The sequence below is a fragment of the Streptomyces pseudovenezuelae genome (assembly GCF_029892565.1).
GTDB classification, from domain to species: domain Bacteria; phylum Actinomycetota; class Actinomycetes; order Streptomycetales; family Streptomycetaceae; genus Streptomyces; species Streptomyces pseudovenezuelae_A.
In genome coordinates this window covers 572181-687523 of the sequence record NZ_JARXVH010000004.1, presented here as the reverse complement: position 1 = coordinate 687523, position 115343 = coordinate 572181, and the positions used below count along the sequence as shown (strand labels likewise).

Sequence of the window (115343 nt, the reverse complement as noted above, 5' to 3'; positions counted from 1 at the left end):
GTTCCAGGCGCTGCCGTCGGTCGAACCGCCGATGTAGGGGCGGTCGTCGGCGGGCACCAGGGACACGGCCGTGGCCCACCAGAAGCTGGAGACGGCCAACGCGACCGTGGCCAGGGCCAGTTGGACGAGCTTCTTCTTCCAGCCCAGCTTCGACGCGAACAGGTACACGGCGAAGACGGCCGGCAGGGCGATGTAGCCCTGGAGCATCTTGGTGTTGAAGGCGAGCCCGAAGCAGACCGCGGAGCCGATCAGCGGCAGCACTCGCTCGGTGCGCACCGAGCGCAGCGCGAGGGCCGCGCCGCCGACCATCAGCAGGACGAGCAGGGTGTCGGGGTTGTTGTCCCGGTTGATGGCGACCGTGATCGGCGTCAGCGCGAGGACGAGCGCGGCGATCGCCGCGGCCACGTGCCCGAAGTACCGCTTCACGGACGTGTGCAGGATCCAGATCGTGCCGAGCGCGGCGGCGACCTCCGGCAGCATCATCTGCCAGGTGCCGAAGCCGAAGATCCGGCAGGACAGGCCCATGATCATCAGGGCGAACGGTGGTTTGTCGACCGTGATGAAGTTGCCCGCGTCGAGCGAGCCGAAGAACCAGGCCTCCCAGCTCTTCGTGCCGCTGTAGACGGCCGAGCTGTAGAAGCTGTTGAGGCTGGACCCGGACAGATTCCAGGAGTACAGCGCCGCCGCCAGCACCAGGATGGCGATCAGGGCAGGCAGCGACCAGCGCGGTGCTTTGTCCGAGGGCGCCGCGGGCGGGGTCGGCGGCGGCCAGTCTTCGGACACGGTCTCGGTGTGGGGGTGTGGATCGGTGGCAGATGTCACCCGAGCATCGTGGTGAGCGGGCGTGGGCGCGCGCTGTGGCGAACCTGGCCCCCGGCTGTGAATCGACCAAGGGCTCGGCAACGTCTTGTACAGCCCTTGCCCAACAGGGTCGGTACAGCCTTTGCCCAATGAGGCAGGGATGCGTACAACCTTTCGCTCGAACCCGTGAGTCATATAGGGCATGACTAACGGGGAACCTCGAATATCCGTACGTGCCAGATGGGTGGCCGGCGCCACGCTCGCCGCCTGCGTGGCCACCGCCACGGCCGCCACCCCCGCCGCCGCGGCCACGCCGACCGTCGCCTGTACGTCCGCCAAGGCGGCGCTCGCGACCAAGCTCAAGAAGGACATCACCGCCGCCCTCGCCAACCGCAAGGGCACGATCGCGGTCGGCCTCTACGACCGCACCACCCAGACCACTTGCTCGCTCCGCGCCTCCAGCGCCTTCGACTCGGCGAGCGTCGTCAAGGTCACCGTTCTCGCCACGCTCCTGTGGGACGCGAAGAAGCACAACCGGTATCTGACCGACACCGAGGCGGCCCGCGCCAAGGCCATGATCACCAAGTCCGACAACGACGCGACCAGCAAACTCTGGAAGCAACTGGGTCTGACGAAGATCAAGGGCTTCCTCGCCGCCGCCAAGATGACGCAGACCAAGCCCGGCGCGAACGGCTACTGGGGCCTCACCCAGATCACGGTCACCGACGAGCAGAAACTGCTCAAACTGGTCACCGCGAAGAACACGGTCCTCAGCGACAACTCCCGTACCTACATCCAGAAGTTGATGGGCCAGGTCATCTCGTCCCAGCGCTGGGGCACCCCGTACGGCACCCCCTCCGGGGTCTCCGTGCACGTCAAGAACGGCTGGCTGCAACGCGCCACGCACGGCTGGCGCGTCCACAGCGTGGGCACCTTCAAGGGTGGCGGCCACGACTACATGATCTCGGTGCTGACGCACGGCAACAGCACGATGAACTACGGGATCACGACCATCCAGGGCGTCGCCAAGGTCATCCACAAGGACCTGGCCGCGAGCTGATTTTTCACGAAACGGTCTCCCAGTCGTCACTGTCCCCGTCCTACGGTGACGCCCATGCGCCTGAGAACCGTACTCACGACCGTCACCGCGGCCCTGGCGGCGGCCACTTGCCTGACCGCCGCCGGGCCGGCTTCCGCCGGCTCCTACGGGAGTGCGAACTCCTACGGGAGTCACACCTGTTCGCCCGCCGTCTCCCTAGACCGCTTCTCGGACGCCCTGGACAAGACCACGTACCAGGGCACGTTCGTCGGCAACCTCTCCGCGCTGGCGGTCGACCGTGACGGCTCCCTGACGGCCCTGTCCGACCGCTCCTCGCTGTTCGACCTGAACGCGAAGACCCTGGCCCCGAAAAAGGTCGTCCAGCTCGCCGATGAGAACGGCGCCGCGCTCGACTCCGAGAGCCTGGTCATCGACCGTGACGGCACCCGCCTGATCACCTCGGAGGTCGAGCCGTCGATCCGCCGCTACTCCCACGACGGCAAGATCCTCGACCGCCTCCCGGTCCCGTCCTCGCTGCTCGTCGCGCCCGCCGGCCGGGCCACGTACAACCAGACCTTCGAGGGTCTGACCATGCTGCCCGGCGGCCACACCCTGCTCGCCTCGATGGAGTACGCGCTCGCCGGCGACTCCACCGGCATCGTCCGCTTCCAGACGTGGAACCGGACCAAGGGCGACCACTTCAAGCTCGGCGCCCAGTACGCGTACCGCACCGACGACGCCATCCAGGGCGTCCCCGAGGTCCAGGCGACCCCCGACGGCCGCCTCCTCGTCCTGGAGCGCGGCTTCACCGCCGGCGTCGGCAACACGGTCCGCCTCTACCTGGCCGACCCCCGCCGCGCCACGAACACCAGCGGTATCGAGAACCTCACGGGCCAGCCCGGCGTGCACCTCATAAAGAAGACCCTCCTCACCGACATCGCCACCTGCCCCACCCTGGGCGCCACGGCGAAGCAGCCCCAGCCCAACCCCCTCCTCGACAACATCGAGGGAATGACGATCACGGGCAAGGAGAAGGGCCGCCTGAAGGTGTTGCTGGTGAGCGACGACAACCAGAACGCAGCCCAGACGACCCGGTTCTACTACCTGCGGGTACGGGTCTGATCCCTGCTGTCCTGTTCTCCCTCTCTTTGTTGCGGAGGGATGAAATCCGCTTCGTTTGACGTTGGTGCCCTTCGGTGGATCGGTACGTGGATCCGCACCAGAAACAACGGAGGGCACCCGCGTGACAGCGCAGCAGGGCTGGGTAAGACGACTCGCCGGATACGCCTGGCGCCATCCGACGGACGTCATCCTCGCCCTCGGCTCCTCGCTGGGCGGCATGGCCGTCATGGCGGTCGTTCCCCTGGTCACCAAGGTGGTCATCGATGACGTGATCGGCGACCACAGCCGCGACATGGCCCCCTGGGCCGGCGCCCTGATCGGCGCCGCCCTGGTCGTCTACGTCCTCACCTACATCCGCCGCTACTACGGCGGCCGCCTCGCCCTCGACGTCCAGCACGATCTGCGGACGGAGATGTTCGAGACGATCACCCGGCTCGACGGCCGCCGGCAGGACGAGCTGTCCACCGGCCAGGTCGTCGGCCGGGCGACCAGCGACCTCCAGCTGATCCAGGGCCTGCTCTTCATGCTCCCGATGACCATCGGGAACCTGCTCCTCTTCGTGATCTCGCTCGGGATCATGGCCTGGCTGTCCCCGCCCCTCACCCTGGTCGCCCTCGCGGTGGCCCCGGCGCTGTGGTGGATTGCGCGGCGCAGCCGGACGAAGCTGCACCCCGCCACCTGGTACGCGCAGGCCCAGGCCGCCGCCGTGGCGGGCGTGGTCGACGGCGCCGTCAGCGGCGTACGCGTGGTGAAGGGGTTCGGGCAGGAGGAGCAGGAGACCGGAAAGCTGCGCGAGGTCGGGCGGCGGCTCTTCGCGGGGCGGCTGCGGACGGTCCGGCTGAACAGCAGGTACACCCCGGCCCTCCAGGCCGTCCCGGCCCTCGGCCAGGTCGCCATGCTGGCGCTCGGCGGCTGGCTGGCGGTGCGCGGCCACATCACGCTCGGCACGTTCGTCGCCTTCTCCACCTACCTCGCCCAGCTCGTCGGCCCGGTCCGGATGCTCGCCGTGGTGCTCACCGTCGGCCAGCAGGCCCGCGCCGGCACCGAGCGCGTCCTTGAGCTGATCGACACCGAGCCGACCATGAAGGACGGCACGAAGGAGCTGCCCGCTGACGCGCCCGCGACGGTCGAGTTCGACGACGTCTCCTTCGGCTACGACCATGAGCGCCCCGTCCTCGAAGGCCTCTCCTTCGAGATCCGCGCCGGCGAGACCCTCGCGGTCGTCGGCTCCTCCGGCTCCGGCAAGTCCACCGTCTCCCTGCTCCTGCCGCGCTTCTACGACGTCACGCACGGCGCCGTCCTCGTCGGCGGCCACGACGTCCGCGAGCTGACCCACGACTCGCTGCGCGCCGCGATCGGCCTGGTCCCCGAGGACTCCTTCCTCTTCTCGGACACGGTCCGCAGCAACATCGCCTACGGCCGCCCCGACGCGACCGACGAGGAGATCGAGTCGGCCGCGCGCGCCGCCCAGGCGGACCGCTTCATCGCCGAACTCCCCGAGGGCTACGCCACCACGGTCGGCGAGCACGGCCTCACCCTCTCCGGCGGCCAGCGTCAGCGCGTCGCCCTCGCCCGCGCGATCCTCGCCGACCCCCGCCTGCTGGTCCTGGACGACGCCACCTCGGCCGTGGACGCGCGCGTGGAGCACGAGATCCACGAGGCGCTCAAGGAGGTGATGCGGGGCCGCACCACCCTCCTCATCGCCCACCGCCGCTCCACCCTGGGCCTCGCCGACCGCATCGCCGTCCTCGACGCAGGACGCCTGGCCGACGTCGGCACCCACGAGGAGCTCCAGGAGCGCTCGGCCCTCTACCGCCGCCTGCTGACCGACCCCGACGAGCTCGGCGGCGTCTCGCCCGGTCACGCCGTTCCCGCCGCACCCCGCGAGGACACCTCCGTACGCGACGAGCTGGACGCGGAGTTCGACGCCGAGCGCGGAGTGACCCCGCGGCTGTGGACCGGGGACCGTGAGCCGAAGGACACGGCGCTGGCCGGGATGCCGGCCACGCCCGAACTGCTCGACCAGGTCGACGCGTTGCCGCCCGCGACCGACGTCCCCGACATCGACGAGGCACGGGCGGTGCGGCCCGAGGACTCGTACGGGCTCAAGCGCCTTCTGCGCGGTTTCGGGCGGCCGTTGCTGATCAGCCTCGGGCTCGTCGCCGTGGACGCGGGTGTGGGACTGCTGCTGCCCGTGCTGATCCGGCACGGCATCGACCAGGGCGTCTCCGCGCTGGCGATCGGCGCGGTCTGGACGGCCGCGCTGCTCGGACTGGCCGCCGTCGCCGTGCAGTGGGCCGCGCAGACCGGGGAGACCCGGATGACCGGACGCACGGGTGAGCGGGTGCTGTACGCGCTCCGGCTGAAGATCTTCGCTCAGCTCCAGCGGCTCGGACTCGACTACTACGAGCGGGAGTTGACCGGCCGGATCATGACGAGGATGACGACCGACGTCGACGCCCTCTCGTCCTTCCTGCAGACCGGTCTGGTCACGGCGTTCGTCTCGGTCGTCACCTTCTTCGGCATCATGGGCGCCCTGTTGGTGATCGACGTCCAGCTCGCGCTCGTCGTCTTCGCGACGCTGCCGCCGCTGATCATCGCCACCTTCTTCTTCCGCCGGGCGAGCGTGAAGGCGTACGAACTCGCCCGTGAGCGCGTGTCGTTGGTCAACGCCGACCTCCAGGAGTCGGTGTCGGGGCTCAGGATCGTGCAGGCCTTCCGGCGCGAGCGGGACGGCGGCGCGCGGTTCGCCGAGCGCAGCGCGAGCTACCGCGCGGCGCGGACCCGGGGCCAGTGGCTGATCTCCATCTACTTCCCCTTCGTCCAGTTGCTGTCGTCGGTCGCCGCCGCCGCGGTGCTGATCTCGGGCGCGGGCCGCATCGACGACGCCACGCTCACCACCGGCGCGCTGGTCGCGTACCTCCTCTACATCGACCTGTTCTTCGCCCCGGTCCAGCAGCTCTCGCAGGTCTTCGACGGCTACCAGCAGGCCTCGGTCTCGCTCGGCCGCATCCAGGAGCTGTTGCGCGAGCCGACCTCCACCAAGGCCGCCGACGAGCCGCTCGACGTGCTCTCGCTGCGGGGCGAGATCGCCTTCGAGGACGTGCACTTCGCGTACGGGGAGGGCGAAGAGGCGCTCGGCGGCGTCGAGTTGAGCATCCCGGCCGGGCAGACGGTCGCGTTCGTCGGCGAGACGGGCGCCGGAAAGTCGACCGTGGTGAAGCTGGTGGCCCGCTTCTACGACCCCACGGGCGGCCGGGTGACCGTCGACGGCGCCGATCTGCGCACCCTCGACCTCACCTCGTACCGGCACCGCCTGGGCGTCGTGCCGCAGGAGGCGTACCTCTTCCAGGGCACCGTCCGCGACGCCATCGCCTACGGCCGCCCGGACGCCACCGACGCCCAGGTCGAGGCGGCGGCCCGCGCGGTCGGCGCGCACGAGATGATCGCCACCCTCGACGGCGGCTACCTCCACGAGGTCGCCGAGCGCGGCCGCAACCTCTCCGCGGGGCAGCGCCAGTTGATCGCGCTGGCCCGCGCCGAGCTGGTCGACCCCGACGTCCTCCTCCTCGACGAGGCGACGGCCGCCCTCGACCTGGCCACCGAAGCCCAGGTCAACCACGCCACCGACCGCCTCACCGGCCGCCGTACCACCCTGGTCGTCGCCCACCGCCTGACCACCGCGGCCCGCGCCGACCGGGTGGTGGTGATGGACCACGGCATGGTCGTCGAGGACGGGACGCATGACGAACTCCTGGCCCTGGGCGGCCGGTACGCCGAGCTGTGGCGGACCTTCATCGGGCAGTCCGAGCCGGAGGAGCCGGTCGGGGTCGCGCACTGACGGTCGCGCAACCATCCGATATACGTCGTGCGTCCGTACACCCGTACGCTCATCGACGGGCCGGCCGGCGGCGGTACGGGAGGGACGACAGTGGACACAGGTGCGATACGGAGGTGGTTCGCCCTCGGTATGGCCGTGCTGACCGCGTCCGGACTGCTCGCGCTCGCCACACCGGCCAGCGCCCAGGCCGCCTCGTACTGCGGCGGACGCAAGGTGCGGGACCTGCCCTTCTCCACCGGCGTCGTCCACGTCTACAAGCGCAGCGGGTACATCTGCGCGGTCACCTTCCCCAAGGGGACGAGCACCGCCAGGCGGACCATGTCGGTCAGCGTGCAGGCGCGCGGCAACCGGCCCGTGGTGGACAAGGGGAAGTACACCCATCACGCCGGTCCGGTCACCGTGCACGCCGGGCACCGCTGTGTGTGGATCAAGGGCTCGGTGGCCCGGGGCTCGGTGAGTTCGGGGTGGATTCTTTGCTGAATGACGGCTTTCTTACAAGCTTTTCTTGAACTCCCCTGGTGCGGAGGTCGGTTGCTCGGTTAGCTTCCGGCGGACATCTGTATCCACAGGGGAGTGTGCATGCGCAAGGCGCTCAGATGGCTGCTGGCGCTCACCGTGCTGATAGGCACGTTGAGCACGGCCGGGGCGGCCACCGCCGCCCAGCCGGCGGCCGGCGGCACGACCGACATCAAGGATCAGCTGCTCTCCATACCGGGGATGAGCCTGATCGAGGAGAAGCCGTACACCGGCTACCGCTTCTTCGTCCTGAACTACACCCAGCCGGTCGACCACCGGCACCCGTCCAAGGGCACCTTCCAGCAGCGGATCACCGTGCTGCACAAGGACGTCAGCCGCCCGACGGTCTTCTACACCGGCGGCTACAACGTCTCCACGACGCCCAGTCGCCGCGAGCCGACCCAGATCGTGGACGGCAACCAGGTCTCCCTGGAATACCGCTACTTCACCCCGTCCCGGCCGGCCCCGGCCGACTGGAGCAAGCTGGACATCTGGCAGGCGGCCAGCGACCAGCACCGCCTCTTCAAGGCGCTGAAGAAGGTCTACGCCCAGAACTGGATCTCCACCGGCGGCTCCAAGGGCGGCATGACCGCCACGTACTACGAGCGCTTCTACCCCAAGGACATGGACGGCGTCGTCGCCTACGTCGCCCCCAACGACGTGGTGAACAACGAGGATTCGGCCTACGACCGCTTCTTCACCAAGGTCGGCACCAAGGAGTGCCGCGACCGTCTGAACGCCGTGCAGCGCGAGGCGCTGGTGCGCCGCGAGTCGCTGGAGCAGAAGTACGCGGCGTACGCGGCCGAGAACGGCTACACCTTCACCACCGTCGGCAGCCTGGACAAGGCGTACGAGGCCGTCGTCCTCGACTACGTCTGGGGCTTCTGGCAGTACAGCCTGCTCTCCGACTGCGCCGACATCCCGGCCGACGCCAAGACCGCCACGGACGACGCGATCTGGACCTCGGTCGACACGATCTCCGGCTTCTCCTTCTACACAGACCAGGGCCTGGAGCCGTACACCCCGTACTACTACCAGGCGGGCACGCAGCTCGGCGCGCCCACGATCCACTTCCCGTACATCGAGAAGAAGTACATCCGCTACGGCTACCAGCCGCCGCGGAACTTCGTGCCGCGCTCGATCCCGATGAAGTTCCAGCCGTCCGCCATGCGTGACGTCGACTCCTGGGTGAAGCACAACGCCCGCCACATGCTCTTCGTCTACGGCCAGAACGACCCGTGGGGCGCGGAGCGGTTCGGCGTCGGCAAGGGCGCGAAGGACTCGTACGTCTTCACCGCGCCCGGCCTCAACCACGGTGCGAACGTCGCGGGTCTGGCCGCCGACCAGAAGGCGCTCGCCACCGCGCGGATCCTCGCCTGGGCCGGCGTCCCCGCCACCACCACGGCGCAGGCCAAGCCGCTGGCGAAGTTCGACAGGAAGCTGGACGTGCGGGACGTGGAGCGGGAGCCGGCGCTGCGTCCGTAGCACCGCACCGGTCACGCCCGTAACTCCCGGGCTGCGCCCGGCCGTTGATCACCCGTGAGTCACTTTTGATCACACCGGCCGGGCGCAGCCCACCCGTTCCGCGCCCTCCAGCTGCACGTACAGGGCCGTCGCCGCCGGGCACTGCGTCCGTTTCGCGACCGCCTTCACCACCTTGTACTGCGGCTTCTTCTTGCCCTTGCCGTCGCACGCCGTCTCGCGGACCTGCCCGTCGCCTGAGCCGTAGACGCAGTCGCCGACGATGGTGCGCGGACCGCCCCCGCCGCCCGGGTCGCCGGGATGCGGTGACTCCAGGTTGCGCATGCAGGCGTACCCCTGCGGCACCGAGCCGTCGCCGTCCTCGTCGGACGACGGGTTCTGCTCACTGATGTGCAGCACGAAGTCCGTGGTCGCCGGGCACAGCGGACCCTCGCCCACCTTGCCGTCGAAACGCGCCACCACCCGTGCCGCCGCCCGCTCGCTGGTGCACGGCACCTCGGTGAAGCTGGTCGTCCCGAACGAGCTGCACTCGTCGACCCCCAGGAACACCGCCCCGTAGCCGGAGGTCCGGGACGCGGTCGCCCGGACCGTCCCGGTGGGTCCGCCGCTCGCGTCACCGCCCTCCGAACCGGACGCCGACAGGACGTCGCAGCCCGACACCAGGGCGGTGAGCAGTGCCACCAGTGCGCAGACCACCCCCACAGAACTTCTCTCACGCATCGTGAACCCCCCGGTACCCCCGCCCAGCGTGACCCGCGGCAGCGGGCACACGCCAGACATACGGGGTACTTCGGGCCGATTGGTGGGCGTACGCCGGTTGTGTGGCGTACCTCCGCTACGCCCGCCGTCCAGGGGTCAGTACGACAGCCCGTGTCCGACGGGGTACAGCACCTGCGTCGGATCGTCGGCCCGGCGCACCGCCACCGGCAGCTTCCCGCGCGGTGCCGCCCTGCCGGCGATCACCCGCGCGGCTGCCCGCAGTTCGACGTCGGTCCAGGAGTAGGCGGCCAGGTAGCCCCGGACGGACGGCAGTTGTGCCACGTCGTACGGATTCCTGATCGCGACCGCGACCACCGGCTTCCCGGTCGCCACCAGTTGCTCGACCAGTTTCTTCTGGGCGTCGGCCGCCGTGACGTTGTACGTGCCCACGACCACCGCGTCCGCGTCCTGGGCCGCCGCGACCGCCTTCGCGATCGTGGCCGCGGAGGGAGCGGTGCCGGTGGACAGGGCGGTGGCGGTGAAGCCGAGCCCGGTGAGCGCGGTGGCGAGCACGCCGGTCGGCGGCCCGGTGGTGCCGGAGGGAGAGGCGGGGTCGGCGCCCACGACGAGGAGCTTCTTGTGCGTGGCGCGGGACAGCGGCAGCAGCCCGCCCTCGTTGACCAGCAGGGTCGTCGTCCGCTCGGCGATCCGGTCGGCCGCCGCCAGATGTGCCCGGGTGCCGACCACCCGGTCCACGTCACCCTGCCTGACGTACGGCTCCTCGAACAGCCGCAGCCGCGCCTTCATCCGCAGCACCCGCAGGATCGACTCGTCGAGCCGCGCCTCGGTCAACTCCCCGTCCCGCACGGCATTCAGCACCGCGTTCCAGGCGATGTCGAGAGACGGCGGGTTGAGCAGCTGGTCGACACCCGCCTTGAGGGCGAGCACGGGCACACGGTCGTCCCCGTACTTCTGCCGTACCCCCTCCATGCCCAGCGAGTCCGTGATCACCACCCCGTCGTAGCCGAGCTCCCCGCGCAGGATGCCGGTGAGGATCGGGTGGGAGAGGGTGGCCGGGTCGCCGGAGTCGTCGAGCGCCGGGACCATGATGTGGGCGGTCATGATCGAGTCGATACGGGCGTCGATCGCGGCCCGGAAGGGCACGGCGTCCAGCGTCGACCACAGCTCGCGGCTGTGGGTGATGACCGGGAAGCCGAAGTGGCTGTCGACGGCGGTGTCGCCGTGCCCCGGGAAGTGCTTGGCGGTCGCGGCCACCCGGCTGCCCTGGTACCCCTTTACCTCGGCGGCGACCAGCCCCGCCACCGCGTCCGGGTCGGCGCCGAAGGAGCGCACGCCGATGACCGGGTTGGCCGGGTTGACGTTCACGTCGGCGTCGGGGGAGTAGTCCTGGTTGATGCCCATCGCGCGCAGCTCGGCGCCGGAGATCCGGCCGAGGGTGCGGGCGTCGTCGCGGGAGCCGCCGGCGCCGATCGCCATCGCGCCCGGGAACAGCGTCGCGGGCTTGCCGACCCGGCACACGATGCCGTGCTCCTGGTCGGTGGCGACGAGCACGGGCAGTCCGCGCGGCTGCTTCAGCGAGGCCTTCTGGATGCCGTTGGAGAGGTCGGCGATCTGGTGCGGGTCCCGGGTGTTGTGCGCCCAGGTGAAGTAGATGACGCCGCCGACCCGGTATTTGGCGATCAGCTCGGCGGCCGTGCGCACGCCGATCTCGCTCAGGTTGGCGTCGATGTCGGCCTGGTCGGGGGCGGTGGCGGAGTGGCCGTAGACCCGCATGACGAAGAGCTGGCCGACCTTCTCGGGCAGCGTCATACGGGAGACCAGGGAGCGGAGTTTCTTGTCGTCGGCGTGGGCGGTGCCGCCGATCGCGAGGGATGCGGTGACGCCCATGGTCGCGGTGAGAACGGTGCGTCTGGAGGGCACGTGCGCTCCTTCCGGAGGTGATCCTTTGAAGGAAACTTCCGAGGAGTCAGCAATATCCGGGAAGTTTCTGCCAGTCAAGGGAGTGCGCACGGTACGTGAAGGGGGGCCGCCATCGGCGCTGTTGGAGGGGGGCGCGCCGATGGCGGCTTCTGCCGGCCGTGGTACGGCGGAGAGGGTAGGTCAGCGATCGCAGCCAGCAGCGAGGGCCGACACCGCACCACGGGACTCATCCGACAGCTCGGGGGTTGGACGAACCGTAGTCGGCGGGGGTTCCCGCCATGCCGACGATTCCCGGAAGTTGGTGACACAGGGGCCAACGAGGCGGGTGGGCCGCGCCCTTGGGCCACGGCTCCCGCAGAGTGCGTACGCCCTCTGCGCCTCCGACGACACGGGTGGTGTGTGGGCCCGGCGCGTCGGGGTCCATCCCGTGGACGTCCCGGCGCCGGGGACGGCCGCCGCCCGATCATGACGCCATGCCCTCAGTCGCCCTCCCCGGCTCCAAGTCCCTCACCGCCCGCGCCCTCTTCCTGGCGGCGGCGGCCGACGGGGTCACCACCCTCGTACGCCCCCTCCGTTCCGACGACACCGAGGGTTTCACCGAGGGGCTGACCCGGCTCGGCTACCGCGTCGGCCGCACCCGGGACGCCTGGCAGGTGGACGGCCGCCCGCAGGGCCCGGCGGCGGCGGAGGCGGACGTGCACTGCCGGGACGGCGCGACCACGGCCCGCTTCCTGCCGGCCCTGGCGGCGGCGGGCCACGGCACCTACCGCTTCGACGCCTCGCCCCAGATGCGCCGGCGCCCGCTGCTCCCCCTGACCCGCGCCCTGCGCGACCTGGGCGTCGACCTGCGGCACGAGGAGCAGGAGGGCCACCACCCCCTCACCGTCCGGGCGGCGGGCGTCGAGGGCGGCGATGTCGTCCTGGACGCCGGCCAGTCCTCCCAGTACCTGACCGCCCTTCTCCTGCTCGGCCCCCTGACCCGCAAGGGCCTGCGGATCCGGGTCACCGACCTGGTCTCGGCGCCGTACGTGGAGATCACGATCGCGATGATGCGGGCGTTCGGCGCGGAGGTCGGCCGCGAGGGAGACGTCTACGTGGTCCCGCCGGGCGGCTACCGCGCCACCACCTACGCGATCGAACCGGACGCGTCCACGGCCGGCTACTTCTTCGCGGCGGCCGCGGTCACCCCGGGCGCCGAGGTGACGGTCCCGGGCCTGGGGACGGGGGCACTCCAGGGCGACCTCGGCTTCGTGGACGTACTGCGCAGCATGGGCGCGGACGTGACCGTCGGCCCCGACGCGACGACGGTCCGCGGCCCGGAGGCCCTGCGCGGCCTCACCGTGAACATGCGGGACATCTCCGACACGATGCCGACGCTCGCGGCGATCGCCCCCTTCGCGTCGGGCCCGGTGCGGATCGAGGACGTGGCGAACACACGGGTCAAGGAGTGCGACCGGCTGGAGGCCTGCGCGGAGAACCTCCGGCGGCTGGGAGTGGAGGTGGCGACCGGCGCGGACTGGATCGAGATCCGGCCGGGGGCTTCCCCCGCGGGTGGCACGGAGATCAAGTCCTACGGGGATCACCGCATCGTCATGTCCTTCGCGGTGACCGGGCTGCGGGTGCCGGGAATCTCGTTCGACGACCCGGGGTGCGTACGGAAGACTTTCCCGGGTTTCCATGAGGCGTTCGCGGAGTTGCGGGCGCGGTGGTGAGGGGGAGTCGCGGGTGACGTTCGAGTTGCGGGGGCCGGTGCTGGAGGGCGAGTCGGTGCGCCTGGAGCCGCTGGAGCATCGGCACGTGGCCGATCTGGCGGTGGCGGCCGAGGAGGACCGGGACACGTACGCGTTCACGTGGGTGCCGAGGGCGGACGAGGTGGCGGCGTACATCGACGCACAGCTCGCCCGCGCGGCGACGGGACGGCTGGCCCCGTACGCGCAGGTGTCCCTCGCCACGGGCCGGGCCGTCGGCGCGACCTCGTACTGGGAGCCGCGGTACTGGCGGTCGGACGATCGACTCGACGCGGTGGAGGTCGGGTTCACCTGGCTGGCGCGCTCCGCGCAGGGCACGGGCGTGAACTCCGAGGCCAAGCTGCTCCTCTTCCGGCACGCCTTCGAGAAGTGGGGCGTGGCACGCGTCGACCTCAAGACGGACGCCCGCAACAGCCGCTCCCGCGCGGCCATCGAGAGCGTGGGGGCCCGCTTCGAGGGCGTACTGCGGAATTGGTCCCGGTCCTGGGCGCCGGGCGAGGACGGGCTGTTGCGGGACTCCGCGATCTATTCGGTGACGGCGCAGGAGTGGCCGGAGTGCCGGGAGAAGCTGGAGGCACGGGTGGCGCGACGGCGGGTGGGTGGAGAGCGGGGATAGCCGGTCTGCTCAGGGGGTGACGGGACGGGGCGATTCCTCCCGCAGTTCCGGTGTCGTCGCCGCCACCGCTCCCACCGCCGCCAGGCACATCAGGCCGCCGGTGATCAGGGAGACCGTGCCGGAGGTCCAGCCGGCGAGGAGGCCACCGCGGACGTTGCCGAGGTTCGGGCCCGCCTGGCCGACGATCACCTCCGCCGCGGTCACCCGGCCGAGCAGCGCGTCCGGGGTGTGGATCCGCACGATCGTGGAGCGGGCGAGCACGGAGGCGGAGTCGCCGGCGCCGGCCACGACCAGCAGGCCGAGGCCGAGCCAGGGGCTGGTGGAGAGGCCGAACAGGACCAGCGCGGCGCCCCAGACACCCGCCCCGCACAGCATCACCAGCCCGGGGCGGCCGAACCGGGTGACCGGTCCCGACAGGGCCGTCGCGGTGACGCCGCCCACCGCGAGGGCCGACAGGAACAGACCCAGCGTGCGCGGGTCGTCGCCGAAGCGCTCGGCGTTGACCAGCGGGAAGAGGCTGACCGGGAAGGACAGGAAGGTCGCGGCGAGGTCGGTCAGCAGCGCGCCGCGCACCGCCCGGTGGCCGGTGAGGAAGCGCAGTCCGTCCAGTACGCCGTGGACCCCAGGCCGTGACTTCTCGCCGTCGGGCGGGAGCGCGGGCAGCCCGTAGGCGCCGTAGAAGGACAGGCCGAAGGTCAGGGTGTCCAGCAGATAGCAGACCCCGATGCCCCACCAGCCGAGCACCACTCCGGCGACGGCCGGGCCGACCAGCATCATCGCCTGGCCGGTGACCTGCTGGAGGGCGAGGCCCGCGGCCACCTGGTCCTTGGGCAGCAGCCGGGGCACGAATACGCCCGCCGCGGGTGCGCCGAGCGCGGCGAAGGACGTCTGCACCGCGACGAGTACGAGGACGACGACCACGTGCACGTGCCCGGTGAAGCCCTGCACGGCGAGCAGCGCGGAGCACACCGCCGCACCGACGGTCCCCGTGAGGTACATCCGGCGCCGGTCGGTCCGGTCGGCCCAGGCCCCCGCGAACAGGCTGACCCCGACCATCGGCACCGCCTGGGCCACCCCCAACGCCCCGGTCCACGCCGTGCTGTGGGTCATGTCCCACACCTGGTACATGACGGTGACCATGGTCATGAAGCCGCCGAGCGTGGACACCGTGCGCCCGATCACCAGCCGCCGGAAGACGGGCGACGTCCGCAGCGGCCGGACGTCGATGAACGCACGGCTCAGGCCCGTGGGACTCATGAGGGCATGACGGGGTACGGAGCGGGGTGCGGGGTCACCCCGGGACCCTAGAACCCGGACCGCACTCCCGCCAGCGATTTATCCGGCGCGAAAGCGCCCCTGCCCGCGGCCTGGGCCTACGCCGAGTCGTTGAGGAGTCGGCAGAGGTGGTCGTGCCCCGCGGCCAGCAACCCGTCGAGCGGCGCGGCCTCCTCGTACCACCGCTTCTCGTACTCCCAGCACAGCCACCCGTCCCACCCGTGCCGGGACAGCACCTCCACGCACTCGGCGAGCGGCAGCACGCCGGCGCCGAGCGGGAGCGGGGTGGTGTCGTCGGCGGAGGCGATGTCCTTGACCTGGACGTAGCCGAGGAACGGGGCGAGGGCGGCGTAGGACTCGGAGGGCTGTTCGCCGCCGAGCCAGGTGTGCATGACGTCCCAGAGCGCGCCCGCGTTGCGGTGGCCGACCCGGCCCAGGACGCGGATCGCGTCGGCGCCGGTGCGGTGCGAGTCGTGCGTCTCCAGCAGGATGCGTACGCCGAGGTCGGCGCCGTACTCCGCGGCCGTGCCGAGCCTGCGGGCGGCCGTCGCGTCTGCGCGCTCGCGGGTCTGCTCGTGGCCGCCGCCCGGGAAGACGCGGACGTAGGGGGCGCCGAGGTCGCGGGCGAGGTCGACCAGGCGGCGGACCTCCTCGATCACCGGCCCGTCGTCCCCGGGCGCCGCCACGCGCGCGTACCCGGCGATGCCGAGGACGTCGATGCCGCCGGCCTTGAACTCGGCGGCCACGTCGGCCCGTTCGTCGAGGTCGAGGCCGGGGTGCACCGGTTCCTCCGGGTGGGCGCGCAGCTCCACGCCGTGGTAGCCGTGGGCGGCCGCGAGCCGGACTACGTCCGTGACGGGCAGGCCGGGGACGCCGAGGGTGGAGAACGCCAGTCTCATGCCTCTACTGTCACTCGCCCGTCCCGTGCAGGTCCAGGCGCCAGTCCTGTCCGATCAGGTCCTTTCCGAAGGAACGGTGCGGTTTCTCGGCGACGAGGACGAAGCCGCGGCGCTGGTAGACGTGCCGGGCGGCGGTCAGTACGTCGTTGGTCCACAGGACGAGATCCCGGTAGCCGACCCCGCGCGCGAAGTCGACGACGGCGCCGACCAGCCGGTCGCCGATGCCGAATCCGCGCGCGTCGGGCTCGACGAGCAGCAGCCGCAGCCGCGCGGTGCCCGGGGCGTCGTCCCGCACGCACATCACGCACCCCACCGCCCGCCCGTCCAGCTCGGCGACCCACACCCGCTCCAGATGCGGATCGTGGTCCTCGGCGAAGTCGGCGACGATCCGGGCCACGAGCCCCTCGTAGTCGGCGTTGAACCCGTACTCGGCCGCGTACAGCGCGGCATTGCGCTGCACGATCCAGCCGAGGTCACCGGGCCCGGGCTCGCGCAGCAGGACGTCCTCGCGGCGCGGCCGGCGGCCCTCGGAGAGGATCTCCCGCACGGTACGCATCGCCTCCGACAGCCGGGGCCGGTCGGCGGCCGGCACGGTGGACAGCAGCGCCCCGACGGACTCGTTTGCCCGCTCGGCGAGCAGCGCGGCCGTCTCGCGCCCGTGCGCGGTGAGGGTGATGTGCCGCCGCCGCGTGTCCTCCTTGGACGGCACCCGCTCGATCAGCGCGTCCTGCTCGAACTTGTTCAGGATCCGGCTCAAGTACCCGGCGTCCAGGGCCAGTTCCCCGCGCAGGTCGGCGGCGTCGGTGCGCGGGGAGTGCGCGAGTTCGTAGAGGACGCGGGACTCGGTGAGGGTGTAGGGGGCGTAGAGATGCCGGCTGTAGTCGAGGGCGCCGATGACGTTCGTGTAGAAGCGGTTGAAGGCGCGGATGTCCTGGACGGTCATGGTCGTCGCCCCCTGGGGGTTGGCTCGTACGGTACGGACGGCCGAGTCGGATGGCAGAGCCGGATGGTTGACTCAGTCAGAGATCCCGTCGAGTCGAGACTAGAACGCCCGCGCCGCCCGCCGCTACCCCTCGGCGGCCGGCCGGAAGACGCACACCTGCACACCGGTCTTGCCGACGACGGTGGACACCAGCTCGAACCCCCGCTTGACCCCGTCGTCCGGGAAGATCGACTTGCCGCCCCCGAGCAGCACGGGCATCACGATGAGCTGCAGTTCGTCGACGAGTCCCGCGCCGAGCAGGGCCCGCACGAGCGTGGGGCTCCCCATCATCGCCAGGTCGCCGCCCTCGCTCTCCCGCAGCTCGCGGATCCGCGAGAGGGCCCCGGTGCCGGGAATCCGCTCGGTGTTGTTCCAGGCCAGTTCGTCATCGCCGAGGGTGTCGCTCACGACGTACTTCTTCAGCGAGTTGAGCCGATCGGCGAACGGATCCCCGGCCCGCTCGGGCCATGCCCCCGCCATCGTCAGATACGTCCGACGCCCGTACAGCAGGGCCTCCGCCTGCTCCAGCCCCGCGGCGAACGCCCCACCGACCACCTCCGGGTCGAAGTACGGGTGCGACCAGCCGCCGTGCGCGAACCCCCCGTCGGTGTCCTCCTCGGGACCACCGGGCGCCTGCACGACTCCGTCGAGACTGATGAATTCGCTGACCACGATGCGCATGGGACTGACTCCTGTCGTCGGGTGGGCTGCTGTTTGCGGGGTGTCGCTTGCGGGGGTGAGACCGGAGGAGGGCGCGGAACTCATCGCCGTCCGCGATAAACGGCGGCGGCGACCCGCACGAACGACTCAACCAGGGGACTGGCCTCTCCGCCCCTCCATGCCACCACCACAGGGCTAGGCGGCATGCCGACGAGCGGCACGACGGTGAGCCCGGCGCCTGGCGGGTGGTCGACGAGCGTCATCCCGACGGTCCCGTTCCAGAGAACGGCCTGCCGACACTCCTCGACGGCCCGCACCACCGGCCCCTCCCGAGCCTCGCCACCGCTCCAGAAGTCCTGCCAGCGGGAATCGGTCCCTTCCGGAAATCGAAACCAGCGCCGATCGACGAGATCGGCCGGCTTCAGACTCCCGCTCCGGGCCAGCGGATCATCGACCCGGAGCAGCGCCCCCACGGGATCGGCTCGCAACTCCCGCACGACGAGCCCGGTCTCGTCGAACGGCCCCCGGGTCAGGGCGACATCGACCGTTCCGGCGTGCAACCCGCAGGTGGGGTCGGTCAGATCGGTCTCGCGAATACGGACCTCGATGTCCGGATGCCGCAGGCGACAGGCATCGGCGAGCCGGACCACGTCGGGGTCGGTGGAGTCGCCGAGCAGCCCGACGGTGAGGACCGCGACACCCGCGGCGACGGCCACGAGTACGCGGGCCCGGTCGGCCTGATCGAGCAGCCCCCGCGCCTCGTCGAGCAGTACGTCCCCGGCCGGGGTGAGCGCGACCCCGGCGGACGACCGCTCGAAGAGCACCGCACCGACGTCACCCTCCAGTCGCTGGATCGCCCGGCTCAACGGCGGCTGACTCATATGCAGCCGGGCGGCGGCCCGCCCGAAGTGGAGTTCCTCGGCAACGGCCACGAAATAGCGCAGCGTGCGTAGCTCCATACTGCGACGATACCCGTACGGTATGGAGCTCGCGGAACGGGTCTTGGACGCCGACGGGTCGCTGCCGCTGCAATCGAGGCATGACTGCCCCTGGACGCACCTCATGACCATCGCCTACTGGATCACCGCCGCCCTACTGGCCCTCTTCTACCTCTACGCCGGTGGCCTGAAGCTGATCCGCAGCCGCGAGCAACTCCGCCCGATGATGGCCTGGGTGGACGACACCCCGATGCGGGCGGTCAGGGCGATCGGGGCGGTGGAGGTACTCGGCGCCCTCGGCCTGATCCTCCCTCCCTTGACCGACATCGCGCCTCGGCTGGCCCTGGCGGCGGCCGTTGGGTTCGTGGTGCTGCAACTGGGCGCGGGGTGGGTGCACTTGAGGCGGGGGGAGCGGCAAGTGGGCCTCAACGTAGGGCTGGTTGTGGCTGCGGGGGTGACTGTGTGGTTGGGGGCTGCTTGGTTGTGAGGCCGGAGTGGTGTGACGTCCAGTCACCTGTCACCTGGAGCGTCGCTTGGTATGGCGCGGTACCCGGAGGGTGACGCAGGTTCCCTCGCCGGGAGTGGAGCTCACACTGAGGTGTCCGTTCAGCAGATGACCGCGCTCGCGCATGGCCGGCAGCCCGGTACCTGTGGAGACCATCATGCGGAGTGCGGTTCGGTCGAACGGGTCGGAAGGCCGCTGGGCCATCCCGCGGCCGTTGTCCCGGACCGTCACGCTGAGCGCGTGGTCGTCGCTGTCGAGTTCTACAAGAAGGTGGCTCGCCTCAGCGTGCTTGACCGCGTTGTTCACCGCTTCCTGCACGATGCGGTAGATGTGAGCCTGGGCCTCCGGCGACAGTTCGTCGCCGGGCCCGCTCCACGCCGCTCCGACGCGCAGTTCCGTGTCCAGCCCGAACGTCTCTTCGGTGAGCCTGAACAGCGTCTCAAGCGCGGCCACCAGTCCGAACTGGTCGAGGGCGAAAGGCCGCATCTCCACGATCAGGTGCCGCAAGGACGTGATCTGGTTCGCGATCAGGCCCCGCGCCTGGTTGATGGCCTTGTTCGTGGCGGCGGACTGGCCGACGCCGACGGCGGTGGACAGAACGATCTGGACGGCGACCAGTTCCTGAAGGGTCTCGTCGTGCAACTCGCGGGCCCAACGCCGACGTTCCCGTTCCTCGCCGTCGCTGCGGGCCTGAGCCAGCTCCCGTGCGAGAGCACGGCGGCGCGACACCGCACTGCGGCCCAGCATGGCGGCACAGCCGATCAGCAGGAGCGGCACGATGTTCAAGCCGTTGAAAAGCGGCTCCTTGGTCATGCGGACCAGTTGCGACACGGCGAGAATGAGTGCGAGCCCGCTCAGCGCCGCCAGCCAGGCCCGCCGGACGGCGTTGCTCAGTGCCGCCGCGGTGATGAGGACGACGGCCGCGCCGAGGGAGAACCTCATCACCCAACGCGGCTGCTGCTGAAGGACCTCGACCGCGAAGGCGACGACGAGCAGTGCGGCGCCCGCGGCCTCCGTGATCGGGCCGGCCTTGGCGCGCGGCCCGCTGTTCGTCACAGCAGCCCGCGCACGCGAGCCGCGGCGATCAGTTCCGCACGTGTCTCGGTCCCGAGCTTGTCCCGAACCCTGGCGCGGTGGGTCTCCACCGTCCGAACGGAAACGTGGAGCCGACCCGCGATCTCCTGGTTGGTGTGGCCCGAGGCGAGCAGCGAGAGAACCTGGAGTTCGCGCGCCGTCAGCGAGACATCCCCGCCGGCGCCGGGCGAGCCGACGTCCGCGACGGCCAGCCGGGCGCCCATGGCCGGCTGGAGGTACGTGGCTCCCTTCGCGACCTGGCGAGCCGCACCGACCAGCTCTTCCGCCGCCGCTTCCTTGAGCAGATATCCGGCCGCCCCGATCCGCAGGGACGCGCGCGCGAACGCGGGATCCTCCTGCATCGTGAGGATCAGAATGCGGGTACCGGGTGACGCCGTGAGCAGGTCGGGGATCGAGGGCAGGCTGGACCGGCCGGCCATGGTGAGGTCCAGGACCAGTACGGACGGCTGGTGTTCCGTCACGGTCCGCACGGTCTCCGGAACCGTCGAACTCTCGGCGACGACCTCGAAGGACGCGTCCTGGGACAACAGCACGCGCATGCCCGCACGGACCACAGGATGATCATCGGCGATCACCACGCTGAGGCGTGACACGGCTTCCACCCCCTGTTCAGCGCGGTCGGCATTCATGGGAGCAAAGGTACTGGGCGGCCCGGGCGGCCCAGTCCAAGGGATCGGCGGAGCGATTGGGCGAGTCCTGACGCGGCCGGCGCCGCGGGTGCGGATACAAGTGCGGGAAACCCGCAGCATGTCTGCGGCCGATCGCCGAGGTTCCGAAGGCGTCGGAGCACCACCATGGCTGATCAGAGCCCTCGGCCGGGCGCGCAGCGCCCGGCCGGCCGACACGGACAGAACGGTTCACAGATGATCGACAGGCGAGCCTTCGGCAAGGTCACCGGCGCGGGCGCGGCGGGAGCGGCCGCGGTGTCACTGGTCGGCCTGAGCCACCCCGCGGCGGCTCTGTCCTCGTCCTCGGGATCCGTCGCCGACAACGCGACAGCGGCGCGGACACCGGGCACGGGCGACGGGTCCTTCCCGGTACTGAAGCAGGTCAGGGCGGGCGAGCTAACCATCGGCTATGCCGAAGCCGGGCCGGCCCGCGGACCGGTCGTCATCCTCCTGCACGGGTGGCCGTACGACATCCACAGCTACGTCGATGTCGCGCCCCTGCTGGCCGCCCGGGGCTACCGGGTCATCGTTCCCTACCTGCGTGGACACGGCACCACGAGCTTTCGCTCACCCCACACCTTCCGCAACGCGCAGCAGGCGGTGATCGCCCTCGACATCATCGCCCTGATGGACGCCCTGCGGATCGAGAAGGCCGTGCTCGGCGGCTTCGACTGGGGATCACGGACCGCCGACATCGTCGCCGCGCTGTGGCCGAAGCGCTGCAAGGCCCTGGTCTCCGTGACCGGTTACCTCATCACCGACCGGGAGAAGAACAAGCTGCCGCTGCCCCCGGCGGCCGAGTTGGCGTGGTGGTACCAGTACTACTTCGCCACGGACAGGGGGGAGTCGGGCCTGAAGGAGTACCGGCACGACTTCACGAAGCTCATCTGGCACAACGTCTCCCCGACGTGGGCCTTCGACGACGCCACCTTCGACCGCACCGCCGCGGCCTTCGAGAACCCGGACTACGTCAGCATCGTGATCCACAACTACCGCTGGCGGCTGGGCCTGGCCGAAGGCGACCCCCGCTACGACGGCATCGAAGCGCGGCTCGCCGCCGGGCCGGACATCGCGGTGCCCACCATCACGCTCGACGGGGAGCGGGACCCCTTCACCCCGGCCGGCGACGGCGCGGCCTACCGGGCCAGGTTCACCGGCCCCTACGACCACCGGACGCTGCGGGGCATCGGCCACAACGTGCCACAGGAAGCACCCGAGGCGTTCGCCCAGGCCGTCCTCGACGTCGACCGATTCTGAACCAAGGGCGGCGGCTCCGCCGCCGCACAGCCGAGGAGGACGAAATGACACCTGAAAAGACCGAACTCTCCAGTGCCGCCGAGACCGGACGGCGCGCCCGGTTCGGCAAGTTGCCGGACCGCATCCGCCAGGAGGACATGGTCGAGGAAAGGCCGGCCACGGCGCCGGATCCCGCGAGGGACACGTACAGCTCCGACGAATGGCTCGCTCGAACCTGTCTGTGAACGGGCACCGGAGGAGGGGCGTCCGACCGACTCCACAGGAACACCGATTCAACAGGAACGCGGTCGGGTGCCGGGACGACCGTTCACTGGCCGTTCCGCTTCTCCAGTTCCTCGACGTAGTTGTAGGCCGCGTTGCTGCCCTGCTTGCCGGGCGAGATCTTCAGGATCGCCCGGTCCTTCGTCGCGTCCCCGGTCAGATACGCCTCGGTCAGGACGTACGGAAGACCGTCCACCCGGAACCGGATGCTTCCGTCCGGGTAGGCCATGACACGGACGTTGCGTCCGTCCGGCAGCGTGACGGTCTCGGCGAAGTGCGCCTTCAGAGGCTGATCGGCCATACAGTCCTCCACGGTCGTGCAGGGGCCCAAAGGGGCGTGCGAGGACGGTCACGATAGCGCGAACTGTCCGGAATGGAACGGCAGTTCACTCGCAACGCAGCCCTACAGCCGAACCCGACCTCCCGCCCCCACCGAGCCCCGACCTCACCCCCGCCTCAAGCCCGCGGCACCCCTGAAGACCCCCGAACCATCAACTCCCCCCCAACCGTCGCGATCCCCCCGGGCGGCGGCTCCTCCCGCCCCATCGCGATCCGTCCCGCCCGGCTCCCCGCCTCGCCCAACGGCAACCGCACAGTCGTCAACGCAGGCACCGCGTCCACACTGAACGGCAGATCGTCGAACCCGGCGACGGACACGTCCTCCGGAATCCGCAACCCCGACTCCCGCAGCGCGGCGGCGGCCCCCAGCGCGACGGAGTCGTTCGCGGCGACCACGGCCGTCAACGACGGGTCCCGCCGCAGCAGTTCCAGCGTCGCCTCGTACCCCGCCTGCCGGTCGTAGCGGCCGTGCACGGTCCAGCGAGGGTCCTCCTCGATCCCCGCCGTGGCCAGCGCGGCCCGGTGTCCCTCCAACCGGTGCCGCGTCGTCGTCCGTTCCTCCGGCCCCGCGATGTAGCCGAGCCGCCGATGCCCGAGCCCGATCAGGTGCTCGGTCAGCCGCTGCCCGCCCCCGCGGTTGTCGAAGGTGAGCGCCACCGCCCCGGTGTCCGGCGCCGGCGGCCGTCCGCACAGCACCACCCGCGTGCCAGCCTCCGTCAGCCGCCGCAGCTTCGCCGCCACGGCCGCCGCGTGCGGCTGGTTCTCGATGGCGCCGCCGGTCAGGACCACGGCTGCCGCCCGCTGCCGCTGCAGCAAAGTCAGATAAGTCAGCTCGCGCTCCGGCGAACCGCCCGTGTTGCACACCACCGCGAGCCGTTCGCCGCCCGCACGCCCCCCGGGCCCCCCGATCTCCGCCTGGATCGCGCTCGCCATGATCCCGAAGAACGGGTCGGCGATGTCGTTCACCAGGATCCCGACCAGGTCGGACGTGGCCGCGGCCAGCGCGCTCGCCGGTCCGTTCAGTACGTAGTCCAGCTCGTCGACCGCCTTCAACACCCGCTCCCGGGTGGAGGCCGCCACGGGATAGTTCCCGTTCAGTACGCGCGACACCGTCGCGGGGGAGACCTGTGCGCGGGCCGCCACGTCCGCCAGGGTCACCGTCATCTCGTCGTCCTCCGGTCGCGCATCTCTTCGCGGTACCCGCTCGTCGACAAACCGCGAGCCGCCACCGTCCCCGAATGTTTCGAGCTGACCTTACGGGTGAAGGTCCCCGTCGTTCGCCCCCTCGAACAACTCGACTCAGTCACGGTCTTGTCCAGACCTCTCCTCAGAGGCTAGCTTCTCCTCTAGTAGAAAGCGCTTGCTGCGACGCTCGCCAGATCAAAGAAGACGGGGGCGTACGCGGCGCACACAACCGCGTACGACACATGTACGACGCTGTGAAGGGAATGACGTGACACGCAAGACGGTGCGTATCGCCATGAACGGCGTGACCGGGCGCATGGGCTACCGCCAGCACCTGGTCCGCTCCATCCTGGCCATCCGCGAAGCCGGCGGCCTCGACCTCGGCGACGGCACCGTGCTGTGGCCCGAGCCCATCCTGCTCGGCCGTCGCGAGCACGCGCTGCGCGCGCTCGCGGACCAGCACGGCCTGGAACACATCTCGACCGACGTGGACGCCGTCCTCGCCGACCCGACCGTGGACATCTACTTCGACTCCCAGGTGACCTCGGCCCGCGAGGAGGCGCTCAAGAAGGCGATCGCGGCCGGGAAGCACATCTACACCGAGAAGCCGACGGCCACCGACTTCGAGGGCGCGCTGGAGCTCGCCCGGCTGGCCAAGGACGCGGGCATCAAGCACGGCGTCGTCCAGGACAAGCTCTTTCTGCCGGGCCTGCTCAAGCTCAAGCGCCTCATCGACGGCGGCTTCTTCGGCCGGATCCTGTCCATCCGGGGCGAGTTCGGCTACTGGGTCTTCGAGGGCGACTGGCAGGCCGCCCAGCGCCCGTCGTGGAACTACCGCTCGGAGGACGGCGGCGGCATCGTCGTCGACATGTTCCCGCACTGGGAGTACGTCCTGCACGAGCTGTTCGGCCGCGTGAAGTCCGTCCAGGCCATCGCCACCACCCACATCCCGCAGCGCTGGGACGAGAACGGCAAGCCCTACGACGCCACCGCCGACGACGCCGCCTACGGCATCTTCGAACTCGACAGCGGCGCCATCGCCCAGATCAACTCCTCCTGGGCCGTCCGCGTCAACCGCGACGAACTCGTCGAGTTCCAGGTGGACGGGACGGAAGGATCCGCAGTCGCCGGGTTGCGCAACTGCCGTGCCCAGCACCGCAGTTCCACCCCCAAGCCGGTCTGGAACCCGGACCTCCCGGCCACCGAGGTCTTCCGCGACCAGTGGCAGGAAGTGCCCGACAACACCGACTTCGACAACGGCTTCAAGGCCCAGTGGGAGCTGTTCCTGCGCCACGTCTACGCCGACGCCCCCTACCACTGGGACCTCCTCGCCGGCGCCCGCGGCGTCCAACTCGCCGAGCTGGGGCTGAAGTCGTCGGCGGAGGGCCGCCGTTTCGACGTACCGGAGATCACGCTGTGACCATCCAACTCCCGGACTTCAAGGGCGGGTTGAGGGCATACGACCCCCGCCCCGAACCCCTCGCCGTCCACCCCGGTGCCCCCTTCACCTCTCGTACGGTCTTCTCGGCTGCGCATGTCGTCGCCGACCCGTACGCGGACGTGTCGCCCGACTCGGCCGCCGCCGTCGACTGGGACGCCACCCTCGCCTTCCGCCGCCACCTGTGGTCGCACGGGCTCGGCGTCGCCGAGGCGATGGACACCGCCCAGCGCGGGATGGGGCTCGACTGGGCGGGCGCGGCCGAGTTGATCCGTCGATCCGCCGCCGAGGCCGAGGCGGTCGGCGGCCGGATCGCCTGCGGGGTCGGCACCGACCAGATCACCGGTGGCACCCTGGCGGACGTACAGGCCGCGTACGAGGAGCAGTTGGCCCTCGTCGAGGAGTCGGGCGCGCAGGCCATCCTGATGGCGTCCCGCGCGCTCGCGGCCGTCGCGAAGGGGCCCGAGGACTACCTGGAGGTGTACGGCCATCTCCTGCGTCAGGCGTCCGAGCGGGTCGTCCTGCACTGGCTGGGCCCGATGTTCGACCCGGCGCTCGCGGGCTACTGGGGGTCGGCCGACCTCGACGCGGCCACCGACACGTTTCTCGAAGTCATCGCCGCGCACCCCGACAAGGTGGACGGGATCAAGGTGTCGCTCCTGGAGGCTCAGCGGGAGATCGACATCCGCCGCCGGCTGCCGCAGGGCGTGCGCTGCTACACCGGCGACGACTTCAACTACCCCGAGCTGATCGCGGGCGACGAGCAGGGCTTCAGCCACGCGCTGCTCGGCATCTTCGACCCGCTCGGACCATTGGCGGCGGAGGCGGTCCGCGTCCTCGACACGGGGAACCTCACCGGATTCCGTGAACTCCTCGACCCGACCGTCGAGTTGTCCCGCCACCTCTTCCAGACCCCGACCCGCTTCTACAAGACGGGCGTGGTCTTCCTCGCCTGGCTGGCCGGCCACCAGTCCCACTTCACGATGGTCGGCGGCCTCCAGGCGGCGCGCTCCCTCCCGCACTTCGCCCGCGCCTACGAACTCGCCGACGGCCTGGGCCTGTTCCCGGACCCGAAGCTGGCGGAGGAGCGGATGAAGAACCTGTTGTCCCTGTACGGGGTGAACCAATGAGTGCCGCGGATCTGTCCCGCTTCTCCATCAACCAGATGACGGTCAAGCAGCTGTCGCTGCCGGAACTGGCCGACGCCTGCGCGGAGTTGGGCGTCACCAACGTCGGCCTGTGGCGCGAGCCCGTCCAGGCGTACGGCCTCGACGCCACGGCCAAGCTGGTGCGCGACGCGGGGCTGACCGTCACCACCCTGTGCCGGGGCGGGTTCCTCACGGCGATCGAGCCGGCGGAGCGCGCGACGGCCCTGGAGGACAACCGGCGCGCGGTCGACGAGGCCGCCACGCTCGGCACGGACACGCTGGTCCTGGTCTCCGGCGGACTGCCCGCCGGCTCCAAGGACCTGCACGGCGCCCGGGAGCGGATCGCCTACGCGCTGGGGGAGCTCGGCCCGTACGCCGAGTCCCGTGGCGTGAAGCTGGCCATCGAGCCGCTGCACCCGATGTACGCGTCCGACCGCTGCGTGGTCTCGACGCTCACCCAGGCGCTCGACCTCGCGGAACGCTTCCCGGCCCACCAGGTCGGCGTCACGGTCGACACGTACCACATCTGGTGGGACGACCGGGCGCCCGAGCAGATCGCCCGGGCCGGTGCCGGCGGACGGATCCACACCTTCCAGCTCGCCGACTGGACCACCCCGCTGCCCGAGGGCGTACTCAACGGGCGCGGGCAGATCGGGGACGGCGCGATCGACATGCGGGAGTGGAAGGGGTACGTCGAGGCGGCCGGGTACGCCGGTGCCATCGAGGTCGAGCTGTTCAACGACGGCCTGTGGGCGCGGGACGGCCGGGAGGTGTTGACGGAGACGGCTCGGCGCTTTGTGGAGAACGTGATGTGAGGAATTCTTCACACAGCTTCTCCTTAGAAATGCAGATCAGGGTGCATGCATTGCGCATGCACCCTGTGCTTCTGCTGTAAATTCGCATTTCCGTAAGCCACCGGAACCGCATCATGCCTGGTCGTGTTTATGTGAACATGCGAATCGCCACCGTTTCCGTGATGTCCGCCGCGCTCGTCGCGACCGGCGCGACCGCCGCCGTGGCCGCGCCCGCCAAGGCGCCGGCGCCGAAGGCGACGATCACCCTCAAGGTGAGCGCGACCAAGGTCGAGCTCGGCGACGTCGTCACCTTCACCGGCAAGGCCGCCCGCCTGAAGGAGGGCAGCAAGGTGACGCTCCAGATCAAGGACGGCGCCAAGTGGGTCTCCCTGCCCGCCGCCGCCAAGGTCAAGAAGAGCGCGTACAAGCTGACCGACAAGTTCGAGAAGAAGGGCGTCGACGTCCTGCGCGTCAAGGACGGCAGCACCGTCTCCAAGCCGGTCTCGGTGACCGTCCGCTAGTAGCCCGAGCAGTGACGCGAGAGCTGCCCCACCCCGTCCGATCCGGGGTGGGGCAGCTCTCTGTGATTCTCCTACGAGCCCATGAAAAAAATCTGAGGACGCCGTGCAACCCTCCCGCCACCTCGCGGGTCGTACTTGGCATCAGGACCTTTGGAGGGGGATCTGGGGGGATCGCGGGGGTTCTGATGTGTGGAGGGGAAAGCCGAGGGGCCCGGTCGACGGACGGGGCCCCTCGAAGCTTTCCGGGCTCGGAAGGACGGCCCGGGAGGGGACGGCCTAGAAAAACACCCCGCACCTCAACAGCACGTTCGCGTACGGCCGTGCCTCGCCCGTCCGCACCACCAGCCGTGCCCCCGCCGACAGCTCCTTCAGCCGCTCGTGCGGGACCAGTTCCAGCTCGGGGAACTCGCCCGCCAGGAGCGAGGCCGTCGCCGGATTGGCCTTGCGGATCTCCGTCGCCGCCGTCGCGCCCTCGACGACCAGCTCGACGAGCAGGCCGTCCAGGACCTCCGCGAAGGTGGGAGTGCCGGCCCGGAAGGCGAGGTCGACGACGCGTGGGCCGTCGGGTATCGGCATGCCGGCGTCGCACACCAGCACCTGGTCGCCGTGGCCCAGTTCGGCCAGGGCGCCGGAGAGATGACGGTTGAGGATGCCCGCCTTCTTCACAGCGCCTCGACCTCCTCCGCGGTCGGGAAGGACACCTGGGCGCCCTCCTTGGTGACGGCGGCCGCCCCGACCCGGGCCGCGTAGGCCGCCGCCTCGGCGAGATCGGCGCCCGCGGCGAGCCGGAACGCCAGCGCGCCCGTGAACGCGTCACCGGCGCCCGTGGTGTCCACGGCGTCCACCTTCACGGACGGGATCCGCTCGACGCCCGCCGAGGACGCCACGAGCGCGCCCTCCGCACCCAGCGTCACGACCACCGAGCGCGGGCCCTTGGCGAGCAGCAACCGGGCCCAGTCCTCCGGCCGGTCGCTCACGTACGCCTCGCCCAGGACCACCCTCGCCTCGTGCTCGTTGACGATCAGCGGGTCGCAGGCGGCCAGCACCTCGGGCGGCAACGGCCGCGGCGGGGAGGGGTTGAGGACGAAGCGGCTGTCCGGCGCCAGGTTCTTCACCACCTCCGCGACCGTCTCCAGCGGGATCTCCAGCTGGACCGAGACCACCCGGGAGGCCTGGAAGAGGCACTCGGCGGCCCGGACGTCCCCCGGCTTCAGCCGGCCGTTCGCGCCCGGCGACACCACGATGCTGTTGTCGCCGGAGGGGTCCACGGTGATCAGCGCGACCCCCGTCGGCGCCTCGCCGACCAGCACGCCCACCGTGTCGACCCCGGCCGCCCGCTGCGAGTCGAGCAGCAGTCTGCCGTACGCGTCGTCGCCGACCCGGGCCAGCAGCGCGGTACGGGCCCCGAGCCGGGCGGCCGCGACCGCCTGGTTGGCGCCCTTGCCGCCCGGGTGCACGGCGAGGTCTCCGCCGAGCACCGTCTCGCCCGCGTCCGGCCGCCGTTCGACACCGATCACCAGGTCGGCGTTGGCCGAGCCCACGACCAGAAGGTCGTAGTCGTACATGAATGGACTCCCCTGAGAGATGACGAGAGTTGAGCCGCTGTCAGCCGGTGAAGCCGGCCACGTTCTCCTTCGTGACCACCTTCACCGGGACCTTGATCGTCTGCTGGACCTTCTTGCCCTGGATCGCCTTGAGGGCGTTCTCCACGGCGATCTTGCCGAGCTGGGTGGGCTGCTGGGCCACGGACGCGTACAGCGAGCCGCCCTTGACCGCGGTCAGGCCGTCCGGGGTGCCGTCGAAGCCGACCACCGAGACCGACTTGCCGGCCTTGGAACCCAGCGCCTTGATCGCGCCGAGCGCCATCTCGTCGTTGGCTGCGATGACACCTTGGACGTCGGGGTGGGCCTGGAGCAGGTTCGACATCACGTCGAGGCCCTTGGTGCGGTCGAAGTCGGCGGGCTGCTGTGCCACGACCTGGATGCCAGGGTAGGCCTTGAGGCCGTCGGAGAAGCCCTGTGCGCGTTCTCGGGCGGCCGAAGTGCCCGCTTGTCCCTGCAAGATGACGATCTTGCCCGAGCCGCCCAGCTTGTCGGCGATCGTCTTGGCGGCCAGCTTGCCGCCGGCGATGTTGTCGGAGGCCACCAGGGCGTCCACCGTGGCCTTGTTGACGCCCCGGTCGACGGCGATGACCGGGATCTTCGCCTTGTCGGCGGCCTTCACCGAGTTGCTCGCCGCGTCCGAGTCCACCGGGTTGACGATGATCGCGCCGAGGCTCGAACTGGTGAAGTTCTGCAGCTGGTTGGCCTGCTGGGAGGCGTCGTTCTGCGCGTCCGTGACGGTCAGGTCCACGCCCAGCCTCTTCGCCTCGGCCTGGGCGCCGGCCCGGATCTGCACGAAGAAGGGGTTGTTGAGGGTGGACAGCGACAGGCCCATCTTCGGGTTCGACGAGGAGGAGTCGTTGTGCAGGAAGGAGGTGGCGCCCACGATCGCCACGGTGACGACCGCCGCGAGCGCGTACGTCCCCGCCTGCTTGCCCCTGTTGCCTCCGGTGCCGGCGGCCACCGGGGTCGCCCCGGCCTTGCGGCGCAGCGTGTCCAGGAGCACCGCGAGCGCGATGACGACGCCGATGACGACCTGCTGCCAGAAGGCGGACACGTTCAGGAGGTTGAGGCCGTTGCGCAGCACCGCCAGGATCAGCGCGCCGATCAGCGTGCCGGACGCCTTGCCGGTGCCGCCCGCGAGGGAGGCGCCGCCGATGACGACCGCGGCGATCGCGTCCAGCTCGTAGCCGTCGGCGGCCTGCGGCTGCGCCGAGGACAGCCGGGACGCGAGCACGATGCCCGCGACGGCGGCGAAGACACCGGACAGCGCGTAGATGGCGAGCTTCTGCTTCTTCACCCGCAGGCCCGACAGACGCGCGGCCTCCTCGTTGCCGCCGATCGCGTACATGGAGCGGCCGATGTAGGTGCGGCCCAGCACGAACGCGGCGATCAGGCCCATCACGACCATGACCAGCACGGGCACCGGCAGCCAGCCGCCGAGCGTGTCGCCGAGGTGGGAGACCGAGTCCGGGAAGGGGATCGGCGAGCCGTCGGAGACGACCAGCGCCAGACCGCGCGCCACCGACAGCATGGCGAGCGTCGCGATGAACGGCGGCAGCTTCCCGTACGCGATCAGGAAGCCGTTGACCAGGCCCGCCGCGATGCCGGTCGCGACGGCCAGGACCACCGCTATGACGACCGGTACGCCGTGCTGCGTGGCGCTCCAGGCGAGCACGGTGGCGGAGAGGGCGGCGACCGAGCCGACCGAGAGGTCGATGCCGGCCGAGACGATGACGAAGGTGACGCCGAAGGCGAGGACGGCGGTCACGGCCGCCTGGACGCCTACGTTGAGGAGGTTGTCGGTGGTCAGGAAGTCCCCGGACAGCGCCGACAGGGCGATGACGAGGACGATCAGCGCGGTGAGCGCGCCGTTGTCGAGCAGGAGGCGGCGCAGCCCGCTCGTGGCGCCACCGGCGCCTGTGGTGCTCTTGAGCGTGTCAGTGGCCACGGTCGGCCTCCGCTTCGGTAGTGACGTCGGTGGTGTTGCTGGTATTGCTCACGGCGAGGGACATCACCGCGTCCTGCGTGGCCTGGTCGGCGGAGAGTTCGCCCGCGATCCGGCCCTGGGCCATCACCAGCACCCGGTCGCTCATGCCGAGCACCTCGGGCAGATCGCTGGAGATCATCAGGACGGCGGCGCCCGCGGCCGTCAGTTCGTTGATCAGCTGGTAGATCTCGACCTTGGCGCCCACGTCGATGCCGCGCGTCGGTTCGTCGAGGATCAGCACCTTGGTGTCGGCGAGCAGCCACTTGCCGATGACGACCTTCTGCTGGTTGCCGCCGGACAGGGTGCGCACCTGCTGGCCCAACCCGGCCATGCGCACGCCCAGTTGCTCGGCGATCCGCGCGGCGGCCGTACGCTGGCCCTTGAGGTCGACGAGCCCCGCGTGCGTGGCGGCCCGCATGGTGACCAGGCCGAGGTTCTCCTCGACGGTCTGGTCCAGGACAAGACCCTGCCCCTTGCGGTCCTCGGGGACGAGCCCGATGCCCGCGGTCATCGCCGCGTTGACGTCGTGCCGGGGTACCGAGGAGCCGGAGACCTTCACGGCCCCCTTGTCGTAGGGATCCGCGCCGAACACGGTCCGCACCACCTCGGTACGCCCCGCGCCGACCAGCCCGGCGATCCCGACGACCTCGCCGGCCCGCACCTCGAAGCTGATGTCCTGGAAGACACCGCCCCGGGTCAGCCCCTCGACGGTGAGCAACGCGACGCCCGCGTCGGGCCGTTCGCGCGGATACTGCTGCTCGATGGAACGGCCCACCATGAGGCGTACGAGTTCGTCCTGGGCCGTGGTCGCGGGCACCTGGCCGACGGACCTGCCGTCGCGGATGACCGTGACCCGGTCGCCCAATGCGGCGATCTCCTCCAGGTGGTGGGTGATGAAGACGATCCCCACGCCGTCCTCGCGCAGCGAGCGCACGATGGCGAAGAGCTTCTCCACCTCCTCGGAGGTGAGCACCGCGGTCGGCTCGTCCATGATCAGCACGCGCGCGTCAAGACTGAGCGCCTTGGCGATCTCGACCATCTGGAGGCGGGCGATGCCGAGTTCACGCACACGCGCGCGTGGCGACACGTTGACGCCGACGCGCTCCAGCAGCACCTCGGCGTCGGCCTCCATCTTCTTGCGGTCGATCATCCCGAGGCGGCGCGGCTGCCGGCCCAGGAAGATGTTCTCGGCGACCGTCAGATCGGGGACGAGGTTGAACTCCTGGTAGATGGTGGCGATGCCCAGCCGCTCGGCGTCCTGCGCCCCGCGGATGTGCACCTCCTCGCCGTCCACCAGGACCCGGCCCTCGTCGGGGTGGTAGGCGCCCGACAGCATCTTGATCAGCGTGCTCTTGCCGGCACCGTTCTCGCCGAGCAGCACGTGCACCTCGCCCCGGCGCAGGTCGAAGTCGACGCCGTCGAGCGCCACCACGCCGGGGAAGGTCTTCCGTATGCCCTCGATGCGCAGCAACTCGTCCTGGTTGCTCACGACTGGCTCCTGTTCCTTACGGGGGCCGGCTCCGGTGAAGCCGGTGGCTCGCCGCACGAGCGGCGTACGACGAGACGGGCGGGGAGGGTGACGGACCGCGGGGTCCGTCCCTCGATGGAGTCGACCAGCGCGCGCACGGCGGCCCGCCCCAACTCGCCCGTGGGCTGGGCGATCGCGGTGATCGGCGGATCGGTGTGCACGAACCAGCGGATGTCGTCGAACGCGGCCAGCGCGAGGTCGTCCGGCACGCGCAGCCCACGCGCGCGTACGGCGTCCAGCGCGCCGAGCGCCATCAGGTTGTCGGCCGCGAACACGACCTCGGGCGGCTCGGGCAGGTCGAGGAACCCCTCGGTGACCCGCCGCCCGCTCTCGGCCTGGAAGTCGCCCTGGCCTATGTAGGCGTCCGGCAGCGGAATCCCGTACTCGCCGAGCGCCTCCCGGAAGGCCTCGACGCGCTCGCTGCCGGTGGTGGTGGCCGCAGGCCCCGCGATGATCGCGAGCCGCCGGTGCCCCAGCCCGTGCAGATGCGCGACGAGATCCCGTACGGCCGCGCGCCCGTCCGCCCTGACGACGGGCACCTCGACCCCCGGGATCCACCGGTCGACGAACACCATCGGCGTCCCCGCCCGCGCGGCGTCCACGATCAGCGGCGAACCGCCGTCGGTGGGGGAGACGAGCAGACCGTCGATACGGCGGTCCAGCAGCGTCCGTACGTGGTGGTCCTGCAGTTCGGGCCGCTCGTCGGCGTTCCCGATGATCACGCTGTACCCGAGCGCCCGGGCCTCCTCCTCGACGGAGCGGGCCAGTTCGGTGAAGTACGGGTTCATCACGTCGCTGATGACCAGGCCGAGGGTGTGGGTCTGGTCGGTGCGCAGGGAACGGGCGACGGCGTTCGGGCGGTAGCCCAGCGCCTCGACGGCGGCCAGTACACGCGTGCGTGCGTCGGCGCTGACCGACGGATGGTCGTTCAGGACCCGCGACACCGTGGCGACGGACACTCCCGCCTCGGCGGCGACGTCCTTGATGCTCGCCATCGCCGTTCCACCTCCTCGTGGAATCGATTACATCGACGTGCACCAAGGATTGGAATCGATTACACGGCGGTTAACAAGACCCTGAGACCGGATCGTGATGTTCCGGGCGGAGGCGGAGATCCTCAGTCGGCCGGACCGGCCGCCTCGGCGCGCTCCAGCGGGCGCCGGTACCGCACGCCGGGCTTCCCGGCCACGACCTGGTCTCCCACCAGCGTGAACCCGTTCCGTTCGAGGACCGTCCTGGAGCCCGTGTTCCCGACCGCGGTGCTTGCGATCAGCTCGGTGAGCCCGTACGTCCCGGCGGCCAGCCGGCACACCTGCGCCACCGCCTCGGTCGCGACCCCCCGGCCCGCCGAGCGCTCCCCGATCCGGTAGCCGAGATCGGCGCTGCCCTTCTCGACGTCCACGAGATTGACGCGGCCGATCAGCTCGCCCCGCTCGTCGACCACCACATGGAAGTGGCAGACCCCGGCGTCCTGTTCGGCGAGCCGCTCGTCGAGGACGGCGGCGAACTCCAGGAAGAACGCGTCGCCACGATCCGAGATGTACCGCGCGAAGTAGGCGCGGTTGGCGCGCTCGAAGGCGAGCAGCGCGGGGGCGTGATCGGCTCGCAGGCGCTCCAGTCGTACCTCGTCCGTGAACATGAACGAGAGCCTAGGGACGCGTCTTTGGTGGCGCATCCCGATTGTCGGCGGCGACTCGGGTGAGATCATCCGTCCATGAGCGGCGACCTGGAAGTGAGTGCACTGGCGATCAACGTCACGATTCCGGAGGCGCTCCGCTGGACGGACACGCGACGTGGTGAGGCGTTCAAGCTGACCACGCTCAACGTCCGGCTTCTTCCCGACGGGGGCCTCGCCGTGAAGGCCTACGGTCGACCGGTCGGTGGTGGTCGGGGCGGATATGTCTCGTTCTCTGTCCCCGACTCACCCGAACTGGCGGCTCTGGTCGCCGACGCCGCCAGTCGTGCCGGGGAGTTGTGGGCCGCCCATCGCGGTCTGGGCTGAGCCCCGCCCGCTGTCACACCCGCCCGGTACCGTCGGATCATGCCCAACAACCCGGGAACCGCTCCACCGGCCGGCGACCGCCGACTCGCCACCCTGGAAGGCGTCCTGGAGCGGATCACCTACGCCAATGAGGACACCGGATACACGGTCGCCCGCGTCGACACCGGCCGCGGCGGCGGCGATCTGCTCACCGTCGTCGGCGCGCTGCTCGGCGCCCAAGTCGGTGAGTCCCTGCGGATGGAGGGCCGTTGGGGGTCCCATCCGCAGTACGGCAAGCAGTTCACCGTCGAGAACTACACGACCCTCCTGCCGGCCACCGTCCAGGGCATCCGCCGCTACCTCGGCTCCGGCCTGGTCAAGGGCATCGGACCCGTCTTCGCCGACCGCATCACCCAGCACTTCGGTCTGGACACCCTGACGATCATCGAGGAGGAGCCCAAGCGGCTCATCGAGGTCCCCGGCCTCGGCCCCAAGCGCACCAAGAAGATCGCCGACGCCTGGGAGGAGCAGAAGGCGATCAAGGAGGTCATGCTCTTCCTGCAGACCGTCGAGGTGTCCACGTCCATCGCCGTGCGCATCTACAAGAAGTACGGCGACGCGTCGATCTCCGTCGTGAAGAACCAGCCCTACCGGCTCGCCTCCGACGTCTGGGGCATCGGCTTCCTCACCGCCGACAAGATCGCCCAGTCCGTCGGCATCCCGCACGACAGCCCGGAGCGCGTCAAGGCGGGCCTGCAGTACGCGCTGTCCCAGGCGACCGACCAGGGCAACTGCTATCTGCCCGAGGAGCGCCTGATCGCCGACGCGGTGAAGCTGCTCCAGGTCGACACGGGCCTGGTCATCGAGTGCCTCGCCGAACTCGCGGCGCCCCAGGAGGACGGCGAGGAGCCCGGTGTCGTACGGGAGAAGGTCCCGGCGGCCGACGGCGGCGCGGACCCCGTCACAGCCGTGTACCTGGTGCCCTTCCACCGGGCCGAACTGTCCCTCTCCGCCCAGCTGTTGCGCCTCCTGCGCACCGACGAGGACCGGATGCCCGCCTTCCGGGAGGTCGCCTGGGACAAGGCGCTGACCTGGCTGAAGGGGCGTACGGGCACGGAGCTGGCGCCCGAGCAGGAGGCCGCCGTCAAGCTGGCGCTGACCAAGAAGGTCGCCGTGCTGACCGGCGGCCCGGGCTGCGGCAAGTCCTTCACGGTCCGCTCGATCGTGGAGCTGGCCCGGGCCAGGCGGGCCAAGGTCGTCCTCGCCGCCCCGACCGGCCGCGCCGCCAAGCGCCTGGCCGAGCTGACCGGCACCGAGGCGTCCACCGTGCACCGCCTCCTGGAGCTGAAGCCCGGCGGTGACGCGGCCTACGACCGGGACCGCCCGCTGGACGCCGACCTGGTGGTGGTCGACGAGGCCTCGATGCTGGACCTGCTGCTCGCCAACAAGCTGGTCAAGGCGGTCCCGCCGGGCGCCCATCTGCTCTTCGTCGGGGACGTCGACCAGCTGCCCAGCGTCGGCGCCGGCGAGGTGCTGCGCGATCTGCTCGCCGACGGCGGCCCGATCCCCGCCGTGCGCCTCACGCGCGTGTTCCGCCAGGCCCAGCAGTCGGGCGTGGTGACGAACGCGCACCGGATCAACGCCGGGCAGCACCCGGTCACCGACGGCATGAAGGACTTCTTCCTCTTCGTCGAGGACGACACGGAGGAGGCCGGCCGGCTCACCGTGGACGTGGCGGCCCGTCGCATTCCGGCCAAGTTCGGGCTCGACCCGCGCCGGGACATCCAGGTGCTCGCGCCGATGCACCGGGGACCGGCGGGGGCGGGCAACCTCAACGGCCTGCTCCAGCAGGCGATCACCCCCGGCCGCCCCGACCTGGCGGAGAAGCGGTTCGGCGGCCGGGTCTTCCGCGTCGGCGACAAGGTCACCCAGATCCGCAACAATTACGAGAAGGGCAAGAACGGTGTCTTCAACGGCACCGTCGGCGTTGTCACCTCACTCGACCCGGTCGACCAGCGCCTCACGGTGCTGACCGACGAGGACGAGGAGGTTCCGTACGAGTTCGACGAGCTGGACGAACTGGCGCACGCGTACGCGGTGACCATCCACCGCTCGCAGGGCAGCGAGTATCCGGCCGTGGTCGTCCCGGTCACCACGGGCGCGTGGATGATGCTCCAGCGGAACCTGCTCTACACGGCGGTCACCCGGGCCAAGAAGCTGGTGGTGCTCGTCGGTTCGCGCAAGGCGATCGGCCAGGCGGTGCGCACGGTGTCGGCGGGCCGGCGCTGCACGGCACTCGATTTCAGGCTCATTTCGAAAAATGATCGATCAAATGAGTCATGAAGGTCACAGAGCACTTCCCGTCCGGGGATGAACCGGGCAGGATGAGAAAGTTGGCGGCACTCAGTGCCGCCGATAGGCCCGATGGTCGACCCCGAGTGCACTCACCTGAGCCAATTGGGGGATGGTAGAGACAGTCAGGGCAACCTCGAAGATGAGGCACTACGTCGGTGAGGGAAGACGTGAGCGACAACTCTGTAGTACTGCGGTACGGCGACGGCGAGTACACCTACCCGGTGATCAACAGCACCGTCGGCGACAAGGGCTTCGACATCGGGAAGCTCCGCGCCCAGACCGGTCTGGTGACGCTGGACAGCGGTTACGGGAACACCGCCGCCTATAAATCCGCCATCACCTACCTCGACGGCGAGGCGGGCATCCTCCGCTACCGCGGCTACCCGATCGAGCAGCTGGCCGAGCGTTCGACCTTCGTGGAGGTCGCCTACCTGCTGATCAACGGCGAGCTGCCGACGGTCGACGAGCTCTCCTCGTTCAAGAACGAGATCACGCAGCACACCCTGCTGCACGAGGACGTCAAGAACTTCTACAAGGGCTTCCCGCGCGACGCCCACCCGATGGCCATGCTGTCGTCGGTCGTCTCCGCGCTGTCCACCTTCTACCAGGACAGCCACAACCCGTTCGACGAGAAGCAGCGCAACCTCTCGACGATCCGCCTGCTCGCCAAGCTTCCGACGATCGCGGCCTACGCGTACAAGAAGTCGATCGGCCACCCGTTCGTCTACCCGCGCAACGACCTCGGCTACGTCGAGAACTTCCTGCGCATGACGTTCTCGGTGCCGGCGCAGGAGTACGACCTCGACCCGGTCGTCGTCGCCGCGCTCGACAAGCTGCTGATCCTGCACGCGGACCACGAGCAGAACTGTTCGACCTCCACGGTGCGTCTGGTCGGCTCGTCGCAGGCCAACATGTTCGCCTCCATCTCGGCCGGTATCAACGCGCTGTGGGGCCCGCTGCACGGCGGCGCCAACCAGTCCGTGCTGGAGATGCTGGAGGGCATCCAGGCCTCCGGCGGCGACGTCGACTCCTTCATCCGCAAGGTGAAGAACAAGGAGGACGGCGTCCGTCTGATGGGCTTCGGCCACCGGGTCTACAAGAACTTCGACCCGCGCGCCAAGATCATCAAGGCCGCCGCGCACGACGTCCTCTCGGCCCTCGGCAAGTCCGACGAGCTGCTGGACATCGCGCTCAAGCTGGAGGAGCACGCGCTCTCCGACGACTACTTCGTCTCGCGCAGCCTCTACCCGAACGTCGACTTCTACACCGGTCTGATCTACCGGGCCATGGGCTTCCCGACCGAGATGTTCACGGTCCTGTTCGCCCTCGGCCGCCTGCCGGGCTGGATCGCCCAGTGGCACGAGATGATCAAGGAGCCGGGCTCCCGCATCGGCCGCCCGCGCCAGATCTACACGGGCGTCGTGGAGCGGGACTTCATCCCGGTCGAACAGCGCTGACACCTGCCGGTGAGGGGGTGCTGTCATCGGCGCCCCGTCACCGGCCGCTTCACCTGCACAGCAGGCAAAAACGCACAGCAAAAAGCGGAAGGCGCCCTGCCGACGGTCCCCCCACGGGCCGGCGTACAGGGCGCCTTCCCATGTCCCGGTGCGGATTCCCCCCACGGGATCCGGCCGGGCGTCTGTGAAGAACAGCGCCTGAATCGCTGCGGTACTGCTTGAGCAAAACGAGCAGAACTCGTCGTACTACTGGGTGTGCGATCTGCCGGGACAGCGCACGCTCGGGACGGCCGCTCAAAGCTTCCCGATGTACGTGCCCCGGCAACGCATCTCTGAGGAAGTCCCCCAAGACATCCTCAGATGCCAGTCAACGCCCCCCAAGACGCTGTCTGACATCGTCAACTTAGACCTTCGAACCCCTTCGATGGTTACGTTCACATCACTGTGATCTGCGTCTCTTGCAAATGTCCGTTAGATGCGCAAGAGCCCCGATACTGCGACCGGGGCTCAAGCGTAAGGATGATGCGCGAGCCTTGTGAAGAGCTTATGTGAGGCTGGCCTCCGACTCTAGGGGGACTCTTACTTCGACTTCCCCTAACCGCCGGTAACCTCGCGGCAGTTCAGCGGAACGTCCGCAGTCGAAGGCTGTTGGTCACCACGAACACGGACGAAAAGGCCATAGCGGCCCCGGCGATCATCGGATTCAACAGACCGGCCGCGGCGAGCGGCAGCGCCGCCACGTTGTAGCCGAAGGCCCACACCAGATTGCCCTTGATGGTGGACAGCGTCCTCCTGGACAGCCGGATCGCGTCCGCGGCCACCCGCAGATCACCCCGCACCAGGGTCAGATCGCTCGCCTCGATCGCCGCGTCCGTGCCCGTACCCATCGCCAGGCCCAGATCGGCCGTCGCGAGCGCCGCCGCATCGTTGACTCCGTCACCGACCATGGCCACGGTCCGCCCCTCGCGCTGCAGCCGGCGTACCGCGTCGACCTTGTCCTCGGGCAGCACCTCCGCGATCACCTGCTCGATGCCGACCTCGTGCGCGACCGCCTCGGTCACCGCCCGGTTGTCCCCGGTCAGCAGCACCGGCGTGAGCCCCAGCGCGCGCAGCTCGCGCACCGCCTCGGCGCTGGTCTCCTTGACCGCGTCGGCGACGGCGAGGACACCGCGTGCCACCCCGTCCCAACCGACCACGACGGCCGTACGACCGCCCCGCTCGGCCGCGTCCTTGGCGCGGGCCAGCTCCGGCGGAAGATCCGCGGTGTACTCGGCGAGCCGGCCCACGGCCACCTCATGGCCCGCCACCCGCCCGCGTACGCCCCGACCGGGCACGTTGGCGAACTCCTCGACCTCCGGCAGCCGTCCGGTCCGCTCCGCGGCGCCCACGGCGATCGCCCGGGCGACCGGGTGCTCGGAGGCGTGCTCGACGGCGCCCGCGAGCCGCAGCACCTCGCCCTCGTCGGCGCCGTCGGCGACGTAGACCTCCTGAAGGGTCATGCGGCCGGTGGTGACCGTTCCGGTCTTGTCCAGGACGACGGTGTCGACGCGGCGCGTGGACTCCAGGACCTCCGGGCCCTTGATGAGGATGCCGAGCTGCGCGCCACGCCCCGTGCCGACCAGCAGCGCGGTCGGCGTGGCCAGGCCCAGCGCGCACGGGCAGGCGATGATCAGCACCGCCACGGCCGCCGTGAACGCGGCGACCGTGTCACCGGTGACGCCGAGCCACACCCCGAAGGTGCCGAGCGCGATGACGATGACGACGGGTACGAACACCGCCGAGATGCGGTCGGCCAGGCGCTGCACCTCCGCCTTGCCGTTCTGCGCGTCCTCCACCAGCTTCGCCATCCGCGCGAGCTGCGTGTCCGCGCCGACCCGGGTGGCCTCGACGACCAGGCGCCCGCCAGCGTTCACGGTCACGCCGGTGACGGCCGAGCCGGCCTGCACGTCCACCGGCACCGACTCGCCGGTCAGCATGGCCGCGTCCACCGCGGACGCGCCCTCGACGACGGTGCCGTCGGTGGCGATCTTCTCCCCGGGGCGTACGACGAAGCGGTCGCCGACGGCCAGTTGGGCCACCGGAACGCGGACCTCGCGCCCGCCGCGCAGCACCGACACGTCCTTCGCGCCCAGCTCCATCAGCGCCCTGAGCGCCGCGCCCGCCCGCCGCTTGGAGCGGGCCTCCAGATAGCGGCCCAGCAGGATGAACGCGACCACTCCGGCGGCGACTTCGAGGTAGATCGTGGAGGCGCCGTCCATGCGCGAGACGGTGAGGCGGAACTCGTCGTGCATGCCGGTCATGCCCGCGTCGCCCCAGAACAGCGCCCACACCGACCAGCCGAACGCGGCCAGCGTGCCGACCGAGACCAGGGTGTCCATGGTGGCGGCGCCGTGCCGGGCGTTGGTGAACGCGGCCTTGTGGAACGGCAGTCCGCCCCAGACGACCACGGGCGCGGCGAGGGTGAGCGCCAGCCACTGCCAGTTGTCGAACTGCAGGGCCGGGACCATCGACAGCAGGATCACCGGGACCGCGAGCAGGGCGGAGACGGTGAACCGCTCGCGGTAGGCGGCGAGTTCGGGATCCTCGTCGGCCGTGTCCTCGGGTGTCGAGGTCACCGGCGGGGCCGGTTCCTCGGCCGTGTACCCGGTCTTCACCACGGTGGCGATCAGGTCGGCGACCTGGATGCCCGCGGGGTAGCTGACCTTGGCCTTCTCCGTCGCGTAGTTCACCGTGGCGGTGACGCCGTCCATGCGGTTGAGCTTCTTCTCGACGCGGGCCGCGCAGGAGGCGCAGGTCATCCCGCCGATGAGCAGCTCGACGTCGGCCGCTTCGGGGGCCGCCGCCATGGGTGTCTCTGCGGTGGTACTGGTCATGTCCGGACTCCAGACATCGGACCAGGCCGTACGGAGCCAGTATCAGCTGGTCGGCACGGCCCGGTCGGAGAGCAGAACTGTGGTGCGAGTGCTGTTTCAGACCTGGCCGGCGAGCTCGAAACCGGCCTCGTCGACCGCGGCGCGCACCGCGGCCTCGTCCAGCGGGCTCTCGGAGACGACGGTGACCTCACCGGTCGAGGCGACGGCCTTCACCGAGGTGACACCGGGGAGTCCGGAGATCTCGCCGGAGACGGAGCCCTCGCAGTGTCCGCAGCTCATCCCGGTCACCTTGTAGACGGTGGTGACGGTTCCCGGGGTGTCGGTGTGGGCGGTCATGTCGTTACTCCTCATCGAGGCGTGTGGGGTCGAGGAGGCCCACGGGGGGCCTTTCGCTCCTCACACTATACCCCTAGGGGGTATTTCTCCAAGAGGGGTCGCGGCGGGACAACGACCGCGCCCAGGCGATGCCGAGCAGCGACACCAGCACCATCCCGCCCACCGAGAACAACGTGAAAAGGTGCTCCTGCTGCTCGGTCGGCCGCGGAATGTACCCCTGGGCGAAGAGCTGCCGGTCCACTCCGGTGCCGGCCAGCCGGGCCACCAGCCAGATCGCGATCCCGTGCGTCGAGTCCCACAGGGCGTGCAGCAGGGAGACGCCGAGGTACGCGCCGAGCACCGGGCCGATGAACTGGAAGCGCCCGTTCGGGCGACGGTAGGAGAGCAGGACACCGCCCGCGATCGCCGTCCACAGACCGTGCCCGAAGGGGGCCAGCACCCCGCGCAGGATCTCGGTCTCCAGCAGGGCGCGCAGATCGATGCCCTGCGTGGAGACGGCCGCGTTGAAGGCGTACCCGGCGCTCTCCAGGGCCGCGAAGCCGAAGCCGACGGTCGCGCCGAGCACGAGCCCCGACCGCATCCCGCGGATCCGGACCTGCCGGCGCAGCACGAACATCAGCGCGCCCAGCTTCGCCGCCTCCTCGATCAGCCCGACGCCGACGAACATCCAGAAGGAGGGGTGCAGCAGGTAGTACTCCATCACCGAGGCGCCCAGCACCCCGAGCGTGCCGCCGGTCAGGAAACAGCCGAGGATCACGCTGACGCCCAGGTCACGGCCGTGCCGCTCGTACGCCCACAGCACGAAGGTGACCGGCACCAGGAAGCTGCCGAGCAGGATCAGGGTCGGCAGCAGCGTCGTGTTCTTCGTCGCGTACGTGACCAGCACGGTCAGCACCCACAGCGCGAGCCCGCCCCACAGGCACCGCTTCCACAGTCCCGTCCGGATCTGGGGGTACGTCGGTGGCGGTTGCTGCGGTCCGGGGATGCGGGCCCGGGAGGCGTCGGGCGGCGGCGTCGAGTGGGTCACGGCGGGTCCCCTCAGGCGATGGCTCGGGCACGGGTCGGCGGCGTACGGCCGTTTTGTCCGCACTTTAGGTAGCCGCGCGCCGTGCCGCAGTCCGGGACGCCGTCCCTGAACAGGTCCATCGAGGTGCTCGCGCCGCCGCCGGCGCACCGGATCGGCCGGGGCCGCCGGTGCCGCTCGCCGTCCTCGCGATCCCGCCGGGCGTCGCGGCCGGGCCGGACGCGCTGGGCTGGGTGGGCTACGGGCCGGTCGTCGTGGCGGCGGCGGCCCGGCCGAGGCGGTCGCCGACCAGGGGCTCCAGGTAGCGGGTCAGGACGTTCTTGATCTCCTGGACGTAGGCGTCCCGCTCGGCGCCCTCGCGCGAGAGGACCAGTTCGAGACCCGCCTTGTACGTGCCGAGGCAGACCTGCGCGGTGCGCGTGACGTCGGTGGCGGGCGCCTCGGGCAGGAGACTCGCGATCAGTGTCTCTATCCGGCCGGTCAGCGCCGCGTGCAGCGCGTCGTGCTCCTCGTCGAGCCGGCCGGGGACGTCCGGGCCGTGCAGCAGCGAGAAGAACACCGGGTGCTCGCAGTTGAAGGCGACGAACCGGTCCACGGCGGCGCCCACGACCTCCTCCAGCGTGCTCCCGGGATCGACCGGGCCGAGCGCCTCGCCGTACGTCTCCCGCATCTCGTGCATGAGCCGCTGGCCCAGCTCGATCGCGATCGCTTCCTTGTTCGGGAAGAACTGGTAGAGCGTGCCCGGGGAGACGCCGGCCTCGCGGGCGATGGCGTTGGTGCTGGCGGCCGTGTAGCCGGCGGTGGAGAAGACGGTGGCGGCGGCTTCGAGGAGCTGGGCGATACGGCGCTCACCGCGGGCCTGGCGACGGCGCGGCTGGTCGGCCCGCGCGGCCTCCTCGGCCTGCCCGGTGGGTCCGACCTGCTCTGCCTGTCCGGCCTTTCCGTTCTCTCCGGCCTGCTCGTGCTGCTCGTTCCGCGAGGTGTCGGGCACGCGTTATCCCCAAGTCTCCGAACGCCATTGACAAACGCGAGTGGTCGCTCGCATTCTGGAGAAACGCGAGCGATCTCTCGTGTTTGCCAGTCTATGGCTTCCACGGGTTTTCCACGGTGAAGGGGACACCGCACGATGACCGAAGTCAACAAGCCGCCGAGGCTCGGCGGCTGGACCCGCTTCGTTACCGCCCGGCCACGGCTGTCGCTGCTGGTGGCCCTGGTGATCACCGCGCTCGCCGTCGTGGCGGGCAGCGGGGTCGCCGACCGTCTCGGCAGCGGTGGCTGGGAGGACCCGGACGCCCAGTCCACGTACGCGACCAAGGCCCTGGAGCGCGAGTTCCCGGACTCCCAGCCCAACTTCCTGCTCCTGGTCGACTCGGGCAGCGCCGACGTCGACGACTCCGCGGTCGCCGCCGAGGCCCGGAACCTCACCGCCCGCCTGGCCGCCGAGCCGGGCGTGACGGGCGTCGGCTCCTACTGGCAGGCCGACGCCGCGACGGCACCGTCCCTGCGCGCGAAGGACGGCCACGAGGCGCTGATCGCCGCCCGCATCACCGGCGACGAGAGCACGATGAGCGACACCCTCGACCGCATGGCGCCCCACTTCCGGGGCACGCACGGCCCGGTGGAGGTGAAGATCGGCGGCATCGTCGCGGTCCGGCACGAGATGCAGACGATCATCAAGGAGGACCTGGCCCGCGCCGAGCTGATCGCCCTGCCGGTGACGCTCGTCCTGCTGGTGATGGTCTTCGGCAGCGCCGTCGCCGCCCTGCTCCCGCTCGGCATCGGCATCGTCGCGATCCTCGGTACGAACGCGGTACTGCGCGGACTCACCGAACTCACCGACGTCTCCGTCTTCGCGATCAACCTCACCACGGCCCTGGGCCTCGGACTGGCCGTCGACTACGCGTTGTTCATCGTCCGCCGCTTCCGAGAGGAACTGTCCGGCGGCGCCGAGCCGTTGCAGGCCGTGGGCACCACCCTGCGCACGGCCGGCCGGACCGTCCTCTTCTCGGCCCTCACGGTCGCGGTCTCACTGGCGGCGATGCTGGTCTTCCCGCAGTACTTCCTGCGCTCCTTCGCCTACGCCGGCATCGCGGTGGTGCTGCTGGCCGCGGCGGCTGCCCTGATCCTGCTTCCGGCTGCCCTGATCCTGCTGGGCCACCGGGTCGACGCCTTGGACTTGCGCCGGCTGTTCCGCCGGGGCCGGTCCAGGTCTGCTGCCGCTGAGACCTCGGGCACCTCCGCCTTCGGGGCTCCCGGTGAGAAGGGCAAGGCCTGGGCGCGCCTGGCGACGCTCGTCATGCGCCGAGCCCCGTTCTTCGCCCTGGGCACCACGGCCGTGCTCGTCCTGCTCGGACTCCCTTTCCTGGGCGTCAAGTTCGGCACGGCGGACGACCGCCAGCTGCCCTCCACGTCCGAGTCGCACATCGTGCAGCAGCACATCCGGGACGGCTTCCCGGGCAGCCCCGGCGGCGGCCTCGAAGTCCTCGCCGAGGGGAAGGCGACCCCGGCGCAGTACACCGCGTACAAGGACCGGGTGGCCGCGCTGTCCGAAGTGGTGCGTGTCGACGGCCCGTTGGTGAAGGGCGACTCGGCGTACTTCACCGTGACGCCGAAGGGCGAGGCGGTCGGTGACGACGCACAGCGCCTGGTGCACGACCTGCGTGCCACGGACGCCCCCTTCGACACCAAGGTGACCGGCACCGCGGCCGTCCTGGTCGACTCCAAGCACGCGATAGGGGAGCGCCTGCCCTGGGCGGCCGGCTTCATCGCGGTCGTCACCCTGTTCCTGGTCTTCCTGCTCACCGGCAGCGTGCTGATACCGATCCAGGCGGTGGTGCTCAACGCGCTCAGTCTGTCGGCCATGTTCGGCGCGGTGGTCTGGGTCTTCCAGGACGGCCACCTCTCCGGCCTGCTCGGCTTCACCAGCCCCGGCTCCATAGAGACGACCCTGCCGGTCCTGATGTTCTGCGTGGCCTTCGGTCTCTCCATGGACTACGGCGTCTTCCTGCTCTCCCGCATCAAGGAGGAGTACGACAGGACGGGCGACCACAACGGGGCGGTGCGGCACGGACTGCAGCGCACGGGCGGCCTGATCACGGCGGCGGCGGTCATCCTGGCGGTCGTCATGGTCGCCATCGGCACCTCCCGCGTGACCAACACCAAGATGCTGGGCCTCGGCATCGCCCTGGCCGTCCTTATGGACGCGATGATCGTGCGAAGCCTGCTGGTACCGGCGGTCATGCGGCTGACGGGGAAGGCGACCTGGTGGGCACCGGGCCCGTTGCGGCGCTTCCATCAGCGGTTCGGTCTGAGCGAGGGTGGTCATGAGCGCCCCGCCAGGGGCGCGGGGGACGGGGCGACCAGCCACGACGTACCCGCAGACCGCGACGGCGATGGGAGTCCACATGAGAGCGGTGGTATTCGAGCACTTCGGTGAGCCCGCCGAAGTACGCGACGTACCAGCCCCCCGCCCGGCAGACCACGGAGTGGTCGTACGGGTAGAGGCCACCGGCCTCTGCCGAAGCGACTGGCACGGCTGGCAGGGCCACGACCCGGACATCACCCTGCCCCACGTGCCGGGCCACGAACTCGCCGGAGTGGTCGAGGAGATCGGCGCCGGGGTGCACGACTGGCACCCCGGCGACCGCGTCACCGTCCCCTTCGTGTGCGCCTGCGGAACCTGCGGAGCATGCGCGGCCGGCGACCAGCAGGTCTGCGAGCGGCAGACCCAGCCCGGGTTCACGCACTGGGGTTCGTTCGCCGAGTACGTGGCGCTGGACCACGCCGACGTGAACCTGGTCGCCGTACCCGACGAGATGTCGTTCGCCACCGCGGCCTCGCTCGGCTGCCGGTTCGCCACGGCGTTCCGGGCGGTGGTGCAGCAGGGCAGGGTGGCGGCGGGGGAGTGGGTCGTCGTGCACGGTTGCGGGGGAGTGGGGCTGTCCGCGGTGATGATCGCGGCGGCCGCGGGGGCGCGGGTGGTGGCCGTCGATGTGTCGCCGGGGGCGTTGGACCTGGCGCGGAAGTTCGGCGCGGCGGAGTGTGTGGACGCCGGGCGCACCACCGACCCGGCCGCCGCGATCCGCGAACTGACCGGCGGGGGAGCCCATCTGTCGCTCGACGCCCTGGGCTCGCTGGTCACCTGCGCCGCCTCGGTGAACGGCCTGCGCCGCCGCGGCCGGCACATCCAGGTCGGCCTGCTCCCGTCGGCCGACGGCACGACCCCCGTCCCCATGGCCCGCGCGATCGCCCTGGAGCTCGAACTCCTCGGCAGCCACGGCATGGCCGCGCACACCTACCCGCCGATGCTGGAGCTGGTCCGCGCCGGAGCCCTGCGCCCCGACCTCCTGGTCACGTCCACGATCACGCTGGACGCCACTCCGGACGCGTTGGCCTCGATGGGCACGGCGCCGGGAGCGGGCGTCACGGTCATCGAGCCGTGGAGCCGAGGGCGTTGAGGCCGTCGGCAGGGCCCTTGCCGGGCCCGTTGTCGGGGCCGTTGAGGGCGGCCCAGTCGCGGTCGAGGAGGCCCATGAGGATCGCGTCGACCCACTCGCCGTCCCGCAGCGAGGCCTCCCGGCGCACACCCTCGACCACGAAGCCGACCTTCTCGTAGACGCGCGGGGCCCGGTGGTTGTGGCCGTACACCTCCAACTCGATGCGATGCAGGCCGAGTTGTTCGAAGCCGTGGCCGACGATGAGGCGGGTGGCCTCGGTGCCGACGCCCCGGCCGCGCCCCCGGGGTCCGATCAGCGTGCGGAACGTGCAGCTGCGCGAGGCCGGATCCCACTCGTACAGCACGACCTCGCCGAGGAGTTCGCCGGTGCCGGGGTCGGTGACGGCGAGATCCAGCCGGTCGGGGGCGTCGGCCCGGGAGCCGTACCAGGAGCGCAGGTGTTCCGGGGTGAGTTCGGTGGAGGGCTCGAAGGTGAACCGGACGACCTCGGGATCCTGGACGATCTCCCAGATGCCGTCCGCGTCGCCCGCGGTGACGGGCCGCAGTACGACCTTGTCGCCGGTCAGCGCGGGTTTGACGGAGAAGTCGTGCAGGGAGAAGTCGCCCATCGGGAAGTCGTTCACGGGGACGACTGTGCCCCACCGACCAGGCGGGGCACAGCTATTTTTTCCGACCGCCTCTGACCGACTCCGGCTCGGCTCAGTCGTCTCTGCGACTGCGGTTGCCGGGCCGGGCGGCGACCCAGGTGCGGACCGTGTCGGCGTACCAGTAGGGCTTGCCGCCCTCGACGTGGTCGGGCGGGGGCAGCAGCCCGTGCTTGCGGTAGGACCGCACGGTGTCCGGCTGCACCTTGATGTGTGCGGCGATCTCCTTGTACGACCACAGCCGTCGGTCGGTCATGAAACGCACCTCCCTGCGCGCACCGCGGGGGCGGCCGGGAACGGCCGTCGGGGGAGCCGGGCGCTGCGCTGGCGATCACAAAGCCTGTGCCCGGTGAACGACGCAGAGTGATGGCAGGGCAGTGCCTGTGCGCGGGGTGTGACGGATAACCCGCGTACACGCGACATGTGTGACACAGAGGGGGCGTTTGTGACACGAGTGCAGCAAAGGCGCACGCGGGCTCACGGGCGCGGCGCGTTGACACGGGTGCCGAACCCGGCGGATCGGTAGGCGCACGGCAAGCGCTGTCAACCTCTCGTCCGAATGTCCGGACAAAACATTGACAGCGCTCCGCTCCCGGGGCTACAAACCGGGGGAGAGCCGTGACGAAGGGAAGCCGATGGCGTACGACCTCATCACCATGGGACGGATCGGTGTCGATCTGTATCCGCTGCAGACCGGCGTTCCACTCCCGCAGGTGACGACCTTCGGCAAGTTCCTCGGCGGTTCGGCGTCGAACGTCGCGGTCGCCGCCGCCCGGCTCGGCCGGAACTCCGCGGTGATCACCCGCACCGGCGACGACCCCTTCGGCGCCTACCTGAACGAGGCCCTCCAGGGCTTCGGCGTGGACGACCGCTGGGTCACTCCGGTCCCCGGCCTGCCCACCCCGGTCACCTTCTGCGAGATCTTCCCGCCGGACGACTTCCCGCTGTACTTCTACCGGCAGCCCAAGGCCCCCGACCTGGAGATCGACGCCCACGACCTCGACCTCGACGCCATCCGCGACGCCCGCGTCTTCTGGGTCACCGGCACCGGCCTGAGCGAGGAGCCGAGCCGTACGGCGACGCTGGCGGCGCTGGCCCACCGGGCCAAGGCGGGTACGACGGTCTTCGACCTGGACTGGCGCCCCATGTTCTGGAAGGACCCGGCCTCGGCCCGCCCCTTCTACCAGGAGGCCCTGCGCCACACCACCGTCGCGGTCGGCAACCTCGACGAGGTGGAGGTCGCCACCGGAGTGCGCGAACCGCAGGCGGCCGCCCAGGCCTTGCTGGACGCCGGTGTCGAACTGGCGGTCGTCAAGCAGGGGCCCAAGGGCGTCCTAGCCGTGAACCGCAAGGGCGAGTCGGCCGAGGTGCCACCCCTCCCGGTCACCGTCCTCAACGGTCTCGGCGCCGGTGACGCGTTCGGCGGCACCCTCTGCCACGGCCTGCTGGAGGGCTGGGACCTGGAGACGATCATGCGGCACGCCAACGCGGCCGGCGCGATCGTCGCCTCCCGCCTGGAATGCTCCTCCGCGATGCCGACCACCGACGAGATCGACGCCGCCCTCAAGGCCGGAGCGGTGCTGTGAGGGCGGGACGCGTCGCGGGCACCCAGCACGGCGGCGGGGACGGCGTCGCACGCGCGCGCGTGGACGTCGCCGAACTCGTCCGGCTCCGCGCCCACCACCCCGAGGCCGTCGCGGAGGCCGCGGCCCGCCGCGTCCGCCGCCCGCTGCTCGGCGACTCCGGCCGCCTGATGATCGTCGCCGCCGACCACCCGGCCCGCGGCGCCCTCGGTGTCGGCGACCGCAAGCTCGCCATGGCCAACCGCGCCGACCTGCTGGAGCGCCTCTGCCTGGCGCTCTCCCGCCCCGGCGTCGACGGCGTCCTCGCCACCGCCGACATCCTCGACGACCTGCTGCTGCTCGGCGCCCTGGACGACAAGGTCGTCATGGGCTCGATGAACCGCGGCGGTCTCCAGGGCGCCAGCTTCGAACTCGACGACCGCTTCACCGGCCACCGCGCCGAGGACATCGAGCGGCTCGGCTTCGACGCCGGCAAGCTGCTCCTGCGCATCGACTACGACGACCCGGGCTCGCTCACCACCCTGGAGTCCACCGCCCGCGCGATCGACGACATGGCCGCGCGCCGACTCCCGCTGTTCGTCGAGCCGTTCATGAGCCGCCGCACCGACGAGGGCAGGCTGAAGAACGACCTGAGCGCCGAGGCCGTCATCAGGTCCATCGCCATCTCCTCGGGCCTGGGCGGCACTTCGGCCTACACCTGGCTCAAGCTCCCGGTCACCGAGAACCCCGACGACATGGCCGAGGTCATGGAGACGTCGACGCTGCCCGCCGTGCTGCTCGGCGGCGAGGTCGGCGACGATCAGGACGGCGCCTACGAGAAGTGGCGCGGCGCCCTCCAACTCCCCACCGTGCGAGGCCTGGTGGTGGGCCGTTCGCTGCTGTATCCGGCGGACGGAGACGTGGCCGCCGCCGTGGACACCGCCGTAGGACTGCTGTGAGGGCCGTATGACCGGCAACAGGCTGTACATTCCGCGCGGCTCCACCGCCGACGCCAACTATGTGTTCGACATCGACCCCAAGCGGGCCGGCTGGGAGTACAGCGGGCTGCGGATCGTCGAGTTGGGCGCCGGTGGTACGCACACCTTCACCACCGGTGACAGTGAGTGGATCGTGCTTCCGCTGCAGGGCGGATGTACGGTGCAAATGGGTACCGATGTGTTCCAACTCCTGGGCAGGGAAAGCGTGTTCGCGTCCGTCTCGGACTTCGCGTACGTACCCCGGGACGCCCAGGTCCAGATCGCCTCCGGCGCGGGAGGCCGCTTCGCCCTGGCAGGAGCGAAGTGCGAGCGACGACTCCCCGCCCGCTACGGCCCCGCGCCGGAGGTCCCCGTCGAAGAACGCGGCGACGGCAGGTACACGCGGCTGGTCCGCAACTTCGCCTCCGCCGACGCCTTCGACTGCGACAAGCTGATCGCCGTCGAGGTGATCACCCCGGGCGGCAACTGGTCGTCCTTCCCGCCGCACAAGCACGACGAGCACCGGCCCGGTGTGGAAGCCGAGTTGGAGGAGATCTACTACTTCGAGATCGACGGCCCGAACGGGTTCGGCTATCAGCGCGTATCTCCCTCCCGTGAGGGCGGATCCGACGTCCTCGCGGAGGTCCGCTCCGGCGACGCCGTCCTCGTCCCCGATGGATGGCACGGCCCGTCCATCGCCCAGCCCGGCCACGACATGTACTACCTCAATGTCATGGCGGGTCCGGGCCGGACGCGGGAGTGGCGGATCTGCTTCCACCCCGAGCACACGGAGGGTTACCGATGACCTCGACGACGAGGCTCACGGTCGCGCAGGCACTGGTGCGGTTCCTGGCCGCCCAGTTCACCGAGCGGGACGGCACCCGGCAGCGGCTGATCGGCGCGACCTGGGGCATCTTCGGCCACGGCAACGTGGCCGGCATCGGCCAGGCACTCGTCGAGTACGCCGACGACATGCCGTACCACCAGGGCCGCAACGAACAGGCCATGGTGCACGCGGCAGTCGGCTACGCGCGCCAGTCGGGCCGCCTCTCCACGCACGCGGTGACGACGTCGATCGGCCCGGGCGCGACCAACCTGGTCACCGGCGCCGCCCTCGCCACGATCAACCACCTCCCGGTCCTGTTGCTGCCCGGCGACGTCTTCGCGGCCCGCCCCGCCGACCCGGTCCTCCAGCAGCTCGAAGTCCCGTACGCGGGCGATGTGTCGGTCAACGACAGCCTGCGCCCGGTGTCGCGCTACTTCGACCGGATCAACCGCCCCGAGCAGCTGATCCCGGCGGCCCTGCAGGCGATGCGCGTGCTGACCGACCCGGTGGAGACGGGCGCGGTAACTCTCGCTCTCCCGCAGGACGTTCAGGCCGAGGCCTACGACTGGCCGGACGAGTTCTTCGCCGAACGCACCTGGGCGGTACGCCGTCCGGGCGCCGACCCGGCCGAACTCGCCGAAGCCGTACGGCTGATCAGGACCGCCCGCCGCTCGCTCGTCATCGCCGGCGGCGGAGTGCACCACAGCCACGCCGAGGAGGCGCTCGCGGAGTTCGCGGAAGCCACCCGCATTCCGGTCGCCTCCACCCAGGCCGGCAAGGGCTCCCTGCGCTGGGACCACCCGCAGGACGTCGGCGGCATCGGCCACACCGGCACGGCGACCGCCGACGAACTCGCCCGCACCGCCGACCTGGTGATCGGCGTCGGCACCCGCTACACCGACTTCACCACCGGCTCCGGCACCCTCTTCGCAGGCGACGGCGTCCGCTTCCTCAACCTCAACATCGCGCCCTTCGACGGCCACAAGCTCGCCGGCACCCCCCTGATCGCGGACGCCCGCTCCGGCCTGACGGAACTCACTCAGGCCCTGGAACTCCACGACCACCGCGTCACCGACTCCTACGCCGCCGAGTACACCGAGGACAAGGAGCGCTGGGAGCAGCGGATCGACGCCTGCTACGAGGCCGAGGAGCCGGACATACGGCCCACCCAGCCGCAGGTCATCGGCGCCCTCGACGCCCTCGTCGACGAGACCGACGTGATCATCAACGCGGCCGGCTCGCTCCCCGGCGACCTACACAAGATGTGGCGCACCCGCTCCCGGGACCAGTACCACCTGGAGTACGGCTACTCCTGCATGGGCTACGAGATCCCGGCCGCGATCGGCGTCAAGCTGGCCGCCCCCGACCGCAACGTCTGGGCGCTGGTCGGCGACGGCACGTACCTGATGATGCCGACCGAGATCGTGACCGCCGTGCAGGAGGGCGTCGCGATCAAGCTGCTCCTCATACAGAACCACGGGTACGCGTCCATCGGCGGCCTGTCGGAGTCGGTGGGCGGCGAGCGCTTCGGCACCGCCTACCGCTACCCGTCGGACGACGGCACCTTCACCGGCGCCCCGCTGCCCGTGGACCTCGCCGCCAACGTGGCCAGCCTGGGCATGCGCGTCCTGCGCGCCAAGACCGTGGCGGACCTGCGGACGGCGCTCGCCGAGGCCCGGGCCGCCGACACTCCCACATGTGTCTACGTCGAGACGCAAACCGCAGACACAGTGTCGGGCGCGCCTCCGGCGCAGGCCTGGTGGGATGTTCCTGTGGCCGAGACCGCGACCCGCGCGTCCGCGGTCAAGGCACGTGAGCTGTACGAACGGCACGTCTCCACCCGACGCCGCCATCTGTGAAGGAGCAACTGGGCATGACGAAGATCGTCAACCACTGGATCGGCGGCAAGTCCGTCGAAGGCGCGTCGGGCAATTACGGGCCGGTCACCGACCCGGCGACCGGCGCGGTCACCACGAACGTCGCGTTCGCGTCGGTCGAGGAGGTGGACGCGGCGGTCGCCGCCGCCAAGGACGCCTACGCGACCTGGGGCACCTCCTCGCTCGCCAAGCGCACCACGATCCTCTTCAAGTTCCGCGCGCTGCTGGACGCCAACCGTGACGCGATCGCCGAGCTGATCACCGCCGAGCACGGCAAGGTGCACAGCGACGCGCTGGGCGAGGTCGCGCGCGGCCTGGAGATCGTCGACCTGGCGTGCGGGATCACCGTGCAGCTCAAGGGCGAGCTGTCGACCGAGGTCGCCTCGCGGGTGGACGTGTCGTCGATCCGCCAGCCGCTGGGTGTCGTCGCCGGCATCACGCCGTTCAACTTCCCGGCCATGGTGCCGATGTGGATGTTCCCGCTCGCCATCGCGACCGGCAACACCTTCGTCCTGAAGCCCTCCGAGAAGGACCCGTCGGCGTCCCTGAAGATCGCCGAACTGCTCGCGGAGGCGGGCCTCCCGGACGGCGTCTTCAACGTCGTCAACGGCGACAAGGTGGCGGTCGACCGCCTCCTTGAGCACCCGGACGTGAAGGCGGTCTCCTTCGTCGGTTCGACGCCCATCGCCCGCCACATCCACACCACGGCCGCCGCGAACCACAAGCGCGTCCAGGCCCTGGGCGGCGCCAAGAACCACATGCTGGTCCTCCCCGACGCCGACCTGGACGCGGCGGCCGACGCGGCCGTGAGCGCGGCCTACGGCTCGGCGGGCGAGCGCTGCATGGCCATCTCGGCCGTGGTCGCGGTCGGTTCCATCGGCGACGAGCTGGTGGCGAAGATCCGCGAGCGCGCCGAGAAGATCAAGATCGGCCCCGGCAACGACCCCACCTCCGAGATGGGCCCGCTGATCACCAAGGTCCACCGCGACAAGGTGGCCTCCTACGTCACCGGCGCGGCGGCCGAGGGCGCCGAGGTGGTCCTCGACGGCACCGGCTACACGGTCGAGGGCTTCGAGGACGGCCACTGGATCGGCATCTCGCTGCTCGACAAGGTGCCGACGACGGCGAAGGCGTACCAGGACGAGATCTTCGGCCCGGTCCTGTGCGTCCTGCGCGTCGAGACGTACGACGAGGGCGTGGCGCTGATCAACAGCTCGCCGTTCGGCAACGGCACCGCGATCTTCACCCGCGACGGCGGCGCCGCCCGCCGCTTCCAGCTGGAGATCGAGGCCGGCATGGTCGGCGTGAACGTCCCGATCCCGGTCCCCGTCGGCTACCACAGCTTCGGTGGCTGGAAGGACTCGCTCTTCGGCGACCACCACATCTACGGCAACGACGGCACGCACTTCTACACCCGAGGCAAGGTCGTCACCACCCGCTGGCCCGACCCGGCCGACGCCCCCACGGGCGTGGACCTGGGCTTCCCGCGCAACCACTGAGAGCCGACCCCTGGGGCCGTCCGCGATGCGGACGGCCCTTTTTTTCGGCTACGTCGGCTGCGGTTCCCGCACAATCCCGAACCGTGGCAGGCACTACCGCGAAGCACCGAATACAGGCCCCGACACGGGCTGGATCTACGGATTCCGTAGGTGAACACCCATTGACGTGACGGTTTCCGTCAATGTTCCATCAGCGCGTGACCGACACCCTCCCCACTGCCGAGGCCGCCGTTTCCGAGGCGTCGTCGGACAGTTCCCAGAGCCCGCGGCAGCTGAAGCGTTCCATCGGCATCGTCGGCGGCACCCTCCTCACCCTCTCCTGCGTGACACCGGCCTCCACGCTCTTCGTGGTCGTCCCCGACCTGTTCGGCTCGCTCGGCACGGCGACCGCCCTCACGATCGCGATCGGCTCGGTCCTCTGCATCGCCGTCGCGTTCTGCTACTCGGAGCTGGGCACCCTCATCCCGAGCGCGGGCGGCGAGTACGCGATGGTCTCGACGCTGGCGGGCCGACTGGCGGGCTGGCTGGTCTTCGTACTGTCACTCCTGGTCGTGATGATCGTCCCGCCGGTGATAGCGATGGGCACGGCGGACTACCTGGCACCGGTGGTGCACCTGAACCCGTCGATCGCCGGCGCCGCCGTCATGCTCCTGGCCACCCTCGCCGGCCTCCTCGACCTGCGAGCCAACGCCTGGATCACCGGCGTCTTCCTGGTCCTGGAGGTCATCGCGGCGGCCGTCGTGGCGGTCCTGGGCTTCGCACACAGCGAGCGGGGCGCGGGCAGCCTGGTGTCCATGCAGGTGTCGGGCGCCGACGGCCACGCCGACACGGTGACGGCGATGCTGGTCGTCTCGGGCCTGGCCATCGCCCTGTTCGTCACGCAGGGCTTCTCGACGGCGGTCTACCTCTCCGAGGAGTTGGAGAACCCGCGCCGCAACGTGGCCCGTACGGTCCTGGCCACCCTGGCGATCTCGTCGGTGATCATCCTGGTCCCGGTGATCGCGATCACGATGGGCGCCTCCGACCTCTCGACCCTCACCGGCGGCGACATCAGCTCCATGGTCACCGCCTGGTCCAACTCGGCCGTCGGCACCTTCGTCAGCCTCTGCGTGGCCCTCGCGATCATCAACGCGGGCATCGTCATGGTCATCCAGAACTCCCGAGTCCTGTACGCCTCGGCCCGCGACAAGGCCTGGCCCACCCCGATCAACACCGTCTTCTCAAAACTGGGCCGCTTCGGCTCCCCCTGGACAGCCACCCTCGCCGTGGGCATCCCCGGCGCCCTGCTCTGCTTCGTCAACCTGGACACCCTCTACGGCGTAACAGGCGTCTCCGTGACGGGCATGTACCTCCTGGTCGCGACAGCCGCCCTCCTCTCCCGCCGAGGCACCCACAAACACACCCGGGCCTGGCGCATGCCCCTCTGGCCGACCGTCCCCCTCCTCCTGATCGCGGTCCTGGCGTACATCCTGAGCCAGCAGGAGACGACGTACTTGCTCTGGACGGGCGGCATAACAGCAGCGGCCACCTTGTACTGGGCGTTGTATCTGCGGCCGCGCAGAGAGACACGGTGGCTCATTTCGGTCCCCGAGGATGCGGAAGCCTGAAGCCCAGCAGGGGCGAAGGCTTCAGGGGCGCGGGGAACTGCGCGACCGGCCACAATCAATCCGCACCCGGCGAATCACAGAACCCCCCGAGCCAGTAGCCGTACACCACATGCGGTACGGCGTAGCCACCCCGTACTCCCAGAGAAGGTCCGCACGTTCACCCCGGGGTCCCCTCCAACTGTCAGAGACGCCCCGTACCGTTGAACGCATGGATCTTCGACTCCCCACCCTGCGAGGCCAACTGCGAAGGCCCCGGCACCGCCGCCTACTGGCAGCCGGCGCCGCCCTCGCCGTACTCGCGGCAGCGGGAACGTGGACGGCAGTTGCCTCGGACGAGAAGACCCCGGCACACCGATCCGACCGCATCATGGCGATCGACGGCGTCCGCATCGACACCTCGTACTTCACCCCCGCCACCGCCGGCAGGCACCCCGCCGTCCTCCTGGCCCACGGCTTCGGCGGCACCAAGGACGACGTACGTCAACAGGCCGAGAACCTCGCCGAGGACGGCTACGCGGTACTGACCTGGTCCGCCCGAGGCTTCGGGAAGTCGACCGGCAAGATCGGTCTGAACGACCCGAAGGGCGAGGTCAAGGACGTCTCCAAGCTGATCGACTGGCTGGCCGAGCAACCCCAGGTCCAGCTCGACAAGACCGGCGACCCGCGCGTGGGCGTCGCCGGCGCCTCGTACGGCGGCGCGATCTCACTCCTCGCGGCCGGCTACGACGACCGCGTGGACGCCATCGCCCCGGCGATCACCTACTGGAACCTCGCGGACGCCCTCTTCCCGAACGGCGTTTTCAAGAAGCTGTGGGCCGGCATCTTCGTCAACTCCGGCGGCGGCTGCGACAACTTCCAGCCCGAGCTGTGCCGGATGTACGAGCGCGTCGCGGAGGCGGGCAAGCCGGACGCACAGGCGCGTGCCCTGCTGGACGCCCGCTCGCCGTCCGCCGTGGGCACCCGCATCAAGGTGCCCACGCTCCTGCTGCAGGGCCAGACCGACTCCCTCTTCCCGCTCGGCCAGGCCGACGCCGCCGCGAAGGCCATCCGCGCCAACGGCGCACCCGTGGACGTCGACTGGATCGCAGGCGGGCACGACGGCGGCGACATGGAGACCGGCCGCGTGCAGTCACGCGTGCGTGCCTGGTTCGACCGCTACCTCAAGGACGACAAGGCCACCGACACCGGCCCGGCCTTCCGCGTGACCCGCACCGGAGGCGTCGACTCCACGGACGGCGCGGCCCTGCTGCGCGGCGCGAGCGCCGACAGCTACCCGGGCCTGGAGAGCGGTCAGAAGTCGATCGCCCTGACCGGCCGCCGCGAGCAGACCTTCGACAACCCGGCCGGCGCCAGCCCGCCCGCCGTCTCCGCCCTGCCCGGCCTCGGCGGCGGCGGCCTCGCCCAGCTCTCCTCGCTGGGCGTCGGCGTCTCGCTGGACTTCCCCGGCCAGTACGCGCGGTTCGAGTCGGCACCGGTCGGCAGCGGCCTGCGCGTCACCGGCTCGCCGACGGTCACCGTCCACGTGAAGTCGACCAGCGACGACGCCGTGCTCTTCGGCAAGGTGTACGACGTCGGGCCCGGCGGCACGTCCCCCGTGCTGCCCTCCCAGCTGGTCACCCCGATCCGCGTCGAGGGCGCCAAGGCGGGCAAGGACGTCACCATCACGCTCCCGGCCATCGACCACGAGGTCGAGCAGGGCCACCGCCTGCGCCTGGTCCTCGCCTCCACGGACCTCGGATACGCCTCCCCGACCGCCCCGGCGACGTACACCGTCTCCCTGAAGGGCGACCTGAAGGTGCCGACGGCGCCCGGTGTGACGACCGCCGCCGCCCCGCTCCCGTCCTGGGTGTGGTGGCTGCCGCTGGTGGGCGCGGTGATCGCCCTCGCCCTGCTGCTGTCGGGCCGCCGCCGCACCACCGCGGTGCCCCCGGACCCGGCGCTGGCCGAAGTCCCGCTCCAGATCACCGACTTGAGCAAGCGGTACGCGCGCTCGGCGGACCGGTACGCGGTCCGGGAGGTGTCCTTCCGCGTCGAGAAGGGCCAGGTCCTGGGCCTGCTGGGGCCGAACGGCGCGGGCAAGACCACCACCCTGCGCATGCTGATGGGCCTGATCAAGCCGGACGACGGCGAGATCCGCGTCTTCGGGCACGCGATCCGGCCAGGTGCCCCGGTCCTGTCCCGGGTCGGCGCGTTCGTCGAGGGCGCGGGCTTCCTTCCGCACCTCTCCGGCCGCGAGAACCTGGAGCTGTACTGGGCGGCGACCGGCCGCCCGCCCGAGGACGCCCACCTGGACGAGGCCCTGGAGATCGCCGGCCTCGGCGACGCCCTGGCCCGCGCGGTCCGCACCTACTCCCAGGGCATGCGCCAACGCCTGGCCATCGCCCAGGCCATGCTCGGCCTCCCGGACCTCCTCATCCTCGACGAACCCACCAACGGCCTCGACCCGCCCCAGATCCGCGAGATGCGCGAGGTGATGATCCGGTACGCGGCCGCCGGGCGCACGGTGATCGTCTCCAGCCACCTCCTGGCGGAGGTCGAGCAGTCCTGCACCCACCTCGTCGTCATGGACCGCGGCCGACTCGTCCAGGCCGGCCCGGTCGGCGAGATCATCGGCTCGGGCGACACCCTGCTCGTCGGCCTGGCGTCCGCCATCGCGGACCCCCTGGTCGAGAAGGTCGCTGCCCTGCCCGGCGTCGAGTCGGCGGTACGGGCGGACGGCGGCCTGCTGGTCCGGCTGGCGCCTGCTGACACACCCAGTCCTGAGGTGGAGCCGCTCGCGGTCGTCGTGCCGCACCGCGAGGTGAACGGCACGGAGATGCCGGCAGCCGACGAGCACGCACCCGTGCCCCACGCCAACGCACCTCATACCAACGCACCTCCAGCCGACGGCTCTCCCGCCGCCGCCCGCCTCCTGGTCGAACTCGTCCGGCTCGAAATCCCGGTCGCCTCCCTCGGCCCGCACCGCCGGCTCGAAGACGCCTTCCTCACCCTGATCGGAGGTTCCGCATGAGCACGCTCGTCGAGCGCGCCGAGGTGGCGTCCGGCTACCGGGCCGGCCGCACCCTGCCCCTCCGCGTAGAGCTGGCACGGCAGTTGAAGCGCCGACGCACGCTGGTGATGGGCGCGATCCTCGCCGCGCTGCCGTTCGTGCTGCTGATCGCGTTCGCGATCGGCGGCGGGCCGGGCAACGGCAATGGCAACGTGACGCTGATGGACACGGCCACCGCGTCCGGCGCCAACTTCGCCGCGGTGAACCTGTTCGTGTCGGCGGGCTTCCTGCTCGTCATCCCGGTCGCCCTGTTCTGCGGGGACACGGTCGCCTCGGAAGCCGGCTGGTCCTCCCTGCGCTATCTGCTCGCCGCCCCCGTCCCGCGCGCCCGCCTCCTGTGGTCCAAGCTCGTCGTCGGCCTCGGCCTCAGCCTGGCCGCGATGATCCTGCTGCCGGTGGTGGCGCTGGCCGTCGGCACGGCCGCCTACGGCTGGGGCCCGCTGGAGATCCCGACCGGCGGCGCGCTGGAGCCGGGCACGGCCGCGCAGCGCCTGGTCGTGGTGGTGGCGTACATCTTCGTCTCCCAACTGGTCACGGCAGGGCTCGCGTTCTGGCTCTCCACGAAGACGGACGCACCCCTGGGCGCGGTCGGCGGTGCGGTCGGTCTGACCATCGTCGGCAACGTCCTGGACGCGGTGACGGCGCTCGGCCACTGGCGCGACTTCCTGCCCGCGCACTGGCAGTTCGCGTGGGCGGACGCCGTCCAGCCGCACCTGGAGTGGTCCGGCATGATCCAGGGCACCGCGGTTTCGGTAACGTACGCGCTCGTGCTGTTCGCCCTGGCCTTCCGCGGTTTCGCCCGCAAGGACGTCGTCTCTTAGGTCAACGGAGGATTACCCACCGGTCTCAACGGCCCATGATCGTGGCCTTGTTGAGATCCTTCCGCAACGCCCCGTGCCGCACGTTCCGGCCCTCCGCGCCGTCACAGTCACAGATGTCGACGTCAACGGAGCAAGCCGGAGCAAAGGGGAACGGAAGATGGAGTGGTACCGAACACCACGGCCGGGCACGCCACGCCGCCGCACCCGGCGGCTGGGCGCCGCCCTGCTCGCCCTCACCGCGACCGGCAGCCTGCTGCTGACGGCCTGTGGGGGAGGGGACTCCGACGGCAGCAACAAGGCCTCGGACGGCTCCGAACAGAACGGCTTCCCGGCCCCGGCACCGGCCGCCCCGACGGCCGGCGACGGGAACCGGGAGGGCGAGCAGAAAGGCGAGGACTCCTTCGCCGAGCCCTCCCCGAGCCCCGACTACCTCTCCACCTTCGCCCTCGACGTGGACACCGCGTCCTACGGTTACGCCCGCCGCACCCTCGCCGAGGGACACCGGCCCGACCCCTCGACGATCCGTCCCGAGGAGTTCGTCAACAGCTTCCGCCAGGACTACGAGCGCCCCGACGGCAACGGCTTCACGGTCACCGTCGACGGCGCCCGCACGAAGGACGAGGACTGGTCGCTGGTCCGCGTGGGCCTCGCCACCCGCCCCGCCACGCAGACCGGTGAACGCCCGCCCGCCGCCCTCACGTTCGTCATCGACATCTCCGGCTCGATGAGTGAAGAGGGCCGCCTCGACCTCGCCCAGAAGTCCCTCGGGACCATGACGGACCGGCTGCGCGACGACGACTCGGTCGCCGTCGTCACCTTCAGCGACAAGGCCGAGACCGTCCTGCCGATGACCCGCCTCGGCGGCCACCGCGGCCGCATCCACCACGCGATCGACAGCCTGGAGCCGACCTACTCCACCAACCTCGGCGCCGGCGTCGAGACCGGCTACGACACCGCGGTCGAGGGCCGCCGCGAGGGCGCCACCAACCGCGTCGTCCTCATCTCCGACGCCCTCGCCAACGACGGCGACACCGACCCGGACTCCATCCTCGACCGCATCTCGGACGCCCGCCGCGAGTACGGCATCACCCTCTTCGGCGTCGGCGTCGGCAGCGACTACGGCGACGCCCTGATGGAACGCCTCGCCGACAAGGGCGACGGCCACACCGTCTACGTCTCCGGCGAGGACGAGGCCCGCAAGGTCTTCTGCGACCAACTCCCGCAGAACATCGACCTCACCGCCCGCGACGCCAAGGCCCAGGTCGCCTTCGACCCGGAGACGGTCGCCCAGTTCCGCCTCGTCGGCTACGACGACCGCCAGGTCGCCGACGACGACTTCCGCGACGACCGCGTCGACGGCGGCGAGGTCGGCCCCGGCCACACCGTCACCGCCCTCTACGCCGTCCGCGTCCGGGAGGGCGCCCACGGCCACCTCGCCACGGCCACCGTCCGCTGGCTCGACCCCCACACCCGCGACCCGCACGAGAAGTCCGGCGAGCTGGAGACCGGCGCGCTCCAGGACTCCGTATGGAAGGCGAGCCCCCGCTTCCAGGTCACGGCCGTCGCCGCCTACTTCGCCGACTCCCTGCGCTCCGGCGACGACCGCTGGAGGTCCCTCCCCGGCGACCCCGGCCTCGACGAACTCAAGGACCGCGCCCGCGACTTGGCGGACCGGACGGAGGACGGCGAGGTGAAGAAACTCGCCGACGCCATTGAAACGGCGAACCGCACGGTGCGCTGAGTCAGACGGTGCCGGGCCGCCGCCCGGCGCCGTACAGCAGCGTGTCGACGACGAGCGTCGCCAGGGCGTCGGGATCGGGGTCCGGCCGCTCGTCGTGCAGGGCCTCGCCGATCAGGGCGTAGTAGACGCGGCGGACCCACTCCAGGTCCGCGGCCGGGTCGAGCAGGCCCTCGGCCTTGGCCCGGCCCAGGAGTTCGACGCAGCGCGCCCCGAGCTGGTCCCAGCCCGCCGCGGCGCCGCCGCCCTCCTCGGTCGGCCGCCCCAGGGCATAGCTCCAAGCCCCCTTGATCCGCAGCACGTTGGCGGTGACGCGGTGCAGCGCGATCAGCGGCGGCGTGGTGTCGGGCCGCGCGTCCTCGATGGCCTGGTTGAGCTGTCGTACGGCTGACTCGGCGAGCGCCTCGATCAGTGCCTGCCGACTGGCGAAGCGCCGGTGGACCGTCGTCCTGGCCACGCCGGCGGCCTCGGCGATCTGCTCCATGGATGCGTTCGGATCGGCGGCGAGCACCAGCTCGGCCGCCTCCAGAATCGCGCGCACACTGCGCTCGGCATCGGCCCGCAGCGCTCGGCCCATGGGCACCTCCACTCCGTCGACTCCTGACCCCCACTGGACGTAGACGATACTCCGTGGTTGCCGTTCCCTAGTTAACTGAGTCAGAGCTGTTGCAATTAAGAGAATAATAGCTACAGTAGTGTCTTAGTTAGTCGTTCGGCTCGTCTCACCTCGACGTTCTGAAGGGAACAGTCATGACGGCCACATCCACCGCCCTCATCACCGGCGCCTCCTCCGGACTGGGTGCCGAGTTCGCCACCCAGCTCGCCGCCCGCGGCCACGACGTGATCCTCGTCGCCCGCTCCCGGGACCGCCTCGAAGAACTGGCCGACGGGCTGCGTACGACGTACGGCGTCCAGGCGCACGTCCTGCCCCAGGACCTCGCCGAGCCCGACGCCGCCGACCGCGTCGCCGAGGCCCTCGCGGCCCGCGGCCTCACCGTCGACCTGCTGGTCAACAACGCGGGCTTCGGCACCTGCGGCCGCTTCGAGGAGATCGACCCGCGACGCGAGCACGACGAGATCATGGTCAACGTCCTCGCCCTCGTGGACCTCACCCACGCCGTGCTCCCCGGCATGCTGGAGCGCGGCTCCGGAGCCGTCCTCAACGTCGGCTCCACGGCCGGCTACCAGCCGTCCCCGTACTTCGCGGTCTACGGCGCCACCAAGACGTTCGTCCTCAACTTCTCGCTGGCGCTGCGCCAGGAGTACCGAGGCCGCGGCATCAGGGTCACGGCCCTGTGCCCGGGCCCGGTCGAGACGGGCTTCTTCGAGGCGATCGGCACCCGCAAGGCCGCGATGGGCTCGTTCAGCACCTCGGAACCGGTCGTCCGCGCAGCCCTGCGCGCCCTCGACCGCGACCGCGCGTACCTCACCCCGGGGCTGGGCAACGCACTGGGCGCCCACCTGAACCCGCGCCGCCCGCGCACCCTGGTGGCGGCGATCGGCGAGCGCATCACCCGCAAGGTGCTGGAGCCGGAGCAGAAGCCCGCCGAACCCGCGGCCGCCTGAACCGACCCCGCGGAACCCATTGAATTTCCGTTACGCACCGGTAAGTTGACCTCCGTTCAGCACCCTGCGACCGGGAGCCGCCATGGGCGTACGCAAGGATCTGAAACGGGCCAAGCAGCGCGCCGACCTGGCCTCCCGCACCGAGGTCGAGCTGGTCAGGGACGAACACGGCACGGTACGCGAGGCCCGCACCGCGCCCATGGCCGCCAGGCCCACCACCGGCAGCGCCGCCGACCTGCCCTTCACCAACGCGGCCGAGGCCCCCGACGCCGTACTCCTGCGCCGCAAGGAACAGGGCACCTGGCGGCCCGTCACGGCGGCGGCCTTCGCCCGCGAAGTCACCGCCGTGGCCAAGGGGTTGATCGCGGCCGGCCTCGAACCCGGTGGCCGGGTCGCGGTCATGTCCCGTACCCGCTACGAGTGGACGGTCCTGGACTTCGCGATCTGGGCCGCCGGCGGCCAGACCGTCCCCATCTACGCCACCTCCTCCGCCGAGCAGATCGAGTGGATCGTCCGCGACTCGGGCACCCGCTTCGTCGTCACGGAGACCGCCGAGAACGCCGACACGGTGGCGACAGGCACGGCAGGTCACGAACAGCCGCCGCGCACCTGGCGGTTGGACGCCGGTGCCATGGCGGAACTCACCGCCCTCGGCCGCGACCTCCCCGACGAGGAGGTCACCAAGCGCCGTACCGCCCTCACCCCCGACACCATCGCCACCGTCTGCTACACCTCCGGCACCACCGGAAAACCCAAGGGCTGCGTCCTCACCCACGCCAACCTGCACGCCGAGGCCGCCAACACGGTCGAGCTGCTCCACCCCATCTTCAAGGAGGTCACCCGCCAGGTCGCCTCCACGCTCCTCTTCCTCCCCCTTGCCCACATCCTCGGCCGCACCCTCCAGATCGCCTGCCTGATGGCCCGCATCGAGATCGGCCACTGCCCGAGCATCAAGCCCGACGAACTCCGCCCGGCCTTCAAGGAGTTCCGCCCGACGTTCCTGGTCGGCGTCCCGTACCTCTTCGAGAAGATCCACGACACCGGCCGCGCCACCGCCGAGAAGATCGGCCGCGGCGCCTCCTTCGACCGCGCGGACCGCATCGGCGTCCGCTTCGGCGAGGCGTACCTCAACAGGTTCCTCGACACCGGCAAGGGCCCCGCCCCCACCCTCTACGCCGCCTGGGCCCTGTACGACCTGCTGGTCTACCGCCGCATCCGCAAGGAACTCGGCGGCCGCATGCGCTACGCGATCAGCGGCGGTTCCCCACTCGACCGCAACCTCAACCTGTTCTTCTACGCCGCCGGAATCATCGTCTACGAGGGCTACGGCCTGACCGAGACCTCCGCCGCCGCCACCATCGTCCCGCCCCTCAAGCCCCGCCCCGGCACCGTCGGCCTCCCGGTCCCCGGCACCGCGATCCGCATAGCCGACGACGGCGAGGTGCTCATCAAGGGCGGCATCGTCTTCGGCGCCTACTGGAACAACCCGGCCGCCACCGACGCCGTACTCCAGGACGACTGGTTCGCCACCGGCGACCTCGGCTCCCTGGACCAGGACGGCTACCTCACCATCACCGGCCGCAAGAAGGACATCCTCGTCACCTCCGGCGGCAAGAACGTCTCCCCGGCCGTCCTGGAGGACCGCCTGCGCAGCCGCTCCCCGGTCGGCCAGTGCCTCGTCGTCGGCGACAACCGCCCCTTCGTCGCCGCCCTGATCACCCTCGACCCCGAGGCCATCGCCCACTGGCTGTCGGTCCGCCGACTGCCCGCCGACACCCCGCTGTCCGAGGTGGCACGCGACCCACGCATCCGCGCGGACGTCCAGAAGGCCGTCGACTACGCAAACGAAGCCGTCTCCCGCGCCGAGTCGATCCGCGCCTTCACCCTGGTCGAGGGCGAGTTCACCGAGGAGAACGGACTGCTGACCCCGTCCCTGAAGGTCAAACGGCACGCGGTGCGGGCGGTGTACGGGGACGAGATCGAGGCGCTGTACACCAAGCGGTCCCGGTAGCGGACACGGAAAAGCGGGCCGCCGAAGTGCTCGGCGACCCGCTCTCGCGGTGCTGCTGAGGTCAGCTGCCCACGGCGCCGTTGCCGGACAGGACCGGGATGTTGTCCAGGATGTGCGACAGCGGCTCGTCGCCCTTGGCCTGGGTGGAGTTCTCGGTGCACTGCTGGTTCTGCGGGGCCGACAGGACGGGGACGTCCTGCAGGACGGTGACAGGAACCACGCCGACGATGGAGGCGGCGTTCACCTTGGCCGGCAGGCCGATGCACGGCTTGTTCAGGGTGCCCTGCACGAGCGAGAGCTGGGGGCTCATGTCGCCGTGGGTCGCCTGGTTGCCGTAGACCTGCTCGGCGCCGTTGCCGTTGGTGGTGGTGACACCGTCGTCGTTGCCGATCGCCAGCGCCTGGGGCGCGGTGGCGGCCGACACACCCGCGACGGAGGCAGCGATCGCGGCGGTCGCCAACAGCTTCTTCATGATTTCGTTCCCTTTCGGAGAGCGGACTCCGTGCAGAGTTTCGGAGAGCGGACTCCGTTGCAGAGCCGCGTGTTGATCAACCCGCGAGAAGTCGTTTGGTTGCGGTGGTTGCCCCGATTGGCGCAGCGCACGCGACGGGCGCGCGCCGCACGGCACTGAAGACGGCACCAAAAAAGGGCATGCAAAACGGGCCGCCGAGAATTCGGCGGCCCGTTCGCGTGTGTCTGGTGATCAGCTGCCGGCGGAGCCGTTGCCGGACAGGACCGGGATGTTGTCCAGGATGTGCGACAGCGGCTCGTCGCCCTTCGCCTGGGTGGAGTTCTCGACACACTGCTGGTTCTGCGGGGCCGACAGGATCGGCACGTCCTGGGCGACCGTCACCGGCACCACGCCGACGAGCGAGGCCAGGTTGCCCTTGACCGGCAGGCCGACACAGGGCTTGTTCAGCGAGCCCTGGATGAGCGCCATCTGGGGGCTCATGTTGCCGTACGTGGCCTGGTTGCCGTAGACCTGCTCGGAACCGTTGCCGTTGGTGGTGGTGACGCCACCGTCGTTGCCGATCGCCAGCGCCTGGGGCGCGGTCGCGGCCGATACACCGGCGACGGAAGCGGCGATCGCCGCGGCAGCCATAACCTTCTTGATCACTTGCGTGGTCCCTTCTGGAGTAACCCCGTCCACCGGAGCGACCTGCACAACTGGCGCTGGGCCGCATGGTTGCTGGCGTTCACTCCAATGGCCCACGTGGAATCCGACCGGGTGAAGTCACGAAACCTATCCGGCTGCCTCTGGTTGAGGTGGAAGCAGGAATGTGTGCTCCCGTCAGGAAAGGACCGGAGAAATGTTCAAGAAGGCAATGGCCGCAGCCGCGGTCGCGGCTTCTGTCGCCGGAGTATCGGCCGCGACCGCCCCGCAGGCGCTGGCCATTGGCAACGACGACGGCGTCACGACCACCAACGGCAACGGCGCCGAGCAGGTGTACGGCAACGGCGACACCCGTGGCGACATGAGCCCCCAGGCCTCGCTGGCCCAGGGCACGCTCAACAAGCTGTGTGTCGGCCTGCCGGCCAAGGTCAACGCCGCCTCCATCGTCGGCGTCCTCGTCCCGGTCACCGTGCTGCAGGACGTGCCCGTCCTGTCGGCCCCGCAGAACCAGCAGTGCGCGGAGAACTCCACCCAGGCCAAGGGTGACGAGCCGGCGTCGCACATCCTGGACAACATCCCGGTGCTGTCGGGCAACGGCTCCGCCGGCAGCTGATCCAGGGCATTGATGCGGCCCGGGCGGTCCACCGGTTTTCGGTGCGGCCGTCCGGGCCTCGCTTCGAAATCCGCCACCGTTATCCGCCCCGCCCAGAAGAAGCGTTACTGCTCCTGGTGGGTCAATATGTCAATTCGGCACGGGGCGTTCGAGTGAATTATCCGGTGGCTCACGTTCCGTAGTTTCTTCCGCTGTCTATCCCTCGTTTTGCAGCCTGCAGGTCATGGCGAGCCGTTCCAATGTGCTCGCTCGGTTTCGGCCGTCACCAGAGCATGACCGCAGAGAAGGGAAAGCTCATGAAGAAGACCGCCGCAGTCGTCGCGGGCGTCGTCATGGCCCTCGGCCTGGCCGCCCCGGCCTTCGCCGACGCCGGTGCCGAGGGTGCCGCCATCGGATCGCCGGGTGTCCTCTCGGGCAACGTGGTCCAGGTTCCCGTCCACGTTCCGATCAACGTGTGTGGCAACTCGATCAACGTGATCGGCCTCCTGAACCCGGCGTTCGGCAACGAGTGCGTCAACGACTGACCTCGTAACGCGCAGGCACCAGCCGTTCGGCTGCGTCACAGCCGGCCTTGGACGTCTTTTCCCGGTCCGAGGCCGGCTTTTCCCACTTCTTCTTCAGGCAGGAAGACAACGAGATGCGACAGACCCTGAGTAAGGGAATGGTCGCGGCAGCCGCCGCGACAAGCATTCTGTCCCTGTGCGGCGGCCCCGCCCTGGCCGACACGCACACGGGCGGCGCGGCCAAGGACTCACCTGGTGTCCTGTCCGGCAACAGTGTCGAGGCCCCGCTCGACGTACCGGTGAACGCCTGCGGCAACTCCGTCGACGTGGTGGCCGCCCTGAACCCGGCCTTCGGCAACTCCTGTGCCGAGGGCCAGGACACGCACGGCCGCTCGCACGGCAGGCACCACGGTCACGACGCGTACGGCGACGACGACTCCGGCTACGGGTCCGACGACGACTGCGAGGACTCGGGCTACGGCTACGGCGACTCCTGCGGCGGTGACCACACGCCTCCGCCCGGTGGCGATCACACGCCTCCGCCCGGCGGTGACCACACGCCTCCGCCCGGTGGGGATCACACCCCGCCCCCGGGCGGTGACCACACGCCTCCGCCCGGTGGTGACCACACGCCTCCGCCCGGCGGTGACCACACGCCCCCGCCCGGTGGTGACCACACGCCTCCGCCCGGCGGTGACCACACGCCTCCGCCCGGTGGGGATCACACCCCGCCCCCGGGCGGTGACCACACGCCTCCGCCCGGAGGTGACCACACGCCTCCGCCCGGTGGCGACCACACGCCCCCGCCGTACACCCCGCCCCCCGGCGGCGGTGACCACACGCCTCCGCCCAGCCTGCCGCACACCGGCAGCGAGGCCATGCTGGGTGCCTCGGGGGTCAGCGCCGCGATGATCGTGGCCGGAGCCGTGCTCTACCGGCGCGGTCGGGCCGGGTCCCACAGGTAATCGCGCAGGTCGAGCGGTACGAGGTGCGCCGGGTGCCGGACGGTCCGTGTCCGGCACCCGGCGTTTGTCAGCGGCGCACCCGCACCTGATCCCCACCGCTCGCCGGCGCCGGGATCGCCCCGCCGGCCGGGCTGGTCCGCAGCCGGCGCCGAACTCCCCGTACCAGCGCCCCCGCCGTGTAGGTCGCGCCGTGCACGAAGCGCATCGCCGGGCCGAAGCCGGCGGCCGTGACCAGGCCCGCCAGGAACAGGCCGGGGTGCGAGGACTCGAAGTCGCGGCCGACCTCGGGGGAGCCGTCGGCCACCGCCGCCAGGCCGGTGCGCAGGTCGTCGGAGAGCAGTGACAGGCGTTCACGGGTCGCGGTGAACCCCGTGGCCGCGATGACGTGTTCGGTCTCCAGCGCGCGCAGCGACCCCGCACTCCGGTCCAGCGCTTCGAGCCGCAGCCCGCCCGATACCGCGCGCGCCGCCGTCACCTCGTGGCCGAGCAGCACCTCGACACCTGACTCCACCCGCTCCCGCACCCACCAGGCGCCGGCAGGTCCGAGGGCGCTCGCGGCGATACCGGCCCGGGTCCGGTCGGGCAGCCGGTGGAAGAGGCCGGGGCGCTCGGCGTAGAACCAGTTGCGCCAGCCGCAGCCCAGGCCGCTGTGCGGGGAGCGGGCCGACTGCCACCACGGGCGCACCCACGGCGGCGGTACGTCGTTCCAGCACAGCCCGTCGGCCCGCGCCAACACCCGTACGCGCGTGCCCTGTTCGGCGAGCAGGGCCGCGGTCTCCAGGGCCGCCTGGCCGCCGCCGATGACGGTGACGTCCTTGCCGCGGAAGCGGGCGAGGTCGTTGTGGTGGCTGCTGTGCGAGACGAGGGAGGAGTCGAGGGCGCGCAGCGCCGACGGGATCTCCACGAACGGCATGACGCCGACCGCCAGCGCGACCGTACGCGCGTGCAGTACCTGGCCGTCGTCCGTGACCGCCTCGAAGCCGCCGGGGCAGGGCGCGAGGCGGGTCACCGTCCGCTCGTCCACCTCCGGCACGGCGTTGCGGGCGAACCAGAGCCCGTATTCGGCGAACATCTCCACCGGGATCGGCTCCCCGTGCCGCGCGGCCACGCCCTGGCCCTCGCAGTAGGCGTCCAGGCGCCAACGGGCCGCCGGGTCCGAGAGGTTGGAGGCCCACGGCTCCGACTTGAGGAACATGCCGCCGGGCATGTGGTCGCGCCAGGACGCCATCGGCCGGCCGAAGACACGCAGGTTCAGCCCGGCGGCCGCGGCGTGGGACGCGATGGACAGGCCGTACGGGCCCGCGCCCACCACCAGCAGGTCGTACATCAGCAACTGCTCGCTTTCTCGTCGTCGGACAGGTCGGACGGGTCGGTCAGGGGGGACAGGCCGGGTGGGGGCGCGGCGGCCTGGTGCACCACGCGTGCGGGTGCCGGGGCGCCGGATCCCGCGCGCGGTCCGCCCAGCCGGTCGCGGAGGCGGTGGGAGACATGGCGGCCCCACAGGGGCCACAGGGCGCGGCCGGGTTCGCGGTCGTCGTCGGCGTGCCAGGCCAGTTCGCGGCCGGCGGGGGCGGGGCGAAGCGCGTTCAGCGGCGCGTAGTTCTCCACCACGAACTCCCGCCCGGCCAGCGGCGCCGGCTCCGGCAGCGGACGGTGGGTCAGATCCAGGTGCAGGGCGCGTACGACGTCCAGGCCGGCGCCGTCGGCGAAGAGGCGGAACTGGGCGCCGGGGCGCGGGTTGAAGTCGAGGAGGTGATAGCGCCCGGTGCGGCCGCAGCGGCGGAAGTCGAGGTCGAGGATGCCGCGGTAGCCGAGTTCGTCGGTGAGGCGTTCGGCGAGCGCCGTCACCTGCGGGTTGGGCGTCCAGCGGCCCACCGCCGTCAGGCCCGCGCCGCGCGGCCAGGCCCGTAGCTTGAGGCCCGCCCCGCCGCCGCGGACGGTGCCCGAGCGGTCGACGTAGCCGTGGAAGAACCAGTCGCGCTCGGGGCCCGGTGGCAGGAACGCCTGCAGCAGCAGCCGGCTGCCCGCCTCCTCGGAGCGCAGATACAGCTCACGTGCCTCCTGCGCCGAGCGCAGGACGACCGTGCTGCGCAGGCCCGTGCCGGTCGGCACCAGCCAGGGCCGGCTCCACTTCGCCACCAGCGGCAGGCCCAACTGCCAGGCGGCGGTGGCGGCCTGGGCCGGGCTGTCGGGGATCAGTGTCGTCGGGTGCGGAACCTCCAACGCGGCGCACACGTCGGCCAGTTCGGCTTTGTCGGCGACGTGCTCGGGAACGGCGCTGGGCATCGCGGGCAGCAGGTAGGAGGGCGCGAGTTCGTCGCGCAGCCCGCCCACCGCGACGGCGCTCGCGTCGTCCATCGGGATCAGCACGGCGGGGCGGGCGATCCGGGCGGCCACCCGGCGCAGCGCCACGGCGATGTCGTGCGCGGACGCGCCCGGTGGCGGCGGGGGGTGCAGCTGACGTACAAAACGAGATCGGGAAACGGGACTTCCGGTGGAATCCGCGACCACGTGCACATTCACCCCCGCTCTGCCGAGCGAGCGCACGGCGCCGAGTGTGCCGTGGTGAAAGGGATTCCGGTCGATTCGCAGGAGAACCGCGGGGACGCGGATGTCAAACAGCGACACGGGCATTTTGTCTTCTCACTCGAAGGCCGTAGTGGCGGTGGCGTGATTGCCGTTCATATGACTGAGTGTCAGTAAAGAAAGTCCGCGAGCGGAATTTCGAGAGTGGAGAAAGGAGCAGGTATGACCCAGCAGCGACGTCCCCGGTCCCGGCGGCTGGCGGTCGTGACGGCCACCGTCGTCGTGTCGGCTGTCCTGGCGTCCGGACCTGGCTTCGCCGCGGGGGTGGTGCGGGTCGCCGATCCTCCCGCTCCGACGCCGACGTCCCCGGCACCCGCGGTGACGAAGCCGGCGGCGGAGGCTCCGACGGCCCCCCCGACCCTGCCCGCCCAGACCCCGTCCACCGAGACCCCGTCCGTCCAGACCCCGGCGACCAAACCCGCGGTCACCGAGCCCAGGAAGGACACCCCCGCCTTCGGCGCCTACCTCGACTACGGCGCCCGCGGCGTGGCCCGGATCGCCGAGCTCAGCCGCTGGCTGGGCGGCGCCGAGCTGCGGGTCGGGCACACCTACCTGCCCGGCGACCGCTGGAGCAACATCGAGGGACCGCCCGGGTTCCTCGACGTGTGGGCGGACTGGCGCACCGAGCGGGACGACCGGATGCTCGTCCTCAACGTCCCCATGCTGGAGCGCAACGAGGAGGGCGTGCCCGACGCCCAGGTGCGGTCGCTGCTGCGGCAGGGCGCGGCCGGCGACTTCGACCGGCACTTCACGGCGCTCGCCCAGCGGCTGGTCGACCTGAACGTGCCGGACACGGTGATCGTGCTCGGCTGGGAGATGAACGGCACCACGTACACCTCCCGCTGCGGGCCGGATCCGGAGTCCTGGAAGAAGTACTGGAACCGGATCGTCACCACCATGCGTTCGGTGCCGGGCCAGAAATTCCGGTTCGATTTCACGCCGACCCGCGGCCGGGACGCCATTCCCTGGACCCAGTGCTATCCGGGTGACGACACCGTCGACATCCTCGGCATGGATTCGTACGACCAGCCGTCCGGGCTGACATTCGACGAGCAGGTGAAAGAGCCCTACGGACTCCAGGAGCACGTGGACTTCGCCAAATCCCACGGCAAGCCCATCTCCTATCCCGAATGGGGCCTGTTCCGCAACGGTGACAACGCCGAGTACATGAAGCGGATGCTCGCCTGGATGGACGAGCACAAGCCGCTCTACAACACGCTGACCGACTACTGCCCGCACGGTGTGTGGCAGTGCTCGTCCAACCCCAAGTCGTCCAAGGTCTACCGGTCCGTCCTCTTCGGCCGCACCGACACCCCGACCACACCGACCGAGCCCACCACACCCCCCAAGCCGACCGAACCGACCCCTCCGCCCAAGCCGACCGAGCCCAGCACGCCGCCTCCGGTGCACCCGCCCAACTGCTCGCCGATGGACCTCGGCGACTGGGTCGAGTACTGGCTCGGCGGGAAGCTGTGCATGCGCCTGGACTGGTGGTCGCGCAGCCGGTGAGTCCGGACCGGCGGCGGGCCGTTCACGGTCCGCCGCCACCGCGCTCCCTCCACGTCCGCACCAGCTCCTTGCCCCGCCGCCGCGCGGCCACGTCACACACGGCCGCCGCGAGCAGCGGGGCGGTACGGCGCCTGGCCAGCAACAGCCTTTGATTTACGACGGGTTCGGGCCGCCAGTGATGCTTGTACGGTTCGTTGCCGCGCAGCAGGCTCAGCGTCCCCTGGGCATGCTCGGCGCACGCGTCGAGGAGCATCACGGCCACGTCCGCCTTGCGTTCCCGCAGGCACGGGTGGGCGCCGTACAGGTAGCCGCCCGCCAGCCGGCGGGACAGCAGCGTCAGATCGACGGCCACCACGTCGTCGTCGAGCCGGAACTCGGTGACGACCGCGTCCCCGGAGCGCACCATCGGCCCGACCGAGCGCACCAGGTGCTCGCAGAACCGGGGCCGCAGATGCTCGGACGTCACCTTCCGCCCCTGCCACTGGAGTTGGTGCAGTTCCAGCAGCCGGCGCAGCGCCTTGTCCACCTCGTCCGGTGTCGCGACGTGCCGTTCGATGCCGAGCGCGGTCAGCTTGCGCAGCTTGGCGCGGACCCGCTGGGCCTTTCCCGACGGCAGCCGGGCCACCAGGTCGGCCATCGGCAGGGCGGGCAGCTCCAGGCACAGCGAGTCGCCGACCCGGCGGCGCGGCCCGCGCCAGCGTTCGTAGACGCGCTCGGCCGCGCCGCCCGGCCGCACCTCGCGCAGGTCGATCAGCGCGGTCCGGGCACAGGCGGCCAGCCCCTCGGTGAGCGCGGTGACGGCCGCCTCGCCGCGCTCCTCGTCCAGCAGGACGTCCCCGTAGTCGGAGATCGCCCCGCCCAGCGGGACGAGCGCGGGCACCGGACGTCGTACCCGCATCAGGGGCGCCACGCCCACGAGTTCGGCGCCGTCGCGCACCAGGAGCAGCCGCAGCCGGCCGGGGCTGCCGTAGGACAGCCACCACGAGTGCAGCCAGGCGTGGCTCTGGAACGGGGTCGCGGACGGGCAACGGTCGTACAGCCGCGCCCAGTCCTGGGCGAGTTCGGCGAACTCGCCCTCGTCGGTGACGAGTTGGGTCGTGTACGTCACAGCTGGCCGTGGGCTTCGGCGGCGACGGCCGGGCCGGGCACCGAGGCGGGTCGGCCGGCCTCGGCCGCGACGGTCCGGCGCGGGCGTACCAGCAGCACGAGGCCGCCGAGCAGTCCGCCCGCGCTCGCCCCGACCAGACCGGTCACCGCCGGGGAGGCCGAGGAGGGTGCGGTCGGCTTGGTGGCGCGGGCGAACTGCTGGAGTTCGACGTTGGTGGTGGCCTTGACGTCGTTCGCGTGCCGGGTCAGGGCGCGGGAGACGGCGTTGGCCATGTCGGCGGCGAGGTCGGGGCGGTCGGAGGTGGCCGTGATCGAGACCATCGGGGCGTCCGGCGAGGTCGCCGTCTGCACGCTCGACTGCAGCGTCTTGACCGGCACGCCCGCCCACACCTGCGCGTCCCCGAGCACCGCGAGCTGGGTCGCGACCCGCCCGTAGGCCTGCGCGAAGCCCAGCGCGGAGGCCGGGTCGGACTTCTCGGTCGGCACGGCGACGACGTAGCTGGTGGCCGTGTACTCCTGCGGCTGGACCAGGCCGTACCCGCCGCCGAGCAGACCGCCGGCGAGGGCGCTGGCCGCGACGAGGGTCCACGGGGGCAGGGCCCGGGCGCGGGTCAGGGCGGCGGGGCGGCGTGGGCCTGAGGTGTTCTCGGTCATGGGGAACTGGCTCCCTGGGGTGAAGTGGACGGGGACAACGACGACTTCTCGGGGGCAGCGGCCGCGTAGACGTCCATCAGCTGTGCGGCGCTGCGGGTGATGCAGTAGTGGCGGGCCGCGTCGGGGGCCGCGCGCGGGCCCGGTTCCGCGGCGCGGGCCGCGGCGATGGCGGCGGCGAACTCCTCGGTGACGCCCCGCACTTGGCGTGCGCCGGACGCGGCACCGGGGGGCAGGTCCTCGATCGCGGGGCAGGACGCGTAGCGCACCGGCAGGCCCGACGCCAGCGCCTCGACGATCGCCAGGCCGAAGGCCTCCTCGGGGCACGGCGAGGCGAGCAGGTCCATCGCGGCGGTGAGGGAGGGCAGGTCCGGGCCGGGGGTGCCGTCGGTGACGTAGGGACGTTCGCCGGTGAACAGGACCCGGTCGGCGACCCCTGCCTCGTGCGCGGTGCGCCGCAGGACGTTCTCCTCCGGACCGCCGCCGACCAGCAACAGCCAGTAATCCGAAGGCAGTTGGGCCAGGGCGTGGATGAGGACGTCGAAGCGTTTGCCCGCCGTGAGCCGGCCGATGCCGCCGACGACGTACGCGCCCTCCGGCAGCCCGAGCCGCTGGCGGGTGCGGTGGCGCTGGACCGGGTCGAAGCGGAAGCGGGTCAGGTCGATGCCGTTCGGGACGACCTCGATGCGCGGGCCGGGCACGCCCCAGCGCTTGAGGCGGTCGGCGACGGTGGGGGAGACGGCGACGGTGGAACGGCCCAGGCGCTCGCTGGCCAGATAGAGCCCGCGGACGCCCGTCGTGAGGCTGCGGCCCTCCATCTGCGAGTCGCCCAGGGAGTGTTCGGTGGCGACGATCCCGCGCACACCGGCGAGGCGGGCCGCGAGGCGACCGTAGACGCAGGCGCGGTAGAGGTGGGTGTGCACGAGGTCGTAGCGGCCCGAACGGATCAGCCGGACCAGGCGGGGCAGCGCGGCCAGGTCGCGGTTGCCGGCCATGCCGAGGTGTGTGACCCGCACCCCGTCCGCGACCAGCCCGTCGGCGACCGCGCCCGGGTTGGTCAGCGTCACGACATCGCAGTCGACCGGCAAGTGCCGCAGCAGCAGCCGCAGTTGCTGCTCCGCACCGCCAACGCCGAGCCCGGTGATGACGTGCAGCGCCTTCACCGCAGCCCCTCGACGGGACGCCGACGCAGGCGGTGCAGCCGGTACTTGAGGTGGAGGCGTACGGCGGTGTCGTTCTGCCCGATGTGCACGCGGGGGAGTGCGAGCAGGCCGTTGAGCTCGCCGGGGTCGATGGCGCAGGCGTACGCGTACCCGGCGTCCCGTACGGCGTCGACGGCGCGTTGGTCGATCGTCCCGTACGGATAGCAGAAGCCGATGGGCAGGACGCCCGTCAACTCGGCGAGTACCGCCCGGCTTTCGGCGACCTCGGTACTCAGCGTGGCGTCGTCCGCTTTGGTGAGGTCGACGTGGGTCAGGCCGTGCGAGCCGATCTCGACGCCCTCGGCGGCGACGTGCCGGATGCCGTCGGCGGTCAGCAGCGGCTTGCGCGGGCCCAGCGGGTCCCAGGCGTTGTCGCCGCCGAGCCGGCCGGGCAGTACGAAGAGGGTGGCGCCGAAGCCGTGGCACCGCAGCACCGGCAGGGCACCGTCGACGAAGTCCGCGTACCCGTCGTCGAAGGTCAGCCCGACCAGGCCGCGGCCCTCGCCGCGGGCCCGGGCGGCGAGCAGGTCGGCCATGGAGACGCCCCGAAGTCCGCGTCGGCCGAGCCACTTCAGCTGGGCGTCGAGGCGTTCGGGGGTGACGGTGATGCGGTACGGGTCGTCCGAGCAGTCACCGACGGAGTGGTACATCGCCACCCACGGGACCGGGCCGGGCGCGCGGCGGCCGGCGGTGGCTGGGGAGTCAACGGGTGCGGCCATGCGTCAGCCTTCGGGTCGCGGAACGGACGGAACGGAGTGCGGGGACGACACCCTCGGCGTCGAGGGCCCAGCACAGGAGGAGGAAGACGGCGGTCACGGTGACCGTGCCGGCGGCGAGCCCGGGGACGGCGGCGTCCACACGGCTCGCGACGAACGCCCCGGCCGCCGTCGCGACCACCGCGGCCCGGGCCGGCCTGCTCAGCTCCACCAGCACCCGCCGGGTGCGGATCGGCACACTGCGCGGGCCCATGCCGGCCAGCAGGAGTACGGCGGTGACGGTGATGCCGGTCGCGTTGGCGAGGGCGATGCCGGAGACGCCCCACGGCACGAGCGTCCAGGCGCCGATCCAGGAGGTCACGACGATGCCGGCGGCCATCGCGAGGACCGGGTACCAGGTGGGCCGGCCGGCCGAGAAGTAGGAGCGGACCAGGACACCGGTGAGGGTCTGGCCGAGCAGACCGAGGGCGTACACGCGCATGACGCCCGCCGTCGCGGCCGTGTCCTGGGCAGTGAACGCGCCGCGCTGGAAGAGGAGTTCGATGATCTGCGGACCGCAGGCGACCACGGTGGCCGCGCCGAGCAGCACCATGGACACGGCCAGCGCCAGATCGCGCTCCACCCGGCTGCGGGCCCGCTCGGTGTCGCCGTCGGCCAGCGCCCGCGCCACCACCGGGAAGGTGACCGTGCACAGCATCATCGACAGCGTCATCGGGATCTGCGCGACCTTCTGCGCGTAGTTCAGGTGCGAGATGGCGCCGGAGGGGAGCGTGGAGCCGAGGAAGCGCTCGATGAGCACCTGCGACTGGCGGCACAGCGCGAACAGCAGCACGGTGGCGACGAGCGCGAAGTCGATGGGCCGCACGGTGTCGTCGCCGCCGACCGCCGGGCTCGCCGCGACCGGTGTGCCCGCCGCGCTTGCTGTGTTCTCCGCGGACTTCGCCCCGCGCCTCAACTGCCGTACGAGGGACGGTGCTTGGATCGCGACCATCAGGAGCCCGCCCACCGCGACGCCGACCGCCGCCGAGCGCACCCCCCAGCGTCCGCCGAGGACGAACATCGCGGTGATGACGCCGGTGTTGTAGGCGACGTAGATCGCCGCGGGGGCCAGGAAACGGCGGTGGGCGCGCAGGGCCGCGCTGCAGTAGCCGGCCAGGCCGAAGCTCAGGACGCAGGTCGCCGTCAGCCGGGTGCAGTCCACCGCGAGGTCGCGGTCGGGCAGGCCCGGGGCGAGGGCCTCGACCACCCAGGGCGCGGTACCGACGAGGAGGGCGCCGACCGCGACGAAGGCCAGCGACAGGCGGGGCAGCGTGGTGGCGACCAGGGCGCGCACGGGGTCGCCGGGGGCGCCCTGCGCGCGGCGGGCCAGGGCCAGGCTGAACGCCGGGATCAGCGCGAACGCCAGCCCGTCCTCGATCAGCAGCGTGGCCGCGAACTCCGGCACCGTCCAGGCGACCAGGAACGCGTCCGTCTCGCTGCCGGCCCCGAACAGCCGGGCCAGCGCCTGATCGCGGATCAGCCCGAGCAGGGCCCCCGCGATGGACATGGCGGCCGTGACGAACGCGGCCTTGGCGAGGAACCCGCGGGAGACGGGGGCGAGTTCGGTGACGCCGTCGGACTGCGCCCGGGCCGCGGGGACGGCCGCCTTGGCGTCGGCGTCGGTCCCGGGGGTCCGTGAGGGCGTCACTGTCATCGCGCGGCGACTTCCTCGGCGCGCCGGCCGACCGGACTCGCCGGGGCCGGCGCCCGGTCCGAGCCGCGGGCTCCGACCAGCGACCACCACGCCACCAGCCCGAAGCACACCGCCGTCAGCACGGTCGAGGGGCCGCCGATGTCGGCGTACACGAAGTCGATCAACTGCCAGACCAGCAGCCCGCACGCGACGAGCGCGCAGTCGAGCCCGGTGCCCGTCCGCCGCGCGCGCCACAGGCCGTGCAGGCCGCACACCAGGAGCGCCAGCCAGCTGCCCGCGAGGGCGAGCAGGCCGATGAGACCCTGTTCGGCGAGGACCAGCAGGTACATGTTGTGCGGGGAGAGCAGGGGCTGCTTACGGAAGGCCGCGCCGGCGCCCTCGGTGTCGCTGCCTGCGGACAGCGCGAGGGAGGCGTGCGCGTCCCGGTATTCGGGGAAGCCCTTCAACCCGACGCCGGTGAGCGGCTGTTCGCGCCACATGTCGACGGCCGCCGCCCACATCGTGTACCGGTCGACGACGGACTGGTCGGGGGCGTCGGTGACTTGGGTGATGCTGTCGATCCGCTCCTGGAGCATCGCCGAGCCGACCCCGAAGCCGCCGACCAGGATCACCCCGGCGGCGACCGCGACCGCACCCACCTTCAACGCCCGCCGCAGCCCGGCAAGAACGAGCTGCACCACACACGTCACGGCCGTGGCGATCCACGCCCCGCGACTGAAGGACAGGGCGAGCGGGACGAGCAGGGCGAGCGCGCAGCCGACGGCGATCGCCTGCTGGCGTACGGAAGTTCGGCCGAGTGCGAGGCCCAGCGCGCAGATCAGTCCGAAGGAGACGACCGTGGCCATCCCCATCACGTCCGTCGCGCCGAAGGTGCCGACGGCCCGGATCTCCTCGCCCTGGTAGGAGGCGCCGGTCCCGGTGACGAACTGCTGCACGCCGATCGCCCCCTGCCACAGCGCGAGGACGACGAACGACCAGGCCAGCAGGCGGAAGTCGCTCCGGTCGCGGACCAGCAGCACGACGGCCGCCGGGACCAGCACGAAGATCTGGAGGTAGCGGCCGAGGCCGGAGACCCCGGCGCCCGGCGAGGCCGCGCCCATCGCGGCGAGGGCGAGCCCGACCACGGGCAGGCCGAGGACCACGGCGGAGGTACGGGTCAGGGGGCGCCGGCGGTCCCGGACGAGCCGGATCCCGCAGTACAGCACCACCAGCGCGGAGACCGCGTCGGCCGGGCCCGCGCCCCCGTCGCCGCCGGGGGTCAGGGGCAGTCCGAGCAGGGCGATCACGGCGATCACCGGGAGGACGGGGGACCACTCCCGCACCCTGGGCAGGGTCAGTGCGTGGCTCATCGGCTCAGCTCCCCGTCGGACGCACGAGCGAGGCGGCGGTGCGCAGCAGGATGCAGATGTCCTGCCACAGCGACCAGTTGTCGATGTAGGCGTTGTCGAAGCGGGCCCGGTCCTCGATCGAGGTGTCGCCGCGCAGCCCGTGGATCTGGGCCAGGCCGGTGATGCCGGTCCGCATCCGGTGGCGGGCCGCGTAACCGGGGTAGGTCTGGCTGAACTTGGCGACGAAATAAGGGCGTTCGGGTCTCGGCCCGACCAGGCTCATGTCGCCCCAGAAGACGTTCCACAGCTGGAGCAGCTCGTCCAGCGAGGTGCGGCGCAGGAAGCGGCAGAACCACGACATTCGGTGCTCGTCGGCCACGCTCCAGCGGGTCGCGGACTCGTGCTCGTCGACCGGGCGGTGGGTGCGGAACTTCAGCAGCGTGAAGGGGCGCCCGTTCTTGCCGATGCGCTCCTGCCGGAAGACCACCCCGGGCCCGTCGCTGAGCCGCAGCGCCACCGCGCACACCAGCAGCAGCGGGCTGACCAGCGCCAACAGGGTCCCGGACACCAGCACGTCCAGCGCCCGCTTGCCGACGCTGCCGCGCCGCCGCCCGTACCCCATGTCGAGCCGCCGGCAGGAGAACCCGGCGAACTGGTGGTTCGACGCGTACGAGGGTGAGTCCGCGTCGACCTCCCACACCGCGCAGCCCGACTCGGCGAGCGCCCGCAGCAGCGGCCCCTGCTGGGTCCGGACCGAGGGGTGCACGCAGAGCACGTCCCGTACGCCGTTCTGGATGAGCGCCCGCTGCACTTCCTGACCCGTCGTCAGAACGGGCAACCCGTCAGTGCCGTCCGGGTGTTCGGCGACGACGCCGACCGGGAGCACACCGGAACGCGGGTGGCGCAGCACGGACGAGGCCACGCGCTGGGCGGTCGCCGCCGGACCGACCACGAGGGCGGTACGGGGGCGGGTCAGCCGGGCCGTGCGGCGGCGCCAGTGCACCAGACCGCGGCTCGCCGAGGCGGCCGCCGACTGGATCAGGAAGCCCAGGAGCAGGGTGCGTGCGGAGAGCGCGTGCTGCGGGGAGTGCGCCGCGACGAGCGACGCGAGCGCCATCCACGCGACCGCGATCCGGCCGCAGACGGCGGGCAGTTCGTCCAGGACGCCCGGCACCGGCCGTGCCGTCTGCGTGCGCAGCAGCATCGACGCGGCCACCAACAGCGCCATCAGCAGCGGCCCGTGCGGGGCCCTGGCGAAGACGAGGGAGCCGACCAGGGCGGCGGTGAGGTCCGCGGCGAGCAGCGGCAGCGGGGACGCGGGCCGGGCCGGTGGCCGGCGGGCGGGGAACCGGAAACCGGCGGCGGTGCCGCGCGCCGGCATGACCGAGAGGGGTGAGAATCCGAGATCCCGTGGCTGCCCGCCGGGCGAGGGGACCGTACTTTCCGCAGTCACGAGTGGATGGACTCCCTGCACTCGGAGGGCACGACGGGTGCGGTGGGCGCGGCGCCCAGCAGCTCGCGGTACACGGCCGCGACCGCCTCGGCCGCGTGCCGCACGTCGTGCGTGGACAGGACGTATCGGCGCCCCTGGTGGCCGAGCGACTCACGCAGCAGCGGGTCGACCAGCAACTCGGCGACGGCGTCGGCGAGTTGGGCCGGGCGGTCCGGGGGGACGAGACAGCGCGGTGCCAACTCCAGTGGCAGGCTCTCCCGGGCGCCGTCCACATCGGTCACCACCACGGGCCGCCCGCAGGCCATCGCCTCCAGCGGGGCAAGGGCCATGCCCTCCCAGCGCGAAGGCAGCACCACCAGATCGGCGGCCTGGTACCAGGGGACCGGATCGGTGACGGCCCCCGCGAACAGCACGGACGCGGGCGCACGCGCGGCCAGTTCGGCCCGGTCGGGCCCGTCACCGACCAGCACCAGCCGAGCCGCGGGCACCCGCCGCGTCACGCCCTCCCACGCGTCCAGCAGAACGTCCTGCCCCTTCTGCCGACACAGCCGCCCCACACACACGACGAGCGGCGCCGCCGGATCGCCATCGGGCAGCAGCGTCGCCCGTACGGTGTCCACGGCCGCGGGGTGGAAGCGCTCGGGGTCGATGCCGTTCGGTACGACCGTCCAGCGCCCGTCGATCCCGGCGTGCACGCCGGTCGCGCGCTCCCCTTCGCTCACACACACCACCCGGGAGGCCCAACGCGCCCCCCACCGCTCCCACCTGAGCGCCAGTGCCGCCGTGGTCCCGCCGACCGCCTCGAACGACCAGGCGTGCGGCTGGAACACCGTGGGGATCCGCCCCCGCACCGCGAGCCGCCCGGCCAACCCGGCCTTGGCGCTGTGCGCGTGCACGAGATCGGGCCGCACGTCCGCGAGCACGCGCCTCAGTCGGCGTACCTCGCCGAGGAGTGCCGGTCCCGGCGAGCGCGCCGCCTCCCAGTGCCGTACATCGGCGCCCAGTGACCGCAGCCGGTCCGTGAGCGGGCTCTGCGGGCAGGCGACGGTGACGTGCAGGCCGGCCGCGAGCTGAGCCCGCGTCAGGTCCGTGACGACACGGGCGACCCCGGCGTCCACCGGCTGGGTGAGGTGCAGGACCCGTGGCCGAGGGTCGGGTGCTGACAGGTGCATTGCGCGGTTTCCTCGCTCACGGACGGCGCTCGGGACTGCGGGCGGGAACGCGCCTCACTGCTGTGCGTCGACGGCCGCGAAGAGCACGCCGGCCCATGCCGCGTCCCGCTGGGAAACGATCCGGAAGGCCAGCTGGTCACCGCCGCGTCGCAGAGCGCTGCCGAGATCGAACACATCGGAGTCGTAGCCGAGCGTGTTCGAGTACGCCGGAACCCGGGACTCCGGGGCCGCGCCGGGCTCCGAGATGGTCGAATTCAGTACGTCGTCACCGGGATTGGCGGAGTCGGCCAGCACGGTGTTCGAACCGTGGCCGGTCGACAGTGTGATCGAATCACCGGTGCGTGCGCGGTCGCCGTTGTACGCGACGAGGCCGGCCCGGCCGCCGGCGCCCTTCGGAAAGCGCGCTCCGCCGAGCCGGATCTCCCGGCCCGGGCCCGGCTCCAGGGTGTCGAAACCGTCCCACAGAGACAGCCGCCGCAGCGGCTCCGCCGCGTTCTCGTACGCCACCACGAGCGTCCAGCCGCCCCACGCGCCGGCGGCCGACTTCCCCATCGCCACATTGACCTGCGCCACGGTGTACAGGCCCGAACTGCTCTCCCGGACCAGCTTCGTGACGTCCGCCGAGGCCTGGAACGCGTCCGCGCCCCGCGCCACCTGGTGCCCCACGACGGTGTCCGCGAGGACCTGCTTGTACTCCCCGCCGGGCTCCGCGATCAGCACCCGCCCGTTGTCCCTCGGCGGCTTCTGCTCGCCCACCTTGAGGTTGCCGCCCCAGTACAGGCGCGCGTACGTCACCCGGGAGCGCTCCGGCAGCCGGACCTCGGCGCGGGAGGAGTTGTAGGTGTTCGGGTCGCGGTCGACGTCGACGTAGAACATGTCGAAGTCGCCGTTCGCGCCCCGGTCGCCGTCGCGGGCGGCCGGGCAGGCGGGGGCGCCCTTGGCGCCGCCGGTGCGGCAGCTGATGGCCGCGTTGGCCGCGCGGACGATGCCGCCGTGCTGCACCGCGTGGTAGCGCTCGGCGAACGGGAGACGCTGTGCCTCGGCGGCGGGCGGCGCGGCCGCCTGTGCGCCGCCGGGTACCCAGATCGTGGCGAGGGCGAGGACTCCGACCGTCGCACGGCGCAGCAGCGGACCCAGAGAAATGCGCATGACCGGCGTTGCCCTTTCGGAAAGTCAGGGGGGCGTCATGAATGCGATTTGCTTGCTATAGGGGTGCGTCAGGAGGTGCGCAACTCTAGCCGCTATCCGTATTAATCCTGCGAAACGCGACAAGTGTGTCTGAATGGTGAAGGGGGGCCGTTTTCGGGATCACTCCATTGGCGGCACAACCCGCGCGGGCGCCGCGCGTTGACACAGCGCCGGGTGTCCGCCCGGATGTATGTGACAACCCCCAAGGAGCACCTCTCCATGTCGCGTATCGCGAAGGGCCTGGTCCTTACCACCGCCGCCGCCGCGGCCGTCGCCGGCGGCGCCGGAATCGCCTCCGCCGACAGCGACGCGCACGGCGCTGCCGCCCACTCGCCGGGCGTGCTGTCGGGCAACGTCGTCCAGGTCCCGGTCCACGTGCCGGTCAACGTCTGCGGCAACACCGTCAACGTCATCGCGCTGCTGAACCCCGCGTTCGGCAACGAGTGCACCAACGACTGACGTCTGTCGACGCAGCGCAACACCCTGAGCCGGCCGTCCTCCCGTGGTTCCATCACGGGCGGGCGGCCGGTTCTCGTTGCCCCGAATGGGGGCTTGGGTGCCGGACTTGGCGTGCACCCGTCGACGCGCTTCTCACCAGGGAGGACGTCGACGGCGCGGGGATCGAGCGGTGGCCGGGCGTGTTCGTTCGGTTGCAGAGTGCAGTGAGCGCTTTCACGGTGGGCACAAGATCCGACGCACCACCGAAAGGACCACCCATGCGTGCTCTGCCCGCACGGCGTATCGCCTCCACCGCGCTCAGCGCCACCCTCCTGATCGGGCTCGCCGCACCGGCGGCCGTCGCGGTCGACGCCTACTCGGCCCGGGAGCAGAGCGTCCGGGCCGCGGCGCATGCGCCCGTCCCCGGCGCGGACGCGCTCCTCGCCCAGGTCAAGGGCCTGGGCAACCTCGGCACCGTGCTCACCCCGGTCACCGACCTGCTCAACGCCGTGCTCGCCGCCGACAACGGCCAGCTCTCCGCCGACCAGGCGACCAAGCTCGGCGACGCCGTGAAGGACGCCATCGCCAAGGTCACCGCCGCGGCCCCGGCCGCTCCGGCGGTTCCGGCGGCCCCGGCGGTTCCGGCGGCCCCGGCGGTTCCGGCGGCTCCGGCTCTTCCGGCCGTGCCGGCCCTGCCCGGGCTGCCCACCACCAAGAGCGGCGACGACGCCAAGCCGCAGGCGCCCGCCGACCTCACGGCCGACGCTCTCGCCGCCCTGCAGAAGGCGGTCACCACGCTGCTCGCGGCGGTCACCTCCGGCGATGTCGCCCAGGTCGTCCCCGCGGTCACCGGCGTCCTGACCGGCCTGGTCAACGTCCTCGCCGCCACCCTGCTGGGCGGCGGCCTGCCCGCCCCGAGCCTGCCCGGACTGCCGGCCCTGCCGAGCCTGCCTGCGGCGCCCTCGCTCCCGGTGGCGCCGCCGGCGCTGCCCGCGCTGCCCACGAGCTGATCCCGGGCGCGCCGACGGGCGTATGCCGAAAGGCCGGCGGGCCGATCCTTTCCGGGTCGGCCCGCCGGCCTTTTCATATGAGGATGAGAAACGCCGATGAGACGCACCGTTCATTCGGGTGGGCCGCAGAAAGTTTCTGCTTCCGGGGTTTCCAGCCCCGTGGGAAGTCGTTAGGCACGGCGTCAGAATTCCACCTGGTGACTTGAGTCGCCGAAGAAAGGAACCCGAACCCGATGAAGTCCCTGAAGGCCGCCGCAGTCGTTGCCGGTTCCGTGGCCCTCGTCGGTGCCGCCGCGCCCGCGTTCGCCTACAACGCCTCCGATGTGACGCCCACCAGCCTCAACGGCGCGGTGAACACGCTCACCAGCGGTCGCCTGGAGCCCACCGACGTCATGCCGCTGCAGCACCAGTCGAACGCCCTCGACACCGAGAACAAGGACTCGCTGCTCAACACCGTGAAGGGCGCGACCGCCGCGCTGAACAACACCGGTGGGCTGCTCGGCGGGCTTCCCCTGCAGAAGTGACGTAATTCCGGCGGCATTTGTCGGGGATTCCCGGCGTTTCCCGGCGTTTCACCGAAAGGGCCGATTCCCCGGCGGACTCCTGGTCGAGTCCCCGCCGCGCGGAGTCGGCCCTCGGGCTTGTTCGAGCGCCGTCCCTCGTTCGTGTGGACACGGCGGGCACGATCGCCCGGTCGGGTGATGAGGCGTCAGGGCGCCTTCCGGAGCGTCGATAAGGTCGCGCGGTGACCTCAACCTCAAGCGAAACCCGTCCGTTCGGCGCCGCCGACCTGGGCACGCTCGTCGTGCTTGCCTGGAGCGGCGAGGCCCCCGACGGCGACATGCCCTATCTCCTCGCCTATCCCCTCGGGGACGCGCCGAACGGCCCCGAGGCCTCCTCCGCCGCGGTCGCGCAGCTGCTGAAGAACAGCGGGCTGCCCGTCGGCGGAGAGCTCGTCGACGCCGCCACCCGGCCGAGCCTGCCGGTCAGCATGCTCGTCGAGGGCGGCCAGGCCGTCGTCACCATGCCGGGCTGCAACGCCCAGTGCGTCCCGCCGCCCGAGTGGCTCGAGGCCGTCGCCGAACGCGGCTACGCCTACCTGGTGTTCACCACCCGCCCCTGGCCCGAGGCCGAGCCGGGCAAGCCCCTGGAGGCGGAGGCGCTGGCCGCCTTCGCGGGCTCCGAGGAGACCCTCGACTCGGCGGCGCACGTCATCCTGCCGGCCCGCAAACTGCGCGGCTGAGACGGGGACTCGATTCGGCGGTGACCGGGGTCTGCCCACAGGCCCCGGTCCGTCGGTGGGACCGGTCGGACTGGTGGGACTTCTCGACAAGCTGACTACTGCTGCACCCGGGCGAAACTTGAACTGATGCCGTCCGCAGCCTCGTTACTCGGTACGCACGCAGAGCCCTCCGACCTTCCGAAAGGGACCGTACCCGAGATGAAGTCGACCACCCGAGGAACCCTTGCCGCCGTCCTGACCGGCGTCGCGGCCGCCGTGGGCGCCGCCACCGCGACCCCCGCCGCAGCGGTCGGCACGGTCCCCGTCCCCGTACCGCTGGAGGGCGCCGAGCAGGCCCTCAACATCGAACTCCCCAAGCTCGGCGGCGAGATCCCCGTACCCATGCCGGGCAAGCCCGACGGCCCGCGGTACGTCGAGGGCCGCCTCATCCCCGAGCACGTCATCCCGCAGCTGCCGGTCAACGGCGGCCTGCCCGGCGCCGTCCTGCGCGCGCCCCTGCCGCACATCCTCGGCGACGACTTCGACCACGTCGGCCTTGAGGCGCCCGCCTCCGACCTGCGCACCCTCGCGCCGGGCCTGTCCCTGGACGCCCCGCTGACCCCGCCGAACGCCGACAACGCCGGCCTGCCCGACCTCAAGCTCCCGCAGGCGGGCGTGCTCGCGCCGGTGCTGCAGACCGTGCCGGCCGCCAACCTGGGGCTCGGCCCCGGCCTGTAGAGGCGGACGGACGCCGCCGGAGCCGGGCCGAACGGCCCGCGAGGCAGCGCGCATTCACGGGACAGGGCCGACGGGCCCGGGCCGCCGCGACGGGTCCGGGCCCGTCGGCGTGTCCGGACCCGGTCACCCCGTGAGCCGAACGACGTGACCGCACGGGCCGTTGGGCGGTTACCGGGGTGGACGAACGGACCCGACGAAAGGCAAGCCATGGTCGTCAGCGTGGGTGGAGTACCCGTGGGTGCGGAACCGGCACCGAAGGGCCGCACGAGAGGCGGGCCCGCGCAGGGCACCCGACGGGACGTGTTGCGCGGGCTGTTCGTGCCGGCCGTGGCCCTGGCGCTGGCGCCCGTCGTCGCCGCCTCCCGGCCCCTGCACGACGAACCGCGGCCCGGGGACACCGCGTTCGAGGAGACGTACCGAGGCCGGCACATCGTCGGTTTCCGGACGGCCGCGGCCCACGTCTCCGAGCGGGACATCCACTGGGAGGTCACCGTCGACGGCCGCCCGCTGCACCTGATGCGCCGGGCCGACGGCACCTGGCTGAGCATGGTCGACCACTACCGGTCGTACCCGACGCCGCTCGCGGCGGCCCGGGCGGCGGTCGACGAACTCGGGCCCGGTGAGCAACTGCGCGATCTCGCGCCGGGGCCGATGAGCGGAGGGAAGATGCACATGGGGGGCGAACATGGCGTACACGCGTAAGGACGTCAGCACACTGACGGCCGCCGAGAAGAAGCGGTTCGTGAAGGCGATGCTGGAGGTCAAGAAGCGGGGGGAGTACGACGAGTTCGTACGGACGCACATCGAGTACTACACGGCCGACGGCGAGGACGGGCTGCGGGCGGCGCACATGACGCCCTCCTTCCTGCCCTGGCACCGCCGGTTCCTGCTGGAGCTGGAGAAGGCGCTGCGCCGGGTCGACTCGTCGGTGACCGTGCCGTACTGGGACTGGACGCGGAACCGTACGGCGACCTCGGCGCCCTGGACCAAGGACCTGCTCGGCGGCAACGGGCGGCGCTCGGACCACCAGGTGACGACCGGGCCGTTCGCCTACGGGACGGGCAACTGGACCATCAAGGAGGGCGTCACCGACGGGGAGTTCCTCACCCGGGACCTCGGCCGGGCCCGTGACCCGATGGCGCTGCCGACCAAGTCCGAGCTGGAGTCGGCGCTCGCCGAGCCGGTGTACGACTTCTCGCCCTGGGACTCCACGCTCACCAAGGGGTTCCGCAACAGGCTGGAGGGATGGGGGACCGGCCACGGCACCGTCTCCTGGCGCAACCACAACCGGGTCCACCGGTGGGTCGGCGGGGTCATGCTCGGCGGGGCCTCCGTCAACGACCCCGTCTTCTGGCTGCACCACGCCTTCGTCGACCTGCAGTGGTCCCGCTGGCAGAGCCGCCACCGCGGCGCCCGCTATCTGCCGGCCACTCCGCCGGGACCGGCCAGCCCGCAGCACGGCCAGATCATCGCCCGGCGCGAGAAGATGCCGCCGTGGGACGTGACACCGGAGTCGCTGGAGGACGTCAGCCGGATCTACCGCTACGCCTGACGGCCGTACGCACCGTCCGTCCCTTCCGGACATGGGGAGAGCCCCGGCGCTCGAGGTGCCGGGGCTCTTCCGTGGGTACTGCTGGGTTCGACCGGTTGTACGACTGTGGGTCAGCCGCCGTAGCCGTAGCCGCCCGGGCCGGGGTGACCCTTGTGGCCGCTCTCGTTGACGCAGCTGTTGCCGAAGACCGGGTTGAGCAGGCCGATCACGTTGACGGTGTTCCCGCACACGTTGACCGGGATGTGGACCGGGACCTGCACGACGTTGCCGGACAGAACGCCGGGCGAGCCGACGGCCTCGCCCTGGGCGCCCGCGTCAGCCATGGCCAGGCCGGTCCCGCTGAGGACCACGGCACCGGCGCCGAGGGCGACGGCGGCCGTCTTCGCGATGCGAGACATCACGTTCTCCTTTGTACTCGGGGAGTGCGCCGGCACCACTCGCCGTCGCACTCCCCGTTCAACGCCTCCGCTGACCGGTGGTCACGGTCGTTCATCCCAGTCGTCGTACGGGTTTCCCGTCCAGGAAGGCCCGGATGTCCTCGACGGCCTCTCCGTAGTACGTCTCGTAGTTCCCGCGCGACACATAACCGAGGTGCGGCGTGGCGAGCAGCCGGGGTGCCGTGCGCAGGGGGTGACCAGCGGGGAGGGGTTCCACGTCGAAGACGTCGACGCCCGCTCCGGCGATCCGGCCCGCGTGGAGCACGGCGAGCAGGGCGTCCTGGTCGACGATCGCGGCGCGGGAGGTGTTGATCAGATAGGCGGTCGGCTTGAGGAGGGCGAGTTCGGCGGGGCCGAGCAGGCCGCGGGTGCGGTCGCCCAGGGCGAGGTGGACCGAGACGAAGTCGCTGCCGGACAGCAACTCCTCCTTGGACGAGGCGAGTTCGACGCCCACCTCGGCGGCGCGCTGCGCGGTCAGGTTCTGACTCCAGGCGCCGACCCGCATCCCGAAGGCCAGCCCGACCTGCGCCACCTTGCTGCCGATCTTCCCCAGACCCAGCAGCCCGAGCCGTCGGCCGTGCAGGTCGGCGCCCACCGTCTGCTGCCAAGGCCCGCCGGAACGCAGGGAGTTGCTCTCCTCGACGATCCCCCGGGCCAGGCCCAGCAGTAGCGCCCAGGTCAGCTCCACCGGCGGCGTCGAGGAGCTCGCCGTGCCGCACACGGTGACGCCGTGCGCCTCGGCGGCGGCGTAGTCGATGACCGTGTTGCGCATGCCGGAGGCGATCAGCAGCTTCAGCCGGGGGAGGCGGGCGAGCAGGGTGCCCGGGAAGGGGACGCGCTCGCGCAGGGTGACGACGATGTCGAACTCGGCCAGGGCGGCGGCCAGTTCGTCCTCGGAGTCGAGGTGTTCGGAGAAGGCCACGACATCGACCCGGTCGGCCACGGACGACCAGTCGGCCAGTTCGGTAGCGACCTTCTGGAAGTCGTCGAGCACAGCGCAGCGCAGACGCACGTCGGGTCCTTTCCTCGGCTTGCCGGTACAGATCAGCAATGGTCGCTCACGAGGCGGTGGCCGCGTCGGCCGGTGTGTGCTCCTGCGGGTGGGAGGCGGCGACCTTGGTGAGCGGCTCGCGCCGGGGGCGGAGCAGGATCGCGGCGACGAGGGCGGCGAGCAGGGCCAGGGATCCGGCGACGAGCAGGCAGAGTTGGAGGCCGTCCAGGAAGGCCTCGCTCAGGGCGGCCAGGGCGCGCGGTTGGTCGGAGCCCAGGTCGAGACCGGCCGCGGCGCCGAGGCCTCCCTGGTCCACCGCCGCGGTGACCGCCTCGACCGTCGGCCGGCCGAGGCCCGCGTCGGTGAGGTGACCGGGCAGGGCGTCGGTGGCCCTCGTGGTCAGCAGGGTGCCGAGGACGGCCGGGCCGAGGGCGCCGCCGACCTGGCGGAAGGCGTTGTTGCCCGCCGCGGCCATGCCGGCCAGGTGGTGCGGCACCGAACTGACGGCGGTGGCCGTCATCGGGGTGATCACGCAGCCGAGGCCCAGGCCGAGCAGCGCCAGCCGCCAGGCCAGCGAGCCGAACGACGTGTCGGCGTCGATGCCGGTGAGCGAGAACAGCGCGCCCGCGGTGACCAGCAGACCGGCGGTGATCATGAGGCGGGGCGCGATGCGGTGCATCAGGCGGCCCGTGATCGGTCCCATCAGCAGGCACACCCCGGTGGCCATGAGCAGCCGGTAGCCGGCGTCCAGTGTGTCGAGCCGTTGCACCATGCCGAAGTAGAGGCTCAGCACGAAGAAGAAGCCGATCAGCCCCAGGAAGGTGATCGTCGCGACCAGGGTGGTGGCGCTGAACCCCGGGCTGCGGAACAGCGACAGATCCAGCATCGGGCTCGCGCTGCGCCGCTCGGCCATGACGAAGGCGACACCGCTGACGACCGCGACGAACAGGGCGAGCAGCACCTTGACGTCCGCGAAGGACTCCGCGCCGCCCTCGATGACGCCGTAAACCAGGGCGGTGACGGCGAGCGCGGCGGTGAGCTGGCCGGGCCAGTCGAGGCGGCGGGTGGCGGCGCCGGGGGCGCGGGAGTCGACGAGCGTGCGGGACGCGACGGCCATGGCGACGAGGGACACCGGGAGGGCCGGGAGGTAGATCCAGCGCCAGCCGACGTGGTTCAGGATCACGCCGGCGATCAGCGGGCCGACGGCGAGCGCCCCCAGCAGGGCGGACGCCCACAGGCCGACGAACTTGCCGCGTTCGCGCGGGTCCGGGACGGCGTGGCTGATCAGCGCCAGGGTCGTGGGCAGCAGGGCGGCCGCACCGATGCCGGCGAAGGCCTGGCCCACCCACAGCACCTGGACGGACCGCGCGCACAGGGCGACGGCAGCGCCGAGAGCGGCGAACGCCAGACCCGCCTGGAAGACCTTCTTGCGGCCGTGTACGTCGCCGAAGACGCCGGCGGTCAGGATGAGAGCGGCCATGGGCAGCACGAACGCGTCGGACACCCACGAGAGTTGGGAGGTCGACGCGTTCAGCGCGCGCTGGACGGTGGGCAGGCTGACCGAGACGGTGGTCACCGGCACATAGGCGACGAAGACGCCGACGCAGGCCATGACGAGCGTGGCGGCCCGCCGCTCGACCGGCGTGCCCGCCGTGGTCGTGACGTTCACTGAATTCTCCCTTTGCGGTGCTGTGCACCGGGGTCGGTTGTTCCGGCCGACACTCTGGGATGCGGTGGCGCGTCGAAGCAGGCCACGGGAAGCGAAAACCTGGGAATCCGACATCCGGAACCGATAATCAGCGGATTTTCGACACGTGTCCCGGGGGCCAATTCAGCGGCCTTGACATTCAACATCCGCCGTGGGCAACACAATTCGCTCGATAACAATTCGGCAACCCTATGCCTCTGGGTGTGTCAGGCCCTCGGACGTGTGAATGCCGCTGGTTCCGGGAATTCGAGGCTTCGGGGGCCGTCTCGGCGTCCAGCCTTCAAAGGTTGCGCAAGTCATGAACCATTACACTCGCCAGTCCTCAACCAACGGGGGAGACATGGCAGATCCTGGGCCGTCGCAGGACATCGACGTGGTGCTGTTCGAGCGGGTGCTCGACCAGGCCCTCGAACGCGTCGACGGGGCCGTGGACCGGGAGCGGCTGCGGGCCAGGGCGCTGGACGAGTGCGCCGGCATCGTCGCCGCTGCGAAGGCGAACGGCTCGGGCGGGGTCCAGAACCTCCTGGTGATGCTGATTCCCGTCCTGTCGGCGGTGGTCGCGGTGGTCTGTCTGATCGCCGGGTACGGCATGCGCGTCTTCGCGGACCGGCCCTACGTCGGAGGCGGCCTGATCACGGCGGCGCTGCTCGCGGGGGCGGTGGCCGTCGGGGTGGCGATCGGCGATCTGGGGTGGCTGCTGGTGGCGGCGCGGAGTCGGCCGCTCGAGGACGGGAGTGAGGCCGGCCGGGGTGAGGCGGGCGAAAGTGGCGAGGCGTGGGAAGCGGCCTTGCTGGAGCGCGGGATGGTGCCGTTCCTGCTGCGGTGTCTTGAGGAGGCGCGGGTGGGTGGGCGCGATGGTCGCGCCGTGCCCGGTTCCCGCGCCCCGTAGGCCGTCGACAGTCCTGGGTCAGTCGCGGCGTGTGTTGCCGAACAGCAGGCGGTAGGCGATGAGCAGGACCAGGGAGCCGGCGATCGCCGAGCCCCAGGTGTAGAGGTCGAAGAAGTGGTTCTCCACCGGGCGGTCCAGGAAGCGGGAGGAGAGCCAGCCGCCGACGAAGGCGCCCGCGATGCCTATGAGGGTCGTGCCGATCAGACCGCCCGGGTCGCGGCCGGGCAGCAGGATCTTGGCGATGGCTCCGGCGAGCAGGCCGAGGATGATCCAGCCGATGATGCCCACGTCGTTGTCTCCTCCAGTCAGGGTTGCTTGATTGCGCAAGCCTAGGTCGATCATGGCGGTGTATCGCCGGTGCTCACGAGATCGTCGAGGTTCTGTCACTCGCTCAAGACATTGCGCAACCCGGGAACTCCGGGCACGGACGGCGGGCGCTGTCGGTGCCGCCGCCTAGACTGGGCGGGCGTGCGGATGACGGCTGAATGACGGCCGTACGACGGTTGTGACATGGGCGGGACGGGAGCGGACTGTGGCGGAGAACGTCGGGGGCGTAGTGAGCTACGAGGACCCGTCCGCCGAGGTCCTGACAGAGGCGGCCGCGGTGTTCGGCCTGCTCGCCTCCTCGGCCCGGCTCCACATCATGTGGGCGCTGTCCCAGGGCGAGAGCGACGTCACGCACCTCGCCGACCGGGTGGGCGGCGCGCTGCCCGCGGTCAGCCAGCATCTGGCCAAGCTGAAGCTCGCCGGCCTCGTGCGCTCCCGCAGAGAGGGCCGACGGCAGGTCTACTACGTCGACGACCCCGACATCGTGACCGTCGTGCGCGTGATGGTCGGCCAGCTGACCGCCCGCTCGCACCAGACCACCGCGCCGGTACGCCGGCTGCACGGGACCGGTGCCTGAGCCGACGGCGGCCGAGGGATCTGGTCTGCGAACGGCCGTATCGACCGGGTCGGCCATGACGGACACGAAGGCCATGCCGTCGGTACCGACCGTGCTCGAAGTGCTGCGCCGGCTGGACAGCGGTCCGCGTGGGCTGACCCGGGCGCAGGCGGAGGAGCGGCTGGCGCGGTTCGGTGAGAACACGCTTCCGGCTCGTCGTGAGGCTTCCTGGCTGCGGCTGTTCGTGCGCAGTCTGCGCGATCCGTTCACGGCGGTCCTGTTGTGCCTCGGGCTGGTGTCGGCCGCCGTCTTCGCCTGGGGCACCGCCTCGGTGATCCTCCTGCTGGTCGTGGTGAGTTGCGTGCTACGCGCGTCCGGTGAGCACCGCGCCGACCGTTCCATGGCCGCGCTGCGCGAACTGGTCGCGACCACCGCGACCGTGCTGCGCCGCGCCGACGACGACGCGCCGCCCACCGTGCACGAGATCGTCGTGGACGAACTGGTCCCGGGTGACGTGATCCGCCTCGGCCCCGGTGACGTGGTCCCGGCGGATGTACGACTGCTGCGCGCGAGCGGGTTGAGCGTGCACCAGGCCGCGCTCACCGGCGAGTCCGCTCCGGTCGCCAAGTCCGCGGCTGACATGCCGGGTGTGGTGGACGACGTAGGTCCTGGGGTTCATGGCGGACCGCCCGTGCCCGCCGGCCTCTTCGGGCAACCCCAACTCTGCTTCCAGGGCAGCAGCATCGCCGCCGGCAGTGCCACCGCGATCGTCACGGCGACCGGCGCCCACACCAGGTTCGCCGCCGCCCACGGACGTGCGTCCGACAGAGCCGGGGACAGCGCCTTCGACCGTTCCGTGCACGGCATCTCGTGGATCCTCATCCGGTTCATGCTGTTGACGCCGCCGCTGGTGCTCATGGCCAACGCGGCACTGCGCGGACGCGGGTCGGAGACGTTGCCGTTCGCCGTCGCGGTGGCCGTGGGGCTGACGCCGGAGATGCTGCCGGTCCTCGTCACCACCTGCCTGGCCCGTGGCGCCTCGTTGCTGGCCCGGTCCCACGGGGTGATCGTCAAGCGGCTGCCCGCGCTGCACGACATCGGCGCGATGGACGTGCTGTGCCTGGACAAGACCGGCACGCTCACCCAGGACCGCCCGGTGGTCGACGGCGCCCTCGGACCGGACGGCCGGGACGACCCCGAGGTGCTGCGCTGGGCCGGCGTCAACGCCTGGTGGACCCTCCAACTCGCAGACCTGCCCGCCCCCGACGCCCTCGACGAGGCGCTCCTGGACGCGGCCGACGAGGACAAACTCATGGCGTACGACGGGACCGCGGCCGTCCCCTTCGACCCGGTCCGGCGCCTGTCCACCGCCGTCGTGCGCACCCCCGGCCGGCTCGGCACGCACACCCTGGTCGTCAAGGGAGACGTCGAGGCCGTGTTGGAGCGCTGCGTGTTCGACGGAGGCGAGGGCGGGGGCGAGGAGGTGGGCGACGGTGAGCGCGATCGGCTGCGCGACCTCGCCGCCCGGCAGGCCGCCGCCGGTCTGCGCGTCCTGGCGGTCGCCACCGCCGAACGCCCGGCACGCGCGCGTGAGTACACGCCGGCCGACGAACGCGGCCTCGCCTTCCGCGGTCTGGTCACCCTGCGGGACGCCCTCGCGCCCACCGCCGTCGACGCGCTGCGGGTCCTCACCGACCGCGGCGTCGCCGTGAAGATCCTCACCGGCGACCACCCCGGCACCGCCGCCCGCGCCTGCCGTGACCTCGGCGTCCCGGTCGCCGACGGGGACGTACTCACCGCCGACCACCTCGACGGCCGCACGGACCCCGAACTCGCCGAACTGGTCCGCCGCACCGCCGTGTTCGCGCGCTGCACCCCCGAACACAAGGCCCGTATCACCCACGCGCTGCGGTCCGCCGGGCACACCGTCGGCTTTCTCGGGGACGGCGTCAACGACCTGCCCGCGCTGCGCGCCGCCGACGTCGGGATCGCGCCGCGGGGTGCCGCCGACGTGGCCCGTGAGGGTGCGGACGTGGTGCTCGCCGAGAAGGACCTCACCGCGATCGCCCACGCCGTCGCGGCGGGCCGGTACGCGGGCGGCAACATCGCCACGTATCTGCGGGTCACGCTCTCCTCGAACCTCGGCAACGTGATCGCGATGCTCGGCGCGGGCCTGCTGCTGCCGTTCCTGCCGATGCTGCCGGCCCAGGTGCTGACGCAGAACCTGGGCTTCGACGCGGCCCAGCTCGCTTTCGCCCACGACCGTCCGAACCCGAAGGTGCTGCGCCGTCCGACCGTGCTGCGCCCGCGTGCGCTGCTGCGGTTCATCGTCGGGTTCGGCGCGCTCAACGCGGTCGCCGACCTCGCCACCTTCGGCGTCCTCGCGCTCGCCCTGCACGGTCCGGGGACGGGGGACGACGAAGCGGCGTTCCACTCAGGGTGGTTCACCGAGAACCTGCTCACCCAGGCTTTGGTGATGGTGCTGTTGAGGGTTGGCAGCCGAGCTGCGCAGGGACACAGGCCTGGTCCGGTGGTCCGGGCGGCGGTCACCCTGGCCGCGATCGGTCTGTCCCTCCCGCCGTCACCGCTCGGCGCGATGCTCGGTCTGACCGCCCTCCCGGTCGTGTACTACCTGCTGCTCGCCGCCGTTCTGGTCCTCTACGCCGGCGCACTCCTGGCGGCCCGGAGACGGTACGAGCGAGGCCACGACGGAGTTCGGTGACCTCGGGTTCCATGACATCCCTCACCTGTGAATCGGGCAGGCACCTGTCCTGAACCGGTCAGGGGTTTGTTAGATTGCGCAACTACGCAACCCAAGGAGCCCCTGCTCGGGCCCGACCGTTCAGGGGAGTGGGAGATGAGCGACCCGTGGGACGGCAGGGGCGGCCAGGCCACCCGCAGCCGCGGTGACCGGGTGCCCGGGCAGCACGCGAAGTCGTCCGGCGGGTCCGGGAGATCCGCCGGAGGGGCGGGGAGGTCCGCCGGTACGCATCCGCAGGGCGGTCGGGCGGCGGCGCGGGAGGCCGCCCGTTCACGCGGTGGCAGGGGGGCGCGCCGGGCGCGTCCGGTGCGGCGCGGCAGGCGGGTGCTGAGGACCGTAGGGCTGTGTCTGGCCGTTCTGGTGATAGCCACGGCCGGGGCCGGCTGGTGGTTCTACCAGCACCTGAACGGCAACATCAACAGCGTCGCGCTGGACGGCAAGGGCGGCTCGGAGAAGGCCGACGCCTTCGGCCGTACGCCGATCAACATCCTGGTGATGGGCTCGGACGGGCGGACCAGCGCCGCCGACTGCAAGCTGGGCGGCGGCTGTTCGCAGACCGGCGTGCAGACCGGCAGCGGGAACGCGGACGTAGAGATGGTGGTGCACATAGCCGCCGACCGGTCCAACGCCACCATCATGAGCATCCCCCGCGACACCATGACCGACGTCCCGGCCTGCAAGGACACCGCCAACGGCACGTCCACCGGCGGCTACTACGGGCAGATCAACAGCGCGCTCCAGTACGGTCCCGCCTGTCAGGTGGCCACCATCCACCAGCTCACCGGCATCCCCATCGACCACTTCGTCAAACTTGACTTCTCCGGCGTGGTGAAGATGTCCGACGCGGTAGGCGGTGTCCCCGTGTGCGTCAGCGACAACGTCTACGACACCTACTCGCACCTCAAGCTCTCCAAGGGCACCCACACCCTCAAGGGCGAGGCGGCGCTCCAGTTCGTGCGCTCCCGGCACGGCTTCGGCGACGGCAGCGACCTCGGCCGTACCGTCTCCCAGCACATCTTCCTCAGCGCGATGATCCGCAAGTTCAAGAGCGCGGGCACCCTGACGGACCCGACCGCGGTCTACGGTCTCGCCGATGCCGCCACCAAGGCGCTGACCGTCGACGACGGCCTCGGCAGCGTCAAGAAGCTGATCTCGCTCGCGGCCGACGTGAACAAGGTCCCCACCAAGCGGATGACGTTCACGACCATGCAGACGGCGCCCGACCCGGCCAACGACAACCGTGTCGTGGTGGGCACGGGCGCCAAGACCCTCTTCTCCACCATCGCGGGCGACCAGCCGCTGACCGACGGTTCCGGCAAGAAGTCCGCGGCGGCCTCAGCGACCGCGAAGCCCTCGGCCACCGTCCAGGCCGTCCCCGCCGCCCAGATCGCCGTGACCGTCGAGAACGGCACCCAGATCACCGGCCGCGCCTCCGCCGTGGCGACCGCCCTCACGGACCACGGCTTCAGCTCGGGCACGACCACGGCCAACGCGCCGAGCCCCGCGGTGACCACCACGCTCAGCTACGGCACCGGCCAGAAGGCCGAGGCCCAGACGGTCGCCAAGTCCCTGGGCCTGCCCGCCTCTCATCTGGAACAGGGCACCGGTACGGGCCTGACCCTGGTGATCGGCAGCGACTGGCCGAGCGGCGGCACCTACCCGGGCGGTACGTCCGCCCCGGCCCCGGCCGACACGGCGGCCGCCGTCTCCAACGCCCACGCCTCCACCGCCGACCAGTCCAAGACCTGCGCCAAGGTCAGCCCCTACAAGACGGTCAGCCTCAACGGGGTCGCGATGACGCCGGCACAGGCGTATGCGGCGGCTACCAGCAGGCGGGACTCCGACGACTGAGGCCGTGGGTTGTACAGTTGCGCAAGACTGCAATTGAGCGCGGGGGATGTAGAGAAAGGGCGTGCGGGATGCTCCGCAACGGACTGGAACCCTGGCACCTGCTGATCGTGGCGATCATGATCATCCTGCTGTTCGGCTCGAAGAAACTACCCGAAGCGGCGCGGGGGTTGGGCAAGTCGATGCGGATCCTCAAGAGCGAGGCGAAGGCGATGAAGGAGGACGGGGTGGCGGAGTATTCCGAGCCGTCTCAGCCGTCTCAGAAGTCCGAGCCATCCCAATCACCTCAGGCAGCTCAGGCACCTCAAGCGGCTCAGACACCTCAGGCAACTCAGTAGGAAACAAGTGGTGTTGGCGCGTCGTTCGGCATCCGGTTCCCGGCGCGCAGGTCTGCCGTATCTCCGCCGTCCATAGCGTGGCTCCGTTCTGATACTCGGCATTGGAGCGGACATGGACAGTTCAGCTGTGAACGGGTGCCCTCGTACCGCGGACCTCGACGGTGACGGCATCGCCGCGTCGAGTCGACGTACGTTCCTGAATCGGGCCGGTGTGCTCGGGGTGGGCGCGGCGGCGGCAGGGGTGCTGGGCGGGGCTCCGGCGTATGCGGCAGTCGGCGGAAGCGGCCGGAGCCGGGTCGGGGACGACGATGACCCGTACGGGCAGACAACGATGTCACCGACGGCGCGCGGCAAGTGGGACCCGGACCCCGACAACCCCCGCTTCACGGTCGTCGTCATGCCCGACACCCAGTACATGTTCGACCAGGACCGCATCCACCCGGTGCCGATGGAGGCGTCGTTCCGCTACGTCCTCGATCCGGCGGGGCGGGCGGGCGGCAACGACGAGAACATCGTGTTCCTGGCGCACCTCGGTGACGTGACGCAGAACGGTCTCGCCGAGGAGTACGCGGCGGCGACCAAGGTGTTCGACATGCTGGACCGCGCGGGGGCGTCGTACGGCGTGCTGGCCGGCAACCATGACGTCCGCGACGACGACCAACGCGGTGCCACCCCCTACCTGGACACCTTCGGCCCGGCGCGGGCCAGGAGGACGCCCGGCTACCACTCCTCAAGTCCCGACGGCTACAACACCGCCCACGTCTTCAAGGCGGGCGGCCGCAAGTGGATGCTGCTGTCGCTGGACTGGCGCCTGTCGGCGAAGGGCTTCGCGTGGGCCAATGCCGTCATCGCCGCGAACCCGACGCTGCCGGTGATCGTGACGACGCACGAGATCGTCGGCTCGGACGAGGACGGCGCGGCCGAACTGTCCTCCTACGGCCAGCAGTTGTGGGACGGCCTGATCAAGGACAACGACCAGATCTTCCTCACCCTCAACGGCCACTACTGGCCGCCCGGCAGCACGGTGTTGAAGAACAGCGCCGGCAACGACGTACATCTGCACATCACCAACTACCAGGACCGCTATTACGGCGGCGCCGGCATGATCCGCTCCTACCGCTTCGACCTCGACCGCGGGATGATCGACGTCGCCACCTTCTCGCCGTGGATCCGCGAGCTGGCGGCGGACGGCGAGTTGAACGCCCTCGCGGCGCGGGAGCTCGAACTGACCTCGAAGGTCGACTACTTCTCGATGGCGATCGACTTCGAGAAGCGTTTCGCGGGCTTCGCACCGGTGCCGCCGCGCAGGTCCCGGCCGGCTCGACGGATGCTGCTGCCGGGCACGTTGGCCTACTGGCGGTTCGACGAGGGTGGCGGCACGGCCGGCGGTGCCGTCGCAGCCGACACGGTCGTGAAGGACCGGACGGGTCACGGCAACGACCTCGTCCTGAAGACCGTCCCCGGCACCCCCGCGCACGCGCTCACCTGGACCGGCGACCATCACCCCGACCAACCCGCCCACGCGGGGCTGGTGTTCGCGGGGCAGGGCAACCCGGTCAGCGGCGCGTACCTCCAGACGGTCGACCGGGCGCCGATCAACCGCGAGACCTTCGCCCGCGGTTACACCTTCGAGGTCTTCTTCAAGGTGCCGGCGGACTGGGACGGCGGACGCAACGGCTGGTCGTCGATGCTGAGCCGCGCGGGCACGGCGGCCCAGGCGGGCAAGAACGGCCCGTCCGCCACGGCGGACGAGCCCGTCCTCACGGTGAGCCTGTCGAGCTCCATCGAACTCCAGTGGAACGCCTACCCGCTCAACCAGAACGGCGCCACCACCGCCTGGAGCCACCTGCTCCAGCAGGAGGAGTGGTGGCACGTCGCCGTCGCCAACGACGGCCGGATCAGCAAGCTTTACGTCAACGGCTGCGAGGAGGGTCGCAACCCGACCAGCACGGCCATCGGGTTGACGACGCTCAACATGCCGTTCCTGCTGGGCGGTTACCAGTGGGCGGGCGCGGTCAGCCAGGTCTTCCACGGCACGATCGGCGACGTACGGATCACCGATCGGGCGCTGAAGCCAGGCCAGTTCATGAATGCCTAGCTTCCGAGGGTGCGTGCGGGTAGTCGGCCGACCGGTGCTGGAAGGAGAGGATCTTCGGGTTCTGGATGACGCCGTCGCGGATCTCGATGGCCTTCTTGACCGTGACGTCGGTGTCCCAGGAGGCCGGGCCGCCCATGACCTTGGGGAGGTAGGGGAGGAGGGCCTCGCTGATTTCCCAGGTGGCGGAGTTCCAGAGGTGGGACGGGCTGTGGTCCACCGCGTAGTAGTGGCAGCCCGGTCCGACCGTGTGCATGGGCTCGCCGAAGGTGGTCGGGCGGGCCCAGGCGAAGCCCATGCCCTCGTCGCAGGAGACGTCGATGAAGAAGGTGCCCGGCTGGAACAGGGCGAGTTCCTCGTCATTGACGAACATGAGCGGTGCGTCGGTGTCCTGGAGGACGCAGTTGACGACGATGTCGAACCCGGCGAGGTACTGCGCGAGCGGCACGGGGCCGAGCCCGGTGACGGCCTGCAGCCGCGACGGATCGTCCTCCTGCTCCTCGAAGTGCCCCATCACGACGGACGGCATCGGCGAGGCCACGGCCGCCGCGGCGCGCTGCGTGAGCACCGTGACGTCGGAGACGCCCATGGCGCCCAGGCCCGTGACCGCGCCGCGTGCCGTGGCGCCGAAGCTTATGACCACCGCGCGCAGCCGGCGCCCGTAGCTGCCGGTGAGCCCGCCGAGTTGCAGGGCGTGCAACACCGAGCAGTAGCCCGCGAGTTCGTTGTTCTTGTGGAACACGTGGACGCTGAAGGCGCCCGTGGAGGTCCAGTGGTTCATGGCCTCCCAGGCGATCAGGGTCAGCCGTCGGTCGATGGCGATCTGCGTCATCTTCTCGTCCTGCACGCAGTGCGGCCAGCCCCACAGCGTCTGGCCTTCGTGCAGTTCGGCGATGTCGTCGTGCATCGGTTTGGGCAGCATCACGACGTCGCAGTCGGCGAGGAGCCGCTCGCGGGAGTGCAGGCCGGCCACGAGCGGGCGCAGCGCGTCGTCGGCGACGCCGAAGCGTTCGCCGTAGCCCTGTTCGAGGAAGATGCGCTCTCGTATGTCCGGGGCGATCCGGTCGAGGTGGCGGGGGTGCAGCGGCAGCCGGAACTCGTTCTCCTTGTGCGAGGAGGCGAGTACTCCGAGAGTCAACAGGCTCATGTGGGGCGGCTCATTTCCGACCGGACGCGAAGTGCTCCGGCCGCCTTGCCGTTCCCCGAGGGCGACGCCGAAACGGTGACGGCGTGCGAGGTGCGCTCGGTAGTGCCACCGTACTCCGGTCCTGGAATGTTCTGGTCCGTCGCATCCCGGATCGTCCCGGCTTGTCCCGGTCGGGTGACGGTCCGTGGGCGGCCGGGGCGGGGGCGGCGTTCGGCGTAGCCGAGCCGTTCCACATCTTCGAACGTATGTTCGTCTAGTGAGGTGTGCAGCTCTCGCTGGACGTGCTGGTCGACCACCAGGTCGGCCTCCTGTCCGGAGGCGCGCGGCCTGCCCGGGGTGCGCGACATCGCCGTCGGCGAGTTGCAGCGCAATCCGGCGGACGCCGCTCGGGCGACCACCGTGTCGGACAGGCCGTTCGCCGTCCCGGTTTGCCAGATCGCGCCGCGCACCACAACCACGGCCGGTTCAGGGGCAGTTCTACGTCGATGCGCGGCGCCCGGCGGTGTCGGCGAGGCCGGGGGACTCGCCGACCGGCCGGACCTGCGCAGGTCGGACAGGGTGGCTTCCATACAAATCCCCGGTGTCGACGGGCCCGTTCCCTCGCGCGGGACCGTTCCCGCCTGTCAGGCTCGGTCCCGTGACGTACGTAGTGACTGTGGACACCTGCATCCCGGAGGGCACTCCGGAGATGGACCCGCTCCAACGCGCCGGCGCCGTGGCGCTCATCGAGGACGGCTTCGATTCTGTACGGGCCGTCGAGGGACCCGACGGCGTGGAGGTCGACGTTCTCGACACCATCGTCGCCGTCCACCCGGGCGGTGCCCTTCTGAAGGTCGTCGTGGACGCCCCGGCCCTGGAGGTCGCCGAGGAATCGGTACAGGCGCTGGTCGACGAACTGCTGGAACGCTCAGAGCTGTTGGCCGACTGGACGATCGACCGCTGCGAGGTCGAACTCCACCCGGACCTGGCCAAACAGAGCCTCGACGCGGCGGAGGGCCCGGACGCCCCGCCCGACGACCCCGCCGCCCGCAAGGCCCGCCACACCGGCGGCGCACCGGCCGAAGGCACCGAAGGGGCCCACGACGACGAGGCGAAATCCGCGGCCGTACGAAGCCAGATGCTGGAACTGGCGGACGAACTGCGGTCCTTCACACCGGCGATGTTCGGCGTGATCGACGATGAGGGTGAGGGTGAGGAGAGGGAAGGCGCAGAAGAGAGGGAAGGCGCAGGGGAGACAGGCGGGAGGGCGCGTGGCGATGGCGACTCCGCCGTCCCACCGGAAACCGCGCGACTCGCCGCCGGGGCCTTGGTCTACGCGATCGACATCCTGGTGGACGAGTTGTTCGAGGACGTCCAGGTCCTGACGCAGGAGGAGGCGACCGTCGCGGAATGCGAGGGCCCGCTCTGGCACTTGGAGCGCCTTCCCGACCGGTACGCCCTCAACTACGACGCCCACTTCTCCCGCCGCTTCCTGGTGACGGTGATCGCCATGACCACCCGCTTCACCGACGGAAGCTTCGAGCGCCTCAGCTGTGTCGCCGAGGAACTCGCCCTGCGATTCCTCCTGAGCCAGGCGACCACGACCCTGGAGCTCTACGGCCTGCTCGACGACGAACTGTCCGCCGCCCTCGCCGCGTTCGCAGGCAACGTCTACGAGGACATGGGCCACGAGTGGCTCTACGACGACTCGATGGGCGGGATCGAGGGGATCGAGGGGGCGGACGGAATCGGCGGAGCCTCCGCGAGGGGCGCGTTCGGAGTGGCGCCGGTGGCGTTCGAGTCGTGGTTCACGCCGTTCAAGGAGGGCAGATACGTTCACCCGTCCGCGGCGGGTGAGCCCGAGGCGGCGGTGCAGTGAGGGATTCCGTCCGGTGCCGCTTCGGTGTCGTTCAGTCGGCGATGTCGACGCCGTATGCGCGGGCGAGGGCGTCCAGGCCGTGGTCGTAGCCCTGGCCGACGGCGCGTAGGCGCCAGAGCGGCCCCCTGCGGTAGAACTCCGCGAGCAGCAGGGTGCGTTCGGTGGTGGCGGCGTCCAGGGTGGCCCGGGCGAGCGGCGCCCCGCTGCTGCCGGGAGCCGCGCCGACCTGGATCGCCCCGACCGTCCCGAAGGTGGCGTCGCCGTCGATCGCCGCGGCGACGACGACCTTGCGGGTCGAGGGCGGCAGGGATGCCAGGTTGAGGGCGACGGTCTGTTCGGCGGGCCCGCCGAACAGGAGCCGTACCGTCCCGGCGGGGCTCTCGGGGGCTCCGTAGAAGATGAAGTCCTCGTCGAAGGTGACCTGTTCGTCCTCGTCGAGGAGGAAGGCGACGACATCGACCTCGCAGTCGGACCGCGGCGCCCAGCCGGCGGTGACGTACCACTCGGGCGCGGGTCCGCCGAGCGGCATGGGCAGGTCGATGACGCCGCCCCTGGGCAACACGTGCGGTTCCTGGGGCCGGAGAGCGGCATCGGCCGCCTCGCCGACCTCGACCGGGCCGGCGGCGGTCGGCGCGGTGATCCAGTGACGGTCCTGCACAGGGAGCCCGAGGGCGGTGATCCGACTCATACGCCGGTCACCCTCCCCTCCCGGCAGGAGCACGACGTCGGTGACGCTCACGGAGAGGTTGACCGCCGCGGATCCGCCCAACTCCACGACGCGGGTACGAGCAGCGGCGGCCTCGGCATGGGCGCCACCGAGCACCAGCACACGGCGGCCTGCCAAGGGCTTGCCCAAGTGGCCGCCGGAGGGCGCCGGTTGAGGCGGAGCAGGGTCCGACACATCGGGGACGTTCGTGGGCAGGGCCGGTGTTTCCGTGACGGGAGCGGCAGCCGCTGTGCTGGACACCGGCTGCTCCACGGGCATGACCTGCTCCGCGTCCGACTCGGTCACCGGGACGACCACTACGGCTGTCGCCTCATGCACCACCCCCGGCCGTACGTCGGTCAGCAGCCGCAGGAAGGTGTTCTCGTCGATGACCGGCACGTTCTCGGCGAGTGCGCGTTCGGCCTTCGCGGATCCGGACGCCGGTTCATTGGTGACCAGGACGCTGGTGTGCCGGCTCACGGAGGTCATCATGTTCAGCCCGACGGCAACTGCCCGCCCGACCAACTCCGCCCGGGCATGGGCGGTTTCACCGGTGAGCGCGACCTTCATCCCCTGCTGAAGCGGTCCGCCGGGAGTCATCCGCCCCGGATTGCGGTACGCGCAGGGGGTCTTGGGCGGCTTCGGCGTGAACGTCGATTCTGCCCGGGGAGGGCAGGTCACCAGCGGCAGGGGCAGCGCGAGCTTCGCCGCCTCGCGCAGAGACGCCCGCAGGATCCCGGCCAGGACCCGAGTGTCGTCCAGTGCATCGTGCGCGCGCTGCTGGGGGACGCCGTAGTGGGCCGCGAGGGTGCCGAGCTTCATGTTGTCCGTCGGCGGATCCACCTGGCGATTTAAAGCCAAAGTGCACAGCCGCTGGGACACCGGCAGCCACATCCGCGCACGGGCGAACTCGTGGGCCAGGAAGTCGTAGTCGAACTGGGCGTTGTGAGCGACCAGGACCCGGTCCTGGAGCATCCCTCCGATCCGCTCGGCGACCTGATCGAAGCTCGGCGCGCCCCGCAACCGCTCGACGGTCAGCCCGTGCACCTCGACCGGCCCCGGGTCACACCCCGGACCGAGCAGCGTCGAGAACTCCCCGGTCTGCTCACCGTCCGGCCCGATCGTGATCACCGCGACGGACAACACCCGATCCCGCCGGGCCATGAGCCCCGAGGTCTCCACGTCGACGAGGGCCCAGTCGCGGGCGTACTCGCCCGTGGGGAGCAGGTCCAAGGGGGCGGAGGCGGGACTCATGGCGCCAAGGATGATCCGATATGTGGGCGCCCTTCAACCTGTATGCCGATTTGCCCATGTCTGGGTGGTCGGCTTCACAGGAAGGCCGAGGCCACCCTCGCGCAGCAACTCGGCCGAGCCCCATGAAATGGCTCTGGCCAGCAAAAACGCCCTCCCATTGGGAGGGCGGAGACGGTGCGCCCCCGGCAGGACTCGAACCTGCGGCCAAGCGCTTAGAAGGCGCCTGCTCTATCCACTGAGCTACGGGGGCCGGTGTGGTGGCCTCGTGTCTGGTGCCCGGGTGTGGGCTGATCCGTGACGTTGCCGGGGACAAGGATAGGGCTCCCGCGTCCTTGTCCCTGTTGCTTCGCCTCCGTGGCTCGATGTGGAGGTTCGGTGAAGCGGTCCTGATAATCGCAGGCAGGTACGAATCGTGCATCGCTTTTGGCCGCTCACGCCCCGGGTGTTGTGCACTCGTTATGCCTGGGCTGTGGCCGCGTCCCAGTCATCCCTTCCATCCCTTGTGTCCGGTCGGCGCGCAGACATGCTCATATGCTTCAGAATTCCCCTAAAATTGGGCATTCTTCACATGTGGTGACCTTGGACGTACGGCCTCAGCTGCTCGACGCACTCTCCGCCCTGCGCGACCGTGTCGCCGCCGCACGCTTCCCGCTGCCCCTGGCGGGGGCTCCACGCGCGCGTGCCAACCGCGACGAACTGCTCGCACAGCTCGACGACTATTTGGTGCCCCGGTTGCGAGAGCCCGAAGCGCCCTTGCTGGCTGTGGTGGGTGGTTCCACCGGCGCCGGCAAGTCGACCCTCGTCAACTCCCTCGTGGGCCGGCGGGTCAGCGAGGCGGGCGTACTGCGGCCGACCACGCGCACGCCGGTGCTGGTGTGCCACCCGGAGGACCATCACTGGTTCAGCGGGATGCGGGTGCTGCCCGACCTCACGCGCGTGTGGGTGCCCCACCAGGAGCCCGGGGACGACCTGCTCCTCCCGGGTGAGAACCCCGCGCGCGTGCTGCGCGTCGAGACCGCCGAGACCCTCCCGCGCGGCCTCGCCCTCCTCGACGCCCCCGACATCGACTCCCTGGTCGCCGACAACCGCGTCCTGGCCGCCGAACTCATCTGCTCCGCCGACATCTGGGTGATGGTCACCACGGCCGCCCGTTACGCCGACGCCGTCCCCTGGCATCTGCTGCGCACCGCCAAGGAGTACGACGCCGCCCTCGTGACGGTCCTCGACCGCGTGCCGCACCAGGTCGCCTCCGAGGTGTCCCGGCAGTACGCGGCGCTGCTCACCAAGGCCGGCCTCGGCGACGTACCGCGATTCACCGTGCCCGAACTCCCCGAGTCCGCCTGGGGCGGCGGGCTGCTGCCGGCCACCGCCGTCGCCTCGCTGCGGAACTGGCTCATCCACCAGGTCCAGGACCCCGCCAACCGACAGCAGACCCTGGCCCGCACCGCGTACGGCGTCCTCGACTCGCTCAAGTCCCGGATGCCCGAACTGGCCAGCGCCGCCGCCGCGCAGTACGCGGCCGCCCTGCGGCTCACCTCCGCCGTCGACGCGGCGTACGACAGCGAGCACGCGCGCGTACGAGGGCGGTTGCAGGCGGGCGCCGTGCTCGCAGGGGACGCGCTGAAGCGCTGGCGCGCCTTCCCGGTCGACTGCTCCGCCGGCGAGCTCCTCGACGCGCTCATGGAGAGCCTGGCGGCCCTCCTGCTGTGCGCCGTCACCGCCGCGGACGAGCGCGTGGACGAGACCTGGCGGCGCGAACCCGCGGCGGGCGCCCCCGGTCTCACCGACCGCGACCCCTCCCTGGAGAGCGCCGAGCACCGCATCGGGATGGCGGTACGGCGCTGGCGGCGCGAACTGGAGGAGTACGCCGAGGAGGAGGTGCGCGACCTCGACCGCACCGTCGCGCCGGACCCCGAGGCGGTTGCCGTCCTGGTCGCCACCGCGCTCCTGGGCGGTCGCCGGGCGCGTTCGGCAGGCGAGGGGCTCGCCGAACGGATCGGCGCGCACGGGGCGTTGCGGCTGCGCGACCGGGGCGGGCGGCTGCTCGCCGAACACGTGGACCGGGTCATGCACACGGAGCGCGAGCGCCGCCTCGCGCCCCTCGACGCACTCGACGTACACCCCGAACCCCAGGCCGAACTCATCGCCGCGCTGTCCGTACTGCAGAAGGAGAGGTGACCGGTGACTGCCGTCACTGACCAGGACCACACGGATCACGCCGACCACACGGATCAGGCCGACCACACCGATCACGCGGATCATGCCGATCACGCTGGAGAGACAGTGGCCGAGGGCGGTCGTCCGGAAAAGCGTTCCCCTGAAGAGGGCGTTTCCGAAGACGACGCCCCTGTAGAGGGCACTTCGGACGCCGCTCCCCTCGGAGAGGGTGACGAAAACCGTACGGGTGCGGGCGATGACTCCGCCGACGGCGGGCGCCCGAAAGACGGGACTGTCGGGACCGCCGGGCACGCGGGTACGCACCACGCGCGCGTGAGCGAAGACGACGACGCCGGCAGTGGACGTAAAGACGACGACACCCGCACTCGTACGGACTCCGCCTCCGCCGAGGCAACGAGCGTCTGGGACGACGGGCTGATCGCACGCCGCGTGGCCGAGGACGGCACCGTCGCGCCCGGGTACGTGCCGCCCGTGGTGGAGACCAGGGGGCCCAGCGCGCAGGCCATGGCCGCCCCGCTCGCCTACGACGGTCATCTGCGGTCGCGGCTCGACGCGTTGCGGGAGTTGGTGGGGCTCTCGCGGACCCGGCTGGACAGCCGGACGCTCTCCGAGGCCGGGCGGGTTCTGGACGAGGCGGCGGCACGGCGCCGGCTCTCCGGGCAGCACACCGTCGTCGCCATCGCGGGAGCGACGGGCAGCGGCAAGTCGCAGCTGTTCAACGCGCTCGCCGGAGTGGCGATCTCGGAGACCGGCGTACGCCGGCCCACCACCGCGGCGCCCATCGCGTGCAGTTGGAGCGACGGTGCCGCGGGCCTCATCGAGCGGATCGGCATCCCGCCCAGGCTGCGGCGGCGGCCGTTGCAGAGCGCCGAGGCGGAGGCACAACTGCGCGGGCTCGTCCTCATCGACCTGCCCGACCACGACTCGGCGGCCGTGCAGCACCGCGAGCAGGTGGACCGCGTACTGGCGCTCGTCGACGCGGTCATCTGGGTCGTCGACCCGGAGAAGTACGCGGACGCCATGCTGCACGAGCGCTATCTGCGGCCCATGGCGGGCCACGCGGAGGTCATGTTCGTCGTCCTCAACCAGATCGACCGGCTGCCCGGCGAGGCCACCGAGCAGGTCCTCGACGATCTACGACGGCTGCTCGACGAGGACGGGATCGCGCTCGGCGAGTACGGCGAACCCGGCGCCACCGTGCTCGCGCTGTCGGCCCTCACCGGGGACGGCCTCGGTGAACTGCGCGAGGCGCTCGGCCAGTTCGTCGCGGAGCGCGGCGCCCCGGCGCGCCGGATCTCGGCCGACCTGGACGCCGCCGCGGTGGGGCTGTGGCCCGTGTACGCCACCCGACGGCGCACCGGCCTCAGTGAGGAGGCGCGCGACGAGTTCGCCGGGCGGCTCGCGGACGCGGTGGGCGCCACCGCGGCGGGCGAGGCGGCAGAGCGCGCGTGGCTGCGCAACGCCAACCGCGCGTGCGGGACGCCCTGGCTGCGGCTGTGGCGTTGGTACCAGGACCGGTACGAAACCCCCACGGGGCGGCTCCTGTTGCGCACGCAGGAGGACGAGGAGGCCACGGCCCGCCAACGAGTCGAACAGGCCGTGCGGACGCTGGCCGACCGGGCCTCGGCCGGACTGCCCGCGCCGTGGGCACAGGCGGTGCGCGAGGCGGCCGTACGAGGCTCACAGGGGTTGCCCGAGGCGCTGGACGAACTTGCGGCGCGGGCCGGACTGCCGCCGGGACGACCGCCGCGGCCGGGCTGGTGGCCGGGGGCCGTCCTGACCCAGGCCGCCATGACGGTCCTTCAGATCGTGGGCGGGCTGTGGCTGCTGGGCCAGATCATCGGCTTCATGGCGCCGAACCTCGGGGTGCCGGTGATGCTCATGGTGGCCGGGATCATCGGCGGTCCCCTCGTCGAGTGGAGCTGCCGGATGGCGGCACGCGGGCCGGCGCGGCGGTACGGCACGGACGCGGAACGACGATTGCGGGAGGCGGCTGCCGGGTGCGGGCGGGCTCGGGTGCTGGATCCGGTGGCGGCGGAGCTGCTGCGGTACCGGGAGGTACGGGAGCAGTTCGGCCGGGTCACGGGGGTGGGGGCGGCGGCCGGGACGCGGTGAGGGTGCGCGTGGGCGGGGGCGGGGTGCGGGTGTGGGTGCGCGTGGTTGGGGGTGGGGTGCGGCCCGGTGAACTTGGCGGTGAACGGGACCAGGTGAACCGCGTCGTGACGGCGGATCACTCGTCCAGGTGACGGAGTTGTCCACAGGCGGGGGGTGGTCCACAGGGCTCAGCGGGCTCGGCCCGACGGAGGCAGTCTGGCGGTGCGGCGATCGCGACGGACGTGATCGCCGCGGCGGCGAAAGACGCAGACGCAGCCGTACGGGACGGGCCCGTAGGCATGTCCGCCCGGCCTCCGCAGTCGGGCGAAGGAGGGGTTCGTGATGAACGAGACGATCATCTGTGCCGTGGGGAACGTGGCGACGCAGCCGGTGTACAGGGAGCTGGCGTCGGGACCGTCCGCGCGGTTCCGGCTCGCGGTGACCGCGCGTTATCTGGACCGCGAGAAGAACACGTGGACGGACGGGCACACCAACTTCTTCACGGTGTGGGCCAATCGGCAGCTCGCGACGAACGCGGCGGCGTCGCTGAGTGTGGGCGACCCCGTCATCGTGCAGGGCCGGCTGAAGGTGCGCACGGATGTGCGCGAGGGGCAGAGCTGGACCTCGGCGGACCTCGACGCGGTGGCCATCGGGCACGACCTCGCACGCGGTACGTCGGCCTTCCGGCGGGCGAACAGGGGTGAGCCGGGGACGGCCGCCGCGTCCGCGCAGTCGGAGCCCAACTGGGAGTCGCCGCCGGGCGGTTCGGAGGATGACTTGTCACCACAGGAGCCGGAACCTGCCGCGGTGATGTGATGGCGGACAGTGCCCCGAACTGACCGGACTGTGGCTTATCGGCGAATGCGCTCCGTAAGACCCGGTGGATTTGTCGATAAGCCCTGCTCGGACGCGGTCCGGGCGATAACGATTCCGAGTCGGATCGTTTGTCCGACGGTATGACCGGGAGGCGTGGTGCGCCGCGTCCCTAGGATGCCGGTGATATCTCTCGGGGCTTCTGATTCTGCTGGTGGGACCACACCCCCCACGTCAACGGGTCCTGCTCGAAGGGGAATTTGGTGCTTTCTTCTTTCTCTGTGCTGTCCGCGTGCAGGCGAGGTGCGGCCCGGCTGGCCGCCGCCACTCTTGTGTCCGGGCTGGTCGCCGCCGGTGCGCTGGCCGGGGCCGGATCGGCGGCTGCCGAGGAGACGGCACAGAGTCAGGGCGGGGCGACCGCGACCATAGGCGCCCTGAAGACGTACGGGGCGGCGGTGATCCACGACGCCGGCGGGGACCAGGAGGTCTCGGCGGGGCTGTTCGAGATGTCCGTGGACGGCGGCGGCACCCTGCAGACGTACTGCGTCGACATCCACAACCCCACCCAGCGGGACGCCAAGTACCAGGAGACCGCCTGGAGCGGCACCTCGCTGGCCGCCAACAAGGACGCCGGCAAGATCCGTTGGATCCTGCAGAACTCCTACCCGCAGGTCAACGACCTCGCGACGCTCGCCGCCAGGGCGGGCGTCCAGAGCGGCCTGACCGAGCAGGACGCGGCGGCCGGCACCCAGGTGGCCATCTGGCGCTACTCGGACGGGGCCGACGTCGACGCGGTCGACCCGCAGGCCGAGAAGCTCGCGGACTACCTGCACAAGAGCGCGGCCGACCTGACGGAGCCCAAGGCCTCGCTCACCCTCGACCCGCCCGCCGTCTCCGGCCACCCCGGTGAGCTGCTCGGGCCGGTGACCGTACACACCAACGCGGCCGGCGCGACGCTGACGCCACCGGCGGACGCCGCCATCAGCGGGGTGCGGATCGTCGGCAAGGACGGCAAGCCGATCACGTCCGCGGTGGACGGCAGTCAGGTCTTCTTCGACGTGCCCGAGGGCACCGCCGTCGGCTCGGCGGAGCTGACCGTGCAGGCCTCGACGACCGTGCCGGTCGGCCGTGCCTTCGCCTCCGAGAGCCGGAGCCAGACGCAGATCCTGGCCGGTTCCAGCGAGTCGACGGTCTCCGCGACGGCGAGCGCGAGCTGGGCGAGCCAGGGAGCGATACCGGCACTGTCGGCGGCGAAGAACTGCGCCAAGGGCGGCGTGGACCTCACCGCGACCAACCAGGGCGACGAGGCGTTCACCTTCTCCCTGCTGGGCGCCGAGTACAGCATTCCGGCGGGGGAGTCGCACACGGTGACGGTGCCGTTGCAGGAGGACCAGGCGTACGACTTCACGATCACCGGGCCGAGCGGCTTCGAGAAGCGGTTCACCGGGGTCCTCGACTGCAAGACGCAGGGCAGCGCGGGCGGGGACGCGGTCCAGACCCTCAGTGAGCCGAGCCCGGCCACGGTGGGGGGCGTCGCCAACGACACCAACCTCGCCGCGACCGGCAGTTCCAGCGCGACCCCGCTGATCGCGGGCATCGCCATCGGCCTGGTCGTGATCGGCGGCACGGCGCTGGTCGTGGTCCGCAAGAAGGAGACGTCCGCGCAGGGCTGACGGCTCACTGCCCGACGTCGGGATTCGACCAGGGCGCACCGGGCCCGTCACGTCCTCGGACGCATCCCGTCGGCGGGCCCTTCGGGCGGGAAATCACGGCGGGGTGCTCCGCTCGGGGAGAGGGTGCTCCGTCCAAGGAGGGCGAGGCGCTCCGCCCAGGGGGTAGGGGGCCCCGCCCAAGGAGGCCGGGTGCCGCGCCCAAGGAGAGCGGCTCACAGCCCGGAACCGCCCGTCGCGTCGATCACCCGGCCGGTCACCCAGCGTGCGTCGTCGGAGGCGAGGAAAGCCACGATGTCGGCCACGTCTTCCGGCTGCCCGACCCGGCCCAGCGCGGCCAGGGACGCCGCGTGGGCTTCGGCCTGCGGATTGCCGCGTAGCCAGCTTGCGTTGACGTCCGTGTCGATGATGCCGGGCGCCACCGAGTTCGCGGTGATGCCTCGGGGCCCCAATTCCTTGGCGAGGTTGAGGGTGAAGGTGTCGAGCGCGCCCTTGGTGGCGCCGTAGGCGATGATCTCCGGCAGGGCGAGGCGAGCCGCACCGCTGGAGATGTTGATGATCCGCCCTCCGTCGCGCAGCCGTTCCAGCCCTTGCTGCACGATGAAGAACGGTGCGCGGACGTTCACTGCGAAGACCTCGTCGAAGGCGTCCTCGGTCAGCGACGCCAGAGCGGAGCTGCGGCCGATGCCCGCGTTGTTGACGATGATGTCGACGCCTCCGTCAGGTGCGTAGGCGTCGACATGAGCGTCGAAGGCGGCCCACAGGGAGGCCGCGTCACCGTGCCGTCCCAGTTCGGCGTGCAGGGCGAAGGCGCGGCCGCCGTCCTTCTGGACGCGTTCGACGACTTCGTTCGCCGCTGTCTCGTCGCGGGCGTAGGCGACGGCGACGGTGGCGCCGTCCCGGCCGAGACGTTGCGCGATGGCCCGGCCGATGCCGCGGCTGCCGCCGGTGACCAGTGCGATCTTTCCCTCAAGTGTGCGTGTACGCATGGCTGTTGGCCACTCCTCGATTTGTTGAGTGATTACTCAAAAAAAGTAGCATGCCTTCTTGAGTGAGCGCTCTAAAATGGAGGGGTGACTGACACACGCGCGAAACGAGGGCGGCCGAGGGCTTTCGACCGCGCCGAGGCACTGACAGCGGCGACCCGTCTGTTCTGGGAACGCGGCTACGAGGCCACCTCCATCGGCGAGCTGACCGAGGCGATGGGCATCAGGCCCGGCAGCCTGTACGCGGCCTTCGGGGACAAGAAGTCGCTGTTCAAGGAAGCGGTGCACTGCTATGGGCGCTCGCCCGTGGGCGCCTTCATGGGCGTCGCCCTCGAAGAGGAACCCACCGCCCGCGCCGCGTTCACCCGCATCCTGCGTGAGGCAGCGGTCATCTATCCCGACCCTGCCCACCCGGCCGGATGCCTGACGATCAGCGCAGCCACCAACGTCACCCTGCAGGACGCCGAGGTGGAGGCATTCCTGCGCAACCTGCGCAACGGGAACCTGGGCGTCTTCGAAGCCCGCCTACGCGTGGCGCAACAGGCCGGAGAGCTGTCCGACGCGGCCAACCCCCGCGCGCTGGCCGCGTACTTCGCCGCGGTCATCCAGGGCATGTCGCAGCGCGCCCGCGACGGGGCCACGGCGGCCGAGCTGACCGAAACCGCGGAACTGGCCCTGGTTGCATGGCCCGCGGCACGACACTGATCCGACTCGCCGCCGACCTGCCGTCTCGCCTGCGTGGCCACACTGAACGGCGAGATCACGATCGAGCGACCAGGGGCGCCCTGTTGAGACGGCCGACATCGTGGTGCCCGCCACTCACCGCGAGATCGTGTACGGGGTCCCGATCGGTCGGTAGGCGGGGGAGCCGGCGCTTGTAAGCCGTGCCCTTCTCTACCCGTCCCCCTTGGCGTCGCCGTGCCGTAGGGGCCACTCAGGGGTGACCGTCGGCAACAAACGGTGACGGGGCAGCTACGCAGACGACGAAGGAAACCCCAGGTCACAGCCCCCCGACCAAACGGGTTAACACCCAAGGGTGGACCTCGGGCAAGATGGGGTGTATCTGCCCACTGCCAGATTTCAAGCTGCCGGACGGTTTCTCTTGGCTGAGTTCATTTACACCATGCGCAAGGCGCGCAAGGCGCACGGCGACAAGGTGATTCTCGACGACGTCACCCTGAGCTTCCTTCCAGGGGCGAAGATCGGCGTCGTCGGCCCGAACGGCGCCGGTAAGTCCACCGTCCTCAAGATCATGGCCGGGCTGGAGCAGCCGTCGAACGGTGACGCGTTCCTGTCTCCCGGTTACAGCGTCGGCATCCTGCTGCAGGAGCCCCCGCTGAACGAGGAGAAGAACGTCCTGGAGAACGTCCAGGAGGGTGTTGCCGAGGTCAAGGGCAAGCTCGACCGGTTCAACGAGATCGCCGAGCAGATGGCGACCGACTACTCCGACGCGCTGCTCGACGAGATGGGCAAGCTCCAGGAGGAGCTCGACCACGCCAACGCGTGGGACCTCGACGCGCAGCTGGAGCAGGCCATGGACGCGCTGGGCTGCCCGCCCGGCGACTGGCCCGTGGCCACCCTCTCCGGTGGTGAGAAGCGCCGCGTCGCGCTCTGCAAGCTGCTGCTGGAAGCGCCTGACCTGCTGCTCCTCGACGAGCCCACCAACCACCTCGACGCCGAGTCGGTGAACTGGCTGGAGCAGCACCTCGCCAAGTACGCCGGCACCGTCGTCGCCGTGACCCACGACAGGTACTTCCTGGACAACGTGGCCGGCTGGATCTGCGAGGTCGACCGCGGCCGCCTGCACGGCTACGAGGGCAACTACTCCAAGTACCTGGAGACCAAGGCCACCCGCCTCAAGGTCGAGGGTGCCAAGGACGCCAAGCGGCAGAAGCGTCTGAAGGACGAGCTGGAGTGGGTGCGGTCCAACGCCAAGGGGCGTCAGGCCAAGTCCAAGGCGCGCCTGGCGCGTTACGAGGAGATGGCCGCCGAGGCCGACAAGATGCGGAAGCTGGACTTCGAGGAGATCCAGATCCCGCCGGGCCCGCGCCTCGGCAGTGTCGTCGTCGAGGTCAACAACCTCGGCAAGGCCTTCGGCGACAAGGTCCTCATCGACAACCTCAGCTTCACGCTGCCGCGCAACGGCATCGTCGGCGTCATCGGCCCCAACGGTGCTGGCAAGACCACCCTGTTCAAGATGATCCAGGGCCTGGAGGAGCCGGACTCCGGTTCCATCAAGGTCGGCGAGACCGTCAAGATCAGCTACGTCGACCAGAGCCGCGAGAACATCGACCCGAAGAAGACGCTGTGGGCCGTCGTCTCCGACGAGCTCGACTACATCAACGTCGGCCAGGTGGAGATGCCCTCGCGCGCCTACGT

Annotated in this window: 100 protein-coding genes, 1 tRNA gene and 1 pseudogene (2 of these 102 cut by a window edge); 55 read left to right on the top strand and 47 right to left on the bottom strand. The window is 71.0% G+C overall.

Features of this window, described 5'->3' with window-relative positions; genetic code table 11:
- Positions 1–822 carry the 5' end (the start) of a glycosyltransferase family 39 protein gene (locus tag M2283_RS15860; RefSeq protein ID WP_280876842.1) on the bottom strand. 1443 nt of this gene lie to the left of the window's left edge, so the window shows 822 of its 2265 coding nt (coding positions 1–822); it begins with the start codon at positions 820–822; its stop codon lies off the left edge, out of view.
- Between the two features lie 181 nt (positions 823–1003).
- On the opposite strand from M2283_RS15860, the gene M2283_RS15855 reads away from it, so the two are divergent.
- The 5 genes from M2283_RS15855 to M2283_RS15835 all read left to right on the top strand — a co-directional run bounded on the left by M2283_RS15855 (position 1004) and on the right by M2283_RS15835 (position 8804).
- Entirely contained in the window at positions 1004–1861 is an 858-nt protein-coding gene (locus M2283_RS15855; protein WP_280876841.1) for a serine hydrolase, read from the top strand.
- A 54-nt stretch (positions 1862–1915) separates the two neighbouring features.
- Positions 1916–2962, top strand: a complete 1047-nt coding sequence (locus M2283_RS15850; RefSeq protein ID WP_280876840.1) for an esterase-like activity of phytase family protein — start codon at positions 1916–1918, stop codon at positions 2960–2962.
- Between the two features lie 121 nt (positions 2963–3083).
- Positions 3084–6803 (top strand): ABC transporter ATP-binding protein, encoded by a 3720-nt coding sequence (locus tag M2283_RS15845; protein WP_280876839.1) that lies wholly within the window; start codon positions 3084–3086, stop codon positions 6801–6803.
- A 90-nt stretch (positions 6804–6893) separates the two neighbouring features.
- The gene (locus tag M2283_RS15840) at positions 6894–7283 is read left to right on the top strand and encodes a hypothetical protein (RefSeq protein ID WP_280876985.1); all 390 of its coding nucleotides are present in this window, start codon (positions 6894–6896) and stop codon (positions 7281–7283) included.
- A 99-nt stretch (positions 7284–7382) separates the two neighbouring features.
- Positions 7383–8804: a S28 family serine protease gene (locus tag M2283_RS15835; RefSeq protein WP_280876838.1), complete on the top strand. Its 1422-nt coding sequence runs from the start codon at positions 7383–7385 to the stop codon at positions 8802–8804.
- Between the two features lie 69 nt (positions 8805–8873).
- Here M2283_RS15835 and M2283_RS15830 read toward each other — a convergent pair whose 3' ends face one another.
- Together M2283_RS15830 and M2283_RS15825 are read right to left on the bottom strand one after the other, a co-directional pair.
- Positions 8874–9521 carry a hypothetical protein gene (locus M2283_RS15830; protein WP_280876837.1) on the bottom strand — a complete coding sequence of 216 codons (648 nt, stop codon included), beginning with the start codon at positions 9519–9521 and terminating at the stop codon, positions 8874–8876.
- Between the two features lie 135 nt (positions 9522–9656).
- Positions 9657–11441: a glycoside hydrolase family 3 protein gene (locus M2283_RS15825; protein WP_280876836.1), complete on the bottom strand. Its 1785-nt coding sequence runs from the start codon at positions 11439–11441 to the stop codon at positions 9657–9659.
- 473 nt (positions 11442–11914) lie between these two features.
- Here M2283_RS15825 and aroA point away from each other — a divergent pair, with 473 nt between their 5' ends.
- Positions 11915–13153, top strand: a complete 1239-nt coding sequence (aroA, locus tag M2283_RS15820; protein WP_280876835.1) for a 3-phosphoshikimate 1-carboxyvinyltransferase — start codon at positions 11915–11917, stop codon at positions 13151–13153.
- Positions 13154–13166: 13 nt separating this feature from the next.
- Positions 13167–13805 carry a GNAT family N-acetyltransferase gene (locus M2283_RS15815; protein ID WP_280876834.1) on the top strand — a complete coding sequence of 213 codons (639 nt, stop codon included), beginning with the start codon at positions 13167–13169 and terminating at the stop codon, positions 13803–13805.
- A 9-nt stretch (positions 13806–13814) separates the two neighbouring features.
- On the opposite strand, the gene M2283_RS15810 is transcribed toward M2283_RS15815, so the two are convergent.
- The 5 genes from M2283_RS15810 to M2283_RS15790 all read right to left on the bottom strand — a co-directional run bounded on the left by M2283_RS15810 (position 13815) and on the right by M2283_RS15790 (position 18580).
- The gene (locus M2283_RS15810) at positions 13815–15062 is read right to left on the bottom strand and encodes an MFS transporter (RefSeq protein WP_280876833.1); all 1248 of its coding nucleotides are present in this window, start codon (positions 15060–15062) and stop codon (positions 13815–13817) included.
- Between the two features lie 116 nt (positions 15063–15178).
- The gene (locus M2283_RS15805; RefSeq protein WP_280876832.1) at positions 15179–15979 is read right to left on the bottom strand and encodes a sugar phosphate isomerase/epimerase family protein; all 801 of its coding nucleotides are present in this window, start codon (positions 15977–15979) and stop codon (positions 15179–15181) included.
- 10 nt (positions 15980–15989) lie between these two features.
- Positions 15990–16922 carry a bifunctional helix-turn-helix transcriptional regulator/GNAT family N-acetyltransferase gene (locus M2283_RS15800; protein WP_280876831.1) on the bottom strand — a complete coding sequence of 311 codons (933 nt, stop codon included), beginning with the start codon at positions 16920–16922 and terminating at the stop codon, positions 15990–15992.
- Between the two features lie 123 nt (positions 16923–17045).
- Entirely contained in the window at positions 17046–17642 is a 597-nt protein-coding gene (locus M2283_RS15795; RefSeq protein WP_280876830.1) for a dihydrofolate reductase family protein, read from the bottom strand.
- A gap of 80 nt (positions 17643–17722) precedes the next feature.
- Entirely contained in the window at positions 17723–18580 is an 858-nt protein-coding gene (locus tag M2283_RS15790) for a LysR family transcriptional regulator (protein ID WP_280876829.1), read from the bottom strand.
- A gap of 103 nt (positions 18581–18683) precedes the next feature.
- Here M2283_RS15790 and M2283_RS15785 point away from each other — a divergent pair, with 103 nt between their 5' ends.
- Positions 18684–19046: a DoxX family protein gene (locus M2283_RS15785; RefSeq protein ID WP_280876828.1), complete on the top strand. Its 363-nt coding sequence runs from the start codon at positions 18684–18686 to the stop codon at positions 19044–19046.
- A 30-nt stretch (positions 19047–19076) separates the two neighbouring features.
- On the opposite strand, the gene M2283_RS15780 is transcribed toward M2283_RS15785, so the two are convergent.
- Positions 19077–20120, bottom strand: a complete 1044-nt coding sequence (locus M2283_RS15780; protein WP_280876827.1) for a sensor histidine kinase — start codon at positions 20118–20120, stop codon at positions 19077–19079.
- Entirely contained in the window at positions 20117–20788 is a 672-nt protein-coding gene (locus M2283_RS15775) for a response regulator transcription factor (protein ID WP_280876826.1), read from the bottom strand. Before M2283_RS15775 ends, M2283_RS15780 begins: the two co-directional genes overlap by 4 nt.
- Positions 20789–21022: 234 nt before the next feature.
- Here M2283_RS15775 and M2283_RS15770 point away from each other — a divergent pair, with 234 nt between their 5' ends.
- Together M2283_RS15770 and M2283_RS15765 are read left to right on the top strand one after the other, a co-directional pair.
- Complete coding sequence (locus M2283_RS15770; RefSeq protein ID WP_280876825.1) at positions 21023–22084, top strand: alpha/beta fold hydrolase; 1062 nt, start codon at positions 21023–21025, stop codon at positions 22082–22084.
- A 44-nt stretch (positions 22085–22128) separates the two neighbouring features.
- The gene (locus M2283_RS15765; RefSeq protein WP_280876824.1) at positions 22129–22308 is read left to right on the top strand and encodes a hypothetical protein; all 180 of its coding nucleotides are present in this window, start codon (positions 22129–22131) and stop codon (positions 22306–22308) included.
- An 83-nt stretch (positions 22309–22391) separates the two neighbouring features.
- Here the strand turns inward: M2283_RS15765 and M2283_RS15760 are convergent, their stop codons facing one another.
- Positions 22392–22646 carry a hypothetical protein gene (locus M2283_RS15760; RefSeq protein WP_280876823.1) on the bottom strand — a complete coding sequence of 85 codons (255 nt, stop codon included), beginning with the start codon at positions 22644–22646 and terminating at the stop codon, positions 22392–22394.
- Positions 22647–22801: 155 nt separating this feature from the next.
- Positions 22802–23848, bottom strand: a complete 1047-nt coding sequence (locus M2283_RS15755; RefSeq protein ID WP_280876822.1) for a LacI family DNA-binding transcriptional regulator — start codon at positions 23846–23848, stop codon at positions 22802–22804.
- Positions 23849–24137: 289 nt separating this feature from the next.
- Here M2283_RS15755 and M2283_RS15750 point away from each other — a divergent pair, with 289 nt between their 5' ends.
- The 4 genes from M2283_RS15750 (at position 24138) to M2283_RS15735 (ending at position 27770) form a co-directional block, all read left to right on the top strand.
- Complete coding sequence (locus M2283_RS15750; RefSeq protein ID WP_280876821.1) at positions 24138–25289, top strand: Gfo/Idh/MocA family protein; 1152 nt, start codon at positions 24138–24140, stop codon at positions 25287–25289.
- Complete coding sequence (locus tag M2283_RS15745; RefSeq protein WP_280876820.1) at positions 25286–26437, top strand: dihydrodipicolinate synthase family protein; 1152 nt, start codon at positions 25286–25288, stop codon at positions 26435–26437. The genes M2283_RS15750 and M2283_RS15745 overlap by 4 nt, the downstream gene beginning before the upstream one ends.
- Positions 26434–27270, top strand: a complete 837-nt coding sequence (locus tag M2283_RS15740) for a sugar phosphate isomerase/epimerase family protein (RefSeq protein WP_280876819.1) — start codon at positions 26434–26436, stop codon at positions 27268–27270. Before M2283_RS15745 ends, M2283_RS15740 begins: the two co-directional genes overlap by 4 nt.
- A 161-nt stretch (positions 27271–27431) precedes the next feature.
- On the top strand, positions 27432–27770 hold the full coding sequence (locus tag M2283_RS15735; protein WP_280876818.1) for a hypothetical protein: 339 nt from the start codon (positions 27432–27434) through the stop codon (positions 27768–27770).
- A 276-nt stretch (positions 27771–28046) separates the two neighbouring features.
- Here the strand turns inward: M2283_RS15735 and rbsD are convergent, their stop codons facing one another.
- From rbsD to M2283_RS15705, 6 genes are all read right to left on the bottom strand, one after another.
- Entirely contained in the window at positions 28047–28436 is a 390-nt protein-coding gene (rbsD, locus tag M2283_RS15730) for a D-ribose pyranase (RefSeq protein WP_280876817.1), read from the bottom strand.
- Complete coding sequence (locus M2283_RS15725) at positions 28433–29335, bottom strand: ribokinase (RefSeq protein ID WP_280876816.1); 903 nt, start codon at positions 29333–29335, stop codon at positions 28433–28435. Before M2283_RS15725 ends, rbsD begins: the two co-directional genes overlap by 4 nt.
- 40 nt (positions 29336–29375) lie before the next feature.
- Positions 29376–31322 carry an ABC transporter permease/substrate-binding protein gene (locus M2283_RS15720; protein WP_280876815.1) on the bottom strand — a complete coding sequence of 649 codons (1947 nt, stop codon included), beginning with the start codon at positions 31320–31322 and terminating at the stop codon, positions 29376–29378.
- Positions 31312–32850 carry a sugar ABC transporter ATP-binding protein gene (locus M2283_RS15715; protein ID WP_280876814.1) on the bottom strand — a complete coding sequence of 513 codons (1539 nt, stop codon included), beginning with the start codon at positions 32848–32850 and terminating at the stop codon, positions 31312–31314. Before M2283_RS15715 ends, M2283_RS15720 begins: the two co-directional genes overlap by 11 nt.
- Positions 32847–33884, bottom strand: coding sequence for a LacI family DNA-binding transcriptional regulator (locus tag M2283_RS15710; RefSeq protein ID WP_280876813.1), 1038 nt, complete (start codon positions 33882–33884; stop codon positions 32847–32849). The genes M2283_RS15715 and M2283_RS15710 overlap by 4 nt, the downstream gene beginning before the upstream one ends.
- A gap of 122 nt (positions 33885–34006) precedes the next feature.
- Positions 34007–34528, bottom strand: coding sequence for a GNAT family N-acetyltransferase (locus tag M2283_RS15705; RefSeq protein ID WP_280876812.1), 522 nt, complete (start codon positions 34526–34528; stop codon positions 34007–34009).
- Between the two features lie 75 nt (positions 34529–34603).
- Between M2283_RS15705 and M2283_RS15700 the strand changes: the two genes are divergently transcribed.
- The 3 genes from M2283_RS15700 (at position 34604) to M2283_RS15690 (ending at position 38682) form a co-directional block, all read left to right on the top strand.
- Complete coding sequence (locus M2283_RS15700; RefSeq protein WP_280876811.1) at positions 34604–34891, top strand: hypothetical protein; 288 nt, start codon at positions 34604–34606, stop codon at positions 34889–34891.
- Positions 34892–34930: 39 nt separating this feature from the next.
- Positions 34931–37213 carry an SF1B family DNA helicase RecD2 gene (gene recD2, locus M2283_RS15695; RefSeq protein WP_280876810.1) on the top strand — a complete coding sequence of 761 codons (2283 nt, stop codon included), beginning with the start codon at positions 34931–34933 and terminating at the stop codon, positions 37211–37213.
- Between the two features lie 179 nt (positions 37214–37392).
- Positions 37393–38682 (top strand): citrate synthase, encoded by a 1290-nt coding sequence (locus tag M2283_RS15690; RefSeq protein ID WP_280876809.1) that lies wholly within the window; start codon positions 37393–37395, stop codon positions 38680–38682.
- A 620-nt stretch (positions 38683–39302) separates the two neighbouring features.
- On the opposite strand, the gene M2283_RS15685 is transcribed toward M2283_RS15690, so the two are convergent.
- The 4 genes from M2283_RS15685 to M2283_RS15670 form a co-directional block, all read right to left on the bottom strand.
- Positions 39303–41555, bottom strand: coding sequence for a heavy metal translocating P-type ATPase (locus M2283_RS15685; RefSeq protein WP_280876808.1), 2253 nt, complete (start codon positions 41553–41555; stop codon positions 39303–39305).
- Between the two features lie 96 nt (positions 41556–41651).
- Positions 41652–41891 carry a heavy-metal-associated domain-containing protein gene (locus M2283_RS15680; protein ID WP_280876807.1) on the bottom strand — a complete coding sequence of 80 codons (240 nt, stop codon included), beginning with the start codon at positions 41889–41891 and terminating at the stop codon, positions 41652–41654.
- A gap of 73 nt (positions 41892–41964) precedes the next feature.
- Positions 41965–42918 carry a PrsW family intramembrane metalloprotease gene (locus M2283_RS15675; RefSeq protein ID WP_280876806.1) on the bottom strand — a complete coding sequence of 318 codons (954 nt, stop codon included), beginning with the start codon at positions 42916–42918 and terminating at the stop codon, positions 41965–41967.
- A gap of 235 nt (positions 42919–43153) precedes the next feature.
- Positions 43154–43756: a TetR/AcrR family transcriptional regulator gene (locus M2283_RS15670; protein ID WP_280876984.1), complete on the bottom strand. Its 603-nt coding sequence runs from the start codon at positions 43754–43756 to the stop codon at positions 43154–43156.
- A 285-nt stretch (positions 43757–44041) separates the two neighbouring features.
- Between M2283_RS15670 and M2283_RS15665 the strand changes: the two genes are divergently transcribed.
- Both M2283_RS15665 and M2283_RS15660 read left to right on the top strand, forming a co-directional pair.
- On the top strand, positions 44042–46351 hold the full coding sequence (locus M2283_RS15665) for an MMPL family transporter (protein WP_280876805.1): 2310 nt from the start codon (positions 44042–44044) through the stop codon (positions 46349–46351).
- A complete protein-coding gene (locus tag M2283_RS15660) occupies positions 46320–47372 on the top strand; it encodes a zinc-dependent alcohol dehydrogenase family protein (RefSeq protein WP_280876804.1) in 1053 nt (350 codons plus the stop codon). Before M2283_RS15665 ends, M2283_RS15660 begins: the two co-directional genes overlap by 32 nt.
- Here the strand turns inward: M2283_RS15660 and M2283_RS15655 are convergent.
- Both M2283_RS15655 and M2283_RS15650 read right to left on the bottom strand, forming a co-directional pair.
- Positions 47344–47979, bottom strand: a complete 636-nt coding sequence (locus tag M2283_RS15655) for a GNAT family N-acetyltransferase (protein WP_280876983.1) — start codon at positions 47977–47979, stop codon at positions 47344–47346. The two genes, M2283_RS15660 and M2283_RS15655, sit on opposite strands and share 29 nt — an antisense overlap.
- Positions 47980–48070: 91 nt before the next feature.
- Positions 48071–48271, bottom strand: a complete 201-nt coding sequence (locus M2283_RS15650) for a helix-turn-helix transcriptional regulator (protein ID WP_280876803.1) — start codon at positions 48269–48271, stop codon at positions 48071–48073.
- Positions 48272–48650: 379 nt separating this feature from the next.
- On the opposite strand from M2283_RS15650, the gene iolC reads away from it, so the two are divergent.
- The 9 genes from iolC (at position 48651) to M2283_RS15605 (ending at position 61974) form a co-directional block, all read left to right on the top strand.
- The gene (gene iolC, locus M2283_RS15645) at positions 48651–49601 is read left to right on the top strand and encodes a 5-dehydro-2-deoxygluconokinase (RefSeq protein ID WP_280876802.1); all 951 of its coding nucleotides are present in this window, start codon (positions 48651–48653) and stop codon (positions 49599–49601) included.
- Positions 49602–49660: 59 nt separating this feature from the next.
- On the top strand, positions 49661–50536 hold the full coding sequence (locus M2283_RS15640) for a Cgl0159 family (beta/alpha)8-fold protein (RefSeq protein WP_432423087.1): 876 nt from the start codon (positions 49661–49663) through the stop codon (positions 50534–50536).
- A gap of 7 nt (positions 50537–50543) precedes the next feature.
- On the top strand, positions 50544–51359 hold the full coding sequence (gene iolB, locus M2283_RS15635; protein ID WP_280876800.1) for a 5-deoxy-glucuronate isomerase: 816 nt from the start codon (positions 50544–50546) through the stop codon (positions 51357–51359).
- On the top strand, positions 51356–53239 hold the full coding sequence (gene iolD / locus M2283_RS15630) for a 3D-(3,5/4)-trihydroxycyclohexane-1,2-dione acylhydrolase (decyclizing) (RefSeq protein WP_280876799.1): 1884 nt from the start codon (positions 51356–51358) through the stop codon (positions 53237–53239). The genes iolB and iolD overlap by 4 nt, the downstream gene beginning before the upstream one ends.
- Positions 53240–53253: 14 nt before the next feature.
- Positions 53254–54756, top strand: a complete 1503-nt coding sequence (mmsA, locus tag M2283_RS15625; protein WP_280876798.1) for a CoA-acylating methylmalonate-semialdehyde dehydrogenase — start codon at positions 53254–53256, stop codon at positions 54754–54756.
- Positions 54757–54953: 197 nt separating this feature from the next.
- Complete coding sequence (locus M2283_RS15620) at positions 54954–56363, top strand: APC family permease (RefSeq protein ID WP_280876797.1); 1410 nt, start codon at positions 54954–54956, stop codon at positions 56361–56363.
- Positions 56364–56571: 208 nt separating this feature from the next.
- Positions 56572–59373, top strand: coding sequence for a CocE/NonD family hydrolase (locus tag M2283_RS15615; RefSeq protein ID WP_280876796.1), 2802 nt, complete (start codon positions 56572–56574; stop codon positions 59371–59373).
- Positions 59370–60233 (top strand): ABC transporter permease, encoded by an 864-nt coding sequence (locus M2283_RS15610; protein ID WP_280876795.1) that lies wholly within the window; start codon positions 59370–59372, stop codon positions 60231–60233. The genes M2283_RS15615 and M2283_RS15610 overlap by 4 nt, the downstream gene beginning before the upstream one ends.
- Before the next feature lie 157 nt (positions 60234–60390).
- On the top strand, positions 60391–61974 hold the full coding sequence (locus tag M2283_RS15605; RefSeq protein WP_280876794.1) for a vWA domain-containing protein: 1584 nt from the start codon (positions 60391–60393) through the stop codon (positions 61972–61974).
- Position 61975: 1 nt separating this feature from the next.
- On the opposite strand, the gene M2283_RS15600 is transcribed toward M2283_RS15605, so the two are convergent.
- Positions 61976–62548 (bottom strand): TetR/AcrR family transcriptional regulator, encoded by a 573-nt coding sequence (locus M2283_RS15600; protein ID WP_280876793.1) that lies wholly within the window; start codon positions 62546–62548, stop codon positions 61976–61978.
- 173 nt (positions 62549–62721) lie between these two features.
- Between M2283_RS15600 and M2283_RS15595 the strand changes: the two genes are divergently transcribed.
- Positions 62722–63537, top strand: coding sequence for an SDR family NAD(P)-dependent oxidoreductase (locus tag M2283_RS15595; RefSeq protein WP_280876792.1), 816 nt, complete (start codon positions 62722–62724; stop codon positions 63535–63537).
- Positions 63538–63619: 82 nt separating this feature from the next.
- The gene (locus tag M2283_RS15590; RefSeq protein WP_280876791.1) at positions 63620–65548 is read left to right on the top strand and encodes an AMP-dependent synthetase/ligase; all 1929 of its coding nucleotides are present in this window, start codon (positions 63620–63622) and stop codon (positions 65546–65548) included.
- A 61-nt stretch (positions 65549–65609) separates the two neighbouring features.
- Here M2283_RS15590 and M2283_RS15585 read toward each other — a convergent pair whose 3' ends face one another.
- Positions 65610–66020: a rodlin gene (locus M2283_RS15585; protein WP_280876790.1), complete on the bottom strand. Its 411-nt coding sequence runs from the start codon at positions 66018–66020 to the stop codon at positions 65610–65612.
- Positions 66021–66251: 231 nt separating this feature from the next.
- Positions 66252–66665 (bottom strand): rodlin, encoded by a 414-nt coding sequence (locus M2283_RS15580; RefSeq protein WP_124000097.1) that lies wholly within the window; start codon positions 66663–66665, stop codon positions 66252–66254.
- A gap of 193 nt (positions 66666–66858) precedes the next feature.
- Between M2283_RS15580 and M2283_RS15575 the strand changes: the two genes are divergently transcribed.
- The 3 genes from M2283_RS15575 (at position 66859) to M2283_RS15565 (ending at position 68743) form a co-directional block, all read left to right on the top strand.
- Entirely contained in the window at positions 66859–67275 is a 417-nt protein-coding gene (locus M2283_RS15575) for a rodlin (protein ID WP_280876789.1), read from the top strand.
- A 296-nt stretch (positions 67276–67571) separates the two neighbouring features.
- Positions 67572–67799: a chaplin ChpD gene (gene chpD, locus M2283_RS15570; protein ID WP_280876788.1), complete on the top strand. Its 228-nt coding sequence runs from the start codon at positions 67572–67574 to the stop codon at positions 67797–67799.
- Between the two features lie 113 nt (positions 67800–67912).
- On the top strand, positions 67913–68743 hold the full coding sequence (locus M2283_RS15565; RefSeq protein ID WP_280876787.1) for a chaplin family protein: 831 nt from the start codon (positions 67913–67915) through the stop codon (positions 68741–68743).
- A 67-nt stretch (positions 68744–68810) separates the two neighbouring features.
- Here the strand turns inward: M2283_RS15565 and M2283_RS15560 are convergent, their stop codons facing one another.
- Positions 68811–70070, bottom strand: coding sequence for an NAD(P)-binding domain-containing protein (locus M2283_RS15560; RefSeq protein ID WP_280876786.1), 1260 nt, complete (start codon positions 70068–70070; stop codon positions 68811–68813).
- The gene (locus M2283_RS15555; protein WP_280876785.1) at positions 70070–71371 is read right to left on the bottom strand and encodes an ATP-grasp domain-containing protein; all 1302 of its coding nucleotides are present in this window, start codon (positions 71369–71371) and stop codon (positions 70070–70072) included. Before M2283_RS15555 ends, M2283_RS15560 begins: the two co-directional genes overlap by 1 nt.
- Before the next feature lie 120 nt (positions 71372–71491).
- Between M2283_RS15555 and M2283_RS15550 the strand changes: the two genes are divergently transcribed.
- Positions 71492–72838, top strand: coding sequence for a glycoside hydrolase family 26 protein (locus tag M2283_RS15550; RefSeq protein ID WP_280876784.1), 1347 nt, complete (start codon positions 71492–71494; stop codon positions 72836–72838).
- A 22-nt stretch (positions 72839–72860) separates the two neighbouring features.
- Here the strand turns inward: M2283_RS15550 and M2283_RS15545 are convergent, their stop codons facing one another.
- The 9 genes from M2283_RS15545 to M2283_RS15505 are packed head-to-tail and all read right to left on the bottom strand — an operon-like array spanning position 72861 to position 83309.
- Positions 72861–73946 carry a GNAT family N-acetyltransferase gene (locus M2283_RS15545; RefSeq protein ID WP_280876783.1) on the bottom strand — a complete coding sequence of 362 codons (1086 nt, stop codon included), beginning with the start codon at positions 73944–73946 and terminating at the stop codon, positions 72861–72863.
- The gene (locus tag M2283_RS15540; RefSeq protein ID WP_280876782.1) at positions 73943–74599 is read right to left on the bottom strand and encodes a lipopolysaccharide biosynthesis protein; all 657 of its coding nucleotides are present in this window, start codon (positions 74597–74599) and stop codon (positions 73943–73945) included. The genes M2283_RS15545 and M2283_RS15540 overlap by 4 nt, the downstream gene beginning before the upstream one ends.
- The gene (locus M2283_RS15535) at positions 74596–75759 is read right to left on the bottom strand and encodes a glycosyltransferase (RefSeq protein WP_280876781.1); all 1164 of its coding nucleotides are present in this window, start codon (positions 75757–75759) and stop codon (positions 74596–74598) included. The genes M2283_RS15540 and M2283_RS15535 overlap by 4 nt, the downstream gene beginning before the upstream one ends.
- Positions 75756–76517 carry a polysaccharide deacetylase family protein gene (locus M2283_RS15530; RefSeq protein ID WP_280876780.1) on the bottom strand — a complete coding sequence of 254 codons (762 nt, stop codon included), beginning with the start codon at positions 76515–76517 and terminating at the stop codon, positions 75756–75758. Before M2283_RS15530 ends, M2283_RS15535 begins: the two co-directional genes overlap by 4 nt.
- Entirely contained in the window at positions 76501–78207 is a 1707-nt protein-coding gene (gene murJ, locus M2283_RS15525) for a murein biosynthesis integral membrane protein MurJ (protein ID WP_280876779.1), read from the bottom strand. The genes M2283_RS15530 and murJ overlap by 17 nt, the downstream gene beginning before the upstream one ends.
- Complete coding sequence (locus M2283_RS15520) at positions 78204–79556, bottom strand: O-antigen ligase family protein (RefSeq protein WP_280876778.1); 1353 nt, start codon at positions 79554–79556, stop codon at positions 78204–78206. Before M2283_RS15520 ends, murJ begins: the two co-directional genes overlap by 4 nt.
- Positions 79557–79560: 4 nt before the next feature.
- Positions 79561–80988, bottom strand: a complete 1428-nt coding sequence (locus M2283_RS15515; protein WP_280876777.1) for a sugar transferase — start codon at positions 80986–80988, stop codon at positions 79561–79563.
- Complete coding sequence (locus M2283_RS15510) at positions 80985–82160, bottom strand: glycosyltransferase (protein ID WP_280876776.1); 1176 nt, start codon at positions 82158–82160, stop codon at positions 80985–80987. The genes M2283_RS15515 and M2283_RS15510 overlap by 4 nt, the downstream gene beginning before the upstream one ends.
- 54 nt (positions 82161–82214) lie before the next feature.
- The gene (locus M2283_RS15505) at positions 82215–83309 is read right to left on the bottom strand and encodes a DUF3344 domain-containing protein (RefSeq protein WP_280876775.1); all 1095 of its coding nucleotides are present in this window, start codon (positions 83307–83309) and stop codon (positions 82215–82217) included.
- 258 nt (positions 83310–83567) lie between these two features.
- Between M2283_RS15505 and M2283_RS15500 the strand changes: the two genes are divergently transcribed.
- The 7 genes from M2283_RS15500 to M2283_RS15470 all read left to right on the top strand — a co-directional run bounded on the left by M2283_RS15500 (position 83568) and on the right by M2283_RS15470 (position 88308).
- Entirely contained in the window at positions 83568–83807 is a 240-nt protein-coding gene (locus M2283_RS15500; protein ID WP_280876774.1) for a chaplin, read from the top strand.
- 257 nt (positions 83808–84064) lie between these two features.
- Positions 84065–84796 carry a hypothetical protein gene (locus M2283_RS15495; protein WP_280876773.1) on the top strand — a complete coding sequence of 244 codons (732 nt, stop codon included), beginning with the start codon at positions 84065–84067 and terminating at the stop codon, positions 84794–84796.
- 233 nt (positions 84797–85029) lie between these two features.
- Complete coding sequence (locus tag M2283_RS15490; protein ID WP_280876772.1) at positions 85030–85320, top strand: hypothetical protein; 291 nt, start codon at positions 85030–85032, stop codon at positions 85318–85320.
- Between the two features lie 221 nt (positions 85321–85541).
- A complete protein-coding gene (locus M2283_RS15485) occupies positions 85542–86039 on the top strand; it encodes a DUF5949 family protein (RefSeq protein WP_280876771.1) in 498 nt (165 codons plus the stop codon).
- A gap of 198 nt (positions 86040–86237) precedes the next feature.
- Positions 86238–86756 (top strand): hypothetical protein, encoded by a 519-nt coding sequence (locus M2283_RS15480; RefSeq protein WP_280876770.1) that lies wholly within the window; start codon positions 86238–86240, stop codon positions 86754–86756.
- Between the two features lie 207 nt (positions 86757–86963).
- Positions 86964–87458: a tyrosinase cofactor gene (locus M2283_RS15475; protein WP_280876769.1), complete on the top strand. Its 495-nt coding sequence runs from the start codon at positions 86964–86966 to the stop codon at positions 87456–87458.
- The gene (locus M2283_RS15470) at positions 87442–88308 is read left to right on the top strand and encodes a tyrosinase family protein (protein ID WP_280876768.1); all 867 of its coding nucleotides are present in this window, start codon (positions 87442–87444) and stop codon (positions 88306–88308) included. The genes M2283_RS15475 and M2283_RS15470 overlap by 17 nt, the downstream gene beginning before the upstream one ends.
- A gap of 110 nt (positions 88309–88418) precedes the next feature.
- On the opposite strand, the gene M2283_RS15465 is transcribed toward M2283_RS15470, so the two are convergent.
- The 3 genes from M2283_RS15465 to M2283_RS15455 all read right to left on the bottom strand — a co-directional run bounded on the left by M2283_RS15465 (position 88419) and on the right by M2283_RS15455 (position 91405).
- Positions 88419–88706: a chaplin gene (locus M2283_RS15465; RefSeq protein WP_280876767.1), complete on the bottom strand. Its 288-nt coding sequence runs from the start codon at positions 88704–88706 to the stop codon at positions 88419–88421.
- A gap of 91 nt (positions 88707–88797) precedes the next feature.
- Positions 88798–89757, bottom strand: coding sequence for a D-2-hydroxyacid dehydrogenase family protein (locus tag M2283_RS15460; protein ID WP_280876766.1), 960 nt, complete (start codon positions 89755–89757; stop codon positions 88798–88800).
- A 46-nt stretch (positions 89758–89803) separates the two neighbouring features.
- Positions 89804–91405 carry an MFS transporter gene (locus tag M2283_RS15455; RefSeq protein WP_432423081.1) on the bottom strand — a complete coding sequence of 534 codons (1602 nt, stop codon included), beginning with the start codon at positions 91403–91405 and terminating at the stop codon, positions 89804–89806.
- A 379-nt stretch (positions 91406–91784) separates the two neighbouring features.
- Here M2283_RS15455 and M2283_RS15450 point away from each other — a divergent pair, with 379 nt between their 5' ends.
- On the top strand, positions 91785–92333 hold the full coding sequence (locus M2283_RS15450; RefSeq protein WP_280876765.1) for a hypothetical protein: 549 nt from the start codon (positions 91785–91787) through the stop codon (positions 92331–92333).
- An 18-nt stretch (positions 92334–92351) separates the two neighbouring features.
- On the opposite strand, the gene M2283_RS15445 is transcribed toward M2283_RS15450, so the two are convergent.
- Positions 92352–92621, bottom strand: a complete 270-nt coding sequence (locus M2283_RS15445; RefSeq protein WP_280876764.1) for a GlsB/YeaQ/YmgE family stress response membrane protein — start codon at positions 92619–92621, stop codon at positions 92352–92354.
- A gap of 244 nt (positions 92622–92865) precedes the next feature.
- On the opposite strand from M2283_RS15445, the gene M2283_RS15440 reads away from it, so the two are divergent.
- The 5 genes from M2283_RS15440 (at position 92866) to M2283_RS15420 (ending at position 100261) form a co-directional block, all read left to right on the top strand.
- Positions 92866–93237: an ArsR/SmtB family transcription factor gene (locus M2283_RS15440; RefSeq protein WP_280876763.1), complete on the top strand. Its 372-nt coding sequence runs from the start codon at positions 92866–92868 to the stop codon at positions 93235–93237.
- Between the two features lie 55 nt (positions 93238–93292).
- Positions 93293–95938 (top strand): magnesium-translocating P-type ATPase, encoded by a 2646-nt coding sequence (mgtA, locus tag M2283_RS15435; protein ID WP_280876762.1) that lies wholly within the window; start codon positions 93293–93295, stop codon positions 95936–95938.
- A 135-nt stretch (positions 95939–96073) separates the two neighbouring features.
- Positions 96074–97828, top strand: a complete 1755-nt coding sequence (locus M2283_RS15430; RefSeq protein ID WP_280876761.1) for an LCP family protein — start codon at positions 96074–96076, stop codon at positions 97826–97828.
- Between the two features lie 68 nt (positions 97829–97896).
- Positions 97897–98163: a Sec-independent protein translocase subunit TatA gene (gene tatA / locus M2283_RS15425; protein ID WP_280876760.1), complete on the top strand. Its 267-nt coding sequence runs from the start codon at positions 97897–97899 to the stop codon at positions 98161–98163.
- A 112-nt stretch (positions 98164–98275) separates the two neighbouring features.
- Positions 98276–100261 carry a LamG-like jellyroll fold domain-containing protein gene (locus M2283_RS15420; RefSeq protein WP_280876759.1) on the top strand — a complete coding sequence of 662 codons (1986 nt, stop codon included), beginning with the start codon at positions 98276–98278 and terminating at the stop codon, positions 100259–100261.
- Here the strand turns inward: M2283_RS15420 and M2283_RS15415 are convergent.
- Positions 100248–101405, bottom strand: coding sequence for a N(5)-(carboxyethyl)ornithine synthase (locus M2283_RS15415; protein ID WP_280876758.1), 1158 nt, complete (start codon positions 101403–101405; stop codon positions 100248–100250). The genes M2283_RS15420 and M2283_RS15415 overlap by 14 nt on opposite strands.
- Positions 101402–101854 (bottom strand): hypothetical protein, encoded by a 453-nt coding sequence (locus M2283_RS15410; RefSeq protein ID WP_280876757.1) that lies wholly within the window; start codon positions 101852–101854, stop codon positions 101402–101404. The genes M2283_RS15415 and M2283_RS15410 overlap by 4 nt, the downstream gene beginning before the upstream one ends.
- A 188-nt stretch (positions 101855–102042) precedes the next feature.
- Between M2283_RS15410 and M2283_RS15405 the strand changes: the two genes are divergently transcribed.
- Positions 102043–103263: a hypothetical protein gene (locus M2283_RS15405; protein WP_280876756.1), complete on the top strand. Its 1221-nt coding sequence runs from the start codon at positions 102043–102045 to the stop codon at positions 103261–103263.
- A gap of 31 nt (positions 103264–103294) precedes the next feature.
- Here the strand turns inward: M2283_RS15405 and M2283_RS15400 are convergent, their stop codons facing one another.
- Together M2283_RS15400 and M2283_RS15395 are read right to left on the bottom strand one after the other, a co-directional pair.
- Positions 103295–105223 carry a TerD family protein gene (locus M2283_RS15400; RefSeq protein WP_280876755.1) on the bottom strand — a complete coding sequence of 643 codons (1929 nt, stop codon included), beginning with the start codon at positions 105221–105223 and terminating at the stop codon, positions 103295–103297.
- Between the two features lie 177 nt (positions 105224–105400).
- Positions 105401–105473 (bottom strand) — tRNA-Arg (locus tag M2283_RS15395).
- Between the two features lie 320 nt (positions 105474–105793).
- Between M2283_RS15395 and M2283_RS15390 the strand changes: the two genes are divergently transcribed.
- The 4 genes from M2283_RS15390 to M2283_RS15375 all read left to right on the top strand — a co-directional run bounded on the left by M2283_RS15390 (position 105794) and on the right by M2283_RS15375 (position 111981).
- Positions 105794–107401 (top strand): dynamin family protein, encoded by a 1608-nt coding sequence (locus M2283_RS15390; protein ID WP_280876754.1) that lies wholly within the window; start codon positions 105794–105796, stop codon positions 107399–107401.
- Positions 107402–107404: 3 nt separating this feature from the next.
- Complete coding sequence (locus M2283_RS15385) at positions 107405–109516, top strand: YfjP family GTPase (RefSeq protein ID WP_280876753.1); 2112 nt, start codon at positions 107405–107407, stop codon at positions 109514–109516.
- 321 nt (positions 109517–109837) lie between these two features.
- Positions 109838–110311, top strand: coding sequence for a single-stranded DNA-binding protein (locus tag M2283_RS15380; RefSeq protein WP_280876752.1), 474 nt, complete (start codon positions 109838–109840; stop codon positions 110309–110311).
- A 260-nt stretch (positions 110312–110571) separates the two neighbouring features.
- Positions 110572–111981 (top strand): Cys-Gln thioester bond-forming surface protein, encoded by a 1410-nt coding sequence (locus M2283_RS15375; protein ID WP_280876751.1) that lies wholly within the window; start codon positions 110572–110574, stop codon positions 111979–111981.
- Positions 111982–112193: 212 nt separating this feature from the next.
- Here the strand turns inward: M2283_RS15375 and M2283_RS15370 are convergent, their stop codons facing one another.
- Positions 112194–112967 carry an SDR family oxidoreductase gene (locus tag M2283_RS15370; protein ID WP_280876750.1) on the bottom strand — a complete coding sequence of 258 codons (774 nt, stop codon included), beginning with the start codon at positions 112965–112967 and terminating at the stop codon, positions 112194–112196.
- Positions 112968–113051: 84 nt separating this feature from the next.
- Here M2283_RS15370 and M2283_RS15365 point away from each other — a divergent pair, with 84 nt between their 5' ends.
- The 3 genes and pseudogenes from M2283_RS15365 to ettA all read left to right on the top strand — a co-directional run.
- The gene (locus tag M2283_RS15365; RefSeq protein ID WP_280876749.1) at positions 113052–113669 is read left to right on the top strand and encodes a TetR/AcrR family transcriptional regulator; all 618 of its coding nucleotides are present in this window, start codon (positions 113052–113054) and stop codon (positions 113667–113669) included.
- Positions 113670–113721: 52 nt separating this feature from the next.
- Positions 113722–113823: pseudogene (locus M2283_RS15360) on the top strand (GntR family transcriptional regulator); the annotation flags it as partial.
- Between the two features lie 243 nt (positions 113824–114066).
- A protein-coding gene (ettA, locus tag M2283_RS15355) for an energy-dependent translational throttle protein EttA (RefSeq protein ID WP_280876748.1) crosses the window boundary here: on the top strand, positions 114067–115343 show its 5' portion. The gene runs 388 nt beyond the window's last position; 1277 of the gene's 1665 nt are visible here — the first part of the coding sequence; its start codon is at positions 114067–114069; the stop codon falls past the right edge of the window.

Excerpts from the sequence above, each read along its gene's own strand:
- M2283_RS15585 (WP_280876790.1), bottom strand. The coding sequence starts at position 66,020 with ATGAAGAAGCTGTTGGCGACCGCCGCGATCGCTGCCTCCGTCGCGGGT.
- M2283_RS15480 (WP_280876770.1), top strand. The coding sequence starts at position 86,238 with ATGAAGTCGACCACCCGAGGAACCCTTGCCGCCGTCCTGACCGGCGTC.
- iolB (WP_280876800.1), top strand. The coding sequence starts at position 50,544 with ATGACCGGCAACAGGCTGTACATTCCGCGCGGCTCCACCGCCGACGCC.
- M2283_RS15510 (WP_280876776.1), bottom strand. The coding sequence starts at position 82,160 with ATGCACCTGTCAGCACCCGACCCTCGGCCACGGGTCCTGCACCTCACC.
- M2283_RS15650 (WP_280876803.1), bottom strand. The coding sequence starts at position 48,271 with ATGACCGACCGACGGCTGTGGTCGTACAAGGAGATCGCCGCACACATC.
- M2283_RS15665 (WP_280876805.1), top strand. The coding sequence starts at position 44,042 with ATGACCGAAGTCAACAAGCCGCCGAGGCTCGGCGGCTGGACCCGCTTC.
- M2283_RS15505 (WP_280876775.1), bottom strand. The coding sequence starts at position 83,309 with ATGCGCATTTCTCTGGGTCCGCTGCTGCGCCGTGCGACGGTCGGAGTC.
- M2283_RS15660 (WP_280876804.1), top strand. The coding sequence starts at position 46,320 with ATGAGAGCGGTGGTATTCGAGCACTTCGGTGAGCCCGCCGAAGTACGC.
- chpD (WP_280876788.1), top strand. The coding sequence starts at position 67,572 with ATGAAGAAGACCGCCGCAGTCGTCGCGGGCGTCGTCATGGCCCTCGGC.
- M2283_RS15565 (WP_280876787.1), top strand. The coding sequence starts at position 67,913 with ATGCGACAGACCCTGAGTAAGGGAATGGTCGCGGCAGCCGCCGCGACA.
- M2283_RS15700 (WP_280876811.1), top strand. The coding sequence starts at position 34,604 with ATGAGCGGCGACCTGGAAGTGAGTGCACTGGCGATCAACGTCACGATT.
- M2283_RS15725 (WP_280876816.1), bottom strand. The coding sequence starts at position 29,335 with ATGTACGACTACGACCTTCTGGTCGTGGGCTCGGCCAACGCCGACCTG.
- M2283_RS15755 (WP_280876822.1), bottom strand. The coding sequence starts at position 23,848 with ATGACGGTGACCCTGGCGGACGTGGCGGCCCGCGCACAGGTCTCCCCC.
- M2283_RS15475 (WP_280876769.1), top strand. The coding sequence starts at position 86,964 with ATGGTCGTCAGCGTGGGTGGAGTACCCGTGGGTGCGGAACCGGCACCG.
- M2283_RS15520 (WP_280876778.1), bottom strand. The coding sequence starts at position 79,556 with ATGAGCCACGCACTGACCCTGCCCAGGGTGCGGGAGTGGTCCCCCGTC.
- M2283_RS15530 (WP_280876780.1), bottom strand. The coding sequence starts at position 76,517 with ATGGCCGCACCCGTTGACTCCCCAGCCACCGCCGGCCGCCGCGCGCCC.
- recD2 (WP_280876810.1), top strand. The coding sequence starts at position 34,931 with ATGCCCAACAACCCGGGAACCGCTCCACCGGCCGGCGACCGCCGACTC.
- M2283_RS15495 (WP_280876773.1), top strand. The coding sequence starts at position 84,065 with ATGCGTGCTCTGCCCGCACGGCGTATCGCCTCCACCGCGCTCAGCGCC.
- M2283_RS15810 (WP_280876833.1), bottom strand. The coding sequence starts at position 15,062 with ATGAGTCCCACGGGCCTGAGCCGTGCGTTCATCGACGTCCGGCCGCTG.
- M2283_RS15610 (WP_280876795.1), top strand. The coding sequence starts at position 59,370 with ATGAGCACGCTCGTCGAGCGCGCCGAGGTGGCGTCCGGCTACCGGGCC.
- M2283_RS15770 (WP_280876825.1), top strand. The coding sequence starts at position 21,023 with ATGATCGACAGGCGAGCCTTCGGCAAGGTCACCGGCGCGGGCGCGGCG.
- M2283_RS15560 (WP_280876786.1), bottom strand. The coding sequence starts at position 70,070 with ATGTACGACCTGCTGGTGGTGGGCGCGGGCCCGTACGGCCTGTCCATC.
- M2283_RS15600 (WP_280876793.1), bottom strand. The coding sequence starts at position 62,548 with ATGGGCCGAGCGCTGCGGGCCGATGCCGAGCGCAGTGTGCGCGCGATT.
- M2283_RS15465 (WP_280876767.1), bottom strand. The coding sequence starts at position 88,706 with ATGTCTCGCATCGCGAAGACGGCCGCCGTCGCCCTCGGCGCCGGTGCC.
- M2283_RS15830 (WP_280876837.1), bottom strand. The coding sequence starts at position 9,521 with ATGCGTGAGAGAAGTTCTGTGGGGGTGGTCTGCGCACTGGTGGCACTG.
- mmsA (WP_280876798.1), top strand. The coding sequence starts at position 53,254 with ATGACGAAGATCGTCAACCACTGGATCGGCGGCAAGTCCGTCGAAGGC.
- M2283_RS15800 (WP_280876831.1), bottom strand. The coding sequence starts at position 16,922 with ATGACCGTCCAGGACATCCGCGCCTTCAACCGCTTCTACACGAACGTC.
- M2283_RS15680 (WP_280876807.1), bottom strand. The coding sequence starts at position 41,891 with ATGACCGCCCACACCGACACCCCGGGAACCGTCACCACCGTCTACAAG.
- M2283_RS15605 (WP_280876794.1), top strand. The coding sequence starts at position 60,391 with ATGGAGTGGTACCGAACACCACGGCCGGGCACGCCACGCCGCCGCACC.
- M2283_RS15775 (WP_280876826.1), bottom strand. The coding sequence starts at position 20,788 with ATGAATGCCGACCGCGCTGAACAGGGGGTGGAAGCCGTGTCACGCCTC.
- M2283_RS15550 (WP_280876784.1), top strand. The coding sequence starts at position 71,492 with ATGACCCAGCAGCGACGTCCCCGGTCCCGGCGGCTGGCGGTCGTGACG.
- M2283_RS15705 (WP_280876812.1), bottom strand. The coding sequence starts at position 34,528 with ATGTTCACGGACGAGGTACGACTGGAGCGCCTGCGAGCCGATCACGCC.
- mgtA (WP_280876762.1), top strand. The coding sequence starts at position 93,293 with ATGACGGACACGAAGGCCATGCCGTCGGTACCGACCGTGCTCGAAGTG.
- M2283_RS15575 (WP_280876789.1), top strand. The coding sequence starts at position 66,859 with ATGTTCAAGAAGGCAATGGCCGCAGCCGCGGTCGCGGCTTCTGTCGCC.
- M2283_RS15855 (WP_280876841.1), top strand. The coding sequence starts at position 1,004 with ATGACTAACGGGGAACCTCGAATATCCGTACGTGCCAGATGGGTGGCC.
- M2283_RS15850 (WP_280876840.1), top strand. The coding sequence starts at position 1,916 with ATGCGCCTGAGAACCGTACTCACGACCGTCACCGCGGCCCTGGCGGCG.
- tatA (WP_280876760.1), top strand. The coding sequence starts at position 97,897 with ATGCTCCGCAACGGACTGGAACCCTGGCACCTGCTGATCGTGGCGATC.
- M2283_RS15790 (WP_280876829.1), bottom strand. The coding sequence starts at position 18,580 with ATGGAGCTACGCACGCTGCGCTATTTCGTGGCCGTTGCCGAGGAACTC.
- M2283_RS15415 (WP_280876758.1), bottom strand. The coding sequence starts at position 101,405 with ATGAGCCTGTTGACTCTCGGAGTACTCGCCTCCTCGCACAAGGAGAAC.
- M2283_RS15500 (WP_280876774.1), top strand. The coding sequence starts at position 83,568 with ATGTCGCGTATCGCGAAGGGCCTGGTCCTTACCACCGCCGCCGCCGCG.
- M2283_RS15380 (WP_280876752.1), top strand. The coding sequence starts at position 109,838 with ATGAACGAGACGATCATCTGTGCCGTGGGGAACGTGGCGACGCAGCCG.
- M2283_RS15370 (WP_280876750.1), bottom strand. The coding sequence starts at position 112,967 with ATGCGTACACGCACACTTGAGGGAAAGATCGCACTGGTCACCGGCGGC.
- M2283_RS15420 (WP_280876759.1), top strand. The coding sequence starts at position 98,276 with ATGGACAGTTCAGCTGTGAACGGGTGCCCTCGTACCGCGGACCTCGAC.
- M2283_RS15470 (WP_280876768.1), top strand. The coding sequence starts at position 87,442 with ATGGCGTACACGCGTAAGGACGTCAGCACACTGACGGCCGCCGAGAAG.
- M2283_RS15835 (WP_280876838.1), top strand. The coding sequence starts at position 7,383 with ATGCGCAAGGCGCTCAGATGGCTGCTGGCGCTCACCGTGCTGATAGGC.
- M2283_RS15735 (WP_280876818.1), top strand. The coding sequence starts at position 27,432 with ATGTCCGCCGCGCTCGTCGCGACCGGCGCGACCGCCGCCGTGGCCGCG.
- M2283_RS15590 (WP_280876791.1), top strand. The coding sequence starts at position 63,620 with ATGGGCGTACGCAAGGATCTGAAACGGGCCAAGCAGCGCGCCGACCTG.
- iolC (WP_280876802.1), top strand. The coding sequence starts at position 48,651 with ATGGCGTACGACCTCATCACCATGGGACGGATCGGTGTCGATCTGTAT.
- M2283_RS15540 (WP_280876782.1), bottom strand. The coding sequence starts at position 74,599 with ATGACCGAGAACACCTCAGGCCCACGCCGCCCCGCCGCCCTGACCCGC.
- M2283_RS15685 (WP_280876808.1), bottom strand. The coding sequence starts at position 41,555 with ATGACCAGTACCACCGCAGAGACACCCATGGCGGCGGCCCCCGAAGCG.
- M2283_RS15615 (WP_280876796.1), top strand. The coding sequence starts at position 56,572 with ATGGATCTTCGACTCCCCACCCTGCGAGGCCAACTGCGAAGGCCCCGG.
- M2283_RS15760 (WP_280876823.1), bottom strand. The coding sequence starts at position 22,646 with ATGGCCGATCAGCCTCTGAAGGCGCACTTCGCCGAGACCGTCACGCTG.
- M2283_RS15765 (WP_280876824.1), top strand. The coding sequence starts at position 22,129 with ATGACACCTGAAAAGACCGAACTCTCCAGTGCCGCCGAGACCGGACGG.
- M2283_RS15430 (WP_280876761.1), top strand. The coding sequence starts at position 96,074 with ATGAGCGACCCGTGGGACGGCAGGGGCGGCCAGGCCACCCGCAGCCGC.
- M2283_RS15450 (WP_280876765.1), top strand. The coding sequence starts at position 91,785 with ATGGCAGATCCTGGGCCGTCGCAGGACATCGACGTGGTGCTGTTCGAG.
- iolD (WP_280876799.1), top strand. The coding sequence starts at position 51,356 with ATGACCTCGACGACGAGGCTCACGGTCGCGCAGGCACTGGTGCGGTTC.
- murJ (WP_280876779.1), bottom strand. The coding sequence starts at position 78,207 with ATGACAGTGACGCCCTCACGGACCCCCGGGACCGACGCCGACGCCAAG.
- M2283_RS15740 (WP_280876819.1), top strand. The coding sequence starts at position 26,434 with ATGAGTGCCGCGGATCTGTCCCGCTTCTCCATCAACCAGATGACGGTC.
- M2283_RS15710 (WP_280876813.1), bottom strand. The coding sequence starts at position 33,884 with ATGGCGAGCATCAAGGACGTCGCCGCCGAGGCGGGAGTGTCCGTCGCC.
- M2283_RS15655 (WP_280876983.1), bottom strand. The coding sequence starts at position 47,979 with ATGGGCGACTTCTCCCTGCACGACTTCTCCGTCAAACCCGCGCTGACC.
- M2283_RS15490 (WP_280876772.1), top strand. The coding sequence starts at position 85,030 with ATGAAGTCCCTGAAGGCCGCCGCAGTCGTTGCCGGTTCCGTGGCCCTC.
- aroA (WP_280876835.1), top strand. The coding sequence starts at position 11,915 with ATGCCCTCAGTCGCCCTCCCCGGCTCCAAGTCCCTCACCGCCCGCGCC.
- M2283_RS15795 (WP_280876830.1), bottom strand. The coding sequence starts at position 17,642 with ATGCGCATCGTGGTCAGCGAATTCATCAGTCTCGACGGAGTCGTGCAG.
- M2283_RS15595 (WP_280876792.1), top strand. The coding sequence starts at position 62,722 with ATGACGGCCACATCCACCGCCCTCATCACCGGCGCCTCCTCCGGACTG.
- M2283_RS15785 (WP_280876828.1), top strand. The coding sequence starts at position 18,684 with ATGACCATCGCCTACTGGATCACCGCCGCCCTACTGGCCCTCTTCTAC.
- M2283_RS15805 (WP_280876832.1), bottom strand. The coding sequence starts at position 15,979 with ATGAGACTGGCGTTCTCCACCCTCGGCGTCCCCGGCCTGCCCGTCACG.
- M2283_RS15400 (WP_280876755.1), bottom strand. The coding sequence starts at position 105,223 with ATGAGTCCCGCCTCCGCCCCCTTGGACCTGCTCCCCACGGGCGAGTAC.